The sequence below is a fragment of the Bacillus aerolatus genome (assembly GCF_009183655.1).
In the GTDB taxonomy this organism is placed as follows: domain Bacteria; phylum Bacillota; class Bacilli; order Bacillales; family Domibacillaceae; genus Pseudobacillus; species Pseudobacillus aerolatus.
Genome location: NZ_WEIO01000001.1, coordinates 173015 through 288357, shown reverse-complemented (window position 1 = coordinate 288357; position 115343 = coordinate 173015). Strand labels below are relative to the sequence as shown.

Below are 115343 nucleotides of genomic sequence, written 5' to 3'. Positions count from 1 at the left end.
TCTTCTGCACTCAGATGATCTTCTTCATGTTCAAGCAGCACCCGAACAGTTGCTTCACGCTGGGGCGTCAATTTATAACTTGCAGAATGCAGTTGTTTCTTAATACGTTCAATCCGGCTTTCCATAGTTAGGTCCCTCCCTCGCCGATGTAGCTTTATTATACCAAACTGGGAGGAAGTTGCAAAATAAAATTATTACAATGTACTCTATGAAATAATTGTTATATGATAACAATTATTTTATTACGAATTTCATAAAAGCAGGGGAAATATACGCTTCGATTCCTGCCGCCAAAGCAGCCATCGCTCCTGCCAGGAGAAAAAAGAGCACATATCTCGAAAAAAGCGCCGATATATAAAAGTGGCCGGCCTGCTTCATAAATATTTTTTTGATCAACTGCAGCGAAAAAGCCGTAGATATCGCAGCGACGAAAATAAAGGCCGGGATGATGATTAAATTTTGCGGAAGTACAGTGGCGACCGCGAGAAAAAAGCCTTGCCAGTCCATTTGCTGCACGAGAAAGCCGACTGAAAAACCGATGACGATTCCTTTCATAAATAAAAAGATAAAAATAAGGGGTAAACCAATAATAGAAATGCCAAATAGCCACATGCAGCCTAAATATTTTAAATTGTGCATTAAGCTCTGCCGGAACAAATCCTCCGAATCAGCCATCTGTCCCGTCGATACTTGTCCAAAGAACTGCTGCAAATAATATGCTAAGTCCTCTTTTTGAGCGAGCGATAAACTATTCACCACAATCGCTCCAAACACAACACCCATAAAAAACAGCACGCCTACAAATAAATAAATAGAAGCATTCGCTTGGACATGCCGCCCAATCACAATCGACGATATTTTTTTCTGCATATAAGCTCCCCCTTTTGCCATTAGTCCACTTTATGACAAAAAGGAAGAGATTATGATAGAAAAGCGGAAGGCGCTTTTATTCTGTCAGCGCCTTTTGCAGCTGCAAATATTGAATCGCATACGCTGTTTTCGCATCCCAGATCCGCTGGTCTTCCAAAAGTTTTTCCGCTTCTTCCAGCGTCACTTCCATTAACTCTACAAATTCATCTTCATCCGGCATCAGGCGCTCTTCTTTTTGCGTCAGCCCTTCCGCGATATATAAATAAACGATTTCATCCGCAAATCCCGGTGAAGTATAAAAGGATTGCAAAAGCTTCATGTTTTGGCAAACATAACCGGTTTCTTCTTCCAACTCCCGGCGGGCCGTTGCTTCTGGCCCCTCTCCTTTTTCGAGCTTGCCGGCCGGAATTTCCACGATGGACCGCTCAAGCGCTTTCCGATACTGCTCAACAAGCACGATCTTCCCTTCATTCGTCAAAGCAAGTATCGCCACAGCACCGGGGTGTTTGATGATTTCCCGCTTTGCCTGCTTGCCATCCGGCAGCTCAACGCCATCCACTTGCAGCTGAATCACTTTGCCTTCGAATATAATGTCAGTGCCTATTGTTTTCTCCTCAAATTTCTTCACGCTCATCGCTCCTTTTCTCTGTTCTCTCCCATTCAGTGTAACACAGCTGGCGGCACAGGAAAAAACAGACAGATCATTTGTCGAAAAGGTTGTTTATTCGCTATGATGAAAAAGAAAGGAGTGGGTAAATTGAAGAAAAAAACGCTTGGGAAATCTAATATACAAGTAAGTGAACTGGCCCTCGGCGGGATGTCGCTCGGAACAGAAGAAAAAACAGCACGAGCTATTATAGAAACGGCTCTTGAAGAAGGAATCAACTATTTTGATACAGCCGATTTATACGATTTCGGTCTTAACGAAACACTCGTCGGCACTTTTTTAAAGCCAGTGCGGGAAAAAGTGATTATTGCTACAAAAGCCGGGAATCGATGGGAAAAAGGAAAAGAGGGCTGGACGTGGGATCCATCAAAAGCGTACATAAAAGAAGCGGTGAAAGCCAGCCTGCAGCGCCTGCAGACGGATTATATTGACCTTTACCAACTTCACGGCGGTACGTTGGACGACCCGATTGAGGAAACAATTGAAGCGTTTGAAGAGTTAAAAAAAGAAGGACTAATCCGCGCGTACGGCATATCCTCCATCCGTCCGAACGTCATTCGGGAATTTATTGCCCATTCATCCATTGACAGCGTCATGATGCAATACAGTCCGCTTGATCGCCGACCGGAAGAAGAAGCTCTCCCACTTCTTCAGGAACACGGCATCAGCATGGTTGCCCGCGGTCCGCTCGCAAAAGGGCTGCTGAGCACGAATTGGCGTGAGAAAATAAATAAGTTTCATGAAAAAGGGTTTCTTGATTATTCTGCTGCTGAGTTGAGCGAGTTGCTGAACGGGCTGGAAAACAAGCTCTCAGACAGCCGCACGCTAAATGGTCTCGCTCTCCGCTACATTCTCCAGCATGAAGCAGTGTCCTCTGTCGTTGCCGGTGCCAGTTCAGTCAGCCAGCTGAAAGAAAATGCCCGTGCTGTCAAAGAAGCAGCGCTGTCAGCAGAAGAGTTTGAACTCGTTCAAACTTTAACAAAAGCGAATCAATATGAACAGCATAGATGAAAAAAAGGCGGCCATTTACGGCCGCTTTCTCATTTGAACTTTTTCCAGTCCATGCTGCTTTCATTTAACAGCTCTTCAAAGCTTTTATTTCTTTCACGCTGGCGCCGTTCTTCCCGCTTTTTCTGTTCGGCTGCGGCTTGTTTCTCTTCTTCTTCCGCTTTTAGTTTCTTTTGCTTTTCTTTCAGCTGTTCAAGAACGCCCGCGTTCAGCGTGTCTTTCAATGTCAGCTGATCTTGTTTTTCCTGCGGTTTTTCATTTACTTTAGACTGCTTTCTCTTTTTCATAACCCCTGCCCTTTCCTTCTCTGTATTTCTTTCATTTTACATGGGAGAAGGCTGTTTATTCAAATGATCTTTCTTTTCAGAAGTGGTACACTGAAAAAAACAAAAAATTGAGGTGTCAATGGATGAAAAAATGGATAGCCGCAATCGGTTCCGCTGTGGCCTTGACAGCTGCAGCCAGTTTTTATTTATCGAGCCGCGTCTTACATATGAGAAAAAAAGAAGAAGAACTGATTCATCGGCGCGAAGTGAAGGCAAAGCGGCTCGACATAAATAAGTATGAACAGCTGCCAAAAGAAGAGGTGTGGGTGGACTCCCCTTTCGGCTATCAGCTGAAAGCTATTTTTGTCACTCCTCATCCAGGCGGCCCGTACATGATTTTCTGCCACGGCGTCACTGAAACGAAAACAAATTCGATTAAATACATGAATTTGTTTTTAGCACGCGGATTTAACGGTATTATTTATGACCACCGCCGTCATGGGGAGTCGGGAGGCAATACGACGAGCTACGGCTATTATGAAAAAGATGATTTGCAGGCCATTGTCAGCGAATTGATCCGCCGGGAAGGAGATAATGTCTCTTTTGGCATTCACGGCGAATCGATGGGTGCGGCGACGACGCTGTTGTATGCCGGAACGATTGAGGACCGGGCCGATTTTTATATCGCAGACTGTCCGTTCTCCGACTTCCGCGCTCAATTGGCCCACCAAATGAAACGAGAAATTAAAGCAGCTCCCCGCCTGCTTGTACAGTTAGCTGACTGGGCTGTTTTTATGCGCGGCCGCTTTCGCCTTTCACACATTTCGCCGCTGGAAGCAGTCAAGCACATTCAACACCCCGTCCTCTTTATCCATAGTGAAGAAGATGATTTTATCCTTCCCGACATGACGAAGGAATTGTATAACCATAAAAAAGGACCGAAAGATATTTACCTAGCACGAAAAGGCACCCACGCCCAGTCTTATAACGAAGATCCAGCAGCATATGAAAAAGCCATCGACCTCTTTTTAGAAAAATATTATTTCCATAAAGAAAATTGAACCCCCGCTCTTGAAAGATCCGGAAGCGGGGTCTTTTTGCCCTTATTGCTTTTTGATCACATTCATCCGCCCGTTTAAAATTTCTTCCGGACTGCTTAACCGGTACTGATTCGAACCCGATACATCAATCGTCAGCCTATCTGCATAAAATAACATTTGTGCCTTTTCCACAAGCACCGGCATTGCGTTTGTCTGTATTTCCACATCACCTGCTGACGGCTCATCCACAATCCATAACACAGGAATGCCGTTTACCCCGCAGCCGCATCCTTCCGTGTCATAGTAAAGCTTTAACAGCTTGCCGCCTTCCAGCTTTGTTGCCAGCCTTTTTGCCGCTTGTTCTTTTATATGAATATCCACATTAACCTTCTCCTTTTCGAGGGGGATATTGCTTTTTATCCCTTTTCTTTATACTATCAAACTGTGTCAATGATAAGAGAGGGGATAGAATAATGTCAAAAGCACAAATTAAAGTAATGGATAATGGTTCATTTAAGGTGTCAGGAGACGTGGAGCTTATCGATATGGATGGGAACGTATTTGAAACGAAACCTGTATTTTCCCTGTGCCGCTGCGGACTGTCACAAAAAATGCCATTTTGCGATGCTTCCCATAGAGGTCAGTTCGATTCTTGTGTCCGCGCAGAAAAAATGGTAAACGAAAAATAAGAAACACGGGCAGCCGGCATTGGCTGCCCGTGTTTCTTATTCATCGTGGAGATACAATCGTGTATAAAAAAATGATTAAACATTGTCTAATGCAATACGACTTTGAGGCAGAAGGGCAAGAAGCAGAAAATATATACAAAGAAATCATACACCGGGTCCAAAAACGCCAAGCAGCGGACGACGGAGAGTTGTACGAACTCATTGAAGATGAGGTGTATGAATTTATTACGAGTGCTTAGTGTCTATTTTTTAAAAAACGCTTTGCGGCCGAGGCGCTCCACGGTGCGCGGAAACAGCGTATAAATGAGACTGCCGGCGTTCATCCATTTCGGCAAGTTGATTTCCCTTTTGTTTGTACCCATCGCTTTAACAACTTCCTGTGCTACCTTTTCCGGCTTCAGCATCCATTTAGCTACATTTTTAGCGTATGAGCCGGATAGATCGGCCGTCGTAAAAAACTCTGTTGCAATCGGCCCCGGATTAACCGCGGTGACATAGACGCCGTCGCGCGCCATTTCCATCCGCAGACTGTTCGTGTAGCCGAGAACAGCATGTTTCGTTGCAGCATACACACTTGATTTAGGTGTAGCCATTTTGCCGGCTTGGGAAGCAACGTTAATAATGTGTCCGGATTTTCGAGCTTTCATATGTGGGATAGTCATTTGCGTGCAGGAAATCAGCCCGAGCACATTCACCCGAAACATCGCTTCCGTCTCTTCCCATTTGGCTTCGTGCGCTTCATTAAATACGCCGAAGCCTGCATTGTTGACGAGAACATCAATTTGGGGAACATCTTCTAACAAGTGAGAAAATACCTTTTCCACTTCTGCTTTTTGACTAATATCCACGGAATAAATGTGCACGTCAGCAGAAAATGCAAGACTGAGACTCGCCTTTACTGATTCCAGCCGTTCCAGGCGGCGGGCAAGTAAAACGAGCCGGGCCCCTTCTGCCGCCGCCTGTCTGGCAATTTCCACTCCGAGACCGCTCGAAGCCCCGGTAATCACGATCGTTTTTCCTTGCAAACGGCTCATCTTACCTCCTCCTTTCTACAGCGGAAAATAAAAAAGACTTCCTCTGTCGTCCTGCTGCACACCCGCTTCTCCGATATCAAGCAAATAGTCCAGCTGGCCGACAGTTTCTGACATCGTTAAGCCCGTTTCTCTTTTATACACAGCAGGGAAAAGACGGACACATACTTCAAAAGCAGTGAGCGGCTTTTCTCTCAGCATTTCTTTTACAGACATAGCCCGCTCGTGCTGGCGCTCGAGCCGGCGGGTAATGAGCGGCACGATGTTTCTCACTTCTGTTCCATGGCCTGTGTATACAATATCAACAGGGAGTTCCATCGCTTTTTTCAATGAGTGATTGTATTGCAACTGCGGCTTCGGCCGGTCTTCCCCCGGGATGAGCGGCGGCTCGAGAAGCGGGTTGGACGAAATCGTCGCGAGTATATGGTCGCCGGCGATCAACGTACCGTCTTTTTCCCGAAGGAACGCAAGATGGCTTTGGGCATGGCCTGGCATTTCAAATACGCGCCAGTCTCCAAGCCCCGGCAGCCAGTCTCCTTCTTGTACAACTGTTGTCAATTTGCTATTTTCACTGCTGAACTTTAAAGGCGACTGAATTTTTCTCAGCATCGGCTCAGCTTCCGGCGGCAAGCCGCACTTGAAAAAGAGATCGCGGAAAAAAGAATCGTTTTCTTTTAAAAATTCTTCGTCTCTCGTCAGCCAGTTTTTACAATAACGGTGCCCAATAATATCGATATCTTCAGGAAAAAAATCGAGCAGACCAATGTGATCAGGATGATGGTGAGTAAGCACGACTTGCTCAATATCATCCAGCGTATAGCCAGCCTCCCCTAAACCTGAAACGAACGCTTCAAATGACGCGGCCGTTTTCACGCCTGCATCAATAAGTGTCAAACGATCTCCTTTTATTAAAAAAACATTTACATCCCCGACCGGAAAAGGTGTGGGCAATGTAATTTTTACGATATCGCCAAACTGTTCTGTATTCATAAACTAAACACCTGCCTATGTATTAATGAACATATCTTTATTTTAAAAAAATAATGTCTCCATTAATTTTAGCGGTTGAACAGAAACTTGTCATTATTTTCACACAATAAACCTAGAAAATTGAGCTTCCTTTTTTATTTTTCTCTTGACAGACAGGCTGACTATTCTTCATAATCACATATAAATAAAACATCTTTAAGTAAAAATTCTAAAAATATATCAAAGAAGCGATGAAGAAGGATTAGTAAATAAAAAATGGTGCAAGAGAATGGAGTTCGCTGGCTGAAAAGCTCCATCACCCGCTTTTTTATTGAACCTGCCTTATGAGCCTTTAGGAAAACCTAAACGCGGCCCCGGCGTTAATGGGATCAAAGTGTGCGGAAAATCGATCCGCAAACAAAGGTGGTACCACGGAAGCAGACACCCTTTCGTCCTTTAACAGAGGACGAAAGGGTGTTTTTTTATGTACCATCATACATTCACATCCAAGGAGGACTATCAGATGAAAACAACATTTATCGGCGCAGGCTCCATGGCAGAAGCGATTATTTCTGGAGCGATATCAAGCGGCGCCTTAGCCGCCAGCGACATTTATACGACAAATAAAGCAAATAAAAACAGGCTGGAAGAACTCAAAACACGTTATGACATCCACACAGGTTATAATACAGCGGAAATGCTTACAAACAGCGACATCATCGTTCTGGCAATGAAGCCAAAAGATGCGGCAGAAGCAATCCGAAAGATAAAAGCTCATGTCTCGCCAGCTTCTTTAATCATTTCACTGATGGCTGGAGTCACGATTGATTTTATCGAGCAAGAAACGGGCCAGCCTTGCGCAGTCGTCCGCGCGATGCCAAATACGTCCGCGGCTGTCGGAAAATCGGCGACAGCGATTGCCCTCAATGAATACGTCTCGGAACAGCAAAAAATGGCGGCGCTCGCCCTCTTCTCTTCAATCGGGTTAACAAAAGTCGTCAAAGAAGAGCAGCTTGATGCCGTCACCGGGCTTTCTGGAAGCGGTCCAGCTTACATTTATTATGTAGTGGAAGCGATGGAACAAGCGGCCGAAGAGGTTGGCCTTGAAAAGGAAACAGCGAAACCGCTCATTATCCAGACGCTTCTCGGCGCAGCAGATATGCTTTCTATTACAAACGGAAAAGCGGAACAGCTTCGCAAAGCCATCATGAGTCCCGGCGGCACGACAGAAGCAGGCATCCGCGTTTTAGAAAATGCGAAGGTAAAGGAAACATTCGTCGAGTGCATCATTGAAGCCACCGCTCAGTCAAAGCGGCTCGGCCTGCCTTATCAAAGCCCGGTCAAGCGATAAGCCGATCATTTTGGCTTCAGAAAAAGTCTTGTTATAATAGAGCTCGACAGTAACTGAAGGGGGATTCTTTTATGGCAAGAAAGTTGTTTCAAAATTATACGATCAAAGACCTCACCTTAAAAAATCGGATTGTTATGTCGCCGATGTGTATGTATTCCGCAGAACAAGACGGAAAAGTAACGGACTGGCACCTCGTCCATTATCCAGCCCGCGCTGTCGGTCAAGTTGGATTAATTATAGTGGAAGCCACCGCCGTCACTCCTGAAGGCCGCATTTCTGAAAATGACCTCGGCATTTGGAGCGACGATCATACAGAAGGATTCAAAAAGCTCGTGCCTTTAGTCAAAGCACACGGGGCAAAAATAGGCATCCAGCTGGCGCATGCCGGGCGCAAATCTGAAGTCAGCGGGGAGATCGTTGCGCCCACTGCACTGGCATTCGATGAAACAATGAAAAAGCCGAAGGAAATGACGAAAGAAGATATTGATCGAACCGTAAAGGCATTCGCTGACGGAGCCAGACGAGCGAAAGAAGCGGGATTTGACCTTATTGAACTCCACGGGGCACACGGTTATTTAATCAATGAATTTCTCTCCCCGCTCACGAATCACCGGGAAGATGAGTACGGCGGCAGCGAAGAAAACCGGCTGCGCTTTTTAACAGAAGTCATTGAAGCAGTAAAAAACGTTTGGGACGGCCCGCTGTTTGTGCGTGTCTCAGCAAACGATTACCATGAGAACGGATTAACTGCCGATGATTACAGCGAAATCGCCAAACATCTGAAAGAAATGGGCGTTGATTTAATAGATGTTAGTTCTGGAGCCGTCGTGCCGGCGAAAATTAATGTCTTCCCTGGTTACCAAGTAAAACTGGCGGAAACGATCAAACACGGAGCAAATATCCCGGTTGGAACTGTCGGCATGATCACTTCCGCTATGCAAGCAGAAGAAATTTTGCAAAACGATCGGGCCGATTTAATCTTTATCGGGCGTGAACTGCTGCGGGACCCGTACTGGCCGCGCCAAGCAGCAAAAGAATTAAGAACAGAGCTCGGAGCACCTAAACAGTACGAACGAGGCTGGAGATAAGACAAAAAGGATGACCTAATGGAAAAGCGCCTGGCACTTTTCTGTTGGGTCATCTTTTTTTGTTGTTTAAGAAATTCTATTTAAACGGAAAACTCCATTAAGTCAGAAGCAAGAGTAACCGGTGTAAAAATCGCTTCTGCTTCCTTTTTCAAGTTGTCCGCTTCTTCTTTCGTATACCTTGAGCTGATATGGTTGAGAATAAGCACTTTAACGCCTGCCTGCCGGGCGATTTCCGCAGCCTGGGCAGTAGTTGAATGAAAGTAATCATGAGCCATTTGCGGATTGTCTGCTGAAAAAGTGGCTTCATGAATGAGCAAGTCCGCTTCTTCGGCAAGAGCAACAGCGGCGGCGCAAGGCCTCGTATCCCCAAGTACAGTAATCGTTTTTCCTTTTTGCGGAGGTCCCATGTATTTATCAGGGATAATCAGACGGCCATCTTCAAGCGTAACAGACCGGCCTGATTTAATTTCTTTATATAAAGGCCCGGGAGGCACGCCATCTTTTTTCAATTGATCGACGAGTAACATTCCCGGCTTGTCTTTTTCTTGAATGCGGTATCCGTACGAATCGATGCCATGCTCAAGCCGGCGGGTCTCCACTGTCATTTGACCATCTTCAAAGACTAGCCCCTCCTCTATTTCTACAACATCAAGTTCGTACTGCAGCCTCGTCCCGCTCACATTCAGGCATACGTGGACAAATTCTTTTATCCCTTCTGGCCCATACACGGTAAGCGGCAGCTCTCCTCCTTGAAAAGAACGGCTGCCAAGCAGGCCGGGCAAACCAAAAATATGGTCGCCATGCAAATGAGTAATAAAGATTTTCTCGATTCGCCGCGGTTTAAGGGAGGTATGCAATATTTGATGCTGAGTCGCTTCCCCGCAATCAAACAGCCAGACGGCTCCCCGTTCATTCAACATTTTCAGCGCTAACGAGCTCACATTTCTTATCTTTCCTGGCATGCCGGCCCCGGTTCCTAAAAATAAAATATCCATCTTATCCACTTCCTTAAACTTAAAAATTTTGGCCGGAGTCCGCTTCTTTGTCAGCCAGCCCTTTTTCATCCGCCTTCATTCCTTGCTGAATAATGTCTTCCCCATACTTTTTGCGTATTTCTTTTATCGCTTCAAGCAGCGGTTCTTTTTTGACAGCCTGCTCGTATGAAAATAAATCAAGCTGCACATTCGCCCGGTCCCTTTCTATCAAATCGTGCATCGTGACACCAAGCAGCCGGACACCGTTTCCATTCCAGTGCTTTAAAAATAAACTTTTTGCTTCTGCCATCGTATCTTCCGCTTTTTCTATAGGGCCCGCAAGCTTCTTGCTGCGCGTAATCGTTTGCCAGTCTTTATAACGAATCATGAGAGTAACAACTGTTCCAAGCACGTCTTTTCTTTTCATACGAGCAGCCACTCTTTCAGAAAGCTTTTGCAGCACATCCAGAAGCACCTGCTGCTTCGTTTCATCTCTCGGCAGCGTAATCGACTGCCCTATACTTTTAAATTCATTAGCGGCTTCTGGATCAACTTTACGGCTGTCTGTGCCATTGGCGCGCTCTCTCAGGCGTATGCCTCTAATGCCTAATCGATTTTTAAGCAAATGAATGTCCGCATTCGCTAAATCGCCGATGGTCGAAATGCCGGCAGCGGACAGCTTGTCTGCTGTTTTCTGTCCGATCCCGTGCATTTCGACCACGGACAGCGGCCATAAAATGTTTTGCACATCCCTCTTTCTTAATACGGTAATACCGAGCGGCTTTTTCATATTTGACGCCATTTTAGCGAGGAATTTATTAGGAGCGATACCGATACTGCAAGGCAGCATCAGTTCACTGAGAAGCTGCTGCTGAATCGCTTCTGCAATATTTACCGGCTTCCCGAGTGAATGGCTATTTGTTATATCCATATATCCTTCGTCAATGGATACCGGTTCCACGAGCAGAGTATATTGCTGCAAAATACGAAACATTTCTCTAGAGGCCTGGCGGTACCGGTCAAAGTTAGGCGGCAAAATAATTAAATCTGGACACAATCTTTTCGCTTCCCAAACAGTCATCGTTGTTTTCACGCCAAACTCCCTCGCTTCATAACTGCACGTGACGACTATTCCCTTTCGCTCTTTCGGATTGCCGGCGATGGCAAGGGGCTTGCCTTGTAAAGAAGAGTCATGAGCGATTTCTACTGAAGCATAAAAGCTGTTCATGTCCACATGCAGCACAACACGCCCGTTTTTCGGATAGAAACTTTTCATCTCATCCACTTCCTATTGTTATTCTAATAAGATTGATTTTCTTTATTATACTATACATCGCAAAAGAAAAAAGAACACCCATTCCCCCTCAGAAAGTCAGTTTCTGCTTCTTTTTTTATTTATTTATTATAATAATTTCGATAATTTGTTTACAAATTATTCGTAATATTATAAACTGACATTAACCAAAACCGCACCTATCGATGAATTTGACAACTCAGCAGGTTTTCATTCAATTTATAAAAACTGTTCAGTCTGCTCACTTTTCCTTCCAGAATTGTTCCAGCAGTCAAGAAGCCAGTCTGTTCCATCCGTTGTAATACACGGATCGAATCTTGCTGGCTTTTATTATGTCAAAAAAACAAATTATTCAAAAAAGAAAGTAAATAGGCGCGGATTGGAAAGGTTCATGCATTTATAGGAGGTCATACACAATGGAAAAACAGCAAGACTTCAACAAAGTATTATCCAGGCTTGACGTACTCGTCCTTGCTTTCGGCGCTATGATCGGCTGGGGCTGGGTCGTCTTATCAGGCGACTGGATCTTAAAAGCCGGTTCCATTGGCTCGATTATCGCCTTTCTTCTCGGCGGTGTTCTCGTCATCTGTGTAGGTTTAACGTATGCAGAAATGACGACCGTTTTTCCAAAAACCGGCGGAGCCTATCATTTCCTCAAAGAAACGATAGGAGTAAAAGCGGCATTTATCGTTGCCTGGGCACTCTTGCTCGGCTACATTTCTGTCGTAGCATTTGAAGCAGTTGCCTTGCCTACAGTAGTGGAATATATCTTTCCAAACTACCAGAAAGGCTATTTATGGACGCTTGCCGGCTGGGATGTCTATTTTTCTTGGGCAGCTATCGGAATGGCCGGTTCTATTATCGTTACGATCATTAACTGGATTGGCGTAAAACAAGCAGCCTTTTTACAAATTGTCTTAACTTTGCTATTAACAGCGATTGGATTAATGCTTGTGTTTGGCGCCACATTTGGCGGCGGGGAAATCCAAAACATGGATCCTTTATTTGTCGGTGGAGCAGCAGGTGTGATGGGTGTGATGATCATGACTCCTTTCCTGTTTGTCGGTTTTGACGTCATTCCGCAAGTCGCGGAAGAAATGAACATTCCGATGAAAGCGATCGGCAGAATTATTATTTTGTCTGTCAGTTTTGCCGTATTGTGGTATGTTTTAATTATCTATGGTGTGTCATTAAGCTTGGGGCCGGATGAGTTAACGAATTCAAGCTTGGCCACTGCAGATGCCATGGGCGCCGCTTTCGGATCGCCGCTGTTCGCAAAAATATTAATTCTTGGCGGGATTGCCGGTATTTTAACGAGCTGGAATGCTTTTATTATCGGCGGAAGCAGAATTATGTATGCGATGGCACAGGATGGCGCGCTGCCGGCTTGGTTCGGCAAGATTCATCCGAAGTATAAAACACCTGCCAATGCTATTTTAGTGATCGGGCTGCTCTCGACTCTCAGTCCTTTGCTTGGCCGGCCGGCACTCGTCTGGTTTGTAGACGCCGGTGGACTTGCGATCGTGCTTGCTTACTTTATGGTATCCATTGCTTTCCTTTGGCTTCGCAAGAATAAGCCAGAATTAGCACGTCCGTTCAAAGCCGGCAAAAGCAGTTTTATCGGCTGGGCATCTTTAATTTTAACCGTAGGCTTTATTATTTTGTACATGCCTGGCATGCCTTCTGCGCTGATTTGGCCTTATGAATGGATCATTACCCTTGCCTGGTGGGCTGTTGGTTTTTATTTCTTATTTAAAAAATCTTCTCCGGCAACACCGGAACTATCAAACGATGAGGTGACGAAAAATGACAGTACAAGAAACATTAACTAATCAATTAGCGGAGCTTGATAAAAAATACTTTATTCATCCGACATCTTCTATTAAAGAACAGCAGGAAAACGGTCCGGCGATTATTTTCAAAGAAGGAAAAGGCATCTATTTAACTGACATTAACGGTAAAAAATATATTGAAGGCATGGCGTCACTTTGGAATGTCAATGTCGGCTATGGGCGAAAAGAACTGGCGGAAGCAGCAAAAGAACAATTGGAAACCCTTCCATTCGCTTCAAGCTTCGCTACGTTCAGTAATGAACCAGCTATTCGTCTCGCTGCGAAAGTCGCTGACATGGCGCCCGGCGATTTAAATGCGGTCTTCTTTACATCAGGCGGTTCGGAATCAAACGATACATCTTATAAACTCGTCCGCCATTATTGGAAAATAAAAGGACAGCCGAATAAAACGAAAATTATTGCCCGTGAAAGAGCTTACCACGGCGTGGCTGTCGGTTCTACGAGCGCAACAGGCATTAAAGATTTTCATCATATGACTACATCTTTGGCAACAGGCTTTGTGCATACAGAATCTTTTTCTCCAGATGCTTTGCGAAAAACGATTGAAGCAGAAGGTGCTGACACAATTGCAGCATTCATCGCAGAACCAGTTCAAGGAGCTGGAGGAGTAAACATCCCTCAAGATGGTTATTTCCAGGAAATTCGCCAAATCTGTGACGAGTATAACATTTTACTTATTGCTGACGAAGTCATTACAGGCTTTGGCCGCACAGGAAAAATGTTTGCCTGTGAGCATTGGGGAATCGTGCCTGATGTGATGCTTCTTGCAAAAGGCATTTCCAGCGGTTACATTCCGCTCGGTGCCGTTGTTGTCCGCGATCATATTCACCAAGATTTTATTAAACTATCAGAAGGCACACTTTTACACGGCTTTACGTACAGCGGCCACCCAACTGCTTGTGCAGTCGGTTTGAAAAACATTGAAATTCTTGAAAGAGAAAACCTCGTTCAAAATTCGAAAGAGATGGGCGCACTTCTTCACGAAAAACTAAAAGCGCTCCAATCCGAAACAAACATTGTAGGAGAAGTTCGTTTCCTCGGCTTAGTCGGTGCGCTGGAAATTGTGAAAGATCAAGAAACGAATGAACGCTTCTCACAAAAGCTTGCTCCGCAAATCATCACAGAAGCAAGGAAGCGCGGACTTATTTTGCGCACAGTCGTTTTTGGCGACTCGGATACAATTGTATTCTCGCCGCCGCTCGTCATCAATGAAGAAGAAGTAAATGAACTTGTCAGCATTTTAAAAGAAGCTATTTTAGAAGTTCAGAAAACTGTTTAAGAAAAAAACGCGAAGCTAATAGCTTCGCGCTTTTTTTCTGTTATGTGATTAACTATTTACTTGCTGGTATTGCTTATATAAGTCTTTCAATGCTGATTCCAGGGCATTGCCTGCTTTTCCTAAATAGCGGGTGCGAATTTCTTCCAGCGGCTCTTCCAAGCCATCCTGGAGGCTGTATCCTTTCAGCAGCGAAGAAAAATAGGTGCGGGCGTGTTCAGTAGCCAATGTACAGGAAGCTTCGATAATCACGCCGTATTTACGGTCCACTTCCGCAGTAATTGTGATGGTTTCATACAGGCTTTTGGCAGCCATCCCACCAGGCAGCCTTGCATGCCCGGCAACTATGAGCGTCTTCATGTCGATTCTCTCCGTTCTTGCGTCAAACAGCAAAATTTAAGTTGACGATACTTTGTTCTTACTCATGTAATCTTGTATATCTTTCATCCCTTCAAGCGAAGACACTAAAATATCCGGATTAATGACCGTTACGAGCCTTTCTGAAAAAGCGGCTACTCCTGTGAAATATTTTGTCTTTTCGTAAGCAGCGAGCCCCATCTGCTTTAATGACTCTTGCGGAATGTCAATAATTTCTTTTGCATCCTTCACTAAAAACCCTGCCGGCAACGAATGAGTCTGTACGACGAGCAGCCGCGCTTCTTCAACCTCAACCAGGGGCTGGTTATAAAGAACTGCTTCAACATCAATAACTGGTACGAGCTCTTCCCTGATTTTTGTAATTCCCTTCATGTAAAGAGGCATGTGAGGGATCGGGTTAATAAAGTCTACTTTCTCGATTGAAATCACTGATTCGATCGGAACAGCGTACTCTTCCCGGCCGCTTTCAAAAATAACGGCTTTATTTACTGTTTGCACAAAAACTCCCCCTTTTGGCTATTTTTTCTTCTACTGTACCACAAGGAGAAGGTAATAGACAAAAAGACCGGTTTCTTCTTTAAAGAACGACCGGTCTTTTTGTCTACTCTGTTTCAGCCGTAATAGCTACAATGGCTACAGCCATTTCCGCGAGCTTAACTAATTCTTCAATCGGCATTCTTTCATTTTTTGTGTGTATTTCTTCATATCCGACAGCTAAATTCACTGTTGGGATGCCGAAGCCGGCAATGACATTCGCATCGCTGCCGCCCCCGCTCGTTAAGAGCTCACTCGGGCGCCCGATTCGCGCGGCTGCTTTTTTCGCGATTTCTACAACGTAGTCCCCATCGCCAAATTTAAACCCGGGATACATGACTTCGACTTCCACTTCTGCCCGTCCATTCATATGAGCCGCTGTTTGTTCAAATGCTTCTTTCATCTTTGCTGTTTGTGCTTCCATTTTGTCCGCAACGAGCGAGCGGGCTTCTGCTAAAATATTGACATAATCGCACACGATGTTTGTCGCCTGTCCGCCTTCAAAACGGCCGATATTAGCTGTTGTTTCTTCATCGATCCGGCCAAGCGGCATTTTGGCAATCGCTTTCGCTGCGATTGTAATAGCGGATACTCCTTTTTCAGGCGCGACACCGGCATGGGCTGTTTTCCCAAAGATTTCAGCTTTAATTTTCGCCTGCGTTGGGGCTGCGACGATAATATTGCCTACGGTGCCATCACTGTCGAGTGCATAGCCGAACTTGGCTTTAACAAGAGAAGGATCGAGCGCCTTCGCTCCGACAAGTCCTGATTCTTCTCCCGCCGTAATAATAAACTGGATCATGCCATGGCTATAATTTTGTTCCTTTAACACTTTGACCAGCTCTAACATCGCTGCCAGGCCCGCTTTGTCATCCGCTCCAAGGATCGTCGTTCCATCTGTGACGACATAGCCGTTTTCAATGCTTGGTTTGACGCCGGCACCCGGTACGACTGTATCCATATGAGACGTAAAGTAAATCGGGTCCACTCCATCCTTCGTTGCCTCAAGTGTGCAAATTAAATTACCAGCTCCGTGACCCGTTTTGGCAGCGGAATCATCTTCATAAACATGGACACCAAGCTCTTCAAATTTACTTGTCAGTACTTTCGCAATCGCTGCTTCCTGTTTCGTTTCCGAATCGATTTGAACAAGCTCAAGAAATTCATTTAGTAACCGTTCCTTGTTGATCATTTTATGTACCTCCCTGCAATTTTCCCATTTTCAGTATACTCTTTCCGATGTCCTGTGCCAAATATTTCATGTATTGAAATACCCATCCGGCAAGCAAACAAAGCCAGATGGGTAAGGGATTAAAGAGGAATGTTGCCGTGCTTTTTCTTCGGACGTTCCTCTTTTTTCGTTCTCATCATTTCAAGTCCCTGAATCAACTTAATTCTTGTCTCGCGCGGGTCGATCACATCATCCACCATGCCGCGTGCCGCGGCTACGTACGGATTGGCAAACTTCTCACGATATTCTTCGATCTTTCTCGCTCTTGTCTCTTCCGGGTTGTCACTGTTCGCTATTTCTTTCGCAAAAATAATATTGGCTGCGCCTTGTGGACCCATGACCGCAATTTCGGCATTTGGCCAGGAGAAAACTAAATCTGCGCCGATCGATTTACTGTTGAGAGCCACATACGCTCCTCCGTAAGCTTTTCGTAAAATAACCGTAATCTTTGGAACTGTCGCTTCCGAATAAGCGTATAAAATCTTTGCCCCGTGACGAATAATGCCGCCGTGCTCCTGCTTGACACCTGGAAAGAAACCGGAAACGTCTTCAAAAGTAATAAGCGGAATATTAAACGAATCACAAAAGCGAATAAAACGGGACGCCTTATCAGAAGAGTCGATGTCAAGCCCGCCTGCCATAAACTTCGGCTGGTTGCAGACGAGACCAACGACTTCTCCCTTGATGCGGGCGAAACCGACAACAATATTTTTGGCAAACTCTTTTTGCACTTCCATAAACGAATCGGCATCAACTACTTGCTCGATAACCTTTCTTACATCATAAGGGCGCAGTCCGTCGAAAGGTACGACATCTGTAATGTCTTTACAATAATCATCTTCTAAGGAATACTCAGTAATTGGCGCTTTTTCTTCATTGTTTTGCGGTAAATAGCTTAACAATGCACGGACCATTTCGAGCACTTCTTCTTCAGAGCTTCCCCGGAAATGAGCATTGCCGCTAATTGCATTATGTACTTTTGATCCTCCGAGATCCTCGGAAGAAATCTTTTCTCCTGTGACCGTTTCAATCACTTTTGGGCCGGTGATAAACATCTGGCTCGTTTTATCCACCATAAACACAAAATCCGTGATCGCCGGCGAATAAACGGCCCCGCCCGCGCATGGACCCATAATCACTGAAATTTGCGGAATCACACCCGAATAAATGGCGTTCCGGTAGAAAATATGGCCATAACCATCCAGCGAAACGACACCTTCTTGAATACGCGCACCGCCTGAATCGTTCAAGCCGATAAAGGGAGCACCATTTTTCGCCGCCAAGTCCATCACATTCGCTATTTTTTTGGCGTGCATTTCTCCGAGGGCGCCGCCAAAAACAGTAAAATCCTGAGAAAACAAGTAAACAGGGCGTCCATGTACTTTCCCATATCCTGTTACGACACCGTCGCCCGGTCCTTTCACATCTTCTAAACCAAAATATGTACTGCGGTGTTCAATAAACGGATTGATCTCGACGAAGGTATCCGGATCAACGAGCAGATCAATTCTCTCCCTAGCAGTCAATTTTCCTTTTTCGTGCTGTTTTTCAATTCGTTCATCTCCGCCGCCAAGCTCTACTTCCCGGCGTCTGTCGTACAGCTCATTAATGCTTGTGAAAATATCTGGGGTTGTCATTATTTCCTTCATTCTCCTTCCGTCTTGCTCTTATCGCACAGCTCAAATAAAACACCGTGTGTTGACTTTGGATGCATGAAAGCGACTTCCGCTCCGCCTGCACCAAGCTTCGGCGTTTCATTAATCATTCGAATACCATTTTTTTTAATTTCTTGAATGCGCTCTTCAATATTCTGCACTTTAAATGCGATATGATGAATTCCCTGGCCCCGTTTTTCAATAAATTTGGCGATAGCGCTTTCATTATTCAACGGTTCCAGCAGTTCAAGCTTTACATTGCCGGCATCAATAAAAGCCACTTTTACTCTTTCAGAAGCCACTTCTTCCGTTTTCATGTGCACAAGCCCGAGCTGTTCCGTATAAAAACGCATCGTTTCTTCAAGTGAACTGACAGCGATGCCAATATGGTCGACAGCATTCAATGTGATGACCTCCCTTTTAAAAAAGTCCCAAACACTTTAGTTTTCGATAAAAATAGTGAAATCCCTTCTTTTTTGCTGCTTTTCCTTCAGCAATTCAGCTTGAGATTTTAAGCAAAAGCCGCTATGATAAAAGAAATAAAGAATCTTCTCGAGATGAAAAAGGAGCGTTAGAGGCTTTAATGAGAAATAAAATTGTTCAGAAAACGGTTATTTATATTATGCTCGTAACGATGCTCGTCTCTACTTTGTTTTTTGGGTTATCCATGTTTTTATAAAACTTGCCAAAAAGAAGCCTGCGCCTGTTCACACTTTCAGGCGCGGGCTTCTTTTTTTTGCCCGGCTGGTTTCTCTTTTTTCAGCCCTTTAAAGGAGCTTTTTATGAGTAAATATTGCTCCATCTCTTTAATGAATTGAAACAGTGCCGCTCGTGCTTCAAATTCTTCTCGAGTGGCCGGCAAGCCCATCCGGTCAATCTCTGCTTTCAAATCGTATAATTTCTGCAAATGAACCAATGCCGTATTGCCCGGATGGATACGGGCGCTTAGAATATCCATAAAATCTGCAAGCACAACCGCTGCCTTTACTTGGTGCGAGATGGAAGTGACAATCCCTAAAATCCGCTCGATAATATCAAATTGTTTTTCTCTCATGAGGAAGTAACTATAAAACAGCGTGTTATCTTTCAGTAAATGATTCTCCACATTTCGAAAAGCAAGCGTCTTTCCTTCTTTCAGCAGTTTCTCTGTTTTAATAATTTCCTTTCCGTCCCACATATGATCTTTATTCCGCAAATAAAGAGCGATTTCATGAAAGATCGTTGTAAAGTTCTTTTCAATTTCTTCCTGCAGGCTGTACAGCTTTTTTTCCGCGCTCGGCATGTATAAATTCATAAAAAGAGCGACACCAATTCCGATCGTAATAATGCCGAATTCATTCAACACGAGCTCTTTTGTTACCTGACCGGCCGAAAAAATATGCAGGATAATAACGCTGCTTGTGATAATCCCTTCTTTTAGCTTAATGGCTACAAGCGTCGGAATGAAAAACAACAGCAGCAAGCCAATGACGGGCGCATAATACCCGATGCCTTCAAAAAATAAAAACGAAAAGACCATCGCCACTGCGCAGGCAAGAAAACGGCTCCAGGCGGCTTGCAGCGACTTTTTCTTCGTATTTTGAATACATAAGATCGTAATAATACCGGCCGACACAAAGTTCTCGAGCCCTGCCCATTGAGACAGCATAATAGCGGCGGCGGTTCCAATTGCTGTTTTCGCCGTTCGATACCCAATTTTAAACATAATCGTCTCCTGAACTTAAAAATTAGCTGCAGCGTAAAAAAAGAGACTGGCCCCACAAGCGAGAAAAGCAAGGCACTTCCACTCCTAGATATAGTATAGAATAAATGATAAAATACTATATTTTGGTGAGTGAAGGAGCCAGGCACTTATGGGGCAGCCTCTTCAATTAGTTGTTAAACTTCTTCGCAATATTCTTCAAAAGCGTCTTGAAGCTTTTGCACAACGGACATCGGATCATGCCCTTCGATTTCATGACGCTCCACCATCGTGCAAATCTTGCCGTCTTTCAAAAGAGCAAACGATGGGGAGGACGGCGGATAACCAACAAAATAGCTGCGTGCTTTCGCTGTAGCTTCTTTATCCTGGCCGGCAAAGACCGTCACGAGGCGATCCGGACGCTTGTCGCTATGAACAGAGTGGGCAGCAGCCGGACGGGCAATGCCACCCGCACAGCCGCAGACAGAGTTGATCATCACAAGTGTTGTTCCTTCTTTAGCAAGCGTTTCTTCCACCTCTTCCGGTGTTTGAAGCTGTGTATATCCAGCGGCTGTGATTTCCTCACGGGCCTGGCGAACGACATCGTTCATTAAAAAGTTAAAATCCATATTCATCATAACCACTCCTTTTCCCACTTTCGTGTATTCTTATGATAAGACAATCACCAAATGTTTTCAATTAAACACTTTTAATTTTTTGTTTATTTATGTTTTAAAATCTCTCAGTGGGGAACATGAATAAGGCAACTAGATCTATACCCCTAAACTCCCTAGCTTGAGGCTGGTGCTCCATGAGCGCCAGCCGCTTTTTTATTTCATTTATTCACCGGAGTGATAAACATGAGTAAATAAATCTTCGGCCGCCTGTGCCGGCGTTATTTCCCCTGACATTGCCATTTGTTCCATATGAGACAAATGGCTTCTTACATACGTATGCTCATAAAAGTTCGCTTTCAGCTGTTCCATAATGAGTGTATGCAGCCACTCTTTCGTTTGCAGACGGCGGCGTTCTTCAAACATGCCGCTGTCTTTCATTTTCTTCTCAAACTCTTGAATCATATCCCACAGCTCACGGATCCCTTCCCTATTAATAGCAGAACACGTAAAAGCCTTTGATTCCCAGCCTTCCGTCGCCGGCTGCAGCATATGAAGCATTTGATTAAACTCCTGCTTTGTTTTTTCGGCAAGCCGTTTATTGTCGCCATCCGCTTTATTGACGACAATCGCATCCGCCAGCTCCATAATTCCTTTTTTCATCCCTTGCAGTTCGTCGCCTGCGCCTGTCAGCATAATAAGCAGGAAGAAATCAACCATACTGCGGACAATAAATTCACTTTGGCCGACGCCGACTGTTTCAACAAGAATCACATCAAAGCCGGCCGCTTCGCATAAAAGCATCGTTTCCCTCGTTTTCCTATGTACGCCTCCGAGTGTGCCACTTGAAGGAGACGGCCGGATAAAGGCGTTCGGGTGTTTCGCTAACAATTCCATACGCGTTTTGTCGCCGAGAATGCTGCCGCCGGAAATTGATGAGCTTGGATCAATCGCTAACACGGCTGTTTTCAAACCGCTTTCACACAACATATGGCCAAACGCTTCAATAAATGTGCTTTTTCCGGCTCCGGGCACGCCTGTGATGCCGATGCGAATCGACTTGCCGGTACGGGGCAGGAGCTGCTGCAGCAGCTCCTGCCCGTATTTATAATGGCTTCGTGAATTGCTTTCAATAAAGGTGATTGCTTTAGCCAAGTCTTTCCGTTCTCCTGCGGCCACTTTTTCGGCCAGCGCATTTACATCAGGCAAGTTCTCTGCTTTTTTTTGAAACCGTTTCTTTTTCGAGGAAGCGAACCCATCATGAGAAGAAGCTACACCTTTCATAACGTGAAGAGCAGACTCGCTGCTTTCCTCGTTGTTTGGATGCTCGTTTTTATTCATTATTCATCCACTTCCTCGTAACCGAGCTTGCGGTATATTTCTTCGAGAATTTTTTGGGCAGAAACAGGGATGACTGTCCCCGGCCCGAAAATAGCCGCCGCTCCATTGGCACGGAGAAACTCGTAGTCTTGAGCTGGAATGACACCGCCGATAAAAACGATGATATCTTCACGGCCAAGCTTTTTCAATTCGGCAATCAAGGCCGGCAAAAGCGTTTTGTGGCCGGCAGCAAGCGAACTGACGCCAATGGCATGAACATCATTTTCAACCGCCTGCAAAGCGGTTTCTTCCGGCGTTTGGAACAAAGGGCCGATATCGACATCAAAGCCTAAATCCGCATAAGCAGTTGCAACGACTTTGGCTCCGCGGTCATGGCCGTCCTGCCCCATTTTTGCGACAAGCAAACGCGGCCGGCGCCCTTCTTGTTCGTTAAATTCATCTGTCATCTGCTTCACTTCAGCTATTTGGCCTTCATCAGAGAAATGAGAACTGTACACACCGCTCACAGACCGGATCACCGCTTTATGCCTTCCGCTTACATCTTCAATCGCATCGGAAATTTCCCCCAGCGTCGCCCGTACTCTTGCTGCATTGACCGCGAGTTCTAATAAATTCCCTTCTCCTGTTTCAGCTGCTTTAGTGATCTCTTTCAGCGCTTCCCTCACCTTCGCCTGATCCCGCGAATCTTTCACCCGCTGCAGGCGCTCAATTTGCTTCAGCCGTACCGCTGTATTATCAATATCAAGAATATCAATCGGGTCTTCTTCCGCAAGGCGATAGCGGTTGACACCAATGATCGTTTCTTTTCCGGAATCAATTTGCGCCTGACGTCTCGCTGCCGCTTCTTCAATCCGCATCTTCGGAAGTCCGGTTTCAATTGCTTTCGTCATGCCACCGAGTTCTTCTACTTCTTCGATATGCTGCCATGCTCTTTCCATCAGTTCATTTGTTAGTGCTTCCACGTAATAAGAGCCAGCCCAAGGGTCGATGACGTTCGTGATCCCTGTTTCTTCCTGCAAATACAGCTGCGTATTACGGGCAATGCGGGCAGAGAAATCAGTCGGCAGTGCAATCGCTTCATCCAGCGCATTCGTATGCAGCGATTGCGTATGGCCCATTGCCGCCGCATGTGCTTCTATGAGCGTGCGTGTCACATTGTTGAATGGATCCTGCTCTGTCAAGCTCCAGCCAGACGTCTGCGAATGTGTTCGCAGCGCCATTGATTTTGTGTTTTTCGGTTCGAACGGCTTTATCAACTGCGCCCACATCCGGCGGGCCGCCCGCATTTTCGCGACTTCCATAAAATAATTCATGCCGATCGCCCAGAAAAATGAGAGCCGCGGTGCAAACGAATCAATATCGATGTCTGCTTTTAACCCTGTCCGCACGTACTCCAGCCCATCCGCCAGCGTATACGCAAGCTCTATATCCGCAGGCGCTCCCGCTTCCTGCATATGGTAACCGGAAATACTGATGCTGTTAAATTTCGGCATATGTTTGGACGTGTATTTAAAAATATCGGCGATGATCCGCATTGAGACGTCCGGCGGATAAATATACGTGTTGCGGACCATATATTCTTTTAAAATATCATTTTGGATCGTTCCCGAAAGCTTTTCCTGCGGCACACCCTGTTCTTCTGCAGTCGCGATATAAAACGCCAGCACGGGCAGCACTGCGCCATTCATCGTCATGGATACGGACATTTGGTCCAGTGGAATGCCACCGAACAAAATTTTCGTATCTTCCACTGAATCGATCGCCACGCCTGCTTTTCCTACATCGCCTACAACACGTGGATGATCAGAATCATAGCCGCGGTGAGTCGGCAAGTCAAACGCGACAGATAATCCTTTTTGCCCCATTGCCAAGTTACGGCGGTAAAAGGCATTGCTTTCCTCCGCTGTTGAAAAGCCGGCATACTGGCGGACTGTCCACGGACGGTTCACATACATCGTCGGGTAAGGGCCTCTCGTAAAAGGTGCCACACCAGGCAAATCGTTTAAATGGTAAAAACCCTCGATATCTTGTTTCGTGTAAAGAAGCTGCAGCGATATTTGTTCATTCGTTTCAAAAGACAGCTCTTCGTATGATTGTTTCACTTCTCTTTCCAATGCCGCTTTCCACTCTGTCAGAGACGAGTTATTTAACTTGTCGGCTGGGGCGAACTGTTTAAAATCCGGTTTACTCATGTGTCGTCTCTCCTTCCCAAAGTTCAAGCAAAGCTGATAATTTCTCTAATATGTTCTGCCCCGCATGGACGTATCCGTCCAGACCTGATTTTTTCCATTCCACTTCCGCTTCAGCAGGTAGTCTGCCTGCAAGGTCCACTTGCACCGCTGCTCCCGTTTGCTTAATTGTCTCTATGAGCTGCGGATCGAATGTTTCATACGCTTCATCTTTTCCGCAAATACAGTAATAAGCGAGGCCGCTTTCCTTTACAAATTGAACGGCTTCTTCGGCCGATTGGCACTCTCCGCTCGACTTAACAGAAATCCCGCCTGTTGAGAGTACCCCGGTCACGAAATCAGCCCGCGGTTTAAACTCTTTTAGCTTGCCTAGGCAAATAAGGCCCGCTTCTAAAGTGTTTCCAGAAGATTGAATTCTTTCCGCTCTCTCTCTCAGCCTTTCAAATGGCTCAGCCAGCCTTTGCGCTTTCACAGGAATGATTGCACTACCGCTGTCTTTTACATGAAGCTCAGCGAGTGTCGTTTGATCATTGACTTTCTTTGCTATCTCTTTAAATGAAGAAACTGTATTTTCTGCCAGCAGCACTTCCGGTTTCGGTTTTCCGCTGGGCACTTGTTCGCTAAGGTCAGCATAGATGTTCGTGCCTATCATTGATTTTGTGCGTACAGCAAGATCTTTATTTCTCTTTTCTAAAACAGCAGCCAGCTCTTCTTGAAGAGTGCCGGCTTGAAGTATGGAAAGAATTCCGCCCGCTTCCTCAATCGTTAAAAAATGCTCCCATGCCGTTTTGCTCAGCTCCGCAGTTAATGTTTCGATATAATAAGAGCCTCCCGCCGGATCGACGACTTTTCCAAGGTGGGATTCATTTTTCAGGATAAGCGGAATGTTTTTGGCAATCCGCTCGCCTAGAGGAGTTGACTGTCCGTTCACTTTGTCAAACGGAGTTACTTGTAAAAATCCCACTCCGCCAACGAGTGCAGAAAACGCTTCACTGCCTGTGCGCAAAATGTTGACGTGGCGATCAAGCTTCGACAAAGTGAAAGCAGATGTTTCTGCTCCTACCATTACTTTTACCGCGTCCCCGGTTATACTATATGCATCACATAAGGCTGTCCAGGCTTTGCGGAACGCACGCAGCTTAGCTGTTTCCATAAAAAACTGCGAACCGATGGCAAAGTGAAAGTGAATGTTTTCAGCCGTTTCCTCAGGGGACCAACCTTTTTCCTTCAGCCGCTCGAACCAAAATACCGCTTCAGCTAAAGCGATAGAAATTTCTTGAAACGCATTCGCTCCTGCCTCATGATAAGGAACGGTATCGATGCGAATTGTCTTCAGTTCAGGAAACGCCTCTTTTAACTCTTCTATCGCTTCTATTTGTAGAGCGAGCGCTTGCTCACCCGGGATAAGTCCTTTTTTTGCATACAGGGACAAGAGATCCGTTCCCGCTGCTCCGCTCGTCTTGCCTGCTTCTCCTTTCAGTAAAAAGGAAGCAATCGCAAGAAAATGTTCTTTCGTGTTTATGTATAGTGGCTGCTCATTGACAGGCAGTCCGGAAAACTCAGCAAGTGTCATGTTAGGCACTTCTTCCACAGCAAACGACACCGCGTTCTGGCCCTCTTGTAAAGCCACAGATAATTTTTCTTTTAAGCGGGTGGGGGTATCTGCTAACAAGGAATGAGCGTTTTTCCAAGGTCTTTGTATATAACCGCCTTTAAAAAAACCTCTCGTGTAAGCGGGTTCCCCCGGATATTGCTCGGCTCTCGCCGCCTCCGCTTCTTCTGGACTGTATAAAGGTTTTATTGATATATTTTCATAAGTGGTCGTATAAAGCGCTTCCAACGGCTTTCCTTTTAAAGAAGCTTCCGCTGTCTTTTGCCACTCCTCCATCGTTACCTCAGGAAACTGCTGGCTTTTCATTTCTTGAATTCCCATGTAATCTCCTCCTTCGTCTACAATTGATTTATTTCTTAAAACAATTCTAAATTTTTTACCTACTATTATTTTATCTGAACCTTTTGCTGCAATCAATGAAGACGTGACAAAAAGAGGAAATGCCACTCGCTTTTTCACGCTTCCATAAAGCCCATTCGTGAAAAAAACTTTGTAACATGCTATGCTAACCTTACCTTCTCATTTGAAGGAAACTGAATTAGGGGAGAACACAATGAAAAAAATCTTCGCATGGCTGGGAGTATTATTTTTAAGCTTTGCCACGATTGCGCAGGCAGACAGCGCAGTCGGCGATGTAATCGTTACTCTCGGCGAAAACTTATCACCCGCTCAAAAAGAGCAAATTCTGAATGAGATGGACGTTCCAAAAGATGTGACCACCGTCACCGTATCTAATGCAGAAGAACATAAATATTTAGGTGAATATATCCCGAAAGCCCAAATTGGTTCAAAAGCGATTTCATCAAGTAAAATTACAATGAAAGAAAAAGGCTACGGCATTAATGTCCAGACAAACAATATTTCCTGGGTCTCTAAAGAAATGTATACGAATGCTTTGTCGACTGCTGGTGTAAAAGATGCGGATATTTACATTACCGCTCCATTTGAAGTATCAGGCACAGCTGCACTTACCGGATTAATTAAAGCGTATGAAACATCCACCGGGGAAAAAATTCCCGAAGAACAAAAACAAGTAGCTAACGAAGAAATGGTCACAACTGCTAAGCTTGGCGATGAAATCGGCGAAAAGCAGGCGACTGAATTAATTCAGCGCGTGAAAGAAGAAGTAGCGAAAGAAAACCCGCAAACACTTCAAGACATCAAAGTGATTATTAACAATGTGTCCAATGAATTAAATATTCAACTGACACAGGACCAAATCGACCAGCTTTCAGCTTTGTTCGATAAAATGAAAAACTTGAACATTAACTGGGATCAAGTGAACAGTCAAATTGACAAAGCAAAAGAAAAGTGGAACGACTTTAAAAACTCTGAAGAAGGAAAAAGCATTTTGCAGTCGATTCTCGACTTTTTGCAAGCAATCGTTGATTGGATCGCCGGCCTATTCAAGTAAAGCTCAGCAAGCAAGCTGCCGGGATAACCCGGCGGCTCAGACTGTAGACAAACTCGATGAAAATCGAGTTTGTCTACAGTCTTTTTATTTCGCTTGTGGATGGGGTCTGTTGATTTCTATTCCAGGCGCTTCGCTTTCCGCGGGGCGGGCGGTGAGCCTCCTCGTCGCAAAAGCTCCTGCGGGGTCTCACCTGTCCCGCTGATCCCGCAGGAGTCTTCGCGCCTTCCACTCCAATCAACAGGGTTTACAAATTGTCAAAAAACACGACATCATAGGCATAGAGGATTTGCAAGTGTCGAATATGCTGAAAAACCGCTGCCTGTCCAAAGCGATTAGTGAAGCAAGCTGGTCAGAATTCCGTAACATGCTTGAGGTGATCGTGGTATCCAAAGCGTTCGCAAGCAGCCAGCTTTGTTCCGCTTGCAGTCATCAGCACAAAGAAGTAAAAAGCCTCGCACTGCGCCAATGGAACTGCCCTTCTTGCGGTACACACCATGACAGGGATATAAACGCAGCCATCAATCTTAAAAAGGAAGCACTAAGAATGTTAAAGTTAGATGCATTGTCGGAGGCGTCAGCCGCTTGTACGACCTAACCGCAGGAACTGCGGGGATCGCCTGCTTAATAACTGGTGGATACACTGGTGTTCGCAGGAAAAAGAATCCCCCACTTCAAACAACTCGAAAGAGTGTTAATTGGCGGGAGGGTTCAATAATCTATGCTGTTAATAAATGGAGTTTGGCAGAAGTAAAGCGTTACTTTTCCTGACTCATGTATGACAATTAATGACTCACATACGTTTTTTCTGAATGGCAAGTCTCTTTTACTGAATTGCACTCTTTTTCCCGAGTGAACCGGCTTTTCCCTAAACTAGACATAAGAATTTCTGAACCAAGGATTGTTTTTCCTGACTCGTCAATCTTTTTTCCTGAAAACAGACTATAAAAAGCAGCTTATCCACATCAGAATGGATAAGCCGCTTTTTTCAGTTTAATAAACAGACGTGTCGTCCGAAATATTCTCTAAAATTTCCTTGACGCGCTGCAAGAAACGGCCGCAAACGAGCCCGTCCAGCACACGGTGATCCAGTGACAAACAAAGGTTCACGATATCGCGGACGGCAATCATGCCGTTATTCATGACAACCGGACGCTTCACAATCGATTCAACTTGTAAAATCGCTGCCTGCGGATAATTAATAATGCCCATCGACTGAACCGATCCGAATGAACCGGTGTTATTCACTGTGAATGTGCCGCCTTGCATATCTTCCGCTTTCAGTGTTCCTGACCGCACTTTGCCGGCCAGCTCATGAATGTCTCTCGCAATTCCTTTAATTGTTTTTTCATCTGCTCGTTTAATGACAGGCACGAATAGCGCATCTTCTGTCGCTACAGCAATCGAAAGATTAATATCTTTCTTTTGGATAATCGCGTCTCCCGCCCACATAGAGTTCATTTGCGGGAACTCTTTCAGCGCCTGCGCGACAGCTTTCACGAAAAAGGCAAAGTACGTTAAGTTAAAGCCTTCACGCTGCTTAAATTCTTGTTTCAGTGCATCGCGGCGAGTCACGAGATTCGTCACGTCCACTTCCGTCATCGTCCAGGCGTGCGGCACTTCATGTTTCGAGCGGACCATGTTCGCGGCAATCGCTTTTCTGACGCCGCTGACCGGAATGCTGATATCTCCCGGCATTGGAGCGGCAGCCGGTTTAGATGGCGCTTGCGGTGCCGTTTTTTCCGGGGCCGCAGATGCTGGCTGCGATTCTGCTTGTAAAGCAGGCTTCTGTGTTGGTTGAGACGTCGGAATCTCACCAGATTCAACGATTTTCATAATATCTTTACGTGTGATTCGTCCGCCTTTTCCGGAGCCGCTAACTTGTGTTAAATCAATGTTATGCTCTTGCGAGAGTTTTAACACAGCCGGTGAATATCGGGCTTTGTTTTCTGTCCCTGCTTCCGCCGTTTCTGTTCGTGCAGGTGCCGCTGAGCTTTCGCTTTGACTAGGTGCTTCTACCGTTGCTTCTGTATCAGCTGCGCCTTCCACATCCATTAAACACATGACAGCCCCGACTTCCAATGTATCTCCTTCAGCGGCTGTCAGCTCTTTAATGGTGCCGGTAAAAGAAGAAGGCACTTCTGCATTCACTTTATCAGTCATCACTTCAGCGATCGGATCATATTTGTTGACGTGATCTCCTGCTTTGACAAGCCACTTGCTAATCGTTCCTTCGGTGACGCTTTCCCCGAGCTGGGGCATCGTTACTTTTTCTACTGCCACAAAAAATCCTCCTCTCTAGCCGGCTATCTTAAAACTCAGCCAGTTCACGCATCGCTTTTTCGACTTTATCCGGGTTGACCATAAAGAATTTTTCCATCGTTGGCGAATAAGGCATCGCCGGCACGTCTGGCCCGGCCAGCCGCTTAATGGGCGCATCCAACTCAAACAGGCAGTTTTCAGCAATGACTGCTGACACTTCGCTCATAATGCTGCCTTCTTTATTGTCTTCAGTTAACAAAAGTACTTTCCCTGTTTTCTTTGCCGCTTCACAAATTGCTTCTTTATCAAGCGGATAGACGGTGCGCAAATCAAGAATTTCTGTTTCAATGCCATCTTTCGCCAGCTTTTCTGCTGCCTGCATCGCAAAGTGAACACATAGTCCGTATGTAATAACGGTAATATCGTCTCCTTTACGTTTTACTTCTGCCTGGCCGATTGGCAGCACGTAATCATCCGCCGGCACTTCTCCTTTAATTAACCGGTACGCCCGCTTATGTTCAAAAAACAAGACCGGGTCTTCATCACGGATCGCTGCTTTCAACAGTCCTTTCGCATCATATGGCGTGGAAGGCATGACAATTTTCAAGCCCGGCTGATTCGCAAAAATCGCTTCCACTGACTGCGAGTGATATAACGCTCCGTGCACTCCTCCGCCATAAGGCGCCCGAATCACCATCGGACAGCTCCAATCGTTATTTGAACGGTAGCGAATACGGGCGGCTTCGGAAATAATCTGGTTGACAGCTGGCATAATAAAATCAGCAAACTGCATTTCAGCAATCGGCCTCATTCCGTACATGGCAGCTCCAATGCCCACCCCGGCAATGGCTGACTCCGCAAGCGGCGTATCCATGACGCGGTCTTCGCCAAACTGTTCATACAAGCCTTGCGTCGCTTTAAAGACGCCGCCTTTTTTCCCAACGTCTTCTCCGAGAACAAACACTTTCGGATCCCGTTCCATTTCTTCGCGCATCGCCATTGTGATGGCATCTATATAAGAAATAACTGGCATCGCTTTCTCCCCCCTTATTGCTTCTCTGCGTATACGTATGTCAAGGCATCTTCCGGTTTTGAGTAAGGTGCATGTTCAGCGTATTCTGTCGCTTCATTTACTTTTTTCATGATGCGGTCATTAATTTCTTTTTCGAGCGCCTCATCCATCACGCCTGTTTCTTTTAAGTAAGCGCAGAACGTAATGATCGGATCGTTCGTTTTCGCTTGTTGTACTTCATCAGGCGAGCGGTAGCTGCGGTCATCATCATCAGACGAGTGAGCGGTTAAACGGTACGTAATAGTTTCAATTAAGGATGGTCCTTCTCCCCGTCTGGCACGGTCCGCTGCTTCTTTTACATATTTGTATACTTCAATTGGGTCGTTGCCGTCGATTGTGAAACCTGGCATGCCGTACCCTTGCGCCCGGTCTGCCACATTTTCGCAGGCCAGCTGCTTTTCCACTGGAACTGAAATCGCATATTTATTGTTTTCACACATGAAAATAACAGGCAGTTTATGAACCCCGGCAAAGTTTGCTCCTTCATGGAAGTCTCCCTGGTTGGACGATCCTTCTCCGAACGTGACAAATGTGACCAAATCTTCTTGTGCCATTCTTCCCGCAAGCGCAATCCCGACAGCATGTGGCACTTGCGTGGTCACTGGAGAAGATCCTGTGACAATCCGGTTTTTCTTTTGTCCGAAATGGCCGGGCATTTGCCGGCCGCCGGAGTTCGGATCTTCCGCTTTCGCAAAGCCGGAAAGCATAATGTCTGTTGCAGTCATACCGAATGTAAGCACGACGCCCATATCTCTGTAATAAGGCAATACATAATCTTTCTTTTTATCGAGGGCAAAAGCCGCTCCCACTTGTGCCGCTTCCTGTCCCTGGCAGGAAATAACGAATGGAATTTTCCCCGAACGGTTCAACAGCCACATCCGCTCATCCAACCGGCGGGCAAGCAGCATCATTTCATACATTTCCAGTACCGTTTCATCACTTAAACCTATGCTTGTGTGGCGATTTTCAACCATATGAATTCCCCCTCTTCTTTCTATCATTACAAATGAATCGCTTTCCCGTCCACTGCAAGAGCCGCTTCCCCGATGGCTTCACTGAGTGTCGGATGCGGATGAATTGTATGGCTCACTTCCCACGCCGCTGCATCAAGTACACGGGCAAGACCCGCTTCTGAAATCATGTCAGTAACGTGCGGACCAATCATATGAACGCCAAGCAAATCATCTGTCTTTTTATCCGCTATCATTTTGACGAAGCCGTCACTTTCTCCGTAAACAAGCGCTTTGCCAATGGCACGGAAGGAAAATTTGCCTGTTTTCACATCGTATCCTTGTTCTCTTGCCTCTTTTTCTGTTAACCCGACACTTGCTGCTTCCGGACTGGAATAAATGCATTTGGAGACCGTCGTATAATCAATTGGATCCGCTTCTTCCCCGGCCAAATGATTGACAGCGGTAATTCCTTCATGAGAAGCCACATGAGCGAGCTGCAAGCCGCCAATCACATCCCCAATCGCATATATATGAGATTCTTTCGTCTGGTAAAACTCGTTGACTTTAACGAAGCCTTCTTCAATTTCAATGTCGGTGTTTTCAATTCCAATCCCTTCCACATTCGCCTGTCGGCCAACAGAAACGAGCAATTTTTCTGCTGAAAACGTTTTTTGGTCTTCATTAACTTTTGCTTGGACCGCAACGGAGCCATTGTTTCTTTCCATTGTTTCCGCGAGTACTTTCGCATTGGTGACAATGTCCACTCCGCGTTTTTTCAACAGGCGTTCCATTTCTTTGGAAATTTCTTCGTCTTCCGTCGGAACAATCCGGCCAGCGTATTCAAGAACGGTCACTTTTGCGCCAAAATCGGCCAACATGGATGCCCACTCGATTCCAATGACACCACCGCCGATAATAATGACTGATTCAGGAACATTTTCAAGTTCTAATGCATCATCAGAAGATAAAACAACTTCCCCGTCAAAATCAAGTCCCGGCAAAGAGCGCGGCCGAGAACCAGTCGCAACAATAACGTTTTTAGGAATTAGCATCGGATTGTCTGTGCCATCGTTCATTTCGACAGACACCGTCCCTGGCATCGGAGAAAAAATCGATGGACCTAAAATGCGTCCCAGTCCTTCATATACATCAATTTTTCCTTTTTTCATTAACCCTTTAACACCTGTATAAAGCGTGTCTACAATGGTTTGCTTTCGTTGTTGTACTTTGCCGAAATTCAAAGCCACCTCTCCTGTTGTTACGCCAAACTCTTCACTGTTTTTAGCGATTTTAAACACTTCCGCACTTCTTAATAACGCCTTAGAAGGAATGCATCCTTTATGAAGACACGTACCGCCGAGCTTGTTTTTTTCTACAATTGCTATTTTTAAACCGAGCTGTGATGCGCGGATAGCGGCGACATATCCGCCCGTACCTCCGCCGAGAATAACTAAATCATATTCCTCAGCCACTTTTTCTCCTCCTCTTTTCCTTGCTGCATATTCATTGTATTATTGATCATTCATTAACATGAAAAGTGCTTGTTCCGCTAAATAAAGCAAGTAGGGATCTCCCGGGTAAATGGGTTGCTCACTGCCCGTAATTGACAGACTCCCCGGTACCGCGAAACAAGCCTGGATGTTTAGACGCCTGGAAATATACCTCGCCATGTCCATGCCGCATACAATTGCCTCTTCTCCTGTTTCCTTTTCTACCCGTCCGGCTGTCTCTTTTTCCGAAAATCCCGGCACGCAAACAGCCTGCAATTTCGAAATGTTTATTCCTTCTTCATCAAGTGAAGCCAGCAGATTTGTACACATATGTGGCAGCGGCTGTTCTCCGACTAGGAGGTTTTGGTCAAATACCTCTATTTTGTTATCGAACACACCCGCTCTTACCTCTTCTCCGGATACATACATAACGAGCATGCGGAATGCTTTCGCTCGCAAGGCCGCACCTCCGCTTCATGAAAAGATTAATTTACCTCGCTTTGTTTTCTGTTATTATTTGCGTCTTGATAAAATATGATGGCCATTTAACAAAAACTGGCTTCTCGCTTTGCTCATTTTCTGAATTCTTTCTTCCACCATGCGGTCTGCTGCTTTATAAGTAGGAATGCTGTCGCGTTTGGAAATGTCGATCGTCTTTTCAATACTGTTGTAAATCAATTCCACCTTCTTCATCGCACGCTCACGATTATAGCCGTTCAGCTCATCTGCCACATTGATGACTCCACCGGCGTTGATAACATAATCGGGTGCATAAACAATGCCGCGTTCATGCAGTTCATCGCCATGCCTGTCTTCTTTCAGCTGATTGTTCGCTGAGCCGGCGATCACTTTTACTTTTAGTTGCGGGATGGTCGTCGAGTTGATCACTGCTCCTAGTGCACACGGGGCAAAAATATCCGCCTCTACTCCGTAAATTTCATCTGTATTGACGGCCGTTGCCCCAAAGTCATCTACCGCCCGCTTGACTGCTTCCTTATTAATATCTGTGACGATCAATTTCGCGCCAGCTTCATGTAAATGGCGGCATAAATGGTAAGCTACGTTCCCTACACCTTGAACAGAAACGGTCAATCCTTCCAAAGAATCCGTATCAAATGCTTCTTTAGCTGCTGCTTTCATGCCTACAAAACAGCCGTAAGCCGTAACCGGAGACGGATTGCCTGAAGAACCGAATGCCGGAGAAATGCCTGTAACATAATCGGTTTCATCATGAATGATATCCATATCTTCCACAGTCGTGCCAACATCTTCCGCTGTAATATAGCGGCCGTTTAACCCCTGGATAAATCGGCCAAAAGCCCGGAACATTTCTTCATTTTTATCTTTGCGGGGATCTCCAATAATGACCGCTTTTCCGCCGCCGAGATTTAATCCTGCAGCGGCATTTTTGTAAGTCATTCCTCTCGCCAGGCGAAGGGCATCTTCTATTGCCGCATCTTCGGAATCATACGTCCACATTCTCGTGCCGCCAAGCGCTGGACCGAGTGTTGTATCATGAATCGCGATAATAGCTTTTAAACCGGACGCTTCATCTTGGCAAAACACTAATTGTTCATAATCATATGTTTTCATATATTTAAAAATTTCCATTGTGAATCCCCCTCGTTGTCAATAGTCAATAGTATGTGTTCTCTTTTATCATTGCAATTACTATGCCAAAGAAAATAAATTGAAAACGCTTTATTTTCCAATTTCCTATCTGCAGAATTTTGCGCACTATGCATTTTTTTGCACGCATTTTAGTGCAAATTGTATTTTTCCAACTTATAATATAAATTTCGAATGGAAATTTGCAAAGCTTTAGCCGCCATCGTTTTATTGCCATTCGCTTTAGCCAATGCAAATTGAATCACTTCTTTTTCATAAAGGTCCATCATCTCTTGAAGTGGCTTTTCTGCTGCTTCTTTAGAATTCGACTGTCCATCCGCTGGATTCTCATTATCTTGTCGTCGTTTTCCCAAAAACGGCAAAGCAGCGGCATCGATTAGCTTGTCAGTATAGTTGAGAAAAATCATTGCTCTTCCCAACACATTTTCTAGTTCCCGCACGTTTCCCGGCCAAGAGTAATTCATCAGCTTCTGCATCGCTTCAGGAGTAAGGCCTTCCACATTTCTTCCGTAGTCTTGGTTAATTTTGGCGATCAACCGGTCACATAAAAGCGAAATATCCGCTTTTCTTCTACGAAGTGGGGGAATATGTATAGGCATGCGGTTTAAGCGGTAATATAAATCTTCACGAAACTCACCTTCTGCCATCGCTTTTTCCAAGTTAACGTTTGTAGCCGCAACAATGCGAACATTAACCGTTATCGATTTTGTTCCACCGACTCGAACAATTTCTTGCTCCTGCAGCACCCGCAACAGCTTCGCCTGCACATTAGCACTTAATTCGCCAATTTCATCGAGGAAAATACTGCCATTGTGTGCTTCTTCGAACAGCCCTCTTTTGCCGCCGCGCCGGGCGCCGGAAAAAGCCCCATCTTCATAGCCAAAAAGCTCGCTTTCTAATAAGGATTCTGTCAGAGCTGCACAATTAACACGGATAAATTTATTATAGCGGCGGCCGCTGGCATTGTGGATAGCATGGGCAAACAATTCTTTTCCTGTCCCCGATTCACCTCTTAACAGCACGGTGGCGGGTGTATTCGCTCCTACTTTCGCTTGTTCAACAGCTATTTTCATTTCTTCAGAGCGGCCAATGATTTCTTCAAATGTATACTTTGCCTCAAGCGTGCGGATGATCTGCCTTGCCCGGTCAAGCTGTTTCGTTAACGTCTGAATTTCTGTCAGGTCGTGAATGACCCCGACACTGCCTTTTAGGTCGTCATCAACAATAATAGGCGCCACATTGACGACTACTTCTTTTTTCTTCGGACCGACATACATTTTTACTCCGCGCACCGGTTTTTTCTTATCCAGCACTTGCAAATGCACACTTTCACCTTCAGAAATATCGATCGAGGCTGGTTGGCCAATCACTTCTTTTTCACTTAAGCCGGTCAGTCTCGTGTAAGCCGGGTTAATGAGCAGCCCCCTTCCTTTTTCATCCACTACGGAAATCGCATCATCGCTCGAGAAAATGATGGCTTCCAGCATCGTTTGAATTTCTTTTAAATTTGTTATTTCTTCCGCTAGATTAACGACTTCGGTAATATCTTTAAAAACGGAAAAAGCACCAATTACCTCACCTTCTTCTGTAATCATCGGAAAACGGGATGTGATGATTTTTGCATCGGCGGATAGACTATGCTCCCGGTTAAATTCGGCCTGCTTCTTTTGCAGCACCTCCGGCAGGCGGCTGCTTGGGATAATTTCTTTAATAGATTGTCCGATCGCTTCTTTTTTATTGATACCTGATATGCGTTCAGCGCTTTGATTGAATAAAATAACTTTCTCTGTTTCGTCAATGACAATCATGCCTTCATCGATCGATTCGAAAATGACATCGTATTGATAAGATTGATTTCGAAGCTTTAGAATCAGTTCTTCTTTTTGCTTTAGAAGGTGTGCCAGCAAGCGGGCCACGCTTCCGGGGATAACGACAGCCTTCGGAGCATGCTTCCGAATTTCTCCAAACAACCATGTATTATCTGTGACTTCGATAATAACATCCGGCCGTTCTTCCATAAAGCTGCGCCAATTATTCCCCGTGCGGATGCCGAGCTGCCGGGCTAGGCGGAGGGCCGGAGCGCCTTCATTTACATCGACTACAGCCATCACTTTCATCATTTGGCTGTTCTCCAATATTTTCAATACCGAAAGACCGCCTTGCCCGCCGCCAATGATTAATGCTGTTTGCATAGGTCCCCCCCCTATTTCTATTAGTATGCAAGTTTTTGCATACTAATATTGTATACCCATACATCTTACTTGACAAATTTTACAGGTAGGATATGCTTTTTTTGAGAGTAAGAATTGAAGGAGTAATAGAATGATCCGAATGTTAGCGTTACTAGTATTAGTCATTCCCGGCTTTTTGGCAGGGCTGGGCATAAAGTTAATGAGAGATATGCTATTTGGTATATTGCAGCCTCCTTTTCCATTCCTTTGGCTGCAATTTCTTGTTGGTTTGTTTTTATTTATCGGGGGACTTGGATTTGTTGCCGGCTTTATTTTTCGGCGTGATCGTAAAAACAATAAAGTGCAAGATAAATTCAAAAACAGATAAAAAGCTCCTTGTGCGCTTCTGCCGTTTGGCAGACCTGCACAAGGAGCTTTTTCTTTAAAAATCAAGTATACTGTCCCGAATAGATAAAGCTGTTCTCGGATCATCTGTAACGATGGCTGAGCACCCTTCTTCAATGAGCCACTTCATTTGCTTTTCCTTATTCACCGTATAAGGCCGGATTTGAATGCCATGCTCGACAGCCGAGCGGATAATTTCACTTTTGACTGTGCGAATGTGCGGGTGAATCGCTCCCGCCCGGATCGCTTCCGCATATTTCCACGGCATATAAAGATGGGATGAATAGAGGGCAGCCGTCTCTAAATCAGGTGCGAGCTGATATGCATAAGTTAAGGAATAATGATTAAAAGAAGAAATAATGACACGGCTTTCATAGTTAAATTGACGAATGAGCCGAATAACCTTTTCTTCCATACCAACGTAAGGAAATTCATTATTCTTCAACTCAATGTTACAAATGATTTCATTTTCTCTCATCCATTCGAATACATCTTCAAGCAGTGGAATGCCTGTGTCCCGAGTGAGTGTCGAAAACTTATACTTTGCTTCGAGCTGAGCTAACTCTTTCCACTCCCAGTCTTTCACAAAGCCGCGGCCGTTTGTTGTCCGATCCAGCTTTTCGTCATGGATGACAGCGAGGCGCCCATCTTTTGTTAGCTGAACATCCAGTTCAATGCCGTCTGCTCCTGCCTCTTCTGCTGCTCGAAAGGCAGCCATCGTGTTTTCGGGGGCTATTGCAGAAAAGCCGCGATGAGCAAAGATAGCGGTCATAGAAACACATCCTTTTTTCATACCCGCGGCTGTGGGCAAAAGTTTAGCAAGCAGGCAACTGTATTTGATAGCGCTTCCTTTTTCGTTTATTGCTGTTGAGCTATTAAGAATCCGGATTTTTTCCCTTTCAAGAAGCTTTATGCTCAAGGCGCAGTTTATCAGCCACCATCGCGATGAATTCACTGTTCGTCGGCTTTGCTTTCGTCATGGAAACTGTATAGCCAAATAAGCTGGATATCGAGTCGATATTGCCACGGCTCCACGCTACTTCAATCGCGTGACGAATGGCCCGTTCAACGCGGCTCGCAGTCGTATTGTATTTTTTGGCAATATCCGGATACAAAACTTTTGTAATGGACCCGAGCAATTCAATGTCGTTGTACACCATAGAAATGGCTTCACGCAAATACATGTATCCTTTAATATGAGCAGGAACGCCAATTTCATGGATGATGCTTGTAATATTGGCATCAAGGTTGATTGTTTTTTTAGCCGGCTGTTTCATTAGACCTTGCGAAGAGCATTGCATGAGGGAGCTTTCATTGCCGCTCACTTGGCGAATATGGCTGAAGAGACTTTCAATATCAAACGGTTTCAACATAAAATAAGATGCACCAAGCTCCACTGCTTTTTTCGTCACATCTTCTTGACCAAAAGCTGTAAGCATAATGACATTTGGCACCGGATTAAGATCAAGCTCTCTCATTTTCTCGAGCACAGCCAATCCATCTACGTGCGGCATAATAATATCCAAAATCAACACATCCGGCTTAGCATCAGGCAACATTTGTAAACAGTCCTGTCCATTGCTCGCTTTTCCTGTAACTTCCATGTCTTCTTGTGAAGAAATATATTCCTCCAGCATTTTAACAAGGTCGCGATTATCATCTACAATGGCTACTTTTATTTTAGTCATTTTTAATTTCCTCCTCGTCCTTCCACTCTCGTGTAACTGTATGTTTATTCTAATAGTTTTTTCGACAAAGGGAAATGATTTCCTTTAAATTTTAATAATATATATTTTTTTCGTTGATTTTCTCTTATTTTCGACGAATTTCTTCCATTTATAAATGGAAAAAACAAGCGGATTTCTCCGCTTGCTGCTTGTTCAACCCGCTTGACTCTCTTTAGATTCAGTTAACGGAATGCCCGCTTCGTTGAGCATCCATTCGATATGAACTCCATATCCTGAAGTCGGATCATTAACGAACACATGTGTGACAGCTCCAATTACTTTTCCGTTTTGAATAATTGGGCTGCCGCTCATTCCCTGGACAATCCCTCCTGTTTTGTCGAGCAGCTTTTTATCCGTTACTTTTAAAACCATTCCCTTTGTCGCCGGATATTTTTGAGGAATCGTGCTGACAATTTCAATATCGTACCATTCCACTTTTTCTTGATTGACGACTGTCAATATTTTAGCGGGCCCTTCTTTCACTTCATGCGATAAAGCGACCGGATAAGCTTTATTTATCACTCCATTGGACAGCGGTTTGTTTAAACGGCCGAATATACCATAAGGGCTGTTTCTCGAGATATCGCCGAGCTGTTTTTGTCCGGTTGAGAATCGGGCCAGCTTTTCTCCCGGATTTCCGTGACGGCCTTTTTCGATTGATGTAACCGTAGACTTTACAATTTCCCCATCTTGAACAATAATCGGTTTTTTCGTGTCTGCATCAGAAATGACGTGGCCAAGTGCTCCATATTTTTTTGATTCAGGTTCAAAAAAAGTAAGCGTCCCGATTCCGGATGCAGAATCACGTATATATAAACCAAGTTTATATGACTGTTCATTCTCATCCTTTAGCGGCTGCAGCTTCGTATGAATCACTTTTTTATTTCTGCGGACCGTCACATTCAGTGGTTCAGCTTCTTGTCCGGCTTGTTGAACAAATGCACCGATTTCCTGCATTTGTTCAATCTTCTTACCGTTAATTTCGGTGATCATATCCCCAACTCGAATGCCTGCCTTCTCACCCGGCGACTGCTTGCCGTCAGCTGTTTCGACGAGATGATGGCCAACAACGAGTACACCGAGCGTGTTCAGCTTAATGCCGATCGACTGGCCGCCTGGAATGATCCGGACGTCACGGACATCTGTCGCTTTTTCAGGTTTAGCTGAAAAACCTGCCAGCTGCAGAAGCTTGTCTTTTTCATCAAGTGTGCTGCCTGTTGCAGCTGTTATTTTTTCCTTTTCAATATCGCTCATGCTTGCGGCATGAACATGGTTTGTAAAAGAGCCGATCATTAAACATAATATAAAAGAAACAAGGAGAATTCCACCAGTGGTTATGTTGAATAGTTGTTTGTTCAAACCGTTCACTCTCCTCGCTTCTAATCGAGCCTGAACTGCTGGCTGTACTATTTACTTTTTCCTTGAAGCCCGTCATTTATTACGTAAAAAGCTGCCCTTAGTTGGATGTGAATGACAAAAAAACAGCCTGTATTATTCAGGCTGTTCAAAGTGCTTCCATTTCAACGCTGACGACATGCTGTATTTGCTTTAATTGATAATAAACGTCGGTTGAGTATAATTTCTCATTAACTAAAACCATTAAATCCATTTGTTGGAAAGTCCCCTCTTTTACATCTTTAATTCGGACCTTATGGGCTTTCATGCCTTTATGTTTCATTTGTTTCAAAATATCTGTCATTTTTTCTTCATTATCCACAATAATCCTTACCTTCAATTGTTTTTCGGTTAAAGATTTCGGACCGATCCATTTAAATATAATTGGAAAAATTTCTACACTTATGATCATCAGGCATGTAGCAATGATTGCTTCCATCCAGAACCCCGCTCCGCAGGCAATTCCGATAGCTCCTGCTCCCCATACAATGGCGGCTGTTGTCAGGCCTGAGATAATATCATTGTTTCTCCTTAAAATGACGCCAGCTCCTAAAAAACCGATTCCTGAAACAATTTGTGCAGCAAGTCTCAGCGGATCCATTGGTTTTTCATAAGGAATAGCAAAATGGTCAGCCGCATCGATGGACACATCGGTCAACAAACAACTCGTAATTCCAATGACGACACATGTTTTTAAACCGATTGGCTTTTTCTTAATTTCTCTTTCCAAGCCGATGACGATTGATAAAATGGTGGCAATGCCAAGATTAAAAATAAAATCACTTATTTGTACGAACATAGCTCCCCTTCTCCTTTGCGTCCGCTGCGAAAATCAGTTGAATTTTTCTTATAACCTGTTTTACTTCTTTTACCCTTCCTGACAAAAGCCAAAATATAGATGTAGAAAAAAGCTGCAAAAAGCAGCTTTTTTCTCTTTACCCTGTTTTTAATGATGCGGCCAGATCAAGCAGCTCTTTCGCATGCTGCTTTGTTAAATCTGTCATTTCCACTCCGGAAATCATACGGCCGATTTCTTTTACTTTATCTTCAATTTCAAGCGGTTCCACAAACGTTCTTGTCCGCCCATCCGTCATCTTTTTTGAAATATACAAATGTGTATCAGCCATGGCGGCCACTTGCGGCAAGTGGGAGATACAAAGCACTTGTGAATGAACAGCCACCCTGTAAATCTTTTCACCAATGGCTTGAGCTACCCGGCCGCTGACTCCGGTATCCACTTCATCAAATATGATAGAAGTAATTCCTTGATGCTTCGAAAAAATAGTTTTCATCGCCAGCATGATCCGCGACAGTTCTCCACCTGAAGCAACTTTAGACAACGGTTTTATTGGTTCGCCTGGATTCGTAGAAATATAAAACTCCACTTCATCGAGTCCATCTTTTTTAAAAGCTTTCGTATGGTGGGGTGTTTTTCCAGCCGATGTTTCAAAGTGAATGTCAAAGACTGTTTTATCCATATACAGTTGCTTTAGCTCACGGTGGATGGCTTCAGTCAGTTTCTTAGCGGCTCGCTGCCTCAAGTGGCTAAGCTGCTTCCCTTCAAGCAACAAATCCTTTTCATGAGCGGCAAGTTCCTGATTTAATTTTTCGATATGCGTTTCACGATTCGTTAATGTATCAATTTCTTCCTCGATTTTTGTTCCGTACTCAATGATCGCTTCGATCGATTCACCATATTTACGTTTCAGCTGATTGATTTCATTCAGCCGTGTTTCAATCACATTCAGCCTATTCGGATCAAACTCCAGGCTGTCCAATTCCGAGTTCGTATGCCGGACTGCATCTTCAAGCGCATAAAAACTCTCCGATACTGCTTCATAAGCTGCTTTGTACGTCTCATCAATTTCAGCAGCTGTCTCGAGTTGAGTCATCGCAAGACCAATCCAATCGAGTCCTCTTCCTTCTCCTTGCAACGCGCTCGATGCATTTTGAACAGACTCATACAGTTTTTCAAAGTTGCCAAGCTTTCTTTTTTCTTCCGCCAATTCATAGTCTTCATGTAATTGCAATTCCGCTTTTTGAATTTCAGTGAGCTGAAACTGAATTAAATCGAGCCGATGAGCCATTTGCTGTTCATTTTCACTTAGCTGACTGATTACTCTAACTGTTTGTTCATACCGTTTGTAAATCTCCGTGTAGTTCTCTTTCGCAGCTAATATTTCCGCCCCGCCAAATTGGTCAAGCAGGCGCAAATGCTGGCTGGCATCCATCAACTCCTGGTGTTCATGCTGGCCATGTATGTCAACGAGCGCTGAACCGATTTCCCGCAATATAGCAATTGTGACGAGTTTGCCATTGATACGGCAGATACTTTTGCCGTTTGAGGAAATTTCCCGACGGATGATGATTGTTTCTTCTTCCATATCAATTCCAAACTCTTGGGCTTTTTGTACACATGGATGTGCCAGGTTTTCAACTTGAAACATGCCTTCTATTTCAGCTTTTTTTTCACCATGGCGGACAAATTCGGAAGATCCGCGGCCGCCAACGAGTAAATGGACGGCATCAATAATAATTGATTTTCCTGCTCCTGTTTCACCGGTCAACACGGTTAGACCTTTTTCTAGTGATACGTGAAGTTCTTCTATGATAGCAAAATTGCGTATGGATAGTTCCTGTAGCAATGTGAATTCACCTCAAATCAAAGCATTTCTAGAAAACGTTCTGAAATAATGGACGTATGCTCCGGAGCTCGGCAAATGATCAAACACGTGTCATCCCCGCAAATCGTACCCATGATCTCTTCCCAATCTAGGTTATCAATTAATGCGCCGACTGCCTGGGCATTGCCCGGGAGCGTTTTCATCACAACGAAGTGTCCGGCAGAATCAATGCTGACAAAAGCATCTACGAGGGATCGTTTCAATTTTTGAAGAGGATTAAAACGCTGATCAGCCGGCAGACTGTATTTATAGCGGCCGTCCATCAGCGGTACTTTTACTAAGTGAAGCTCTTTAATGTCCCTTGAGACAGTGGCTTGTGTCACGTTATAGCCAAGACTCTCCAAGCGGTCCACTAATTCATCTTGCGTTTCTATTTCATTATTCACGATTATTTCCCTAATTTTAATATGGCGCTGGCCCTTATTCATCATTCTTCACCTCATAAGACGTATAAATATACTTTAATATACAATAGTTTATCTTATTTGCATTCCGATGTATAGCGGAAGGAAAAATTCACAATGCTTTCCTTTATTTTTAGAAAAAAGACTGGCCGGAAGCTTCCGGCCAGTCTTAATATGTCGCTAATTTTGTTTTTTGATTTGCTTTAATACAGCATGGGCCGCCTGCACGATCGAATCAACAGACACAGATAATTCGTTTTCACCGGTTTCAGACGGAGAAAACGGCCATGTGATGTGAATTAAAAACTCTATATTGCCGTCGCCGCCAGTAATTGGTGAAAAAGACAAGTTTTTGACGTCATAGCTAAGACCAGTGGCTAAGTTGACGATTTTCTCAATGACTTCTTTATGGATGGCCGGGTCTCTAACAATGCCTTTTTTCCCAACTTGATCTTTTCCGGCTTCAAACTGCGGTTTGATTAGGGCGACTACATCACTGCCTGGAACGAGCAGCGTTTTCAATACAGGAAGGATTAAAGAGAGAGAAATAAACGATACATCAATGGTTGCAAATTCCGGTGCGCCTTTTGCTAAATCCTCCGGCTTAACGTAGCGGAAATTGGTCCGCTCCATCACAACGACCCGTTCGTCCTGGCGGAGCTTCCACGCCAGTTGATTGTATCCGACATCAAGAGCATAAGACAACCGTGCGCCGTTTTGCAGAGCACAATCGGTAAACCCGCCAGTGGATGACCCGATATCGAGCATAATTTTGTTTTTGACATCGACATTAAATTCTTTTAATGCCTTTTCCAATTTTAAACCGCCGCGGCTCACATAAGGGAGTACATTTCCTTTTACTTGCAAAGGAGCATCCGCCGAGATTTTCTCTCCCGGCTTATCCAGGCGCTCTTCATTCGAATAAACGAGACCGGCCATTACTGCCCGCTTTGCTTTTTCCCTCGTCTCAACGAGTCCTCTTTCCACAAGCAGCACATCAATACGTTCTTTCTTTGCTTTCATACTTACGCTCTTTTCTGTTTTTTTGGTGTCATCGCCGACAGCTTGCGGACGGCTGCTGCTTCTGTTAAATCAATTTCTTCCAGTAAGGAGCCGACACTGCCATGCTCGATAAAACAATCCGGAATGCCCATGCGGTCAATAACGTGGCCAAAGAAACCGCGGTTATTGGCAAATTCAAGAACAGCGCTGCCGAAACCGCCTTCTAGGATCGCTTCTTCAATCGTTAAAATCGGCATGTCTGCTTTAAATATGTGCATAAGCATCGTTTCATCAAGCGGCTTGATAAAACGGGCATTTACGACCTTCACTGACAGCCCTTGTTTCTCCGCCGTTTCAGCCGCTTTCATCGCCAGCGGGATCGTTGTACCGAACGTAAGGATGGCGGCATCTGTTCCTTCCCGCAGCACTTCCCACGTGCCGATCGGAATTGGCTTTAATTCTTCATCCATTGCAACCCCGAGACCGTTCCCCCGCGGAAAGCGCATCGCAATTGGACCATCATCGTAATGAACAGCTGTATGGACCATATGCTGGCCTTCATTTTCATCTTTCGGCATCATAAGCACCATATTCGGCACGTGGCGCAAAAAAGCAATATCAAATACACCTTGATGCGTTTCTCCATCTGCGCCAACAAGCCCTGCCCGGTCAATGCCAATGAACACATTTAAATTAGGGCGGCAAATATCATGGACTACTTGGTCATATGCCCGCTGCAAAAATGTGGAGTAGATCGCAAGGAATGGCTTCATCCCCTGAGTAGCGAGACCAGCAGCAACAGTAGTCGCATGCTGTTCCGCTATGCCGACATCAAACATTCGGTCGGGAAACTCTTCCGCAAAGCCAAGAAGTTTCGAACCGACTGGCATGGCCGGCGTAATAGCTACAATTCGGTCATCTGTACGGGCAAGCTTTCTTACTGTCTCACTGACGAGTGCGCTCCATGCAGGCGGCTGCCCGACAGGCTTAATTAAATCGCCTGTTTCTATTTTATAAGGACCCGTCCCGTGCCAAGTACCTTTCGTATCTAGTTCAGCCGGTCCATACCCTTTTCCTTTTTTCGTCAGGACATGCAGCAAAACTGGTCCTTCTGTTTTCTTGGCATACTGCAGGTTTTCAAATAAATCCTCATAATCATGACCATCGATCGGCCCCAGATAAGTAAATCCAAGGTCTTCGAAAAACATTCCCGAAACGAATAAGTATTTTAAGCTGTCTTTTAAACGCTCAGCCGTCTGAGCCATTTTGCCGCCTACTGCCGGAATTTTCTTTAAAAAACCTTCCAGTTCATCTTTCACCCAGTTATACTTACCTGCTGTCCGCAGCCGGCCAAGCACACTATGAAGAGCGCCGACATTCGGAGCAATAGACATTTCATTATCATTCAAAATGACGATCATGTTCTTTTGTTCATGACCGATGTGGTTTAGTGCCTCAAGCGCCATTCCGCCGGTCAGCGCCCCGTCGCCGATAACGGGAATGATATGCGTCTTTTCTCTTTTCAAGTCTCTGGCAATCGCCATGCCCATAGCTGCTGACAAGGAAGTAGAACTATGGCCCGTCTCCCACACATCATGTTCACTTTCTGCCGTTTTAGGAAAACCGCACAACCCTTTGTATTGACGAAGCGTACCGAATTGCCCCGCCCGTCCGGTTAGTATTTTATGCACATACGACTGGTGGCCGACATCCCATAAAATTTTATCTTGCGGGCTGTTAAAACAACGGTGCAACGCAATAGTCAACTCGACCACACCAAGATTCGGCCCAATATGCCCTCCTGTTTTTGATAAATTTTCAATCAAGAACTGTCGAATATCCATGCTCAATTCGTTCAGTTCATCGATTGTCATATTCTTCAAAAAAGCAGGGTTTTCAATGGATAACAGATCCAATAGGATCACTCGCTTTCATAACTGTGTCATTTATCGTTTTTTCTTTATTATAACGTGATCGTTATTTTCCACAACTTTTTGCATGTAGAAGCGGCATCTTTTCCGTCTTTCCACGTGAATGAAATGCCTTGAAAAAACAGCCGCTAACACAAAGTGTGATAACGGCAGCTTGCTAAAAAATAATATCGTCATTATATCATATGTAACAAACGACAACAATTTTAGTCAATTTTCTTACTGATCGCGCGTAACGATTAAGTCAACAAGCTCGAACAAAAGCGTGGATTCCGTGTTCGTTTGACGGAGAGCCTCACGGGCAAAATCGGCGTGTTCATTTAATCGGGCTTTAGCGCCTTTCATTGTCAGCAAAGACGGATACGTGCTTTTATGATTAACGGTATCACTGCCGACTCGTTTGCCGATTTTTTCTTCCGAGCCTTCAATATCTAAAATATCATCACGAATTTGAAACGCAAGGCCAATGTGGAATGCATATTCTTGAAAATGTTTCAACTGGTTTTCACCCGCTCCAGCGAGCAGTGCTCCCGCCATGACGCTGTAGGCAAGCAAGCGGCCTGTTTTGTTTTTGTGAATATATTCCAGCTCGGCAAGCATCAGCTCTTTCGTTTCCCCTTCAATATCAGCCATTTGGCCGGCAACCATTCCTTCCGGTCCCGCTGCGGCAGCCAGCCACTCGATCAACGTTACTTTTTGTTCATTGGAGTAGCATACTGATTGAGCTACTACTTGGAACGCGTATGTCAACAAAGCGTCTCCGGCCAGAATAGCTGCCGCTTCACCGAACACTTTATGGTTCGTCGGCTGTCCTCTTCTTAAATCATCATCATCCATGCTTGGCAGGTCGTCATGAATGAGAGAATACGTATGAATCATTTCGAGCGCTGCTGCTGCTTCGAGGCCGATTTTCGGATCTTTTCGAAAAGAAGCAAGCGTAGCAAAAATCAGCATTGGCCGGATTCTTTTTCCGCCTGCCTGTAAAGAGTAATCCATGGCTTGCTTTAATACTTCCGGCGCCTGAAGACCGATGATCAATTTCTTTAACTCTTTTTCCAGCACTTCTTTGTATTCATTCATAAAAACAGGTAGTGTGGCCGCCATATTTATTCCTCCTCATCAATAACAAACTCTTTTTCGCCGTCATCCGTCATTAGTTTAGCAAGCTGCCCTTCCGCTTGGCTGAGTTTTTCGTGGCAAAAAGCAGACAATTCCATTCCTTTTTGATAAAAGCTTAACGCTTCTTCCAGAGGAACATCACCTTCTTCAAGCTTTGTAATAATGGATTCCAATTTGTCCATCGCTTCTTCAAACGTTAATTCTTTATTCCCCATTATTTTTCACCTCAATTGATTGGATTTGACAAGTGAGACTGCCGTCAGCAAGTTGTACTTTCAGCTGTTCCCCTGTTTGGACATCACTGCTTGATTTAACAAGTTTGTTTTTCTCGTTGTAGACGAGGCTGTAGCCGCGGTCCATGATTTTTAGAGGACTCAGTGCATGAAGCATAGATACTTGGCGGCGGAAAACTTCTTCCTTGTTTTTTAGCAGAAGAGTCATTTCACGTGCAAGAGAAGCATCGAGACGATTCATTTGCCGATTCGCTTCCTGAATTTTTTTTTCAGGATGGCTTCTCTGCAGCCGGCTCGTCAAGTCGCTGATTTTAGCTGCTGTATTCTTTATATACACCGTTTGTTCTTTTGACAGCATTTCTGTTAAACGATCGAGCCGTTCCGCCTGCTGCCGATACAAAGCTTGCGGGTTGCGAATGATATAAGAGTTTCTTGCAGTTTCATAGCGCTTTCTTTCGCGCCTGATTTTTTCTGACATCGCCCGAATGATTCGTGTTTTCCGGACAAACACTTTCTCGAGCACTTCCTCAAGGTGTGGGACGGCCATTTCAGCTCCGGCAGTCGGCGTCGGCGCCCGCCTGTCAGCCGCAAAGTCAGCGATGGTGATATCCGTTTCATGGCCGACTGCTGAAATGACAGGTATGATAGAAGAGCGAATCGCCTTAGCGACTTCTTCTTCGTTAAAAGCCCACAACTCTTCAATGGAGCCGCCTCCGCGCCCGACAATCAGTACATCAGCACGTTCATCTCTGTTCGCTTGCTGAATGGCAGAAACGATAGACGGCGCAGCATTTCCCCCTTGGACGAGAGCCGGGTAAATGAGCATTTCCGCCACCGGGTAGCGGCGCTGGATGGTTGTGATGATATCCCTCACTGCAGCTCCTGTCGGTGATGTAACGATGCCGATTATCTTCGGATAAGCAGGCAATGCCCGCTTTTTATTCTCATCAAAAAGTCCTTCTTTTTCCAACTTCTTTTTCAGCTGCTCAAAAGCCAAATACAAGCTGCCCATTCCATCGGGCTGCATTGATTTCACATAAATTTGATATTGCCCGCCTGCTTCATATACAGTGATATCTCCTGTAATCAACACTTGCATGCCGTTTTCCGGCTGGAATTTCAGCGATCGGTTCGCAGAGGAAAACATCACGGCCAATATACGGGCTTTGTCGTCTTTTAACGTAAAATACATATGCCCGCTCGAGTGGCTTTTGAAATTGGAAATTTCTCCTTTGACGAGCACGTTTGTTAAATGAGGATCAGCATCAAATTTTCTTTTTATGTATTTTGTTAAAGCTTTTACAGTTAAATAGCGATTGATTTCCATCTGTTTATTCCACCTTTTCCGGTCAAGCTAAAAAGCTGCCTCCCTATTATAACATTTCGGAAGACAGCTTTTCATTTAGAATATGATCAAAAGAATTTGTCAGGCTTTTTGCTTGGCGGACTGCACTGTGTTATAAAGCAGCATTGTGATCGTCATCGGACCGACACCGCCCGGCACCGGTGTAATCGCGCCGGCTGTTTCCTTCGCACTTTCAAAGTCAACGTCGCCGCATAACTTGCCGTTTTCATCGCGGTTCATGCCGACATCAATGATGATGGCTCCCGGTTTGAAATCTTCTTTTTTCAAGAACTTTGCTTTTCCGACAGCAGCAATAACCACATCTGCTTGCTTCGTCATCGCAGAAAGGTCTTTCGTTCTTGAATGGCAGACAGTGACCGTAGCACTTTCTTTTAAAGACAAGAGAGCAGCCGGCTTGCCGACAATATTACTTCGGCCAATCACAACGACATGCTTTCCTTCTAACGAAATATTTTCTCTTTCCAGCATCTTAATAATGCCGTATGGGGTGCACGAATAAAACGCTTCTTTGCCGATGGCCATTTTACCGACATTGACCGGATGGAAACCATCCACATCTTTTTCTGGGGAAATGGCGTCAATAACTCTGTCTTCAGATAAATGGGCTGGCAAAGGCAGCTGAACGAGAATACCATGAATTTGGTCATCATTGTTCAGCTCGGCGATTTTCTGCAAAAGTTCTTCTTCGGATAAATCCGCAGGATAGCGATAAATCTCTGAGTGAATGCCTACTTCAGCACATGCTTTGTCTTTGTTGCGGACATACGTCTGGGACGCCTGATCCTCCCCTACTAAAATCACTGCCAGTCCGGGGGTGACCCCTTTGTCTGCCAGTTCTGTAATTTCTCCCTTTAATTCTGTACGAATGTCTCCGGCAATCGCTTTGCCGTCGATAATAGCTGCTGTCATCATGATTCTCCCTTCATTCTCTAGTGAGTTACAAAGATTCTTTGATTCTCGATAGCACTCCGTTAATGAATTTGCTCGACCGCTCATCGCTGAAATGCTTCGCAAGCTCAACCGCTTCGTTAATAGCCACTTTTTCTGGTACATCTTCCGCATACTTCATTTCAAATACGGCAAGGCGCAATATATTACGGTCCACTTTGGCCAGACGGTTAAAAGACCAGTTTTCCAAGTTAGCTTTTATAATCCCATCAATTTCTTCCAAACGCTGAGCTGTTCCTGTCACACTCGTTCTTAAATACTCATCAGCCGGTGCACCTTCTAGAACATTTTCAATTGCTTCTTCCGGGGCTGCACCGCTTATATCGATTTGATAAAGTGCCTGCAGGCTTTTTTCACGTGCTGTACGTCTTTTCATTTATTTCAAGCTCCTTTAGCCTTTTTCTGCATCATAAAAAGATAATAGCACATATTCAAAAGAAGTCGCACGTTCTTCACAAAAAAACTGTTTCCATAGAAAAAACCAAAGGAAAAATCCTTTGGTTTTCATTACACTTCTGGAACGAAATCGCTTTCAGTGTTTTTTGTATCGAACTGAATGCCGACAACGTGGATATTGACTTCTTCTGCTTCTAAAGCGGTCATGTTCAACAGAGCTTGGCGGATGCTGTCTTGAATCTTTTGAGCGACACTTGGAATCGAAACGCCAAAAGCGATCACACAATACACATCAACTTTAATACCTTCTTCTGTTAAATCGACACGGACGCCTTTGCCGTGATTTTTCTTACCGAGACGTTCCACTACGCCAGATGCAAAGCTCCCGCGCATTTTTTCGACGCCATCCACTTCTGAAGCGGCAATGCCTGCAATGACTTCAATGACCTCCGGCGCAATTTCAATTCTGCCGAGTCCGTTATCTCCATTACTCATTTCCAGTACTTGGTTTGCTGCCTGGCTATTTTCTGCCATTTATTACACCTCCGTTTTCATTACTTCGTGTAGTTCAAGAAACTTCGTATTGAATTCCCCACCAACAAATTGATCGTGTTCGAGCAGTCTTAAGTGAAATGGAATCGTTGTATGAATCCCTTCGATGACAAATTCACTGAGCGCTCTTTTCATGCGGGCAATTGCTTCTTCGCGTGTTGCACCGTATGTGATCAGTTTAGCAATCATGGAATCGTAAAACGGCGGGATCATATATCCCGGATAAACAGCTGAATCAACGCGGACACCGAAGCCGCCCGGCGGCAAATAAGCTGTAATCCGGCCTGGAGAAGGCATAAAATTCTTCTCAGGATTTTCTGCATTAATGCGGCATTCAATCGACCAGCCCGTAAACTCTATTTCTTCTTGAGTTAAAGACAACTCTTCGCCTGATGCGACACGAATCTGTTCTTTAATCAAGTCAACTCCTGTGACCATTTCCGTTACGGGGTGTTCAACTTGAATTCGTGTATTCATTTCCATGAAATAAAACTGCTTTTCATTATGGTCGTAAATAAACTCTACTGTTCCCGCTCCCGTATAATTGACAGCCTGGGCGGCTTTCACAGCGGCATTGCCCATTTTTTCACGAGTCTTTGCATCGAGTGCCGGTGAAGGGGTTTCTTCAAGCAGTTTTTGCATGCGGCGCTGAATCGTACAATCACGCTCTCCTAGGTGAATCACATGGCCATGCGTGTCTGCAAGCACCTGAATTTCTACATGGCGGAAATCTTCAATAAACTTTTCTAAGTACACTCCCGGATTTCCGAAAGCTGTTGCGGCCTCCTGCTGGGTCATGTTGATGCCTTTTTCTAATTCTTGTTCTGTTCTTGCTACGCGGATGCCTTTTCCACCGCCTCCTGCTGTCGCTTTAATGATGACAGGGTAACCGATGCCGGCTGCAACCGAAAGACCTTCTTCAATCGATTGAATGATGCCGGCAGAACCAGGGACAATTGGCACACCAGCCTTTTCCATCGTATCACGCGCGACATCTTTTGTGCCCATTTGCGTAATCGCTTCCGGTGACGGCCCAACAAAGATAATGTTGCATTCCCGGCACAGTTCAGCAAAGTCAGCATTTTCCGCCAAAAATCCGTAGCCCGGATGAATGGCATCACAGTTTGTTAACTTGGCGACGCTGACAATATTCGTAAAATTTAGGTAGCTGTCTTTAGAAGCCGTTGGCCCGATACAGTAAGCTTCATCTGCAAGCTGCACGTGGAGAGCCTCTTTGTCGGCTTCAGAATACACGGCCACCGTTTCCACATCGAGTTCTTTGCAGGCACGAATGATTCGTACAGCAATTTCACCGCGGTTGGCAATCAATAACTTGTTAATCATTCCGATCTCTCCCTTATTGAGGCTTCACTGAAAATAACGGCTGGCCATATTCGACTAACTGGCCGTCTTTAACAAGAATCTCTACAATTTCACCGTTTACTTCTGCCTCGATTTCATTAAACAGTTTCATCGCCTCAACAATGCACACGACTGTATCTGCGGAAACTCTGGCGCCCGGCTTGACGTACGGATCAGCGTCAGGAGAAGGGGATTGATAAAACGTTCCTACCATAGGGGAAGTGATTTTATGTAAGTTTTCATCTGCAGCTGCCGACTTTGGCGCTTCTGGTACTGGTGCTTCCTGAACGATCGGATTTTCTTCTGTTGTTGCAGGCACCGCTTGAACTGGTACTGCTTGCACTGGCTCTTGTACAGCTGCTGTTTGTGGTGCTAATGAATATGTAACCCCTGAACTTTTTTTCATTTCCACTTTGCTGCCTTCAGACTCAAATACAAACTCTTCAATTGATGACTGGTCTACAAGCTTAATAAGTTCTCTGATTTCCTGTACTTTCATTAATGGACACCCCTTGAAAAATTATGACTAGCTGTTAATATCTTACGATAATATCTAGTGGAACTTCAACTGATATAAATCATTGAAGCCCGTTTAATTAATTTTAGCCCTTTTTCATTAAAGATGAAATAATAAAACAACATTTTAATGAAATTATTTAAATCGATTTTCTTCTCTTTTTCTTTTTTAATGAAAAACTCCAAATTGGACTGGATGAAAACCAGCTCAGTTTGGAGTTTTTGTTTTAGTAAAATACGGTTAGCCTTGCATCTATTTAGCTTGCTGGAATTCGACGGCGATCGGCTGCTGTTTGCCAAGCTCGTCCTTTGCCAGCCGGATAATTTCATTAGCGGCGGCAGCTGAATGTTCTTCCGATTTCACAGTGATACGAATATTTTCCCCATCAGCCCGGACAAGCGCGTCGGAGTATCCTTTTGATTTAATTAATGTTTCCAGCACATTTTCCTTTGTCGCAAGCTCCGTCAGCTTTTCCATTTCTTCGTACGCCAAATTTTTATCTTCTGCTGATAAGTCAGCTGAAGCCACTTTTGCTGTTAATTCTTCTTTCATTTTATTACGGTCATCCTGCATTTCTAAACGAAGCATGTCAAATGCTTCATCACCCGCAGATTCTGTAATAATTGCTAATTGCTTATCAGCTGCAGTACTCTTGGCTTCTTCCGTTACAGCCTGATCGCCTGTTGCTTTTTCTCCAGTCAAATCAGTTGTCAATTCCCCTTCTTCCGCTGGGGAGGCAGTTTCCGGCGAAAGCTGTTCCGGTGAAGTAATGTAGTAAACAGATAGAACTACCACTAAGCTCAGCATTGTCAGCAGCCAGACAGTTTGTTTTTTTAATAGCATTTAAGCATCCTCCTTCGGTTTTTTCGGCATGACTGCCACACGATGGCTCGGCACGTTCAGTGCTCTTGTCACCGATTCAATGACCCATTTTTTCACTTGAATATTTTCCACTCCTTCAGCAACAATCAACACCCCGCGAATGTCCGGTTTTTTCACTTCAAGAATAACTGGCTCCTCTCCACTGTCTTTTTTTATCATGACCAAATCTACATTTCGTGTCTGGTCTGTAATTGTCCGCTGCCCGCCTTTCTTGTCCTGCTCTTTCGTTTGCTGCGATTTTTCGGCCGTATTCTTTTCAAGCACCTTTCTTTCAGACGCTTCAATGGTGACAACGACCGTGACGTTGCTTACTCCGGCAATTTGTTCCAACGCGGCAGTAAGCTCTTTTTCATAAGCCGTTTCAAAATCCTCCGGCGAAGTTTCTTTTTGCTCGTTCGCCGTTTCAGATGAATCATGCGGGAGGACAGCGTCTATTTCTCCCTTGTCTTTCAACTCACTCAAAAGCATGAATCCAATGCCTAGAATGGCGGCGATCGCCATCCACTTTGCTTTGTTAGATGTTTTCTCCTCTCCGCTTTTTTTAGACGGGATCAAGGATTGCAGCCACTCTGGGCGGCTTTTGCGGTCACTCAAGGCTGTCCCCCTCCTCTACCATATGAATATTCAACTGCTCCTCGGGAATATTCCACTTTTTTGAGAGAAAAGAAGCTAACTCCCCTTCTGCTTTCCCCTTGTTTTCTGTTTGGATCGACGAATCGATATGAATATCTTTTACGGAACTGTCTGTCTGTTCTGCGGCAAGAGGGACTATATATACGTCTACATGCTCAATGTTTTCAGGAAGTGAGTTCTCCCACTTACTCACTTGAATATTAATCTCTAGTATTTGTTTTTGAAACGTCTGTTTGAGCTCGCTTTCTACGAGCGCCTGGAGCTGCTGCTCGCTGTTTTTTAAAATAAACAATTCTTTCGAGGTTTCCAGGTTGCTTTTCTTGTTCACGGCGGCCGTTTCTGCCTGCTGAGCGTCCATTTGGCTCGCCGTCCAGCCAGACAGCTCTTCTTCGATGTCAACCGAGAGAATTTTCCATAAAGGCTGGAGCATGACAAACAGCAAAAGCAGACCGATCACGACTTTTGCATATTGCTGAAAGCGAGTGGACGGCAGCAGTAAATCCATGACAGCAGCCAGCAAAAGAAAAGCGATGATATTAGCCAGCCAATCAGTTAAAAAAGTCATAAATTTCGTTCCTTTCTTCAGCGGATCATCATCGTTACATTACTGGCTGCGACGAGGATGACGATGGATAAAAGAAACATGAAGGAGACAATGACCAACGCGGCAAATACATATGTCATATTTTTCCCGATAATCTCGAGACAATCTGTAATTGTTTCGTCTCCGAGAGGCTGTAAAATAGCGCTGGCTACTTTGTAAACAAGAACGAGAGCCAGAATTTTAAAAGCCGGAAATGCGACAATTAACAGCAAGATGCCAGCGCCGGCAATCCCAATCGTATTTTTTAACAGCAGCGAAGCGCTCATAACCGTATCTGCTGCTTCTGTGAACATCTTTCCGACTACCGGGATAAAATTACCGGCAAAAAATTTCGCTGTCCGAATCGCCAGCCCGTCTGCCACGGCAGCAGCTGTTCCTTGAATAGAAACGATCGCTAAGTAAACCGCCATAAAAACACTTAACAAACCGACGCTCCAGCGGCGAAGAAGATCCGCAAGCTTTGTGGCTTTGTAATGAGCAGAAAACAAGCTGACGACACTTAGCAAAGTGGAAAAAAACAACAGCGGCAACACAACTTTTTGAATGACCAGCCCGCTGATGTTCATTAAAAAAATCAAAAACGGATGAAAGACAGTGGCTGAAACAGCTCCGCCTGTCGAAGCTAAAAGGGCGAGCAAAATCGGCATAAGCGCCAGCAAAAACTGCACCATTTGATCGACCGCTTCCATGGCATAATTCATCGCAAGACGAAAGCTATTTAACGCGAGGATAAGCAATACCATTAACACGACACCGTAAGCTGTTTTGCTGACTGTTCCTTGTTCAAACGCATTTTGAAGAATTTGCAGAAACACAGAGAAAACAGTCAGCAAAATAAGCGTACCGAGCAGTTTTCCGTTCGCAAATAATTCATGAAAAAGAAAGCTTAACAGCCCTTTTGCCCACGACTCTATGGAAAACACTTGTCCCTCTTTAAAAAGATCTGTCAGAGGCTTACGCTCCATTTCAGGCAAATATTGTCCATATGTTTTTAAAAGGTGATCCCAATACACAGAAAGGTCATTCATTCCAAGCTGCTCAAGCTGATCTTCAGCAATTGTTTCGACACTTGCATCGCTTTCCTCCACTGATTCCGCCTGCACGGAATCAGTAGTAAAGAACATAAGAATGATGAACAGCCAGGCGATTTTTTGACAGAGCCGCATCTTTTTCACCGCCTTCCTCCGGCTGCTTGTCGGGGCTGACCAGGCGCTTTCGCTTTTCTTATTTTCCTGGAAGCATCGTTAAAATGGTTTCTATTAAAAGAGTCAGGATCGGCACTGCCATTGATAAAATAATGACCTTGCCGGCAAGTTCCATTTTCGCTGCCAACGCTTCCTGTCCGGCATCTTTCGTTATTTGGGCAGCAAATTCTGCGATATAGGAAACGCCAATAATTTTCAGAATTGTTTCAACGTAAACAATCTCTACTTCGGCCCGCGCAGCTAGTTTTTTGATCATAAGAATGATGTCTGCAATTCTGTCTGCCAAAAATAAAAACAAGCCGCTCCCGACAAACATCACAAGTAAAAAAGCAAAGATAGGCTGCTGTTCCTGCAAAAGAAGAGCCAAAAAAACCGTCACAAGAACAACAGCGGTTACTTGAATAATTTCAATGGTTTTCCTCTCCCGTCATTGAAATAAAAACACTTCTTTTATTTTGTCAAACAGCTCTTCCATGATGGAAACAACCATAAATAAAATGTATATAAAGCCGAACAGTGTCACCCATTGGGCATATTCTTTCTTCCCTACCTGCTCTAAAATCGTATGGAGGAATGCCACGACTAAACCGACACCGGCAATTTTAAAAATCACTTCCACCTCAATGCCCATTTCCTTCCCCCTTTTCTGCTAAAATAGCAGAAGCACGATTAACAGCCCGCCCATCAAACTTAAACTTCTTATCATTTTCCCATACCTCTTTTGCTTTTCATGCGCTTCCTCCTCCTGCCGCTTTAGATGGTTCAGTGTGACAAGAATTTGCTTCTGCTCTATTGTTCGATCGTGCTTGCCGACCGTCTCGCCAAACTCCAGCAGGATGCTCCGCTCGCTTTCGGCCAACGCCGTTTTCGGCCACATTCTTGCGAGACTTTCTTTCCATGCTTCCTTTGCATCCAATTCCGTCGATGTCAGCAGTTCACTAAATGAGGCAAACAGCTCACATATCGGAGGAGGAAGCCGCTCGGACAGCTTCCTGGCTGATTCATGAAGCGGTGTAGATCCGTACATAATTTCTGCTTCCAGCGACTGCAGAGCAGATCGAATGAAACGAATTTGTTTCGGCCGGTCATTCAGTCTTTTCGATTGTTCCGCTCCGATCCAAAACGACGCAAAGAGGATGAGCATGGCTCCAGCCCATTTCATTTGCTTGTCCTTTCCGGAAGCGAGAATTTATGGCCATTCTGATCCAATACAGTAAATGACCTCACGCCATTTTTTGAAGAAAGCTCGATGAACCGCTCAAACGCCCCACTTTCAATAATGGCCTGTATAATCGGACGGCGGACTGCTTCGTTAAAGCTTGATCCATGTGCAGTTGCCATTAATGTGATACCTGAGTTAATTGCTTCAGCCACTGCCTGTCCGTCTTCCGCTCTCCCAATTTCATCCGCCACTAATACATCCGGACTCATGGAGCGAATCATCATCATCATGCCTTCTGCTTTCGGGCAGGCATCCAGAATATCCGTTCGCATCCCGACATCAAGCTGCGGAATGCCTTTGACGCAGCCTGCAATTTCCGAACGTTCGTCGACAATGCCGACTTTTGCCGACGGGATAGCTCTCTGCTCGACCCCTGTGGCTGCTGTTCTTGCCAAGTCCCTGAGCAGCGTTGTTTTCCCGGTCTGCGGTGCTCCTATTATTAACGTGCTTTTCCACTTGCCGTCAAAAAGCCAGGGGATGAGCGGCTGACAGGCACCGATCTTTTCCCTGGCAATCCGCAAGTTAAATGAAGAAAGATGGCGCAAGGCTTTTACTTTGCCGCCTTCCAGAATGACTTTTCCTGACAGCCCGACACGGTGCCCTCCTTCGATCGTAAGATAGCCGCACCTTAACTCTTCATCGAGTGCGTAAAAAGAATGTTTGCTCAATTTATTGACGAGCGCTTGTCCCTCTTCAACAGTAACGATATGAGGCAGATGACAAAGGCGGCCGGCAATCACTTCCAGCGGCTTGCCGATGCGCACCCTGATTTCTTCAATTTCACTCTTTAATTGGGATGGCATCGTATCAATCGTCTCTTTTAATGTTTGCGGCAAATAAGAGTAGATAGTTTCCATGAACGTTTCCTCCTTTTCTCCTCCCTTTTTATTCAATGTATGTAGCTGATTTCAAGATATGCCAGCTCTGTTTTGACAAAAGAAAAAATGACCGGAAATATCCGGCCATTCACATTTAGTCTATTTATTTTCTTTTATTTCTGCCAGCATTTTAGATGCACAAAAAGCTGTTCCCCATAAAAGGGAACAGCTCTATTCTTTAAGCACGGGAGACGTAGCTGCCGTCATCTGTATTAACAATAAGTACATCGCCTTCATTAACGAAGAATGGCACTTGGACTGTTAGGCCTGTTTCAACCTTAGCAGGCTTTGAGCCGCCTGAAGCTGTGTCACCTTTAATTCCAGGCTCTGTTTCGATTACTTTCAATTCTACCGTGTTCGGAAGGTCTATTCCGAGCGTCTCAGTGTGATACATCATAATGGACACTTCCATGTTTTCCTTCAAGAATTTTAATTCGTACTCAATTTGAGAAGCCGGCAATTCAATTTGCTCATAAGAGTCATTGTCCATGAATACGTGCTGATCGCCGTTTGCATATAAATACTGCATTCTGCGGTGGTCAATTTGAGCTTTCCCAACTTTTTCCCCTGCACGGAACGTTTTTTCTTGTATGTTGCCGTTGCGCAGGTTACGCAGCTTGGAACGAACGAAAGCCGCTCCTTTTCCCGGTTTGACGTGCTGGAAATCAACAACGCGCCAAAGCCCGCCATCTACTTCAATCGTTAAACCTGTGCGAAAATCATTTACTGAAATCATCTTATTTTTCCTCCTGTTTCCTTAAAGAATAAGTAAATCTTTAGTGGAATGCGTGAGCGTTTCGTTGCCTGTTTCTGTAATCAGTGTATCATCTTCAATACGCACACCGCCGAGGCCTGGCACATAAATGCCCGGTTCAACCGTAACAATCATTCCCGGCTCGAGGACTGTATCAGAACGGAAGGAAAGCGCCGGTCCTTCATGAACTTCGAGTCCGATGCCATGGCCTGTCGAGTGGCCGAAATACTCCCCATATCCTTTTTCGGTAATGTAGTCACGGGTAATCGCATCAGCCTCTTTGCCCGTTAGGCCGCTTTTAATCTGTTCCATGCCTTTCACTTGAGCATCGAGCACAATTTGGTAAATTTCCTTCAATTGTTCAGATGGTTCCCCGACTGCCACAGTCCGGGTAATATCGGAAACGTACCCTTTATAATAAGCTCCGTAATCCAATGTAACCATATCGCCTTTTTCAATCACTTTATCACTTGCCACGCCATGGGGCAAAGCTGACCGCTTGCCTGATGCTACGATCGTATCAAATGAAGAAGATGCTGCACCCCATTTTCTCATGAAAAACTCAAGTTCATTGGAAACATCCAATTCAGTCTTTCCCGGCTGGATAAATTCAATGATATGCTTAAAAGCTGCATCGGCGATATCGGCTGCTTCCTTTAATATCTTAATCTCTGAATCATCCTTAATCAAGCGCAATTTTTCAATCATTTCACTTACTGGCACTAACTCTCCCTTGATCAGTCCTTTAAGCGTTTCGTAGGATTGAAAAGTAGTGTACGCTTTCTCAAAGCCGAGCCGCTGAATACCTAGCTGTTCAGCTTGTACCGCTGCTTCTTCATGTAACGTTCCTTTATGCTGGACTACTTGAAATCCTTGCGCCTGCTTTTCCGCCTGCTCAACGTAGCGGAAATCAGTAATGAAAAGAGCTTTTTCTTCCGAAATAAGCACAGCCCCGGCAGAGCCAGTGAAGTTTGAAACGTACCGGCGGTTGTATGGGCTCATAACAAGCAGGCCGTCAAGTCCTTTCTTTTTCATCTGCGCACGCAGCTTTTCTATCTTAGTCATTTGATTCTTCCTTCCCTTGTTTATGTATAAGTGCCTGCAAGGCAAAGTCATAGCCCAAAAAGCCAAGCCCCGCAATTTGTCCGGCTGCCACAGGCGCAATGACTGAATGTTCCCGAAACGGTTCACGATTATGAACATTGCTTATATGCACTTCAATCACCGGCACAGGAATGGAAGCGACAGCATCCCTAATGGCATAGCTGTAATGAGTAAAGGCTCCCGGATTAAAGATGATGCCATCGATTTCTTCATCGGCAGCCAGATGAAGTCTGTCAATCAATTCCCCTTCATGATTGGATTGAAACGTACTGACAGACGCCCCCAACTCTCTTCCTTTGGCAATAATGCGGCTTTCAAGGTCTTCTAATGTTTCGCTTCCGTAAATATCTGGTTCTCGTTTCCCCAGCCGATTTAAATTTGGTCCGTTTAATAAAAGAATATGTTGCATGCTATCCCCTGCCCCCGAATTTTAGTTGCATGAATATTTTAACATATCTAAAATCCCAAAAACTACTTACTCGTTTACCTTTTTCCAGGCGTTTAAGCGTTTCTCTTTCAGAAGATGCTGCTCATATCCGTAAGAAATGGAATACCCAATAAATAAACCATACAGTATGAACAGACAAAGAGTGGTGGAAATCGTATCGGTGTTAAGTGTTCTCCACGACGGAATACTTGCTAAGAGCGGATGGATAACTATAAACAAAATCCCCCATAGCGCTGCGCCGAAAAGCACCCCTGCCCAGATTGTTTTGCTTTTTTTCAGAAGAAAAAAATACACGATAGCAAGAATGACGGATATTCCTATTTGAAAAGCCAGACCAGCCATTGCTTTAGGAAATCCATTTTGAATTTTTGGCACATTTACGTATTTGACTACGGCGTTTATGTCAAATGTTATAAAATGAAAATAGGCTGCCAATTGAGCTGCTCCCCCCCAAATCAGACCTCCAAATAACCCTATTACCAATGCATAACTTAAAGGAAATTCAGCTTTTTTTTCTCGTATTTGCTTCTGTTCCATTGCGCACCTCCACAAGAATAAGTAAAAAACACATAAAAGCAAGATTACTGAGTGATTCAGCTTTTATTTTTGCTTAAAAAGGGATAGAATATGTATATAGAAGCTTTTTACATCTGTTAGTAATGAAAGAGGGTATAAGATGAGTGATCAAAAGCCGGTTTATGGCGGGCAGGCTCTTATCGAAGGCGTCATGTTTGGCGGGAAATATCATACGGTCACAGCGATTCGTCGAAAAGACCGTTCAATCGAATTTTTCCATTTGCCAAGAAAATCGCAGCCTGTTTTGCAAAAACTGAAGAAAGTTCCTTTTTTACGAGGGATTTTTGCTATTTTAGATTCGGCAGCAACCGGTTCGAAGCATTTGAATTTTGCGCAGGAGCAGTATGACTTGGATCCTGAGGAAGACGGGCAGCCGGCAGAAAGTGCGGAGCCTTCAAAATGGACGATGGTGCTCGGTGTAGCTGCAGTCGGCATTCTTTCTTTTTTATTCGGAAAATTTATTTTTACGCTCGTGCCTGTGTTTCTTGCGGAGCTCACTCGTCCTGTTTTTTCGAGCGACTTTGCGCAAATCTTAATTGAAGGCGTTTTTAAGCTGCTTCTCCTGCTTATATATATTTATTTAATCGCTTTAACCCCGCTCATTAAACGTGTGTTTCAATATCACGGAGCTGAACATAAAGTAATTAACGCGTTTGAAAGCGGCCGCCCATTGACAGTGGAAAATGTGCAGGCAGCTTCCCGTCTCCATTATCGCTGCGGGTCTAGTTTTATTTTATTCACCGTCATTGTCGGTATCTTTGTTTATATGCTCGTTCCAACAGATCCGCTTTATGTTCGAGTATTAAACAGAATCGCCCTTATTCCAGTCGTTTTAGGCATTTCATTTGAAGTGCTGCAGCTGACAAACAAATTGCGTGACGTGCCTGTGCTTCGCTTTCTTGGCTATCCGGGCTTATGGCTTCAGTTGCTGACAACAAAAGAACCAGAAGATGACCAGGTGGAAGTGGCGATCGCTTCATTTGAAAAACTGGTAACAATGGAAGAAAACACGAAAAAGGGGTTAAGTACAGAGAAAATTGTCTAAGATGTAAATAACAGCTGATTTAACAGCTCTTTAGGAGGTGGCTTTTTTGACAATCCGGACAGTCATTGCCTATACACTCATTGGACTCGCTGCTATTGGTTTAGTTTCCATGCTGCTTTATTCGCCTGGGGCTTTAGTAAAACAGCTGATCGTACTTGTTATCACCGCTGTGGTTATTTATTTCATTTACCGTTTAGTCATTCGAAAACGGCTCGGCGGCGGCACGGAAGATAAGGCGTTTGCAAAGGCAGCCAAGCAATCAAAGAAAAGGCTGCAAAAAAAACAAAAACCTTCCTCTTCTTCACCTGTTTCTTCGAAAAAGAAACCTTTCCGCAGAAAAAGCGCCAGCCATTTAACCGTTATTGAAGGAAAAAAAGGAAAAAGAAACAACCGGGCGTCTTCTTAAGGCCCGGTTGTTAATAGCACCAGCGTTTTAAAAACGCTTCTGCATACTCGCGCCCCGTTTGAATTAGGGCGTCTTTTTTTTCGTCTGTTAAGTTAAATTCTGTCACAGCAGTGCCTTTTACCGGAATAAAAATAATGTTTTTCTCATGCCTTCTCGAAATATACCTTGCATCGTGCGCATCCTTCATTGTATGGAGCAGCGCGCTGAACAAGTCCGCTCCTGTTTTTACTTGCCGCGGAAGTGCCATTGTTTGTGTACTCAGCTTTATCCCAAGTACCGGCCGCGGACGCTTTTTTTCTTCGTCAAACAACCAGAGAGGAAAATTGCTCAGCACTCCGCCATCCACCATCAAAGCGTTTCCATGCGGCTCAAGGATTTTCACCGGCTGAAAAAAGTAAGGCAAGGTGCAGCTCATCCTGACCGCTCGAGCAACTGAAAACGTGCGCGGGTTGATTTTATACGCGGGAAAGTCATCTGGCAGCGTGAGCATCCGCCCATTCGTAATATCTGATGTAACTACCCGCAGTGCACCGGGAGCAAGATCGCCAAATGAGCGGATCCCTTTTTGTGCCAATAGGCCTTCAAGCCATTGCTCAAGCTTTTTCCCTTTATACAAACCTAGCTTAAAATAAATACTCAGCCAGCGGGCAAACGGGAAATCGAACCGTGTTTCGTCAAGCAGCTGCTTTTCATTTACTTCGGTCATCACTTTCTTTAACTCTTCACTCGTATACCCGGCCGCAATTAACGCCGCCATAATCGCTCCCGCACTCGTCCCGGCCAGTCTGACAAACGTCAGCCCCCTCTGTTCAATCGCTTCATATGCGCCAATGAGCGCGAACCCTTTTATTCCCCCTCCTGAAAAGACACCATCGATTTTCATACACTCTTCTCTCCCTTTCTGCTTGCTTTTTATATGTGTAATCGGGGAGAAGTTGTCCTAGAAGATAATATTAAAAAGATCGTTGCTGACGGGGTAGTTGTTCATCATTTCGAGGTGGTTGTTCACGAGTTTGGGAGCGGTGTTCGTCATTTGGGGACAGTTGTTCACGAATTCGGGGGCGTTGTTTATCATTTGGGGATGGTTGTTCACGAATTCGGAGCGTTATTCATCATTCTCAACAAGTTGTTCATTTTAATGGTAACAAATAAAAAAACCGGCTTCCAAATCGTAAACGGAAGCCGGTTTTAATTATTTTATTTATTAATTACAAACCACATTTCAGCTGGGCGCCACAGTTTGTACATGTGTTGCACCCGCCCATTTCTTCGACTGTTCCTTTGCGGCAGACCGGGCAAGTATTGCCGACTTCGCTGCCGATTGTGACGTTTGTGGAGCGGATTTCTTGAATCGTATCAACAAGAACGATGTGATGTTCATGTTCTTTCGGTTTTGTTTCCTCTTGTTCATCGAAATCATTTTCTTCCGCTTTCAATGTCAGCACTTGTGAATCACGGCTGCCGTCCACATAAACGGTGCCGCCTTTCGCACCGCCTTTATAAAGACGCTCGTACACTTGCTCTACTTGTTCAACAGTGTAACCACGCGGAGCATTCACCGTTTTAGAAATCGAGCTGTCAATCCAGCGCTGAATGACACATTGAACATCCGCGTGCGCTTCAGGAGCGAGACTCATCGCTGTCACAAACCATTCCGGCAGCTGATCAGGATTGGCATCTGGATGACGCTCTAAATAATCTTTCACAATATCCGCTTTCACTTCAATAAACTTACCTAAGCGTCCGCTGCGGTAGTATGTGAAGGAGAAGTAAGGCTCTAGGCCTGTAGATACTCCAACCATTGTTCCAGTGGACCCCGTTGGAGCAACAGTTAAGAGATGCGAATTACGAATTCCACTTTCCAGAATTGCTTCTCGTACGTCTTCTGGCATCTTTTGCATAAATCCTGTTTCACTGAATGCTTGGCGCAGACGATTTGTTTCTTCTGCAGTTTCACCTTCAAGGAACGGGAAACTGCCTTTTTCTTTCGCCAGTTCAACAGATGCTTTATAAGCTGTTGTGGCAATCGTTTCAAACACTTTGTCCACTAATTCATTGCCTTCCGGTGAACCGTACTCTTTTTCACAATAAATTAATAAGTCAGCAAGGCCCATCACACCAAGGCCGACACGGCGTTCGCCGAGCGCTTGCTTTTTGTTTTCTTCTAAGAAATAAGGTGTCGCATCAATCACGTTATCCTGCATACGGACACCTGTGCGAACCGTCTCTCTCAACTTTTCAAAATTAACCGTTTTTGTTTCCTTGTCTGCCATTTCTGCTAGGTTCACGGCAGCTAAGTTACAGACGGAAAATGGTGCGAGTGGTTGTTCCAGTTTTTTGTTATCCTAAAGGCTTTTTATCCTCTAGTTCTTACAGTTGAATTTCTGTAAGCTCAGCATACATCTTCATTACACACTTGCTTCATAAATATAAGCAGTTCTTTTCTTCCACGATCTTCTCCAAATACGGCTTTGGATATTACTCTAAAATCTTTCACCCCAAACCTTTGATAAATTTCTTCTACCATCGGATTGATTGTGGGCTTAATTCTATTGAATTGCGCCTGTAAAATCAATTCTTTGTTTTGTTCGGCCCATTGAATAATATAGGTGCGAATTTCTGCATGAATACCTTCCCTCTTATGAATATAAGCTTGAGTTGCTATTTCTATAGCATATTTTCCAGAGCATTGTTGGCTACAGTATACCTGTGAAGATGTAATTAAAACTTCAAATTTCTCTATACATAATTTACATCTTCTTATTTCTCTGGGAGTTTTTATTTTCCCCTTTTGAGAAAGTCCAGATTTTCTAAGCCCTTCAATCATCCGCTCTTTAGATGCTGAATTTGATGCCCATAATTGTTTTGTATGTTCACCTATTTTTTTCTTAACTTCCTCACTATGTTTCATTTGGTAATGTGCATTTAATTCCCCTTTAGATGACTTGTTTATTGTCGTATCAAGAGAGCTATTCCATTTTGTAATTACGGAATTTAAGGAGAATGGAAGTTCGTTATACAGCTCAAGCAACTCTTCATAAGATATTAATACGCACTTAATATTATATATTTCTTCAATGGTATTTAAGATCTTTAGCGCATTTTCTTTTACTTTAGGTTCTCGCGATTTAATTTCCACTATTTTTTCAAGGTTGCCGTATTTATCGTAAAAAAAGAAGTCTGGCTTATATTTTTTATACCCGATATCAAATACTTTGTCCTCATAACTCCATGGTAAGGAAAAATAATCAAGATATACCGCATATGCATACTCATAAGAACTCCTTAAATAAAAGTTCTTATAGAATCCCGCGTAGCCTCTATTCATGACAGACACCCTTTCCAAATTCATAAGGACGTTTCGAGTATTGTTATTTACTTGTGTAATGTTGCGGTCTCGTGCGCACATTATAGTCTCTTTCGAGGATCAGTGCGTATGCGTTGCCCCTGACTAAAGCTTTACCTTTAGCCTTCGGTTCGGATTAGCATCTCAGCCTTCCCGCTTTATCCCGCAATGTTTAACGTGAGGCGAAATCCACCACACGGATTCGTTGCTACTACTTGCTGTCCATACGCTTTCGCATTCGTCATTTCGTTCGCATTATCAATAAAGAAAATGCCCGGTTCTGCTGAGTACGTTGCGCAAATGTTGATCAAGTTCCATAGTTCACGCGCCTTGATTTTGCGGTATGTGCGTACAGCATAGCCTTGTTTTTCCCATTCGCGGACGTCACCGACTTCGTGCCATTTCTCATTGTAATGAGCCATTTCTTCTTTTGTATATTTTTCAACAGCCGGGAAGCGCAGTTCGTATTCAGTGTCTTTTTCTACCGCTTCCATGAAATCTTTTGTCAAGCAGATAGAAATGTTAGCGCCTGTTAAGAAATCAGGATTATGAACGGTATACGTCCCGCCTGTTTTCAACTTTTCTTCTGCTTCTTTAATAATTTCAGCACTGAATCCGCCGTAGCCCGGGATGTGTTTGTAATTCACGACTCCTTGATACATCGCTTCTTCACGTTCAGTGAGCGGTTTGAAGTTCAGCTTGTCCTTCGCCGCTTTTTTAATTTGTTCATCTTCGGTATTTTCAAGCAAATAGCGTAAAATACGCGGATTTTGCATTTTGGAAATAATGAATTCTACGATATCCGGATGCCAGTCTGCCAGCATAATCATTTGTGCTCCACGTCTTGATCCACCCTGTTCCACAAGATGCGTTAATTTCGCAATGTCATCAAGCCAGGAAACTGACCCGGAAGATTTTCCGTTGACGCCTTTGGCGAGTGTGTTGCGCGGACGAAGGGTTGAGCCGTTTGTGCCGACTCCGCCGCCGCGGCTCATGATTTCCATTACTTGCTTGCGGTGTTCGGAAATGCCTTCGCGCGAATCGGGAACGAACGGCATAACGTAGCAGTTGAAGTACGTAACATCCGTCTGTGCACCCGCTCCGTAAAGGACACGTCCTGCTGGAATGAAGTTTAAGTTCACAAGTTCGTTATAAAACTTTTCGAACCATTCTTTCCGCTTCTCTTCTGTTTTTTCGACAGAAGCAAGGCCTGTTGCGTTTCTTTTGGCGATTTGCTCGTAGTAGATTTCGAGCGGCTTTTCAATCACATCGAGCGGACGGCGGATAATACCCGTTTCCTGTTCTTTCGGATCATCAAGCGCACTGCGGAATTCTTCATCCACAAGCACTTCCGCCTTTTTCTCCTGCCAGTCGATGCTGACGATAAAGCCAACTCCTCGTGCGGGAAATTTCGGATCTTCCTTAATCGTTAACACAACAAAATCGCCTTCTGTTAATGTGACTTTCTCCGTGTCTTTAAACGAATAGCGGTCGATCATTACGAGACGTGAAACCCCTTTGTGAGTGATTTTCATATCGGGGGTGACAGGATGGACTTGAGGAAAGACGCTGATGTCTTTGTTCAGCCTGTCGATGTTGAGGGACATATTCTTTTGTGACGCAACAGACATAATCACAACTCCTTTTCTTCTACAAGGTTCATAGTCATTTCAAACATTGTATTCATATACTTTGATCAAAAACTAGAACAAACACAATATATTGTGTTTGTTCTTCTTGATTCATTACTATATATTGAGTTAAAAACATTTTTTTGTCAAGTTGAAAAACAGCCGGATTTGCCGGTAAAAATGAATTTACGCTAGAAAAACCGCCATTATTCCCGAGAAAAGAAAAATTTTCACCGTTGCAGTTAATAGAAACCCCTGTTCGTTTTTCCGCAAAAAAAGAGAACAAGCCCGAAGGCCGGTTTCTCTTTTTCCTGCCCATTCACCTTTTAAAATTCCAATCATCAGAAGAATACTTTTCTATTGCGAGCCGCTCAATATAAGCCGTTTGCTCCTTTGAAAACTCAAGCGGTTCCAGCTCAATTTCCAGACCTTCTTCAAACCCTTTCTTAAATGCTTCGCCTGCCATTTGCAGCGTTATTTTATTCGAGCTGATGTCATTGACAGCCACGGCTTTATTTTTAAAGGCCTGCTGCATCCGCTCTTTCAAACGTTCATTCGGATATGTAAACAAACTGAACAGCTTATCTTCATCGAGATCGAGTAAAATCGACCCGTGCTGCAAAATGACGCCTTTTTGTCTCGTTTGCGCGCTTCCGGCTACCTTCCGCCCTTCGACAACAAGCTCATACCAGCTCGGCGCATCAAAGCAAACAGATGACCGTGGATTTTTCAAACTGCTTTTCTCTTCTTCTGTCCTCGGTATGGCGAAATAGGCATCTAAGCCAAGATGGCGGAACCCTTTTAAAATCCCTTCAGATATCACTCTATACGCTTCTGTCACGCCCGCAGGCATATTTGGATGCTCTTCTGTCACAATCACGCTGTACGTCAGCTCATGCTCGTGGAGCACGCCTCTTCCACCGGTCGGACGACGGACGAAACCAAGCCCGTGCCGTTTCACTGCGTCAAAATCAATTTCCTTTTCCGCTTTTTGAAAATAGCCGATCGACAACGCTGCCGGTTCCCAGCCGTAAAAACGGATGACCGGTGGGATTTTCCCTTCGCTGTGCCACTCTAAAAGTGCTTCATCCATAGCCATATTAAAGCTCGCCGATTGACGGCCGGAATCAACAAATTTCCAAATCTCTTTTTTCATCGTGACTGCCGCCTTCTTTATTATAAATTCAACCCATTTAGTGTATCAAAAGCCGAAGAAAAAACAAAGAAAAAGACACATGATAAACAGCTGTTTATTTCTTTTGATTCTTCACGTACCCGCGTTTATAATAGAGGTTAGCGCATGTTTACCAGGAAGGGGTGTATCCATTGCTCTATACAATAGCTGCAATATTAGGCGCCATTATTTTGTATACTTTATATATGTATTTTTCCCAAAAAAAAGCGGTCAAGCCGCTCTCGCAGGAAGAGTTCATTAAAGGCTACCGCAAAGCACAGCTCATTGATGTCCGTGAACCGAATGAATTTGAAGCTGGCCATATATTAGGCGCGCGCAACGTTCCGCTTACACAAATGAAAACGCGCATGAAGGAAATTCGTCCGGACAAGCCGGTTTACCTGTATTGCCAAAGCGGCCTTCGCAGCGGTCGAGCGGCCCAGACATTGTACAAAAAAGGCTACCGGGACCTTCATCATCTTGAAGGCGGCTTTAAAAAATGGACTGGAAAAGTAAAAAGCAAATAAAAAACTGCCTCCTTCGAGGCAGTTTTTTATTTATACGTTTTGTAATTCTTTTTCATAGCGAAGAACAGGTTTACGGGCAGCTGTCGTTTCATCAAGTCTGCCAATTACTGTTGTATGCGGCGCTTCCTGAACGATTTCAGGATTCGTTTCTGCTTCTTTCGCAATTCGGATCATTGCATCGATAAATGCATCAAGCGTTTCTTTCGATTCTGTTTCTGTCGGCTCAATCATGATGCACTCTTCTACATTCAGCGGGAAGTAGATCGTTGGCGGATGATAGCCAAAATCAAGCAGGCGCTTCGCCATATCGAGCGTACGCACGCCAAGCTTTTTCTGGCGTTTGCCGCTTAGAACAAACTCATGCTTGCAATGGCGGTTAAATGGTAAATCAAAATAAGGAGCAAGGCGGCGCATCATATAGTTCGCATTTAATACCGCGTACTCTGTCACTGCTTTTAAGCCATCAGGACCCATGGAACGAATATACGTATACGCACGGACGTTAATGCCAAAGTTTCCGTAGAAAGGCTTTACGCGCCCGATCGCCTGCGGGCGGTTGTAGTCAAAGTGGTAAACGCCCTCTTTTTTCACAAGCACCGGTTTCGGCAAGTACGGAATTAAATCTGCCTTGACGCCGACAGGGCCAGACCCTGGACCGCCGCCGCCATGAGGGCCAGTGAACGTTTTATGAAGATTTAAATGGACGACGTCAAAGCCCATATCGCCCGGGCGCGCTTTCGACATAACCGCATTTAAATTCGCACCATCATAATACAGCTTGCCGCCGACCCCGTGAATAATTTCAGCCATTTCCAAAATATTTTCTTCAAACAAGCCGAGCGTATTGGGATTTGTCAGCATGAGCGCAGCGGTTGTTTCGTCAACAACACGCTTTAAATCTTCCAAATCCACTAATCCGTCTTCACCTGATTTCACAGTGATTGTTTCAAAGCCGGCGACTGTCGCAGAAGCAGGGTTCGTTCCGTGAGCAGAATCCGGCACGATGACTTTTGTACGGTTGAAATCGCCGTTTGCTTCGTGGAAAGCACGGATCATCATCAGACCCGTCCACTCGCCGTGGGCACCTGCGGCCGGCTGCAGCGTGACTTCATCCATGCCGGTAATTTCTTTCAGGTGTTCCTGGAGGTCATACATTAATTCCATGGCCCCCTGCACCGTTTCTTCCTGCTGGAGCGGGTGAATATGAGCAAAGCCGTCAAAACGGGCCACATCTTCATTGATTTTCGGATTATATTTCATCGTACAGGAACCGAGTGGATAAAACCCTGAATCGATTCCGTGGTTTCTTTTCGACAGCGCTGTATAATGACGCATAATATCAAGTTCAGATACTTCAGGAAGCTCAGGTGCTTCTTCGCGCAAATATCCATCAGGCAAAAGTGCGGCTACGTCTGTTTCCGGCACATCCAGTTCAGGCAGACTGTAACCAATCCGTCCTGGCTGAGACACTTCAAAAATAAGCTCCTGGTCCTTCTTATTCATGGCTATCCCCCAATTCTTTAGCAAAGAGTTCAATTTCTTCTTTCGTCCGTAGTTCTGTGACAGCGACTAGCATGCATTTTTCCAATCCTTCATACGTAAGCCCGAGGTCATAGCCGCCGATGATGCCTTTTTCAAGCAGCTTTTGATTCACTTCTTTCACCGGCTTGTTCAGACGAACAACAAATTCGTTGAATACAGGAGTATCGAATACAATTTCGACACCGTTTTTCTTAAGAGACTCTCTCGCATAAAATGCTTTTTGCAAGTTTTGTACAGCAATTTCACGGACGCCGGCTTTGCCTAGTGCCGTCATCGCTACGCTTGCTGCCAAGGCATTAAGCGCCTGATTGGAACAAATATTAGACGTCGCTTTATCACGACGGATATGCTGCTCGCGTGCCTGCAGCGTCAAAACAAACCCGCGGCGGCCTTCTTCATCATGCGTTTGACCGACAAGACGGCCTGGTACTTTTCTCATTAACTTTTTCGTTACCGCAAAATATCCGCAGTGCGGCCCGCCAAATTGGGCCGGAATGCCGAATGGCTGTGCATCGCCAATCACGATATCAGCGCCAAATTTCCCCGGAGGCGTGAGCGCTCCTAATGAAAGTGGATTAGAAGAAACGACAAACATCGCTTTTTCGCCGTGTGCAGCTTTTTCAACTTCTGGCAATGACTCAATTGCACCGAAAAAGTTTGGATATTGAACGATGACTGCCGCTGTGTCACTGTCAACAAGCTCATTTAAGCGGTCGATATCGGTTACCCCGTCTTTATGAGGGACTTCCACTACTTCAATGTTTTGTCCTTTAGCATACATTCTCAACACGTCGCGAGATTCCGGATGAACCGTTTCCGACACGAGCACTTTCGTTCTTTTCGTCTGACCCGCACTAAGCATCGCTGCTTCTGCAAGAGCTGTGCCGCCATCATACATAGAAGAGTTGGCAACGTCCATTCCTGTCAATTCACAAATCATCGTTTGGAATTCAAAAATAGCCTGCAGCTCACCTTGAGAAATTTCCGGCTGATACGGTGTATACGCCGTGTAAAATTCAGAGCGGGAAATGACATGATCCACAATCGACGGTGCATAGTGGTCGTAGACGCCGGCTCCAAGAAAAGAAGCATACTCTTTTGCATTGGCGTTTTTTGCGGCCAAAGCACTTAATTCTTTTTTCAACGCTGGTTCTGCTTTCGCTTCTTTAATGTTGTACAACCCTTTAAAGCGTACTTTTTCAGGGATATCTTCAAATAACTCATCTATAGTTTGGACACCGACAGCTGAAAGCATTTCTTTTTTGTCGGATTCTGTCATTGGCAAGTAACGATGCTTCATAATTTTCCCCTTCCCTCTACTCTTATTTTGAACGTTTGTAAAACGGTGGCTTTACTGTTTTGGCCGCTAATTTTTTTCCGCGAATCTCTACAAACATTTCTTGCTCAGGTACGGCTAACTCGGCTTTTACTAAAGCGAGACCGATATTTTTCTTTAATGTCGGCGATTGGGTGCCAGTTGTGACATAACCCACTTCCTCATCGTTGGAAAACACAGGATAGCCATGGCGCGGAATGCCCCGGTCGATCATTTCAAGACCGATCAATTTTCTGGCAGGTCCATTTTCTTTTTGGGCTTTCAAAACAGCAAGACCGATAAAATCCGCTTTATTCGTTTTGACTGCAAAACCGAGTCCGGCTTCAAGCGGTGAAATCTCTTCTGACAATTCCTGGCCGTAAAGCACAAGATTCGCTTCAAAACGAAGCGTGTCGCGAGCGCCAAGACCGCACGGAACGAGCCCTTCTTCTTTGCCCGCTTCTAACAAATCTTTCCACAGCTTAGGTGCATCTTCACTCCGGCTGTAAATTTCAAAACCGTCTTCACCGGTATAGCCTGTCCGGGACACAAGCGCATGCACGCCGTTAATATTGACATTCTGACGGAATTTAAAGAACTTTATTTCACTTAAATCCACTTCTTTAACAAGCTGTTGCAGTATGCTTTCTGCAAGCGGACCTTGGATTGCGAGCTGAGCCCAGTCTGTTGATACATTATCAATTTGTACTTCGCCCGCCTGGTGCTGTTTTAGCCACTTAAAATCCTTATCCGTATTGGCTGCATTCACGACGAGAAGGTAATCTTCTTCAGCCAGCATGTAGACGAGCAAATCATCAATCGTACCGCCTGTTTCATTACACATCACTGTGTAAATAGCTTGATCAGGCTGAAGATTGGCCAAATCGTTCGTCATCATTTTTTGCAGGAACGCTAATGCGTCTTTTCCCTTTACCGCGATTTCTCCCATATGAGATACATCAAAAAGCCCTGCCTTAGTCCGTACAGCTTCATGCTCTTCTTTAATGCTTGAAAACTGGACAGGCAGTTCCCATCCTCCAAAATCGATTGTTTTTGCTCCGTATTCTTTATACGATTCAAACAGCGGTGTGCGCTTTAATTCTCCCATTTCCCTTCCCCCTTCATCATCTATTAGTTCATCGTCATTTTGCTGTCCATTCAATTATTTTTCCGCGAAAAAAAGACAGAGAACAGCTTATAAAAGTTGTTCTCTGTCCTTGAACCTGAAAGTTTCCCCTGATAAATCAAGGTGTCTTCTTTGGTGGTTTCGATATCGAAACACTCTCCAGAGGTGCGTCCAGCAAGAGTTCTTTTGCCTGAGAGATTCACAAAAAGCTTGTTTGCTCCTTCGGCGCTGTATACACAGTCTCTCCCCTCGCCTTCATTCGCTATATTTAATTAAAAAATGGGCATACTATGAACGTCCGTTTAGAAAAAAATAAAAACGTTCGGATTTTGCAAAATGACTTAATATTTAGTTCCCTTACATCCTACCATTAAAGATAAGGTTTCGGCAATATATTTTATAAAGGAGTTTTTGAAATGAACGTAGATATGTGTTTTAATCACGCATGGGAAGAAGAGTTAGAGAAAAGAATTGAGCAGGACGGACCATGGGGAAGCTGGCCGCTTTTTCAATCAACCGTAAAAATGGAAACACGAATGATGGTATCAAATTTCGAAGGATTGTTAGCTCCTGCTTTCTTGCCCGGGCTCACCGCTCTTCCCCATCAGCTTGAAGCAGCGAGAAGAGTGATTGAAGAAATGAATGGAAAAGCAATTTTAGCCGATGAAGTCGGCCTTGGAAAAACGATTGAAGCAGGACTTGTGTTAAAAGAATATTTAGTCCGCGGCCTTGTAAAGAAAGTATTGATATTGACCCCTGCTTCTCTCGTTTCACAATGGGCAAGCGAATTAAACAATAAATTCTACATTCCAGCTGTCGCTCAAAAAAAGCTGTACGCCTGGGATCAATATGACATTGTTATTTCATCAATAGATATGGCGAAGCGAAGTCCACATAAAGAAAAAATTTATGAGCAGAACTATGATTTAGTCATCATTGATGAAGCTCACAAATTAAAAAACCATAAAACAAAAAACTATCAATTCATTCGTCATTTAAAAAAGAAGTTTTGTCTGCTTCTGACGGCCACACCAATTCAAAATAGGTTAGATGAAATGTTTCATCTTGTTTCATTATTAAAGCCCGGTCATTTAGGGAATGAAAGTCAATTTAGCGAGCAATTTAAAAAAGGAGACCGTCAAGTACAAAATCACCATCACTTAATGAAGCTGATGAATAAAGTGATGATTCGCAACCGTCGGCAAGACACTGGTGTTGAGTGGGCAGCCCGTAAAGTAGATTCAATTAAAGTCGCTTTCACGGATAAAGAGCGCACATTTTATGATGCTCTCCAGCTTTTTGTCCGCAGCCAGCCGGAAGATGTCCGTTCTTCGTTCTCTTTGCTTACCTTACAGAGGGAAGCTTGCAGCAGTAAAGAAGCTGTTTTTTTCACTTTGAAAAACATGGCGAAAAAATGGCTTGATGACGGCATGGAACTGCCTGAACACTTTCAGCAAATTTTATCTCACATGGAACAAATCACACACAACTCAAAAGCGCAAAAAGCACTGGAGCTCATTCAATCTATTAATGACAAAGTAATTATTTTTACGGAATACCGGGCCACACAAATGTACTTGCAATGGTTTTTTAAACAAAACGGCATTTCCTCTGTTCCCTTTCGCGGCGGCTTTAAACGCGGAAAAAAAGACTGGATGAAACAGCTTTTTCAACATCAGGCGCAAGTCCTAATCGCTACAGAAGCTGGCGGCGAAGGACTAAACCTGCAATTTTGCCATCACCTAATTAACTTTGACCTTCCGTGGAATCCAATGCGGCTCGAACAAAGGATTGGAAGGATTCACCGTTTTGGACAATCAGAAGACGTACATATCTATAATTTCAGCATCGAAGAGACAATTGAAGATCGGATTTTGCAGCTGCTCTACGAAAAAATTCATTTATTTGAAAAAGCTGTCGGACAACTGGATGATATTTTGGAAAAGATGGAGATTCCAAATATGGAGGAACACTTGACCGATATATTCCAACATTCAAAAACAGAAGGAGAACTACAAGTAAAAATGAGAAACTTGGAAGCAGCGCTTGAACTCGCTAAAGAGTGGAAAGAAGGAGAGGAATCATTTGCTGAAAAACGAAATTCATCTATTTCTTGAAGATTATTTTAAAGCGGCGGAATGTACGTTCTTAGAAGAAACAGAAGGTTCACTTACTGTAAAACTGACGCCCGAACTTGATAAAGAGCTGATGAACCGACCTTTTTATTGGCATTATGCTGAGAAAACAGGCATGAAGGGAGAACCGCTGTCGTTAACGCTTATTACCGATCAAGATAAAGCGCCTGAAGGGCTGAAAGGTGAAAATGTCCATTTTGGCGCTCCCCGTCTGCAGCAAATTTTTCAATCAGCCAAGCGGCATGCGAGTTTTATCCGCCTATACGAACAGAAAGGATTTGGCCGTCAGCAGCCTCTCCATCCGTGGCTGTTAGTGAATATGAAAGTATCTTATGAAGCGGATCGCAAAAAAGACATTTTTTATTCGTACGGACTGAATTTAATCAACGGCTCGATTCAGGAAGATTTTATGAGTGCACTGAGCCGCAAATCATTATTATCAAAAATTCCTGATTTTTCTTTTACAATTACTCCTTTAATTAAACCTCAGAGCGGTGTCAAGCGGCTGCAGCGGTTTTTAACGGCACAAATTGAAAAAGAAAATCATGATTGGGCAGTGAAAGCGAATAAAAGGTGGGCAGAGGATTTAAATCTGCTCGATTGCTTTTATGAAGAAGAAGAGGAAAAGCCTGAAGCTTATTTTATCGAAAAAGCGGCTCTCGAAAAACAATACTCACCTAAAATTTACGCGGACATTATTAACGGCGGACTCATTTATTTGCAGCCGCAAAGCGGATGATTTAAGCCCGCTTTATCCATAGACAAAAGGCGCCGGCCTTACTTTTTATTAAAAAGCTGGCGCAGCGCCCAGGGAAGTAAACCGAACCACCTCGAAGAAAATGCAGAACGTTCAGCTTGTTTGCGCTGCCGTTTTTCTTTTCTTACTTGTTTCGGTTCATTTAAATAGCTAAGAAAAGTTTCCATAAAATATTTCACGTATTCGTTCATAAGCACCGCCTCCTTTGAACGGTGTCAGTTTTTCCAGTTTTCCTCCTTTTTAAACAATATACTTTCTCTGCTGTAACTTTTATTCAATCCACTGAACGATTTGACGTTCGGCCATATTATAAATGATTCTCGAAGAAAAGTACGTATCTGTTTTTAATGTTTTTAAATGAATGACGACTAATTCCTCTCCTTCATTCGGGGCGGCTGCGTATACAACTTCCCCGCGATCAGTACGAAAACTACCTGAAAGCGCTTCTCCTTTGTCCAGTGACGGAAGAACCTGCTGCAACGTCATCAATTCCATTACTTTTGTTTCGTAATAATCCGTTAAAAACAAAGCGGTTTTTTGCTTGCTTACAAAAATGCCTGTTCCAAACACAGCCGCTGTGCAAATGATAACAAAAAGCAGCAACACATAAGGCAGCAGCCCCCCTTTTTCATTGACAATCAAACTTTTCACGTTGCCCCTCCATCGAAAATACAAAATTGCGCTTTTTCCTTTTCTCCGTTTTTAAAAACGGCCGTCACGCACAACGCTGAACCGCACCAGTAAAATTGGACTGAGGAGATCTCTTGTAAAATCATTTCATGGCCTCTTCCGCCCACTCTTCTTCTGACACCTTCATTGTATTTCTCAATGGAAATAGTATCAGTATCGTGGACGAAAGTCAGTTTATCAGCTGCCGGCTGTATGGAATGAGACATATTCATCTCCTTTCTAAGTTGCAGTGCGAATAGCTCCCACTCTAATCTTCTTTCCGGATCAAGCCGCTCTTCCACCCGAAATACCGCTCCATATACGAGGGGGAAAAGGGCTGCGACGCTAATAAAAATCAGCAAAACGAGCAAAGATTCCACCATCGTAAAGCCGTTATTGTTTTTTAATACAAGCCGCTTGTCCTGAAAATTCATAACAAACCGTTGCTTCCGATGTTTCCCAGGAAATATCATACCTCTCCCCTTCTCCATGATAAGTAAAGTGAAAATTCTTTCCTTCAAGCAGCCGCTTTTCTCCTTCTTCATAAAGAATTCTCATACCTTTTTGTTTTTCCCAAAGCGCTTTTGATTGACCTGTCATTTGCATCATTAATGGCAATAGAAAGACTGCCAGCGTAACAAGCACCATCAGTGAAAGCAAGCTTTCTGCAAGCGTAAAGCCTTTTTCATTGTTCTTTAACATAAAACCTCCCCTTACCAATTTGAAAAATCAAAGAAATATATTGATCTTGATACTTGAAGTGAACAGTGCCAAAACTGCTCGTATTCCCATTAGGCAAAAAAGACAGCTTAGCTAAAGAACCGTTAACGTGCCTGATCGAGTCGGGCATGTTCCTTTGAATCAGCATGACAGAAGAAGCGGTGACCGGATGGATAGAATAGCGGTCACCTGCAGGCAGAAACTTCACTTCCACTACATCCTGCTTAGCAATAGCATACGACTGTGCCAAAAAAAGATCGGCCTGCAGCTGGTTGAAAAATTGTTTCTTTTCAAAATTGGCCGCAAGCTTTGGCAATGGAAGAACAGTTACAGACAATAAAACGAGCATTATTGAAAGAATCAGCAGCATTTCGAGTATCGAAAATCCTTTTTCACTTTTTAAAAGTAAAATCATTTTATTTAACAATCGACACTTCTCCATCCGCACCAATCTCTAATGTATCCCCATTCGGACAAGCTGTTTCACCACTTCGCAAATAGCCGCTCGTGACCATATCTGCGATCGAATTCGGAAATTCTTTCAAATCAATTCGGTAAGCTTGCACCTGCCCTTCTACCATATGTTTAAAAGCGGTACACCCTTTGCTATTGATGTTATTGCTTTGTTTCGCTACGTTCGGAATGGCTACAAATAATAGGACAGAAATTACTAACAAAACGATCATCATTTCTATCAGTGTAAAACCAGACTCGTTTTCTCTTAACTTTTTTTTCTTCACGACTTCTCCCTCCAATATTAAATTGATCCGACCATTTGAAACATTGGCAGCATGACCGATAAGTAAATAGCAATCACCACTAAACCGACGAATAAAAAGATAGTGGGCTGCAAAACTGCCAGCCATTTTTTTATATTTTTTTCAATTAACGTTTCGCAAAATTGACTAAAAATGAGTAATTCCTGGGCCAGCCGGCCGTTTGTTTCACCATGACGCAGAATCCGGGAAAGCTGCGGGACAAAGCAAGATACCTTCTCCGCAGCTTCCGCAAATGACTGGCCTGTTACCAATTGGCTTTTCATTTCTAATGCAATATGTTTCAACATTGGATGCCTCGTTTGTTCTTGTAAAATATGCAATACTTCATTAACAGCAAAGCCACTTTGCAGCAAATAAGACACTTCTTTCGCAAACATTCGGGTGAACAACAAGGAAAAATAAGCAGAGACGACTGGAATTTTCATTAACAGCACAATCTTATTTTTTGGGGTCTGCCTCTGGTAATGGAAAAATGAAAAAAGAGAGCCAGCCAACAAGCTGGCTGCAGCTAAAATGATGAGAGAAGGAGCCTTCTGTAAAAAGGCAATAAGGAGAAACGTTCCTCCGCTCGGAGTAAAGCCAAGAGCGGAGTATAGTTCTTCAAATCGCGGCATCAAAAAACTGTTAAGAAGAAACAGCAGCATAAACAAAAGAAAAAGTAAAAAAAGCGGATATTGCAACAGCTTCGTTAACTTTTCTTTCGCTTGTTCCGCCTTTTTCCAATGCTCGCCAGCGTACGTCAATGTCTCTGGCAGACGGCCGTGTTTTTCCGCGAAGTACACTTGAAGGCAAATCATTGATGGAAAGTCTAGCATGTGGAGAATTTCATTTAAAGGAGTGCCGGCATTTAATTCAGAATGAATTAAGCGAATGGATTCTCGATGATTGCGATCAAAATTCATCAACAGAAATTCGAGTGCGTGGCTGATTGTAAATCCTTGATGCAGCATTTCCCCCAGCCTGAAAACAAATTCACCTTGATATTTGCCCGCTTTTTTCTTCTTCAAATACCCAGCGATCATATTCATTTTGAGAGAGATATCCAAGGGCGATCCCCTTTCTTAACAAATGTTTTAACAATGGATAATGGTAGGCGCTTTCTTCACCTTTCGCTTCATTCAACACCGCGTGTAAGTCAGTGCCGTGTAAAATTTCATAAACAGTCGCTTGTTTTCGCTTTTTCCCCGAACGGCAATGAGGAGAGCAGACGGCACCGCATTGCGGACATAAGAGATTGACGAGACGCTGAGCGGTTACGCCGACAAGCGTCTGTTGGATTTCATGCCATTTTAAGCCGAATTCAAGCAGGCGGAATACAGCGCCTTTTGCGTCCCGTGTATGGAGAGTTGTTAATACAAGATGTCCTGTTAATGCAGCCCGCACCGCAATTCTCGCCGTTTCCTCATCGCGAATTTCTCCCACCATAATGACATCAGGATCATGTCGCAAGATTGCTTTTAATCCGACAGAATACGTTACCCCTGCTTTTTCATTGACTTGCACTTGCAGCCACTGATCATTTTGTTTTTCAACGGGGTCTTCGAGAGTGATCACATTTCGGCCGTGTTTGCTGGCACTATGCTGTATTAGAGAATAAAGAGTTGTTGTTTTACCGCTGCCTGTAGGACCCGTGAAGATAATAAGTCCATGGGCATGCGACAAGAGAGCAAGGAGTTTCTTAGCAGAGTTTGGGAACAAGGAAAGCTGAAGCAAATCAAGGACACCTTGCTGAGGAAGCAGACGAATGACGAGGCTTTCTTTCGAGAGAGCTGTGGGCAAAGTAGAAATCCGCAAAGAAATTAAAAAACCGGAGACTTCAAGCTGAAACGAACCACTTTGTGGCTTTCTTTTTTCACCGATATCCAATGAAGACATAAATTTAAAGTGAGAAATCAACCTTTCTCCTTCACGCAATGAAAATTCACAATGGGGGATTAACTGACCTTGAGAGCGGATTTGAACAGCATAACCGTGCTTGCGGGGGATAAAGTGGATATCTGTGGAGTCGAGCGTGAGCGCTTCCTGAAGCAATTCCTCAACCGTTTCTTCAATAACCATTCTTCTATATTTCACCACCTTTCAACTAAGCTACCTAACACTATTCGCCGCCATTCCTGTAATTCCTCCCCCATATGCAAATTTTTTATATAAAAATGGACAAAATCGTTTATACTACGACAGAAACACATTGGACGAACAAAAACGCAAGTGCCTTGATCAGCCCCGACAAGAACAAGACGATTTGTTCCTTACCTTTTTGATAGGCTTGTGACCCCGAGGGGCTAGGGGCAAAAAAGCGGAAGGCGCTCGTCTTTGACTTTGACGTGCTTAAATAGGAGCTAAATGATAGAATAGAGATATCACGCAATCGTCACAAAGTGAGCAAAAGTTATATTTACAATTCCATGATCGTTCCATTATAATAATATATTGATGGAGTGATGAATAAAGGAGGGATACATAATGGATCGCATGTTCCGCGTATTAGCATTCTGGACTGGAATCTTTGCTGTCATGTTTTATCTTGGCGATATGAATAAAACTGCACTGCTCTTCCTCGGCCAGACAGGATTCTTCTTAATTTTAGGTTATTTAAATTTAACTGAACGTATGTATATGTATATTTTCGCAGCGTACTTAACTGTATTCTTTGCAGGATACACGTACTGGACTACCTTTATGGTAACTCCTGGAGCAGGCCATTAATTGATGGCTCTGCCAGCCGGCCCATTAATGGCCGGCTTTTTTTAGTTAAATAAGCAAAAAGGCTGTCTCTTTACATAAGACAGCCTTTTTGCCTTTAAAAACCGTTTAAAAATGGATTGCGCTCCATTTCTTCCCCAATAGTCGTCGCTGGTCCGTGGCCAGGCAGAACAATGACTTCTTCCGGCAATGTTAATAAATGTTCATGAATGCTGTTAAGCAGCTGTTCGTGATTGCCGCCCTGCAAGTCAGTGCGTCCGATACTTCCCATAAATAATGTATCGCCGGCAAAAACAGCATTTCCTTCTTCAAAAAAATATGAGACACTGCCAGGCGAATGCCCCGGTGTGTGAAATAATTGAAAAGAGAAATCCCCTATTGTTAATGATGTTTCATCCGTTAAGAGGTGATCAGCCGGCCGGCCGCTTATTTTTCCTAATTGAAAACGTTCGGAACCATTTAAAGTTGGGTCTACGAGCCAGTCCTGCTCTTCTTTATGTAAATAAACAGGAGCATCAAATGAGTTCCTCACTTGTTCAACTGCACCGATATGATCAAAATGGGCATGTGTCAGTAAAATAGCGAGCGGCTTCAAACCGTTTTCTTTCAGCCATTCAACGAGCCTCTCTCCATCTGCTCCAGGATCAAACACGATACACTCTTTTGTTTTATTGGATAATATGTAACAATTCGTTTGCAGCGGGCCTAATGGCAATTGCGTCCAATTCATTTTGTCTTCCCACACCTTTCCTGTTAACTACCTTTATCGTACCAGTGAATCTTGTCTTTTTAAAGAACAATGACTTTTCAACTCGACAAATGCAAAAAAAAACTATAAAATAGTGATGGATATGTACTGATTTTACATAATTATCTCCGATTCAATTGATATCGAGTGATTTAAGAAAGGGGTTTGACTATGAACGGCTTAGTAATTATCTTCGCTCTTGTGACTATTCTTGCCGTGTTCAGCACGTTGAGCGCTTTAAAAAACAAGAATGCTTTAGGTATTGTTTTCGGAATTGGGACACTAGGAGTCATTGGCTGGTTCACAATTATGACCGTTATTAACTCAGGGTACCCTGGCGTCTGATTCACTTCCCAGACATAAACCTCCGCTGCTATGCAGCAGAGGTTTTTTTATTTTCTCAGACGTTCGTGCAGCCCGTAAAAACTATCAAGTTTTTAACTAACTAAACAAAGCGCAAGCACCTTGATCAGCCTCGACAAGCACAAGGCGAGGGGCTGGAAGCCGATCCAAAACCCTCAAAGTTCCCCCTGCAAATCTATAATTTCCTAGACAACAAAAAAAGCCTGCTGTTCGGCAGGCTTTTTTTGTTCGTTTTACTTTTTCGCTGCATCCGGATCGTAGAAGCGAAGCAAATCGCCGTAAATAATCCGATCCGAGTAATTCAATTCAGTTGCCGCTTTTTCCATATACGGCACACAATAATTTTTATCTGTTGGCTGTTCTGTGGCTTTATCCCAGCACTTATTATCTGCATATACATAATCTTTTGTGACGAAGCGGCCGTCACGGAATACAGCTAAGTTTTTATGATCTTCAGACAACAAATCTTGTCCGAGCTGTAAATCATCTTTCGTATTAATGCCGAGCAAGTGAAGAAGCGTCGGACGAACATCTACTTGGCCGCCTACACTGTCAATGACTTTGCCTTTCACACCGGGAATGTGAATCATAAATGGCACTTTTTGCAATTGAGTTGAAACAAATGGCGTCACTTCTTTGCCTAAATACTGGCTCATCGCCTCATTATGGTTTTCAGAAATTCCGTAATGGTCCCCGTAAAGAACAATAACTGAATCTTCATAGAGCCCGGAAGCCTTTAAATCTTCAACGAATTTCTTCAACGCTTCGTCCGTATAGCGCACCGTCACGAAATAACGATTGAGCGTGCCGCTCTTAGAAGTAAATTCATCAATAAACTTATCTTCCTCATCATAATAGAAAGGATGATGATTCGTTAATGTAATCATTTTTGAGTAGAACGGTTTCGGCATGTCTTTCATGTGCTGTACTGACTGTTCGAAAAACGGGACGTCTTTCATTCCCCAGTTCACACTGTTGTCTTCATTCACATCGTAATCGCCTACTTCATAGAAGCGCTCATATCCTAAAGATTTATACATAATATCGCGGTTCCAGAAGCTTTTATTATTCGCATGCATAGCATTTGAGAAATAGCCGTTTTCATTTAATCTCTCGGCCATGGAGTTGAATTCGTTGCCTGAGTGAGTGAAGAAAACCGATCCGCGGCTCAACGGGTAAAGGGAATTTTCTACAAGAAACTCGGCATCAGATGTTTTACCTTGCCCCGTTTGATGGTAAAAGTTATTAAAATATAAACTTTCTTTTGCAAACTGATTCATAAACGGCGTAATTTCTTGGCCATTTACTTTGTTGTTTATCACAAACTCTTGCGTGGATTCCACAGATACAACAATTAAATTTTTGCCTTTAGCCACTCCAAATAAAGAATCGTTTGGTTTGGCATAATTCGCATCTGAATAGTTTTCAATATCGGCCAGTTCGCTTCCGTCAGCAAGTGCACGCTGGGCGGATGATTTCGATTGTAAAATCACATCGTAAATATGATAGTTGAAAGTACCAATATTTTTCACGAGCATCTCACGGTCAAATGTTCTCGTTAAAAGCTGTGGACGCTCAATTTCAGCCAGTCCGAGATTCAAAAAGAACATCGCAGCCGCTGCGAGAAAATAAGCGCGGCGGTTCATTTTCGCCATCGAACGGAAAGCAATAAATTTCGGCTTTACTTTTAAAACAACAGCTAATAAAATGAGATCCGCAAAATAGAAAATATCATACCATTTGAACTCTTCGGTGACACTGTTGCCCAAATCTGCAAAGTTGCTTGTCTGGAACAATAGCGGCATCGTGATGAAATCATTGAAAAAACGATAGAAAACTACGTTCGCATAAAGCAAGAATGTAAGTAAGAAACCTGTGATCATCAGATAACGGTTTCTGCCTTTATCGCTTTTAAAGAACGTGCTGACTCCCATCACGAGCATGATGAAGCTCAATGGGTTTATAAACAGAATAAACGCCTGTAATGTATTTTCAATTTCAATATTAAAGCTCGTTTGATAGACAATATACGTTTTAATCCATAAGAACAAAACGACAACAGCGATTAAAGAAACATTGTTGCGTAAGGTTCCTTTCATTAAATTACCTCCTTCATACAAACCGTACAGCTCAAGCCTTTCAGTTAAGCCACTGTAAAAACATCATAGCTAATCTTAATACTTTTTTTACAAAAAAGCAAACGAGAGAAAACAAAGATTTTGTAGAATGGTAGATTGACGGTTGAATTTTCCCTATTTAAAATTATACGAATAACAAAGAAAAAAGTTTCACTTTAGTGATTAAAAAAAGCGAATGGATAAGTATTCTTCACTTATCCATTCGCTCGTTTTTTGTCGATTTTTTATTAGCGGGCTTTCTTCTCTTCTTCATGTCGCCGCTCCTGCCGTAAGATCAGCAGTGCCTGCTGGAATTCCTTCGCTTCCAATAATTGTGACTGATACACATCTTTCAGTTCTGCTTCCATTAATTCTAAATCCGCAAGACGGTCGCCCACATAAACGAAAACGCCATACCGCTTCAACAGCTGCTGTACATCCCACATAGTTTTCATTTTACTCAACCGGCTCCCTTACAACGATTTTCCGTTAAGTATAAGTGAATTCTCTACAATCGACAAGTGGCCAGCCAACACAAGCCTGCTCGAGCAGCTTATCCTAAAAAACCGACGTATAAACCGCCAGCTGACAGCAAAACAGCTGCGAAAAAGAAAGCAAGCTGCATAAATGATTTTTTTTTGGCCGGAAAATGGACAGCTCCCGTGGCTAAAAATCCGCCAATTAAGCCGCCAATGTGGCCAGCGTTATCAATTCCCGGCACTGAGAAGCCGAACACGAGATTAATTAAAATGACAATAATTACATTCATGCCCATTGTACGAAAAAACAAGCGCGGATAAATGAAGCCGAAGTAGAGCAAAGCGCCAAAGCAGCCAAAAATCGCCCCACTTGCTCCGGCAGACAAGCTTGAATTCAACGCAAAGCTGGCTAATGTCCCGGCGAAGCCTGAAAATAAATAAATGAACAGAAAACGGGAACGGCCAAAAATCCGTTCTACCGCTGTACCGAGAAAATACAAGGCAAATGTGTTCATAAGCAGATGCAAAAAGCCTATATGTAAAAAGACAGGCGTGAGAAAACGCCACCACTCCCCTTCAAGGATGAGCGGATTGAACTTTGCCCCAAAGCGAATTAAATTCGCTGCATCCGTGCTGCCGCCGCTCAGTTCCAATAATAAGAACACAACGACCTGGGCAGCTATGAACATATATGAAAAAAAAGGAGTAGAAAAATGGAACACCTTTTTGTCTTCTTCACTTCTTTTTATCGAATGGGCAAAAGCAGCCCGCCGGTAAGCCGCCGTTTCTTCTTCCGATCCTTCTTCAAGAAAAGCAAGATCCATCCCTCCAGCAAACAAACGTCCGAAAAAATCTGCCGCTTGATCCAATTGCCCGTGGGCAAACAAAACGGAAGTCACTTTTGTCCGCTTTCCTTTTGAAAAATAAAAAGGTTCCTTTATATAAGACTCGTATTCATCGATCGGCGGATAAGGAGACAAGTACAAATTAATAACTGTCAGCTCCCGCTTGCCTAACTGTTTGCGTATGTTTTCTCCTGCTGTTGCCACTTGTTCGATATCACGGCGCATCCGGCTGCCCCAATCGAGTTCGCTGTGAATCATTCGGATAATCTGCGCCGATTTATTCGACAAGTTTTCAAATAAAATTTCCTGGCGGTTCTCATATGCTTGGACAATTTGATAATCCTGTTCCACTACTAAAAAATACGCCAGCTTCCAGAACAAATGATTTTCGTAAGAGGCCATTTCATCACTGCCTTTATTCGTTTTCATTCTTTGTTAACTATAGCGAAAAGAAAAAGCGGCTGTAAAGTAAGTCGTATTAGTATGACTCAAAACGGCGGTCTGCAAACGATCCGTTCATTTTCTGTAATTACCTGTGCTACCGGCAAATCATGAGGGTCCTTTGGTATCGTCTCCAATAACTGCTGCGAAAAAGCGAGTGCAGCTGTTCCTCCTTTATACCCCATCAAAAAGCGGTCGTAATAGCCGCCGCCAAACCCTAATCGACTGCCCGAGCGGCTAAACGCAAGCCCGGGAACGAGGATCAAGTCCATTTGCCCACGTTCCACGAGGCGGGTGCACGATGGATCAGGTTCATACAAGCCGGAGTAAACCGTCTCCAGTTCGGTAAATGCCGTTAGTTCATAAAAGTTCATACCTCTTGATGCCGGCACACACTTCGGTACAACCATTGTTTTGCCTTCTGCCCATCCTTGGCGGATAATTTGCCATGTGTCCACTTCAGGAGCATTGGAAACAGTCACCGCTACTGTCTGCGCTTTTTTCCATTCTTCAAGCGAAAATAGGCGCCGGGCAATTCGAAAAGAAAACTGTTCATATTGGAGTTTACTCATATTTGCCAATTGTTCTTTCACTTGGCGCCTCACGAAATGTTTATCCACAGGAAGACATCCTCCATTCATTAACTATTCAAACTTTTCTTTATATAAAAAAACAGCAGGAAATAAATCCCTGCTGCTTACTTTGTTTCACGGTGTGCAGTAACACGTTTTTCTCTAGAACAGAATTTTTTCAGTTCAAGACGATCAGGATTGTTACGCTTGTTTTTAGTAGAGATATAATTACGATCACCGCACTCAGTGCATGCTAAAGTGATGTTTACGCGCATCTTTTTTTCCCTCCAAACTTTTCAATACATTTGTATCTTGTTTACGACTTTTTTATAATAGCACTTTTTTTCCACAAATGCTAGTCTGATTTTACTGTTCCATGGCTTAATAAAGAACTTCTTGTCTTTTTCTATCCGCGCTCTGCCCCTCACTATGAATGTTCGGCTTGAATGTGCTATAACTAACACTATAATGAACATTGAGGTGAATAAATAAGATGAATGGACTAATCATTGGACTGGCTGCCGCAGGAGCCGTATTTTTTCTGCTTTCTTTCTTCTTAAAAGATCGCTCTCGCCAGCTGGAAAAAGATGTGGAAGAGCTATCTATGCAATTCTTGCAGGAGACGTACCAATTAAAGAAAAAAGTAAAAGTGTTAGAAGAAGAATTGCTGATCGGGCCTTCTATCAGTACCGCCCAAAAAGCTGCCCCCTCCACGGAAGCGGTCGCGGGTATAAATGAAATTCTTAAAAATCAAGTCATTTCCCTTTACTATCAGGGAACAAAACTAGAAGATATCGCGAAACAATCCTCTCTTTCTCTGCCACAAGTCCGCCAGGTTTTAGCACCTTATTTAATTGAGAGGAAAGGGTGATTAGATGAATAAACAAACGATGAGGGCCTTTGCGTTCGGTCTTTTCGCCGCATCACTCGCCCTGTTCATTTATAAGGAGTCTCCCGATTCTTCACAGCTAACAGAAAAAGATATGATAGAAAAATTGGAAGAACAGCAGTATACAGTATGGACAGCTGTTGAGGCGGCTAAACAACAGCAGGAAAAAGAGCAGCTGCAGCAAGAGTTGAACCGTTTAACAAACCAAGAAAAAAAGGCAGCCGCAAAAGATGCAGCAAAAAAAACAACAGACACCAAAAAGTCCTACAACATCAAAATTGAGCCTGGCATGTCTTCTTCCGAAATAGGTCGGCTCCTTGAAGAAGCACGCATGATTGAAAACAGCGAAATACTCAATTTATATTTAACGGAAAACGGCTATGCCGAAAAACTCCAAGTCGGTGAACATACGATTCACCCGTCGATGACAATGAAAGAAATGGCCGTTGTGTTAACGACGAAATAGAGGCAGCCCAGTGGGATGCCTCTATTTTTTGTTCGCCCGGCCGCTCGAGGCCAAAAGTCTGCCAGCTGTGGCGGCTGGAATACTGTCCCCTTGCTGTCAACCGTTTGCTTGTCGTCCCGGGACAGTCGATTCCGCTTTTCTTTAGCCAAATCGTCCTGTAATGTAATCCTCCGTACGATTGTCTGCCGGATTGTTAAAAATCGTATACGTATCATCATATTCTACTACTTCCCCGTTCAGGAAGAAAGCTGTTTTGTCTGAAATACGGGAAGCTTGTTGCATGTTATGCGTCACAATAATAATAGAATATTTTTCTTTTAAATCTCGAATCAATTCTTCCACTTTTAATGTCGATACTGGATCGAGCGCTGATGTTGGTTCATCCATCAACAGGACATCCGGTTCAAGAGCCAGACAGCGGGCAATACAGAGCCGCTGCTGCTGGCCGCCAGATAACCCGTAAGCTGGTTCGTGAATTCTATCCTTTACTTCGTCCCAAATGGCAGCCTGGCGCAGACTTTTCTCTACTGTTTCATGAATGATTTTTTTATTTTTAATCCCGTGAATTCTTAGTCCAAACGCAATATTTTCAAAGATTGATTTTGGGAATGGATTAGGCTTTTGGAACACCATACCGACTCTTGTACGCAGTTCCTCTACATGAAATTCTTTGTTAAAAATGTTTCTTCCCCGGTACTCAATTACCCCTGACGTTTTGACGTTAGGGACAAGGTCTACCATGCGGTTTAACGTTTTAATATAAGTTGATTTTCCGCATCCTGAAGGTCCGATAATTGCTGTCACTTCTCTTTCCTTCATATCAAGATTAATATTTTTAAGCGCATGGTGATTACCATACCACAAATTGCAGTCTTTTGTAGTGTAAACCGAGCGGCGTTCAACAGACGGTTGTTTACTAGTTTTATCTGGTTGTTTCTTAAAGGCCACTAATGCCATTTCATTTCCTCCTCATTTATCTTCTTCCGTTGATTAATACTTCTTCTCATAGCGGTTGCGGATCCACACGGCGACTGAGTTCATCAAGATTAAAATAACAAGCAAGACGATGATTCCAGCTGCTGCGAGGAAATGGAACTCCTCTTGTGGTCTGCTCGTCCAGTTGTAAATCTGCATTGGCAATGCAGTAAACGGATCGAACACACTTTTTGGCAAGAAAGCAACGAATGCTGGAATGCCAATAACAACTAACGGAGCCGTCTCTCCAATTGCCCGTGAAAAAGCAAGGATGCTTCCCGTTAATATCCCGGCCAATGCAGATGGCAACACAACCCGTAAGATCGTTTGCCATTTCGTGGCTCCAAGACCATAGGACGCTTCCCGTAACTCTTTCGGCACTGCCCGGACCGCTTCCTGAGAAGCAACAATAATTACAGGAAGAATGAGCAGGCTCATAGTCAAACCGGCAGCCAAGACGCTATTTCCAAGAAAAAGCACCCTTACAAAAATGGTTAATCCCAATAAACCGAAAACAACGGATGGAACGCCTGCAAGATTGGAAATATTCATTTGAATCAAGCGGGTGATCCGGTTTTGTTTCGCGTATTCTTCCAAATAAATGGCTGTACCTACACCAAGCAATAAGGAAACAGGAACAACAACGGCCATCATCCAGAGCGTCCCGATCACAGCAGCTTTAATGCCCGCCTGTTCAGGACGTCTCGAAGCAAAATTTTGAAGAAAATCCCATGAAAGATGGGCAGCACCTTGTGAGAAAATTCGGGCAAGAAGCACAACTAACAGAACGAAAGTGAAAACAGCAGCAAAGAAAAACAGCCCTTTGTACAATTTGTTCTTTAAAAGACGGACCGGAATCTTCTTAATCATTTCGTCTGTACGGATACTTTTCTGTGCATTTTCCATTAGTACTCCTCCCTGAACCTTCTAGAAATTCGCTGCGCCAGCATGTTCATGGCGAGTGTGAAAAGAAACAGCGTAAAGCCTACTGCATAAATACTATAGTAAATCGTTGTGCCAAACCCGGCATCACCCGTGCTGACTTGGACAATGTATGATGTCATCGTCTGCAGTGATGCGGTCAAATCCAATGAAGCGGTTGGTGTTGATCCTCCAGCAATGGAAACGATCATCGTTTCACCGATTGCACGGGAAATCGCCAGTACAATAGAAGCTGTGATTCCTGATAACGCAGCAGGGAAAGCTACCCTCCAAGTCATTTCCCACTTAGTCGCCCCGAGCGCTAATGCGCCGTGACGCATAGAATCAGGCACAGAAGACAGCGCATCTTCCGAAAGAGACACGATCATTGGAATGATCATCATGCCAACAACAATTCCAGGACTGATCGCATTGAACATTTCTAATGAAGGAAACATTGTTCGAAGCATAGGCGTAACAAATGTTAAGGCAAAGAAGCCATATACAATGGTCGGTACACCTGCCAACACCTCTAAAACGGGCTTCATTAATTTCCTCACTGTTTCGGGTGCGTATTCACTTAAATAAATGGCAACGGCAAGACCGATTGGAACAGCAGTTAATGAAGCAATTAAAGTGATTTTTAATGTTCCAACAAACAAAGGTAAGATGCCATATGAGGCGGCACTCTCAGAGAATGGATACCATTCTTTTGCCGTCAAAAATTCAGTTAATGATATTTCTTTAAAGAAGGTAAACGTTTCAACAATTAATGTAATGACGATTCCAGCCGTTGTCATGACAGAAACAGCTGCCATTAAAAAGAGGAGGATCGGAATCACTTTTTCTCCTCTGCCCAGAAAGCCGCTTTTATATTTTTTTTCAAGCAAGCTCTTGAGCGGACTATTTTGTTTATCATTCGTTTTCAAAATGAAAACTCCTTTCAACCCCCGCACAAGCGGGTATATATTCTCTATCCCGCTTGTACTATCATCTGCTTTTCAGATTATTTCTTTAAACCTTCTAATGTTTCAAGCTGCTTTTTGTATTCTTCATCTGGAAGTTTCACATAACCAACTTCTTCTGACAATGCACCAGCGTTATCAAGAGTAAATTTCAAATAATCATAAACAGCTTCGTCTTCTGCTACTGCTTTATTAGAAGCATACATGAATAGTGGTCTTGACAATGGGGCGTATTCGCCGCTTTCGATTGTTTCATTCGTCGGTTCAACCGCACCTTTTCCACCATCAATTGGAACAACTTTTAATTTATCTTTATTTTCTAGGTAGTAAGCATATCCAAAGTATCCAATTCCCTGCTTCTCTCCTGTTACTCCTTGCACAAGTACGTTATCGTCTTCAGACAGTACAGCTGCTTTATCGATCTGTGCATCTTCAAGAATTACTTCATTAAAGTAATCATACGTCCCTGAGTCTGTTCCCGGAGAATAGAGCTTGATTTCTTCTTCCGGCCATCCTTCACGAATATCGGACCATTTTTTCGCTTTGCCATTATCAACCCAGATTTTTTTAAGCTCTTCAATTGTCAGGCTGTCCACCCAATCATTATCTTTATTTACAACAACGGAAAGACCGTCATAAGCAAGTTGGAATTCTGTGAAATCGACACCTTTTTCTTCTAGAGCCGCTTTTTCTTCATCTTTAATCGGGCGGGATGCGTTGCTCATTTGTGTTTCACCGGCAATAAATTTCTCAAATCCGCCGCCTGTTCCTGAGTAGCCGACAGTTACCTTAACATCCGGCTGTTCCATCATATACTCTTCTGAAACAGCTTCCATGATCGGAAAAACAGTAGAAGAGCCGTCGATCTGAATGTTTCCTTGCATTTGTTTGTTTTCTTCCGCCGATTGTTCAGCTTTCCCTTCGCCCCCGGTATCGCTGCATGCCCCAAGCAACAGAGCCGTGCTCATCATTGCCACACCTGTTAACACTTTTACTCTTTTCATTCTGTTCTCCCCCTGCCAACTCGTAAGTTTTGTTTTTCTTTACAGTTAACAGATTAACGGACAACTGTTAAAAGGGTTTTAATAAATTGTTAACGTTTTGTAAATCGTCATTTTTCCACATAAAAAGCAGCCGGCATCATTTGCCGGCTGCTTTTTATTCTTCTTCTTCGTCTTTCGCACTTTCTTTTAATCGAATATCTTTTTCAATGATCACTTCAGACGTTTCTTCTTTTGCTTTTTGCTCTTTTAATTCAAAATATTTATCTAGTATTTTTCGGCCGATGTTATTATTAATCGGCGCTGAATTAGCACTATGCTGATACGCCCACGGAACGACAACGGAAAAAGCTACTTCCGGGTTGTCATAAGGCGCATAGCCGACGAGTGTGACGTTCCATGTCATGGGCAGCTCTTGCCCTTTTTCTAAATACTGTTCCCTCTTCGGTCCGTCATACACGCCTTCTGCCGTACCGGTTTTAACGGCCGGTTGATAAGCAGCACTCTGAAAATACTTTTTAGCTGTGCCTTGGGAGCCGTTCGCGACCATCCGAAACCCTTCTTGTACCCGCTGAATTTCACTCGGGCTTGCATCCAGACGATTTAACACTTCCGGCTGAATTTCTTCAACGATCGGCCCAATTTTACCCGTTTTCGCTATCGGCTGGCGAATTTCTTTGACGATATGCGGCTTCATTCGGTAGCCGCCGTTAGCAATAGTAGATACATATTGTGCCAGCTGCAACGGTGTATACGTATCAAACTGGCCAATCGCAAAGTCAAGCAGTAATCCAGACGTACTCGCTTCTCCCTGAAAACCAATTTGTTCATTCGGCAGATCAATACCTGTACGGACTCCGAGACCAAACTGGCTGAAATAGCGGCGCATCGTCGAAAATGCTTCCATATCAAGACTCAAACTTCTATTCGGCCGGTATTTCCCTTTTCCGATTTTAATAGCCGTTTTAAACATATATACGTTGGAAGAACGCATTAAGGCATACTGATCGTTAATGCCCATAGCACCGCCACGGTTAAACCAGGAACTCTTTGTGGGGGTCCCAGCAATTCTTAACGGTTCATCCACAATATATTCGCCTAGCTTATTAACCCCGGTCATATAACCCGTCAGAACGGTCGCCCCTTTGACGACTGATCCCATCGTATATGACGTCGTAATATTTCCAAGCGCAAAATCAAGCATTTCCGCTTTGCCGTTATTCACTTCGTATTTTTTGCCGGCAAGCGCCAGCACTTCACCTGTATTTGGATCTAGCATGGTGACAAATGCCCGGTCTAATAACGGGTGGCCCCCCCGCCGCTTCGCTTGTCCGAGTTCCTCTTCAATAATTTTTTCGACAGCAAGCTGCAAATCCATATCGATCGTCAAAACAAGATCATTTCCACGCTGCCCTTCCCGAATCACTTCAGAGTCCAGAATATTTCCGGCTTTATCAGTAATATTTTTCACTTTCGTTTTCTGACCGCGCAGCACTTCTTCATATTGATATTCAATATAACTTTTCCCGACCCGATCATTGCGGCTGTAATCCCTTGAAAGATAAAATTCCACCATTTCTTTCGGCAAGCCTTCACGAGAAGATGAAATATTCCCAAGCACCGTTTTCAGTGTGCCATCATAGGCATAAGCACGGTCCCAGTCAGTCGTTGTATTTACGCCTGGAAGAGAAGCCAGGTTTTCACTAACTACCGCATACTCGTCCTCTGTCACACCTTTATTCTTGACGACTTGCGGAGTCATCGCATAGCCGGCAGTAAACTCACGGTAAATCGCGAGCACTTCGAGTTCATCTTCTGTCAGCGTGCTTAAATCTTTTTCGGTGATCCGGTCGAGCTGCAGTTGATACAGCTCTTTCTCGGAAAGTTCATTTTCTTCGAACTTTGCCCATTCTTTATCGGTAATTTTCGCTTTTGCTTTTTCTTCATTATTCATTAGCCAAAAGTCTTTTTTATCGCGTTCTGTCACTTGGTCGGTTTCTTTTTTAATCAGCTTCGCAAGCTTTATTGCTGTTTTCATCATTTCTTCTTGTGAAGCACCTTTTTTACGCGTATATGTGATCGCGTTTTTCGGTACATTATCCACGACAACATGGCCGTCACGATCAAATATTTTCCCCCGTGGCACACTAGTATTTACTGTTACGTCTTCTGTTCGCTCGATTTTTCGCTGATAATCTTCTCCCTGGACAATTTGTACAATACCCAGCCTGAAAATTAAGATGGAAAAAAGCAAAAAGACAACGAAAAACATCATGTTCATCCGAAAAGGGACATGTGTCTTCTTTTTTCTCTTTGTTTTTTTCACCGTTCACTATCCTCTCTGTTAAAAACTATTTTTTGTCTACCCACTATTTTAAACAAGTTCCAACTTTTTTTCTACATAGAACTCCAAGAAAAAAGAGACTTCTCATTCATTGACCAAGTCTCTTGTATGCTTCATATTTACTTTTCTGATACAGAAGTAGATTAAACTGTGCCCTGCTCCCAGTATGAACAGAAGAACAGGAATACTTTCTTTTTCATCAAATAAAGTAATCGCACAAATGAATGCCAAAATAGAAACAATTCTGCCGGCGTTCAGAAAGATTTCTCTGACAACCATATATTCCACACGCTTCTCAGCCGCCTGTTTGCTCTGACCAATCACATCATACGTCATCGATGAATAAGGGACAAGCAAAAACGGATAGGCAGCAGCAATGACAGCTGCATAAATTAACAGCTTTGTAAATGTGAGGTCTGCCATAATGATAAACAAAGAAAGGAAAAGGACGAGACCGCCGGCGAAAATCACTTTCTTTCGGTATGGCTTTTTAACTAATTTAACAGCGAGTGAATAGCTGAAGAAAGAAACACCCGAGTAAACCAATCCATATGTACCAAGCGCCAATTCACTGCCGGTCGTTACAAACACAAAGACGGAAATAACGAAAACAAATACCCCTTCTCTCAATCCTTGAAAAAAATGAGCATTCAATATTCGTTTCCAATCATGATAAGTATGGCGCTCCTTCCATACAGCCAGCGGTTGAAAACGGCCGTGAGCCGGGCGCCGCTTAATAAACAAACTTATGAGGACAGCGATAAGGAAGCATCCAAGTGAAAGCCCGAACACAATGAAATAGCCGGTAGTGGAAGCAAAGCGGCTAATAATGAAACCGGCAAGCATTGGGCCAATCATGCCGCCAGCAGAAAACAACGATCCGAAAAATCCGTTAAAGAAGTCTCTCGTTTCCGGTTCAGTAATTTCAAAGGTCAATACGTTATAAGCAAGCCAGAAAAACCCATAGCCGATGCCAAGTAAAGCCCCAAGCAAAACAATCCAATTAGATGCCTGGCCTCCGATAAACAAAACAGTTAAGTAAAAAATGCTGAGAAACGCCACACCCATTCTCAAGACAATCACGCGGTCGACTTTTTTTGCACATCTGCCGGCCGCCCAAAATGCCAGCGGCTGAAAAATGACAGCCGTTAAATTATAAATGGCCAAATCAATGAATTGGCCTGACTGCTTCCACAAAAATATATTCACAAACGTATTAGACAACGCCACGCTCAGGGAATACAAACCGCCAATTAACAGCAGCAGCCCAAGATCTTTCGTCAATTCTAACTGTTGAAACCTCTTTCGAATGATCAACAAGATGCATCCCCCCTTCACCTTATATCGTTTGGAGAAAAGGGCAAAGTTATTCAAAAAAAAGGCGAGCCGTCAGCCAGGCCCGCCTTTCCTCATTTCATTATTTTGCTGCGTTATAGCGCTTAGCGACTTCATCCCAGTTTACCACATTCCAGAATGCATTGATGTAATCCGGACGGCGGTTTTGGTAGTTCAAGTAGTACGCATGCTCCCATACGTCCAATCCAAGAACTGGTGTTTTCCCTTCCATGATCGGGGAATCCTGGTTCGGTGTGCTTGTGATCTCAAGCTCTCCATTGTTCACGACAAGCCATGCCCAGCCGGAACCGAAACGTCCTGCACCAGATGCAGCAAATTCTTCTTTGAATTTATCCAGGCTGCCGAACTTGCTGTTGATCGCATCAGCTAGTTCACCTGTCGGTTCTCCGCCGCCATTTGGAGATAACAGCTGCCAGAATAAAGAATGGTTGGCATGTCCGCCGCCATTGTTGCGCACAGCTGTACGAACAGCTTCTGGAACTTCCTCAAGGTTAGCAATCACTTCTTCAACAGATTTGCTTGCCAGCTCGTCATGCCCTTGAAGTGCTTCATTTAATTTTGTTACGTATGTGTTGTGGTGCTTTGTGTGGTGGATATTCATTGTTTCTTTGTCGATATGAGGCTCCAGTGCGTCATATGCGTAAGGTAGTTCAGGTAATTGAAATGCCATAATAAATTCCTCCCTATGTATAATTTTTCGAAACTTCCAATTATAAGAGTAACAAAATTGAAAGTGCTAAGCAATAATAATGCCTACCACTCATAAAAAAAGAAAAACAACCGCTTCTCCTGAACTTTACAGAGGAAACGGTTGTTTTTACACGGCGCAAAAGATCGCCTAGCCTTTTGCTTTCTTCTTCATTTTTATTCTGCGTCTCTTATACCGAGAACAGCTTCAGCAATGTTAACCGCATGGTCGCCCATCCGCTCAAGGTTGCTGACGATGTCAACGAACACGATGCCCGCTTGACCGGTGCACAGACCCTCGTTCATTCGTAGAATGTGTTGTTTACGCAGTTTTCTTTCCATTTTATCGATTAATTCCTCTTTTTGTGTTACTTCTCTTGCTAAGTCCAAATCATTTTCATCCATTGCTTTTACCGCTTTATTGACTGCAGAAATTGTTAAATTAAACATTTCCTCTAAATCAGCCATCGCATTGTCCGTAATTTTCACTTTATTAGCTTGTTGATAATCGACGAGTTCAATGATATTTTCACAATGATCACCGATTCGCTCAATATCGCGGACTGCATCCATTAATGTGTTGTGCTTGTCCAGCTCTGCTGCTGAAAGCGATGTTCCTGATAAGCTGATTAAATAATCGGTAATTTTTCTATCAAGATTGTTCAAGGCATCTTCTATTTGAGTGGCCATATCAGCATGCTTTTGATGCTTTGTTTTTAAATACGTATGAGTTTCATCCATTCCTTTGACGGCGAACTGCCCCATGCGGATGACTTCTTCTTTTGCCTGACCAAGCGCAATCGAAGGAGACTGTTCAATAAAAATCGGATCGAGATGCTTCGCTTTATATTCAATAACTGTATCTTCACCCGGAATAAGTTTTGTCACGATCAGCGCAAGCACACCGACGAAAGGAAGCTGAATAATCGTATTCGTTACGTTAAACGTTCCGTGAGCAAAAGCGATGATCATTTTCGGTTCCAAACTTAATATGTCTGTTAAATAAAGAATAAACTGTGTGTACAACGGAAGAATGATTAAAAAAATCGTTGTTCCAATAACGTTAAACAATACGTGTGTGGCTGCTGCTCTTCTTGCTGCTACGGAAGCGCCGATCGAAGCAAGCACAGCCGTAATCGTTGTTCCGATGTTGTCACCGAAGAGAACTGGCAAAGCGGCATCCAAATCCAGCAGATTCTCTGCAAACAATCCTTGCAAAATCCCAATCGTTGCACTGGAACTTTGAACAATTACTGTAAATACAGTTCCAACTACTACCCCTAAAATAGGGCTTGCACTCATGCTTACCGTTAAGTCATGGAAAGCTTCCAAAGAACGCAAAGGCTTCATTCCATCACTCATTAACTCTAAACCATAAAACAAAGCACCAAACCCGAAGAAAATCATTCCGAGATTATGTACCTTTTTGCTTTTAAAGAAAAAGATGAAAACAGAACCGAGCGCTAAAATCGGCAGCGAATATGCGCCAATGTCAATTCCGATAATGAAAGCAGTTATGGTCGTACCGATATTTGCTCCCATGATCACACCAATCGCTTGTCTAAGCGTCATAAATCCCGCACTAACCAACCCAACCGTTATAACAGTTGTTGCGGAGCTGCTTTGAATTAAAACGGTGACGAGAACGCCTGCTAAAACCCCCATGAGAGGATTGGTCGTAAACCGGTCTAAAATATCACGCAAACGATCTCCTGCCGATTGCTGCAGACCATCCCCCATTAACTTTATTCCATATAAGAATATGCCAAGCCCGCCCAAAAACTGAAACAGCATTTCCTGGACATTAATCTCCATTATTCCATCTCCTAACCGTATGAATTCGACAAAACTTGCAAACCCTCTACAATTATTAATAAAACTTAAGGAATAAGTAAATGATCTAGACGAAAAATTTACAATCCATTAACATTAGCTCGCTTATATTACAATTGTGTTACAAATAAGATTGACCGCTTTTCCCTAAACTTGAAAATAAAAGAAACATCTGAATAAAATAAAGAGAAGGAGGATTTATTATATGTCTATTTTTCAGCAAGTATGGAAAAGCCTTTATTCCCCTAAAACGGTGGCTTTTTTTCGTTTTCAAGGAATAGGAAAAACCATTGCGTACATTTTTTTATTGATGCTTATCGCTTCTCTGCCCTTTATGATTCACTTCAGCCTTCTCGCAACGAGCGGGCTCGCTTCTTTTAAAGAAGCAGTGAAACATGATATCCCGCCTTTTACAATTGAAAACGGAGAACTGGTCTCTCCAGAAAACGAGACAAAGTGGATCAAAAAAGGGAAAACTGACATTGTTTTTGACCCGACTGGTACAGTGACGGCAGACGATTTAGCTGAAAAAGACCGGGCAATCGGCTTGTTAAAAGAAGAGCTTGCTTTGTCAGCCAACGGGCAGCTTCAATCCGTTTCTTATGCGCTTCCGGGAATGGCAGCTATTACAAAAGAAAAATTCATCACATATGCGGACTCGCTGCAATCTTATTTAATTATTATCTTGCCTGTTCTTTTCTTGATTTATTATTTATTTACAGCTTGTGCCGGTTTTATTAAAGTGTCTATTTTTGCTGCGGCCGGCATGTTGTTTAAACTAGCAACAGGCAGAAAATTATTATACCGGCAGAGCTGGCGGCTGGCAGCCTATGCGATGACGCCCGCGATCATCTTATTTTCCATTCTTTATTTGGCAGGTGTTGTTCTTCCGGCGAGCTTTCTTCTTGACTGGCTGATTACTGCTCTCATGCTTTTTCTCGCTGTCCGGGCCATCCCTCTGCCAAAATCCAAAAGACCACCGGCTGCTAAATAAATGGTCTCCACCTTTCTTTGCTGTCCTACTTTTCATGGACGAGCATATAGTGGTAAAAAGAGGTGGAGACATGAAAAATTTCTTGCTATTTATCGTTTTTATTCTTATTGCAGCCGGCCTCTGGAATGACCTATCAAATGGCTCCCTGCCTCATGCAGGAAATAGCCGCCAGCAGGAAGCGAAAGCAAAAAGCACGGAATTATCTGCCCCCGCCCTTCCCTATAAAGAAATGGAAGTAGGGAAAGGTGACACAGTTCTTTCCATTCTGGCCGCACTTCATGGCGGCAGACTCCCAGCTGATATTGAAACAGCTATAGCAGATTTTCAAGAATTAAACGGCGGCACGGCTCCTGACAGCATTCAGATTGGCGAAAATTATAAATTTCCGCTATATGAAGAAAGATAAATCTTTCTTTTCACTGCCATTTTCTTGTCAGATCCGCTCGATTACTGTTACAATTGATCATTGAAGAGCTTACTAATTAGAATAAAAAAGGAGCGAATCACTATTGAGTGAAATTATCCATCGTTCAAATACACGCCCGGTTAAAGTTGGAAATTTAACTATCGGCGGAAGCAATGAACTGTTTATTCAAAGTATGACAATGTCGAAGACACACGATGTCGAGGCGACTGTCAAAGAAATACACCGTCTCGAAGAAGCAGGCTGTCAAATTGTCCGTGTTGCGTGTCCCGATGAGCGTGCGGCAGATGCCATCGCCGATATAAAAAAACAAATTAATATTCCCTTAGTAGTGGATATACACTTTGACTATAAGCTCGCCTTAAAAGCCATTGAAGGCGGAGCAGATAAAATACGGATCAATCCGGGCAACATCGGCCGCCGTGAAAAAGTGGAAGCTGTCGTTAACGCGGCTAAAGCGAAAGGCATTCCGATTCGTATCGGCGTGAATGCCGGAAGCCTCGAACGCCGGATTTTAGAGAAATACGGCTACCCTACGGCAGATGGAATGGTGGAAAGCGCTCTGCATCACATCAAGATTTTAGAAGACCTTGATTTCCATGACATCATCGTCTCCATGAAAGCATCTGATGTGAACTTGGCGATCGAAGCATATGAAAAGGCAGCGAAAGCATTTGACTATCCTCTCCATCTCGGCATTACAGAGTCTGGTACCTTATTTGCCGGTACAGTCAAAAGCGCAGCGGGTCTTGGAGCAATTTTGAGCAGAGGCATCGGCAACACACTGCGCATTTCATTGAGCGCCGACCCCGTTGAGGAAGTCAAAGTGGCAAGAGAGTTGTTAAAATCTTTCGGCCTCTCTTCCAATGCAGCCACATTAATTTCCTGTCCGACATGCGGACGAATAGAAATAGACTTAATCAGTATTGCCAACGAAGTGGAAGAATACATTTCAACAATTAAAGCCCCGATTAAAGTGGCGGTGCTCGGCTGTGCAGTGAATGGTCCTGGTGAAGCCCGCGAAGCAGACATTGGTATTGCCGGCGCCCGTGGGGAAGGCTTGCTGTTCCGCAAAGGAAAAACCGTTCGTAAAGTACCAGAAGAAACAATGGTAGAAGAACTAAAAAAAGAAATTGACAAGATCGCAGAAGAATATTACAAGCAACAAGCAATTGAAGCCCAAAACGTCTAAAAGCCCGGCATATGCCGGGCTTTTTTTCTTTTAAAAAAATGGCAATACGAACAGCCCCATAATAATGGCCGCGGCCCCTACACCAATCGCCCAGGAACCGAGACCTCTTGATCCCCTGCTTCTGGCGAGAAACCCAAGAACGATTCCTACAGCACCGAGCAATACCGGCATCACAAACAACGCAACAATGGAGACAATTAAGCCTGTATAACCGAATCCACGTCCACCTTCTTCGCTGTCTATCCGGCTGTCAGTCCGTTCTTCGCTTAAAGAAAGAGGCGTTGCCAGTTCAGCAGCTGTTTCTTCCTCGTACAGCTTATTTGGTCTGTTCGCTAACCTTAAATCTTTATCGAACTTGTCATCATTCACTGTACATCCCCCGCTTTCATAAATTGAAAAGCTTTCATAGTGTTTGTTTGTCCAGTAAATTTATTCAGATAGACATCGTCTTTCGTAACAATATCCGTCAAAATGTGATACACTTTGAAAGAGATTTCACAACGTAAGGAGTAAGCGATTATGAAAGAAATGCGTTTTGGCATTGATATTGATGGAACAGTGACTTGTCCAACCAGCCTGATCCCCTTTATTAATGAAGATTTTTCCTTAAACATTACACTCGATGATATAAAAACATACGATTTATCAGAAGCGTTAGACATTCCAATGGAGCGCTTTCGAGATTGGTTTGACGAGCGAGAGCCAGTAATTTACTCCAGTTCTCCGCTCGCAGAAGGCGCGAAAGACGTGCTTTTGAAATGGAAAGAGAAATTCCAGCTATTCTTTATTAGCGCACGCAGAAGCCACTTGCTGGAAGTAACGGAAAAGTGGTTCGATGAACAAGACATTTTATACGACCGGATCGAACTTATCGGATCCCATGATAAAGTTGGAGCAGCAAAAGAATACGCTGTGGATTTATTTTTCGAAGACAAGCATGACAATGCAGTCAGCATCCATGAAGAACTGAATATTCCTGTCTTGCTGTTTAACACTCCCTATAACCAGGATCCTGTACCAGACGGAGTGATCCGTGTCGATAACTGGGCACAAGCGGAAAAATGGGTGGAGGCATGGCTTCATTCGAAAAAGCGGATTCATCAACTAGACTAAGCAAATGAAAAGAGGCCTAGCTGAGCAGGCCTCTTTTTGCTTTTATTCAGCTTTCCACCGGGATACACGCCGGACATGTGCCATAAATTTCGAATTTATGTCCGGAGATTTCATAGCCTGGCAACCGATGAATGTGATCCATCGGGCATAAATGGATTTCTCGTGTTTTTCCGCAAGCAAGGCAAATAAAGTGATGATGATGCTCTTCGTGTGAACAAGTAAAACGGTAATGGCGCTCACCCGATAATTCTGTCTCTTCTAGAATACCCATCTCCACGAATAAAGCTAAATTTCGATAGATCGTATCGAAGCTAAGACCCGGATGGCTGCTTTTCATATCTTCTAGTACATCTTTTGCTGTTAAATACTTATCTTTCCGGGCAAACAATTCAAGCATATCTTCCCGCTTGCCTGTCTGTTTATATCCCCGTTCTTTTAAAAGATCGATCGCTTCAGTTAAATTCATGTTTTCACCCCACTTTAATAAACTTTTTTGCTGAAATGACCAGCAGTAAAATCAAAATGGAAGATACGACGATAGTTCCACCCGGAGCCAAGTCCAAGTAAAAAGCACTGACTAGTCCAATTATGACAGCTACTTCTCCAAACAGGACGGAATAAACGATCGTTTGTTTAAATCCTTTCGCCATCCGCATCGCAGCCGCCACGGGCAATGTCATGAGTGCGGATACGAGCAGTATTCCAACAATTCGCATAGATGCGGCAATTACAAGCGCGACGAGAATAATAAAAATAAAATGAATCGATTTTGCCGGTATGCCGGAAGCTTTCGCATGTTCTTCATCAAATGACAGCAAAAATAATTCTTTATACAATAAAAAAATGACAACTAATACAATGATGCTAATCAGGCAAATGGCCCATAAATCATTGCGGCTGACGGCGCTGACGCTTCCAAATAAATAGCTGAATAAGTCGGTGTTAAATCCATCAGCCAATGAAATAAAAATAGCGCCGATTCCTATGCCCCCTGATAAAATAATCGGAATCGCCAGTTCTTGATAATGTTTGTATACCGTTCGCAGCCGTTCGAGAAATAAAGAGCCGACAACAGAAAACACCATGCCGGAATAAAGCGGATTAAGCCATGACAGAAAAGCGAACGTCTGGTTGAAATACAAGCCGGCGGCAATGCCCGCAAGCGTCACGTGGCTTAGCGCATCAGCGATCAGCGACAGTCTTCTTACGACGATAAAAGCGCCGAGCAGCGGCGCAATAATACCGATAATCATGCCCGTTAAAAAGGCGTTTTGCAAAAATTCATATTGCCTTATTACTTCAATCATACATCTGCCCCCTGATGGTCATGGTGATGTTCAAGCAGATGAATGCCATGGCCATATAAATCGGACAAGTCTGTTTCGTCAAGAGTTTCAAACTGTTTCATGCTGCCGTGAAAATGCAAATATTTATTTAAACAAGCGACGTGAGTGACTTTATCGCTGATAATGCCGATATCATGCGTGACTAATAGGAGCGTAATATCCATTTTTTTGTTTAAATAAGACAGCATTTCATAAAACGATTGGACATTTTTACTGTCCACGCCAACTGTCGGCTCGTCAAGAATGAGAATATCCGGCTTTGAAACAATTGCTCTCGCAATGAATACACGCTGCTGCTGGCCTCCGGAAAGCTCTCCGATATTACGGGTGAGAAACTGCTCCATCCCGACCGCCTCAACAGCTGCTTTAATTTCTTGTTTTTCTTTGCTGCCGGGCAATCGAAAAAGGCCCACCTTTTTCGTTAAGCCGCTCGCTACCACTTCATAAACGGTAGCAGGAAAACCTGTATTAAATGAATTGGCTTTTTGTGAAACAAAACCGATGCGATCCCAACTTTTAAAACTTTTTTGAGGCGTGTCAAAAAGAAATATTTCTCCTTCTTTCACTTTTAACAAACCTAAAATAAGCTTTAACAAAGTGGATTTACCGGAGCCATTCGGACCTACTAAACCTAAAAATGCCCCTTTAGGGACTGATAATTGAATGTTTTCTAACACATTATCCCGGTCATAACGGTAGGACACGTTGTTAATTTCAATGATGGGTGGTTGATTCATTGAAGTGTCTCCTTTATAAGAATGATTACGATTTGTGAACCAAATGAAGTATACATCATACTATTTAAAAAGTAAACCGGAACTACTGAAAGAGCAATTCCGATACGTTTAATGAATCGCCGATTTAAAACGGGCGCCTCTTGTTTCTTGCGTATTCATAATCGTTAAAAAAGCTTCGGAATCAATGTCGCTGATAATGCTCTTCAGCTTCGTTACCTCAAGCCTTGTCACAACAACATAGATTACCTCTTTTTCCTCATCTGTAAATCCGCCTTTTCCTTTCAATTTTGTTGTTCCCCGTCCAAGGCGGTGTAGGATGGCATCAGACATTTCTTCATAAAAATCTGAAATAATAATGCAGGCCTTCGTTTCTTCAAGCCCTTGCAGCACCGTATCAATCGCTTTAAATGCAATGTAATACGTCATGGCAGAATACATGGCATTTTCTGTTCCCAGCACAAAAGCAGCCCAGCCAAAAATAAAAATATTTATAAACATAACAAATTCGCCGACGGAAAAAGGCAGCTTTTTCGTCATTAAAATACCAAGGATTTCTGTGCCGTCAAGCGTTCCTCCATGGCGTATAACGAGCCCGACTCCTACGCCGAGAAGAAGTCCGCCAAATACAGCTGCCAATACAGGCTGATCCGTAAACGGCTGAAGTTTATGAAGCATATTTTCTACTACCGCGAGACAAATAACGCCAAATAAAGAGGAAAACATGAACGTTTTGCCTATTTGCTTATAGCCATAGTATAAAAATGGGATATTCAATAACACCACAAACGTGGAGAAATTAAGCAAAGGATGTTCAAATAAGTAACTTAAAATTAATGAAATGCCGATAATGCCGCCATCAATAATATTGTTTGGCACAAGAAACAGCTCAATGGATGCCGCTGCAAATGCTGCTCCGATAAAAATCATAATCAGGCGATAAAAGACATGGGTGGGTTTTTCTTTTTTATGCTGTTTGGGCATATCCTCATTCCTTTTTAAATAAAATATTCATTTTTCACTTGTTTGACCCAAATCACCTTATTTTCTTTTTCTCATACATTAAGTAGAGAGGAAAAGGAGTGACTGCCAGTGAAATTCATACAGCACTTAATTAATCAAAAAGCCCAGATGATGACAGGAGATGAATTGTTGAAGTACGCGGAAGGGGTGAATATTCCGCTAAAAAGAGAAGAAGCTGAAAAAATTGCCGGCCGCCTGCGCAGAAAGAAAGTTGATTTATTCAATGAATACGAGAGAGCCGATTTATTGAGGGAAATTGCCAGTATCACAAATGAGCAAACCGCCAAGAAACTCAACAAACTACTGACGATGTTTCAACAATAAAAAGAACGTTCCGGCCGGTGTCCTTCCTGCTCCGGCCGGCTCTTTCTTCCTTTTGATTAGTGAGCAGCCACCTTCGTGCGCACCGCTTCGTCAAATGCTTTTGAGCGGAACATGTCAATCTCAAATTTATAAGGCGGCTTCTTCGATTTCTTATCATCGCCCACGTACGGCGTTTCCAATATTTTAGGAACCTCCGTCAGCTGGGGATGGTGAACAATGTAATTAAGCGCTTCAAAGCCAATATAGCCAAAACCGATGTTTTCATGACGGTCTTTTCTTGCACCTTGTTCATTTTTGCTGTCGTTAATATGAAGAACTTTTATTCGGTTCGCTCCGACAATTCGGTCAAACTGGTCAAGAACGCCGTCAAAATCTTCTTTGACAGCATAGCCGGCATCATGTGTATGGCACGTATCAAAGCAAACAGACAATTTGTCGTTCAAATGAACGCCATCGATAATCATCGCAAGTTCCTCAAAAGACGCACCGCACTCTGATCCTTTTCCAGCCATCGTTTCAAGGGCAATTTGCACATCAAGATCTTTCGTGAGCACTTCATTCAGCCCCTCAATGATTTTCTTTATACCTGCTTCCGTGCCCGCGCCAACATGAGCTCCCGGATGCAACACAATCTGCTTGGAGCCGAGAGCTGCTGTCCGCTCTATTTCGGAACGTAAAAAATTAACGCCAAGCTCAAACGTCTCAGGCTTTACCGTGTTGCCGATATTTATAATATACGGAGCATGAACGACAATGTTTCCCATTCCATTTTCCTCCATATGGAGCCATCCCTGTTCAATATTTAACTCTTCAATCTTTTTTCTTCTCGTATTTTGCGGAGCTCCCGTATAAATCATAAATGTATTTGCTCCGTAAGAAGCCGCTTCTTCACTTGCTGCGAGCAGCATTTTCTTCCCGCTCATTGACACGTGGGAACCAATTTTCAACATGTATATCTCTCCCTTATCTCTTTATTATTTTACTAAAAACCAACGCTTTTTTCAGCAAAAAAGACCTGCTCAGGCAGGCCTCTTCCTCCAAACATTACCCTTTTTTATTATTGCGCTTCGACTCCAAACGGCGCTCACGCTTTTTAAACTGGGTCATTTCTCTTTGCATCTTCTTTTTATAACCAGGCTTAACTTTTTTCGGCTTGCGAACAATGGATTTAGCTTTTACATCAATTTCATCTGCCGCTTTTTCCCGCTTTTTCCGCTGATTGCGGTCGACAAGCTCAATCCATTCGCCGCGGCGCAAATCAGCATGGCTAAATGTGACACCGAGCTTTTCCAGGCGGGCGAGCGCATCTTCGTCGGACGGAGTATAAATTGTCGCGCAAATCCCTGAAGAACCAGCACGGGCGGTCCGGCCTGCCCGGTGAATATAGAAGTCCAGATCTCTTGGGAGCTCATAGTTAATGACGTGGCTGACACCTTCTATATCAATTCCTCTTGCTGCAAGATCTGTCGCGACAATAAATTGATACTCAAGATCGCGAATTCGCTTCATCATTTTCTTTCTGTCACGCGGGGACAAGTCCCCATGGATACGGCCTGTTTTCAAACCTTTTTCCAAGAGAGCATCGGCTACTTCATCCGCTTTTTGCTTTGTGTTCGTAAACACAACCGCTAAATAAGGATTATAGGCCTGCAGCATGTCAGACAGCAGATCAATTTTTTCCCGGCTTTTTTTCGGTACGAGAACATGCTCGATATTTTCTGCAGAAATGTGTTTAGGCTGGATATGGATAAATTCCGGGTTCTCCATATATTTTTTCAGAAACGGCTTCAGCTTTTCCGGAATCGTCGCTGAAAAAACAAATATGCTAAGCTGTTCAGGCATTCTGACAGCAATTTGATCGACATCGACAATAAAGCCCATATCGAGCATTAAATCCGCTTCGTCAATGACAAGCATCGTTGTTTTATGGACAAACAACGCCTGCGCCTGCACTAAGTCGTTAATTCTGCCTGGCGTTCCGACAACGATATGCGGCTGATTTTTCAGCTTTTCAATGTCGCGCTGTTTGTCCGTTCCTCCAATATAGCAGCGCGCCGTAATTTCTTCTTCAGAAAACCGGGCGATTTTAAGAACTTCCTGATAAATTTGATTCGCAAGTTCTCTTGTCGGCGCAGTGATCACTGCCTGTACTTCTTTTTTGGCCGGGTTAATTTTTTCAAGAATCGGCAAGACATACGAGTGGGTTTTGCCGGTGCCGGTCTGCGACTGGCCAATCGCACTTTCTCCTTTTAAAATAAGCGGAATCATTCTTGTTTGAATGTCAGTCGGCTCGTGAAACCCTAATTCTTCTATTCCTTTATTAATAAATGGCTGAAAACCATACTTTTCAAATTGGTGCTTTGCCAAATGTGACACTCCTTTTGGCTTAAATAAGCCTTTTTCTCCATCTTAATATTATACTAAAATCATTCACAAATCAAAGGCCGGGGAATGATATTATTATTTTCTTCACGAGCTGTTTTCATTATTAAACGTTTCCCTGTCTTATTGCATACAATAATTGAGAAGAAAAAATGTATGAAAGGATGCGTCGCTTATGATTCCATTTCAACACGGAAACCGCCCGCTGCCCCCCCACTACTACCCGCCTGCAGCAAGGCCATTCCCCGGGCCCCGTCCCAATGCGGCACCACAAAGGCCGGGACGTGGGCTATTTGGACGGATGCGGCAAAGATCCAGTCCACAGCTGACTGGCTTTGAACGCCGGGGAACGGCTGCCGCCGCCCAAAAATTGACTAACCCAATGAATCTACAGCAAATGCTCGCCAACACGCAGCAAATCTTAAACACTGTTCAGCAAATGGGGCCGATTGTTGAACAGTACGGTCCGCTCGTAAAAAACCTGCCTTCGATGTGGAAACTGTACCGGGGATTGAAGGCTCTTCCTGATGAAAAAGAAAAAGCTCCCGAACCAGCAGGTAAAGTCGAACGAACCGAAAAAGAAAAAGACAAGGAAAAACAAGCCCCTCCTCCTTTAAAACGGGAGCCAAAATCATCTGGACCGAAACTTTATATTTAAGAAACAGCTGTTTGCTTCCAAAGTTTGCTCTCCTCCTATATAATAAATTCGTACACATACCACTCCGACTATAAATATAGGAGGTTTTTTTATGGAACTGATTAAAATTGCTCCAAGAGGATATTGTTACGGTGTTGTCGATGCCATGGTCATCGCCAAAAATGCCGCTCTAGATAAAAGCCTGCCGCGCCCGATTTACATCCTCGGGATGATTGTTCATAACAAACACGTCACGGATGCATTCGAAGAAGAAGGCATCATTACACTGGACGGCAGTAACCGGAAAGAAATTTTGGAACAAGTGAACGAAGGCACAGTCATTTTCACTGCCCACGGCGTTTCTCCTGAAGTGAGGGAACTCGCACGCAAGAAAAATCTCGTCACCATTGACGCTACTTGCCCGGACGTCACAAAAACGCATGACTTGATCCGCGAGAAAAAAGCGGACGGGTATGAAGTGATCTACATCGGCAAAAAAGCTCATCCTGAACCGGAAGGAGCAATCGGCGTCGCTCCTGATATCGTTCATTTAGTCGAAAAGCCAGAAGATGTAGATAAGATTACGCCAAAAAGCTCGAAAATCATCGTTACAAACCAAACGACGATGAGTCAATGGGATGTAGCCGATATTATGGACAAAATTAAAGAAAAATACCCTCATGCAGAGATGCATAAAGAAATTTGCTTAGCCACTCAAGTCCGGCAGGAAGCGGTTGCTGAACAAGCAGGTGAAGCGGATGTATTAATTGTTGTCGGCGATCCGAAAAGCAATAACTCCAACCGCCTTGCCCAAGTGTCCGTTGAAATTGCCGGCACGAAAGCTTATAGGGTGTCCGATGTGACAGAAATTGAAATTGACTGGCTAAGAGAAGCAAAAACAGTGGCCGTTACGGCCGGAGCTTCTACCCCGACTCCGATCGTGAAAGAAGTGATCCAGTTTTTAGAGGGATTTGATCCGCACGTAGAAAGCACGTGGGTTCGGGAAAGAAAAGTTCCTTTAAACAAAATTCTTCCGAAAGTGAAAAGATCGACACTCACGACCCGATAATCATAAGGATTAAAAGAAGGCTGATCCAGCAAAGGAGGATCAGCCTTCTTTTTTATATAAACGTAAACGGATCTGTGTCAACAGCAGACGGAATAAACTGTGCGGCTATTCCCTTTTCTTCTGCCAAGTGTGACAACTTCTTAGCCGCGCCTGCTTTCATTACTTTTTCCACATTGTGGCCAGGATCGACTACATTCAAGCCGACAGCGAGAGCGTCATGTGCTGTATGATAATAAAAATCCCCCGTTACATACACATCTGCCCCTTTAAATTTAGCTGACTGAAAGTATTTATTCCCGTCGCCGCCGAGCACAGCGACCTTTCTCACTTTCTCTGTTAATTGCCCGACGACACGCACTCCTTTTACATCCAGCTTTTCTTTCACGAACTCTGCAAATTCCCGAAGACTCATTGGGTTTTCCAGCTTGCCAATTCGGCCGAGTCCGAGCGGTTCGTCTTCGTTATCAAGCGAATACACATCATAAGCCACTTCTTCGTAAGGATGGACTTTCAGCATGGCTGACAACACCTTTTTCTCGAGGCTCTTCGGGTAGACCGTTTCCACTTTTACTTCTTCTACCTGTTCCAGTTGGCCTGCCTGCCCAATATATGGACTCGCTTGATCGCCCGGCTTAAAACGGCCGGTGCCTTTTGTTGAAAAAGAGCAATGGCTGTATCCACCGATAAAGCCTCCTCCTGATTCGCCTAACGCTTCCCTCACTCTTTCTGCATGACTGACTGGTACAAACACCGCAAGCTTCTTTAAATCATCTTGAAACGTCGGTACGAGGACATCCGTCTCTTTTAATTCAAGCGCCTCTGCCAATAGGTCATTTACGCCGCCTTTAGCCACATCCAAATTCGTGTGGGCTGCATAAACAGCAATATCATGTTTGATCAGCTTTTCAATCATTCTGCCTGCCGGATCGCTCGTAACGATGGAAGTTAATGGACGGAAAATGATAGGATGGTGGGCAATGATGAGCTGCACGCCTTTTTCAATCGCTTCATCGACCACTTCTTCAAGCACATCGAGCGCAATGAGCACTCGCTCGACAGGCTTGTTTAATCGGCCAATTTGCAAACCGACTTTATCGCCTTCCATCGCGTACTTTTTAGGGGAAAACTGTTCAAATAACTGAATAATTTCATGTCCATTCGCTTTCTTCACTGTCGATTGCCTCCTTTATCAGCTGAAGTTCATGAAGAATTTCCCGCTTCTTACTTGCCGCTGCTGCCTGATTTTCTGCTTTCTTTACATTCTCCAGCACGACTTCTAGCTGGGCGGCTTCTCTTTGCCACTTTTTAAGAAACACGGCATTTTTCTGAGCAAGCAGCATCGGCCCTGTAAGCATCTCCAGCTCTTTTTTTGCACTATATGGCCGTTCAGGATCACCTTTTTCAGCTGTTAAAATCTCATAAATTTTTCCGTCTTCTTCTATAATTTCTTCATCGATCAATTCCCAGCCATGTTCGATGAGCCACTTACGGATTTGATCTGCCCGAAGATTTGGCTGCAGAATAAGCCGCTTGACGCCGCCAAGCTTATCTTTTCCTTCCTCTAAAATAGAAGCGATCAACGTACCTCCCATGCCAGCGATTGTTACGCAGTCCGCTTCACCGGAAGCGATCACTTCAAGTCCGTTTCCTTTTCGAACAGCGATTCTTTCTTCAAGCCCGGCTTCTTTCACTTGCTGCTGCGCCGCTAAAAAAGGACCGTCTGCCACTTCACCCGCAATAGCTTTATCGGCCAGCCCATTTTTAATCGCATAACAAGGCAAATATGCGTGATCCGAGCCAATATCCGCAACGACGGAATGCAGCGGAATACGGGAAACAACAGCCATTAATCGATTGGATAATTGGTTAATATTCATTTTGTCACCACTTTTGGTTTTATGTGTCGTTCTTATTCTAAACGGAAAGGCCCGATAAAAAAAGTTCTTTGCCCGTGGCAAAGAACTTTTTTATATTATTTAATTTTGCTTACCCACTCAGCCATTGCATCAGCATTTTCAGCTGGAACAAGACCTGGAGGCATAGAGCCTTTACCGTTTACAAGGACCTCTTTAATTTCGTCTTTAGACAATTTCTCGCCGATACCTTTTAATGCAGGACCTGCTCCACCTTCAAAGTTACCGCCGTGGCAGCCTATGCAAGACTGTTTGTAATGGCCTTCCGGATCAAATGCTCCTGCCTGCTCTTCTGTAGTTTCTCCGCCTTTTTCTTCTTTAGCCATTTCTTTAGAATTACTAAGTCCTTCTAAAGAAAGGAAGAAAATCAGACCGATACCAAATACGGCAATCAGCAAAAACGGAATGATTGGATTACGATTCATTTCTTAACCTCCCTTATGTATGCAAATAACAAATAGAAAGTACAAACACTTATTATTCTACTTTAAAATGAGAGAGACGAAAAGCCCTTACATAGAAGTTTTTACCCGTTTGTCGTAAATTAGACACATTCCCTTCTCTTTTTTTCTTATTTATTAAAAAAATGGATCTCTTTTTTCTTTTTGGAAACTTTTTAAATTATATAACAATAAAAATAATGAGCAATATGACGCCGAGCCACGCTGAAATAGCAAAGTAAACCTGCCGAAGTTTTCTGCCTGCTGCCCACCAAAGTAAACAGTGGAAAAACAATAGCATGTAAAGCGTATTTTGATCATTCCCCAGCAATTTTTCATGCATTTCCACCGTGAAAATTAAAAACAAAATCGCTGCAACGGCATACAGAAGCGGCAGAACAAACCCTTTTTTAGAAAAGTAAATGGCTGACGTCATTAAAAAAACGACAAAAACTGCCAAAATCGTCATTTGCAAAGGGAAAGACAATTCAGTAAAATATAGAACAAATAAGGATATCAGCAAAAAGAAAAGGGAAACGAGTAGGCTGCTGGCAAACAGGCGCTTAGAGGCAGTTTTTCCGACAGCGGTTTCCGGCAATTCTTCTCCTTGTGTATAAAGTGTCAGCAAATAATCGCAATAATGATCTGGCAGCATGTGATTTTCTTTCCAGAAGTGAATTTCTTTAATTATTATGAGCTTTTTTTCGTCTTTCATCCGTTGTCACATCCTGTCATAACTTATTCGGGAAAAAAGACGGAATACCTGCTTTTTATGTAAAAAAATAGTTTACTTCTTGTAAGAAGTAAACTATTAGAACAAGGCCAACATTCTGTTAACCGGCATAAGACTCTGCAGTTCGTCCGTATGGATTACTCAAGAAAGTCTTTTAATCGTTTGCTGCGGCTTGGATGGCGGAGTTTGCGTAAAGCTTTCGCTTCAATTTGACGGATCCGTTCGCGGGTAACGCCAAATACTTTACCGACTTCTTCGAGCGTGCGCGTGCGCCCGTCATCTAATCCAAAGCGGAGGCGCAGTACGTTTTCTTCCCGGTCTGTTAACGTATCAAGCACATCTTCCAGCTGCTCTTTCAATAGTTCATAAGCAGCGTGTTCGGATGGAGATGTCGCTTCCTGATCTTCAATAAAGTCACCTAAATGGGAATCATCTTCTTCCCCGATTGGTGTTTCAAGGGAAACGGGTTCTTGGGCAATCTTTAAAATTTCGCGGACTTTTTCAGGCGTTAAATCCATTTCTTCCGCAATTTCTTCAGGAGAAGGTTCACGGCCAAGATCCTGAAGAAGCTGTCTTTGGACACGAATCAGCTTATTAATTGTTTCTACCATATGAACAGGAATCCGGATCGTTCTCGCCTGGTCGGCAATCGCGCGCGTAATCGCCTGACGGATCCACCATGTGGCATACGTACTGAATTTAAAGCCTTTTCGGTAGTCAAACTTTTCAACAGCTTTAATTAAACCCATGTTTCCTTCTTGAATTAAGTCAAGGAACAGCATGCCGCGGCCGACATAACGCTTTGCAATACTGACAACAAGGCGCAAGTTCGCCTCAGCGAGGCGGCGCTTTGCTTCTTCATCGCCTTCTTCAATCCGGGTAGCCAGCTGAATTTCTTCTTCTGCAGATAGAAGATCAACCCGGCCAATTTCTTTCAAATACATACGTACAGGGTCATTAATTTTCACGCCCGGCGGAACACTTAAATCATTGAGGTCAAACTCTTCGCTTTCCTTTTCAAGCTCATGGATGTTTGGATCCTCTTCTTCATCTTCTTCATTCGTTATATCAATACCTTGTTCGCCAAGGTATTCATAAAATTCATCAATCTGGTCAGATTCCACTTCAAATGGCGATAATTTATCGGCCACAAAGTCGTAGGATAGCTTGCCTCTTTTTTTACCTATTTCAAGAATTTGCTCTTTTGCTCTTTCTAAAGTTACTTCGGTTTCTTTGGAACGTGTAGACTTTTCAGTCATTTGTCGTCCCCCTCCTTCCAACATCCTTGCCTCATACTGCGTTTTCATATTAACGTAATTCTTTTTTCAACTTCACAATTTCCATGGCAATTTGAGCGGCTGTTTGATAATCTTTTGCTTTTTCCGCTGTCACTTGCCTTTGTTTTTTTGCTTTTATTTCAAGAATTTTGCGATATTTAAATATTTCTTTTATATAATCATGCACTTCTTCGTCATTTACCACTTCACTTACCATCATCATTTCTATATCTGAAACGAGGCGGCACAAGTTGGCATTCGGGAGAAAACTAATAAATGCACTTGAATCCGGCATGTTGCCTCCTTCATAAAAGCCAAGTAAATACGTAAAAATGGCTTGGTGTTCATCAAGGTTAAATGTTTCGCCACTCAGCAATTCCTTCACTTTATAAGCCGTATCGGCATCTTTCAGCATATGGGCAATTAACCTGCGCTCAGCTGTCTGAAAAGCCGGGTAAAGCCTTTTTTGCATTTGAGGAGCTGAAGCTGGCTGAAACGTCCGCTCGTTAGGCGGCTGCTTTTTCCTTTCCTTGAAAAACAGTTGTTTTTCCTGCTGTTTTAACGCGTCAAGCGATAGAGAAAATTGGTCGGCAATTTGCCTTAAATAATAATCTCGTTCGACCGCTTTTTTTAACTTAGCCACTTCAGCTACTACTTCTTCAATGTAGTGCAGCTTTTGTGCCTCGTCCTGCAGGTTTTTTCCTTGCTTGTAATATTCCATTTTAAAAGCCATCAGCGTCATCGCCGTTCCGATAATGTTATTTCGAAACTTCTCGGCGCCGTGCTTTTTTATATAGTCGTCCGGGTCCATTTTATCTGGAATGAGGGCGACCTTTACGTCACAGCCGCTGCCTTCCAAAAGACCCGATGCGCGGAAGGCAGCCTGTATACCTGCTGAATCGCCATCGTAGCAAATAATTACCTGGTCGGCTGTCCGCTTGATTTGCTGGATGTGAGCATCAGTTAAAGACGTTCCCATCGTGGCGATCCCTGCTTCTACACCAGCTCCTGCCGCCGCAATAACATCGGCAAACCCTTCAAAAAGAACGGCGCCATGCTGCTTGCGAATCGCTGGTCTTGCCCGGTGAAAATTATATAAGAGACGGCTTTTATTAAAAACAGGCGTCTCCGGGCTGTTTAAATATTTAGGCTTTTCCTCGTGAAGCGCACGTCCGGAAAAAGCAACTACCTTGCCTTTTTCATCATGAAGAGGAAACATAATCCTTCCACGGAACCGGTCGAAATAATTTCCGTCCTCTTCTTTTCGAATAATTAAGCCCGCTTTTTCCATCCATTCAAGTGTAAACCCACGCTTTTGTAGAAACTTGGCGGTAAAGTCCCAATTTGGAAGCGACCAGCCAATTTGAAACGTTTCAAGGTCGTTTTTAGAGAACCCGCGTTTTTCCAAATAGTCGAGAGCTTCCTGGCCTTCTGCCGTATTCAAAAGCAAATGATGATAAAATTTCGCCAGCAGCTCATGAGCTTTCATCATTTGGTCATGCTCTTTTGAAACGGGCTGGCTGCGGCTTTCAGCAGGGATAGACACATCCGCGGCTATACCTGCACGCTCAGCCAATTTTCCGACCGCTTCCTGGAAAGAGATGTTTTCAATTTCTGTTAAAAAAGAAAAAACATTTCCTCCAGCCCCACACCCAAAACAATGGTAGATCTGCTTATCAGGTGACACGGAGAAGGATGGAGAGTTTTCTCCATGAAACGGGCACAAGCCGAAAAAGTTCCGTCCTTGCTTTTTCAACTGAACGTAATCACCGATTACTTCAGTAATATCCAGCGACTGCTTAATTTGTTGAATCGTTTCTTCAGGAATTTTTCCTGCCACGTATACATCACCAGCTATACTAATGTTCGATAAAAAAACTGAATTTCCTGCAGCTTTTTCAACCGGCTGATTGTCAATC

Annotated in this window: 123 protein-coding genes, 3 pseudogenes, 2 riboswitches and 1 other annotated feature (1 of these 129 cut by a window edge); of the genes and pseudogenes, 29 read left to right on the top strand and 97 right to left on the bottom strand. The window is 43.8% G+C overall.

Annotated elements, in window-relative coordinates:
- The 3 genes from fur to F9802_RS01515 form a co-directional block, all read right to left on the bottom strand.
- A protein-coding gene (gene fur, locus F9802_RS01525) for a ferric iron uptake transcriptional regulator (RefSeq protein WP_152149380.1) crosses the window boundary here: on the bottom strand, positions 1-125 show its 5' portion. 352 nt of this gene lie to the left of the window's left edge; only the first 125 of its 477 coding nucleotides appear in the window; its start codon is at positions 123-125; its stop codon lies off the left edge, out of view.
- A 109-nt stretch (positions 126-234) separates the two neighbouring features.
- Positions 235-870: a stage II sporulation protein M gene (gene spoIIM / locus F9802_RS01520; RefSeq protein ID WP_152149379.1), complete on the bottom strand. Its 636-nt coding sequence runs from the start codon at positions 868-870 to the stop codon at positions 235-237.
- Between the two features lie 76 nt (positions 871-946).
- Positions 947-1504 (bottom strand): NUDIX hydrolase, encoded by a 558-nt coding sequence (locus tag F9802_RS01515; RefSeq protein WP_152149378.1) that lies wholly within the window; start codon positions 1502-1504, stop codon positions 947-949.
- 123 nt (positions 1505-1627) lie between these two features.
- On the opposite strand from F9802_RS01515, the gene F9802_RS01510 reads away from it, so the two are divergent.
- Positions 1628-2548, top strand: a complete 921-nt coding sequence (locus F9802_RS01510) for an aldo/keto reductase (RefSeq protein ID WP_152149377.1) — start codon at positions 1628-1630, stop codon at positions 2546-2548.
- Between the two features lie 29 nt (positions 2549-2577).
- Here F9802_RS01510 and F9802_RS01505 read toward each other — a convergent pair whose 3' ends face one another.
- Positions 2578-2832 (bottom strand): DUF3886 domain-containing protein, encoded by a 255-nt coding sequence (locus F9802_RS01505; protein ID WP_152149376.1) that lies wholly within the window; start codon positions 2830-2832, stop codon positions 2578-2580.
- Positions 2833-2954: 122 nt separating this feature from the next.
- Here F9802_RS01505 and F9802_RS01500 point away from each other — a divergent pair, with 122 nt between their 5' ends.
- Positions 2955-3872, top strand: a complete 918-nt coding sequence (locus F9802_RS01500; RefSeq protein WP_152149375.1) for an alpha/beta hydrolase — start codon at positions 2955-2957, stop codon at positions 3870-3872.
- A 42-nt stretch (positions 3873-3914) separates the two neighbouring features.
- Here the strand turns inward: F9802_RS01500 and F9802_RS01495 are convergent, their stop codons facing one another.
- Positions 3915-4232: an iron-sulfur cluster biosynthesis family protein gene (locus F9802_RS01495; protein ID WP_191991726.1), complete on the bottom strand. Its 318-nt coding sequence runs from the start codon at positions 4230-4232 to the stop codon at positions 3915-3917.
- 92 nt (positions 4233-4324) lie between these two features.
- Here F9802_RS01495 and F9802_RS01490 point away from each other — a divergent pair, with 92 nt between their 5' ends.
- Positions 4325-4540, top strand: a complete 216-nt coding sequence (locus F9802_RS01490) for a CDGSH iron-sulfur domain-containing protein (RefSeq protein ID WP_152149373.1) — start codon at positions 4325-4327, stop codon at positions 4538-4540.
- A 59-nt stretch (positions 4541-4599) separates the two neighbouring features.
- Positions 4600-4779, top strand: a complete 180-nt coding sequence (locus tag F9802_RS01485) for a YqzH family protein (protein WP_152149372.1) — start codon at positions 4600-4602, stop codon at positions 4777-4779.
- Between the two features lie 3 nt (positions 4780-4782).
- Here F9802_RS01485 and F9802_RS01480 read toward each other — a convergent pair whose 3' ends face one another.
- The gene (locus F9802_RS01480) at positions 4783-5574 is read right to left on the bottom strand and encodes an SDR family NAD(P)-dependent oxidoreductase (protein WP_152149371.1); all 792 of its coding nucleotides are present in this window, start codon (positions 5572-5574) and stop codon (positions 4783-4785) included.
- Between the two features lie 15 nt (positions 5575-5589).
- Positions 5590-6561 (bottom strand): MBL fold metallo-hydrolase, encoded by a 972-nt coding sequence (locus tag F9802_RS01475; protein ID WP_152149370.1) that lies wholly within the window; start codon positions 6559-6561, stop codon positions 5590-5592.
- A 221-nt stretch (positions 6562-6782) separates the two neighbouring features.
- Positions 6783-7000 (top strand) — a binding site (T-box leader).
- Between the two features lie 63 nt (positions 7001-7063).
- On the opposite strand from F9802_RS01475, the gene proC reads away from it, so the two are divergent.
- Entirely contained in the window at positions 7064-7891 is an 828-nt protein-coding gene (gene proC, locus F9802_RS01470) for a pyrroline-5-carboxylate reductase (RefSeq protein WP_152149369.1), read from the top strand.
- Between the two features lie 71 nt (positions 7892-7962).
- Complete coding sequence (namA, locus tag F9802_RS01465; protein ID WP_152149368.1) at positions 7963-8979, top strand: NADPH dehydrogenase NamA; 1017 nt, start codon at positions 7963-7965, stop codon at positions 8977-8979.
- An 80-nt stretch (positions 8980-9059) separates the two neighbouring features.
- Here the strand turns inward: namA and rnz are convergent, their stop codons facing one another.
- Together rnz and F9802_RS01455 are read right to left on the bottom strand one after the other, a co-directional pair.
- On the bottom strand, positions 9060-9974 hold the full coding sequence (gene rnz / locus F9802_RS01460) for a ribonuclease Z (protein WP_152149367.1): 915 nt from the start codon (positions 9972-9974) through the stop codon (positions 9060-9062).
- 19 nt (positions 9975-9993) lie between these two features.
- Positions 9994-11229: a DNA polymerase IV gene (locus tag F9802_RS01455; RefSeq protein WP_152149366.1), complete on the bottom strand. Its 1236-nt coding sequence runs from the start codon at positions 11227-11229 to the stop codon at positions 9994-9996.
- 434 nt (positions 11230-11663) lie between these two features.
- On the opposite strand from F9802_RS01455, the gene F9802_RS01450 reads away from it, so the two are divergent.
- Together F9802_RS01450 and F9802_RS01445 are read left to right on the top strand one after the other, a co-directional pair.
- Positions 11664-13079, top strand: a complete 1416-nt coding sequence (locus tag F9802_RS01450) for an APC family permease (protein ID WP_152149365.1) — start codon at positions 11664-11666, stop codon at positions 13077-13079.
- Positions 13054-14379, top strand: coding sequence for an aminotransferase family protein (locus F9802_RS01445; RefSeq protein ID WP_152149364.1), 1326 nt, complete (start codon positions 13054-13056; stop codon positions 14377-14379). Before F9802_RS01450 ends, F9802_RS01445 begins: the two co-directional genes overlap by 26 nt.
- Before the next feature lie 48 nt (positions 14380-14427).
- Here F9802_RS01445 and F9802_RS01440 read toward each other — a convergent pair whose 3' ends face one another.
- The 5 genes from F9802_RS01440 to mce all read right to left on the bottom strand — a co-directional run bounded on the left by F9802_RS01440 (position 14428) and on the right by mce (position 18578).
- Complete coding sequence (locus F9802_RS01440; RefSeq protein WP_152149363.1) at positions 14428-14736, bottom strand: DUF3870 domain-containing protein; 309 nt, start codon at positions 14734-14736, stop codon at positions 14428-14430.
- A 36-nt stretch (positions 14737-14772) separates the two neighbouring features.
- Entirely contained in the window at positions 14773-15252 is a 480-nt protein-coding gene (locus F9802_RS01435) for a chemotaxis protein CheW (protein ID WP_152149362.1), read from the bottom strand.
- A 103-nt stretch (positions 15253-15355) separates the two neighbouring features.
- Entirely contained in the window at positions 15356-16480 is a 1125-nt protein-coding gene (locus tag F9802_RS01430; protein ID WP_152149361.1) for a M20/M25/M40 family metallo-hydrolase, read from the bottom strand.
- A gap of 119 nt (positions 16481-16599) precedes the next feature.
- Entirely contained in the window at positions 16600-18168 is a 1569-nt protein-coding gene (locus F9802_RS01425) for an acyl-CoA carboxylase subunit beta (RefSeq protein ID WP_225435103.1), read from the bottom strand.
- Entirely contained in the window at positions 18165-18578 is a 414-nt protein-coding gene (gene mce, locus F9802_RS01420) for a methylmalonyl-CoA epimerase (protein ID WP_152149360.1), read from the bottom strand. Before mce ends, F9802_RS01425 begins: the two co-directional genes overlap by 4 nt.
- 179 nt (positions 18579-18757) lie before the next feature.
- Here mce and prli42 point away from each other — a divergent pair, with 179 nt between their 5' ends.
- On the top strand, positions 18758-18853 hold the full coding sequence (prli42, locus tag F9802_RS01415) for a stressosome-associated protein Prli42 (protein ID WP_152149359.1): 96 nt from the start codon (positions 18758-18760) through the stop codon (positions 18851-18853).
- Positions 18854-18889: 36 nt separating this feature from the next.
- Here prli42 and F9802_RS01410 read toward each other — a convergent pair whose 3' ends face one another.
- The 5 genes from F9802_RS01410 to F9802_RS01390 all read right to left on the bottom strand — a co-directional run bounded on the left by F9802_RS01410 (position 18890) and on the right by F9802_RS01390 (position 25932).
- On the bottom strand, positions 18890-19879 hold the full coding sequence (locus F9802_RS01410) for an aromatic acid exporter family protein (protein ID WP_152149358.1): 990 nt from the start codon (positions 19877-19879) through the stop codon (positions 18890-18892).
- A gap of 173 nt (positions 19880-20052) precedes the next feature.
- Positions 20053-20490, bottom strand: a complete 438-nt coding sequence (locus F9802_RS01405) for a BrxA/BrxB family bacilliredoxin (RefSeq protein WP_152149750.1) — start codon at positions 20488-20490, stop codon at positions 20053-20055.
- Positions 20491-20694: 204 nt separating this feature from the next.
- Complete coding sequence (gene meaB, locus F9802_RS01400; RefSeq protein ID WP_152149357.1) at positions 20695-21810, bottom strand: methylmalonyl Co-A mutase-associated GTPase MeaB; 1116 nt, start codon at positions 21808-21810, stop codon at positions 20695-20697.
- Positions 21810-24002 carry a methylmalonyl-CoA mutase gene (scpA, locus tag F9802_RS01395; RefSeq protein WP_152149356.1) on the bottom strand — a complete coding sequence of 731 codons (2193 nt, stop codon included), beginning with the start codon at positions 24000-24002 and terminating at the stop codon, positions 21810-21812. Before scpA ends, meaB begins: the two co-directional genes overlap by 1 nt.
- Positions 23995-25932, bottom strand: a complete 1938-nt coding sequence (locus tag F9802_RS01390) for a methylmalonyl-CoA mutase family protein (protein WP_152149355.1) — start codon at positions 25930-25932, stop codon at positions 23995-23997. Before F9802_RS01390 ends, scpA begins: the two co-directional genes overlap by 8 nt.
- A gap of 232 nt (positions 25933-26164) precedes the next feature.
- On the opposite strand from F9802_RS01390, the gene F9802_RS01385 reads away from it, so the two are divergent.
- Positions 26165-27025 (top strand): DUF1002 domain-containing protein, encoded by an 861-nt coding sequence (locus F9802_RS01385; RefSeq protein ID WP_152149354.1) that lies wholly within the window; start codon positions 26165-26167, stop codon positions 27023-27025.
- A 247-nt stretch (positions 27026-27272) separates the two neighbouring features.
- Positions 27273-27620: pseudogene (locus F9802_RS01380) on the top strand (zinc ribbon domain-containing protein); the annotation flags it as partial.
- Between the two features lie 395 nt (positions 27621-28015).
- Here F9802_RS01380 and F9802_RS01375 read toward each other — a convergent pair.
- The 7 genes from F9802_RS01375 to F9802_RS01345 all read right to left on the bottom strand — a co-directional run bounded on the left by F9802_RS01375 (position 28016) and on the right by F9802_RS01345 (position 36620).
- Complete coding sequence (locus F9802_RS01375; protein WP_152149353.1) at positions 28016-29305, bottom strand: dihydrolipoamide acetyltransferase family protein; 1290 nt, start codon at positions 29303-29305, stop codon at positions 28016-28018.
- A 28-nt stretch (positions 29306-29333) separates the two neighbouring features.
- Positions 29334-30317 carry an alpha-ketoacid dehydrogenase subunit beta gene (locus F9802_RS01370; RefSeq protein WP_152149352.1) on the bottom strand — a complete coding sequence of 328 codons (984 nt, stop codon included), beginning with the start codon at positions 30315-30317 and terminating at the stop codon, positions 29334-29336.
- 14 nt (positions 30318-30331) lie between these two features.
- A complete protein-coding gene (locus F9802_RS01365; protein WP_152149351.1) occupies positions 30332-31330 on the bottom strand; it encodes a thiamine pyrophosphate-dependent dehydrogenase E1 component subunit alpha in 999 nt (332 codons plus the stop codon).
- A gap of 26 nt (positions 31331-31356) precedes the next feature.
- Positions 31357-32781 (bottom strand): dihydrolipoyl dehydrogenase, encoded by a 1425-nt coding sequence (gene lpdA / locus F9802_RS01360; protein ID WP_152149350.1) that lies wholly within the window; start codon positions 32779-32781, stop codon positions 31357-31359.
- A gap of 39 nt (positions 32782-32820) precedes the next feature.
- The gene (locus F9802_RS01355) at positions 32821-33258 is read right to left on the bottom strand and encodes a hypothetical protein (protein WP_152149349.1); all 438 of its coding nucleotides are present in this window, start codon (positions 33256-33258) and stop codon (positions 32821-32823) included.
- A gap of 54 nt (positions 33259-33312) precedes the next feature.
- Positions 33313-34410: a branched-chain amino acid dehydrogenase gene (gene bcd / locus F9802_RS01350; protein WP_152149348.1), complete on the bottom strand. Its 1098-nt coding sequence runs from the start codon at positions 34408-34410 to the stop codon at positions 33313-33315.
- A 149-nt stretch (positions 34411-34559) separates the two neighbouring features.
- On the bottom strand, positions 34560-36620 hold the full coding sequence (locus F9802_RS01345; protein WP_152149347.1) for a sigma-54 interaction domain-containing protein: 2061 nt from the start codon (positions 36618-36620) through the stop codon (positions 34560-34562).
- A 130-nt stretch (positions 36621-36750) separates the two neighbouring features.
- Between F9802_RS01345 and F9802_RS01340 the strand changes: the two genes are divergently transcribed.
- Entirely contained in the window at positions 36751-36987 is a 237-nt protein-coding gene (locus F9802_RS01340) for a DUF2627 domain-containing protein (protein ID WP_152149346.1), read from the top strand.
- Positions 36988-37041: 54 nt separating this feature from the next.
- Here F9802_RS01340 and F9802_RS01335 read toward each other — a convergent pair whose 3' ends face one another.
- The 28 genes from F9802_RS01335 to F9802_RS01200 form a co-directional block, all read right to left on the bottom strand.
- The gene (locus F9802_RS01335) at positions 37042-37776 is read right to left on the bottom strand and encodes a glycerophosphodiester phosphodiesterase (protein ID WP_152149345.1); all 735 of its coding nucleotides are present in this window, start codon (positions 37774-37776) and stop codon (positions 37042-37044) included.
- Between the two features lie 127 nt (positions 37777-37903).
- Complete coding sequence (gene spo0A, locus F9802_RS01330) at positions 37904-38692, bottom strand: sporulation transcription factor Spo0A (RefSeq protein WP_152149344.1); 789 nt, start codon at positions 38690-38692, stop codon at positions 37904-37906.
- A gap of 192 nt (positions 38693-38884) precedes the next feature.
- Entirely contained in the window at positions 38885-40069 is a 1185-nt protein-coding gene (spoIVB, locus tag F9802_RS01325) for a SpoIVB peptidase (RefSeq protein WP_404799135.1), read from the bottom strand.
- A 166-nt stretch (positions 40070-40235) separates the two neighbouring features.
- Complete coding sequence (locus F9802_RS01320) at positions 40236-40925, bottom strand: MgtC/SapB family protein (RefSeq protein WP_152149343.1); 690 nt, start codon at positions 40923-40925, stop codon at positions 40236-40238.
- Between the two features lie 136 nt (positions 40926-41061).
- Positions 41062-42771, bottom strand: a complete 1710-nt coding sequence (gene recN, locus F9802_RS01315; protein ID WP_152149342.1) for a DNA repair protein RecN — start codon at positions 42769-42771, stop codon at positions 41062-41064.
- A gap of 17 nt (positions 42772-42788) precedes the next feature.
- Positions 42789-43238: a transcriptional regulator AhrC/ArgR gene (ahrC, locus tag F9802_RS01310; RefSeq protein ID WP_152149748.1), complete on the bottom strand. Its 450-nt coding sequence runs from the start codon at positions 43236-43238 to the stop codon at positions 42789-42791.
- A gap of 156 nt (positions 43239-43394) precedes the next feature.
- On the bottom strand, positions 43395-44237 hold the full coding sequence (locus F9802_RS01305) for a TlyA family RNA methyltransferase (protein ID WP_152149341.1): 843 nt from the start codon (positions 44235-44237) through the stop codon (positions 43395-43397).
- Between the two features lie 2 nt (positions 44238-44239).
- Positions 44240-46132, bottom strand: coding sequence for a 1-deoxy-D-xylulose-5-phosphate synthase (dxs, locus tag F9802_RS01300; RefSeq protein ID WP_152149340.1), 1893 nt, complete (start codon positions 46130-46132; stop codon positions 44240-44242).
- Between the two features lie 234 nt (positions 46133-46366).
- The gene (locus F9802_RS01295; RefSeq protein ID WP_152149339.1) at positions 46367-47251 is read right to left on the bottom strand and encodes a polyprenyl synthetase family protein; all 885 of its coding nucleotides are present in this window, start codon (positions 47249-47251) and stop codon (positions 46367-46369) included.
- Between the two features lie 2 nt (positions 47252-47253).
- Positions 47254-47481, bottom strand: a complete 228-nt coding sequence (gene xseB / locus F9802_RS01290; protein WP_152149338.1) for an exodeoxyribonuclease VII small subunit — start codon at positions 47479-47481, stop codon at positions 47254-47256.
- Positions 47471-48826 carry an exodeoxyribonuclease VII large subunit gene (gene xseA, locus F9802_RS01285; protein ID WP_152149337.1) on the bottom strand — a complete coding sequence of 452 codons (1356 nt, stop codon included), beginning with the start codon at positions 48824-48826 and terminating at the stop codon, positions 47471-47473. The genes xseB and xseA overlap by 11 nt, the downstream gene beginning before the upstream one ends.
- Before the next feature lie 99 nt (positions 48827-48925).
- The gene (folD, locus tag F9802_RS01280; protein WP_152149747.1) at positions 48926-49774 is read right to left on the bottom strand and encodes a bifunctional methylenetetrahydrofolate dehydrogenase/methenyltetrahydrofolate cyclohydrolase FolD; all 849 of its coding nucleotides are present in this window, start codon (positions 49772-49774) and stop codon (positions 48926-48928) included.
- Between the two features lie 28 nt (positions 49775-49802).
- Positions 49803-50189: a transcription antitermination factor NusB gene (nusB, locus tag F9802_RS01275; RefSeq protein ID WP_152149336.1), complete on the bottom strand. Its 387-nt coding sequence runs from the start codon at positions 50187-50189 to the stop codon at positions 49803-49805.
- A 131-nt stretch (positions 50190-50320) separates the two neighbouring features.
- A complete protein-coding gene (locus F9802_RS01270) occupies positions 50321-50743 on the bottom strand; it encodes an Asp23/Gls24 family envelope stress response protein (protein ID WP_152149335.1) in 423 nt (140 codons plus the stop codon).
- A 3-nt stretch (positions 50744-50746) separates the two neighbouring features.
- Positions 50747-52105 (bottom strand): acetyl-CoA carboxylase biotin carboxylase subunit, encoded by a 1359-nt coding sequence (accC, locus tag F9802_RS01265; RefSeq protein WP_152149334.1) that lies wholly within the window; start codon positions 52103-52105, stop codon positions 50747-50749.
- Positions 52106-52118: 13 nt separating this feature from the next.
- Positions 52119-52622, bottom strand: coding sequence for an acetyl-CoA carboxylase biotin carboxyl carrier protein (gene accB / locus F9802_RS01260; protein ID WP_152149333.1), 504 nt, complete (start codon positions 52620-52622; stop codon positions 52119-52121).
- Positions 52623-52892: 270 nt separating this feature from the next.
- A complete protein-coding gene (locus F9802_RS01255; protein ID WP_152149332.1) occupies positions 52893-53483 on the bottom strand; it encodes a SpoIIIAH-like family protein in 591 nt (196 codons plus the stop codon).
- On the bottom strand, positions 53484-54116 hold the full coding sequence (gene spoIIIAG, locus F9802_RS01250; protein WP_225435101.1) for a stage III sporulation protein AG: 633 nt from the start codon (positions 54114-54116) through the stop codon (positions 53484-53486). It lies immediately after the preceding gene.
- Complete coding sequence (spoIIIAF, locus tag F9802_RS01245) at positions 54109-54720, bottom strand: stage III sporulation protein AF (RefSeq protein ID WP_152149331.1); 612 nt, start codon at positions 54718-54720, stop codon at positions 54109-54111. Before spoIIIAF ends, spoIIIAG begins: the two co-directional genes overlap by 8 nt.
- A 17-nt stretch (positions 54721-54737) precedes the next feature.
- Positions 54738-55925, bottom strand: coding sequence for a stage III sporulation protein AE (spoIIIAE, locus tag F9802_RS01240; RefSeq protein WP_152149745.1), 1188 nt, complete (start codon positions 55923-55925; stop codon positions 54738-54740).
- A 58-nt stretch (positions 55926-55983) separates the two neighbouring features.
- Positions 55984-56376 (bottom strand): stage III sporulation protein AD, encoded by a 393-nt coding sequence (gene spoIIIAD, locus F9802_RS01235; protein WP_263862286.1) that lies wholly within the window; start codon positions 56374-56376, stop codon positions 55984-55986.
- A gap of 15 nt (positions 56377-56391) precedes the next feature.
- On the bottom strand, positions 56392-56595 hold the full coding sequence (gene spoIIIAC / locus F9802_RS01230) for a stage III sporulation protein AC (RefSeq protein WP_152149329.1): 204 nt from the start codon (positions 56593-56595) through the stop codon (positions 56392-56394).
- A gap of 18 nt (positions 56596-56613) precedes the next feature.
- Positions 56614-57126 (bottom strand): stage III sporulation protein SpoIIIAB, encoded by a 513-nt coding sequence (gene spoIIIAB / locus F9802_RS01225; RefSeq protein ID WP_152149328.1) that lies wholly within the window; start codon positions 57124-57126, stop codon positions 56614-56616.
- Entirely contained in the window at positions 57123-58043 is a 921-nt protein-coding gene (gene spoIIIAA, locus F9802_RS01220; RefSeq protein WP_152149327.1) for a stage III sporulation protein AA, read from the bottom strand. Before spoIIIAA ends, spoIIIAB begins: the two co-directional genes overlap by 4 nt.
- A gap of 199 nt (positions 58044-58242) precedes the next feature.
- Positions 58243-58800, bottom strand: coding sequence for an elongation factor P (gene efp / locus F9802_RS01215; RefSeq protein WP_152149326.1), 558 nt, complete (start codon positions 58798-58800; stop codon positions 58243-58245).
- A gap of 21 nt (positions 58801-58821) precedes the next feature.
- On the bottom strand, positions 58822-59883 hold the full coding sequence (locus tag F9802_RS01210) for a M24 family metallopeptidase (protein WP_152149325.1): 1062 nt from the start codon (positions 59881-59883) through the stop codon (positions 58822-58824).
- Positions 59876-60331 carry a type II 3-dehydroquinate dehydratase gene (gene aroQ / locus F9802_RS01205; RefSeq protein WP_152149324.1) on the bottom strand — a complete coding sequence of 152 codons (456 nt, stop codon included), beginning with the start codon at positions 60329-60331 and terminating at the stop codon, positions 59876-59878. Before aroQ ends, F9802_RS01210 begins: the two co-directional genes overlap by 8 nt.
- A 66-nt stretch (positions 60332-60397) precedes the next feature.
- Complete coding sequence (locus F9802_RS01200; RefSeq protein WP_152149323.1) at positions 60398-60907, bottom strand: YqhR family membrane protein; 510 nt, start codon at positions 60905-60907, stop codon at positions 60398-60400.
- 139 nt (positions 60908-61046) lie between these two features.
- Here F9802_RS01200 and F9802_RS01195 point away from each other — a divergent pair, with 139 nt between their 5' ends.
- Both F9802_RS01195 and F9802_RS01190 read left to right on the top strand, forming a co-directional pair.
- Positions 61047-61991 carry a DUF1385 domain-containing protein gene (locus F9802_RS01195; protein WP_152149322.1) on the top strand — a complete coding sequence of 315 codons (945 nt, stop codon included), beginning with the start codon at positions 61047-61049 and terminating at the stop codon, positions 61989-61991.
- A 46-nt stretch (positions 61992-62037) separates the two neighbouring features.
- On the top strand, positions 62038-62397 hold the full coding sequence (locus tag F9802_RS01190) for an SA1362 family protein (RefSeq protein WP_152149321.1): 360 nt from the start codon (positions 62038-62040) through the stop codon (positions 62395-62397).
- Positions 62398-62407: 10 nt separating this feature from the next.
- Here the strand turns inward: F9802_RS01190 and F9802_RS01185 are convergent, their stop codons facing one another.
- Complete coding sequence (locus F9802_RS01185) at positions 62408-63280, bottom strand: patatin-like phospholipase family protein (protein ID WP_152149320.1); 873 nt, start codon at positions 63278-63280, stop codon at positions 62408-62410.
- A 33-nt stretch (positions 63281-63313) separates the two neighbouring features.
- Between F9802_RS01185 and F9802_RS01180 the strand changes: the two genes are divergently transcribed.
- Positions 63314-63589 carry a hypothetical protein gene (locus F9802_RS01180; RefSeq protein ID WP_152149319.1) on the top strand — a complete coding sequence of 92 codons (276 nt, stop codon included), beginning with the start codon at positions 63314-63316 and terminating at the stop codon, positions 63587-63589.
- 16 nt (positions 63590-63605) lie between these two features.
- Here the strand turns inward: F9802_RS01180 and F9802_RS01175 are convergent.
- The 4 genes and pseudogenes from F9802_RS01175 to F9802_RS01160 form a co-directional block, all read right to left on the bottom strand.
- A pseudogene (locus tag F9802_RS01175) lies at positions 63606-64727 on the bottom strand (ribonucleoside-diphosphate reductase); the annotation flags it as partial.
- 62 nt (positions 64728-64789) lie between these two features.
- A complete protein-coding gene (locus F9802_RS01170; protein WP_152149317.1) occupies positions 64790-65725 on the bottom strand; it encodes a restriction endonuclease in 936 nt (311 codons plus the stop codon).
- A gap of 209 nt (positions 65726-65934) precedes the next feature.
- Positions 65935-67374, bottom strand: a pseudogene (locus tag F9802_RS01165) (vitamin B12-dependent ribonucleotide reductase); the annotation flags it as partial.
- A gap of 319 nt (positions 67375-67693) precedes the next feature.
- Positions 67694-68530, bottom strand: coding sequence for a lipoate--protein ligase family protein (locus F9802_RS01160; protein WP_152149315.1), 837 nt, complete (start codon positions 68528-68530; stop codon positions 67694-67696).
- 224 nt (positions 68531-68754) lie between these two features.
- Here F9802_RS01160 and F9802_RS01155 point away from each other — a divergent pair, with 224 nt between their 5' ends.
- The gene (locus F9802_RS01155) at positions 68755-69075 is read left to right on the top strand and encodes a rhodanese-like domain-containing protein (RefSeq protein ID WP_152149744.1); all 321 of its coding nucleotides are present in this window, start codon (positions 68755-68757) and stop codon (positions 69073-69075) included.
- A gap of 30 nt (positions 69076-69105) precedes the next feature.
- Here the strand turns inward: F9802_RS01155 and gcvPB are convergent, their stop codons facing one another.
- From gcvPB to gcvT, 3 genes are read right to left on the bottom strand one after another with little or no spacing between them, the layout of a single operon-like run.
- Positions 69106-70578 carry an aminomethyl-transferring glycine dehydrogenase subunit GcvPB gene (gene gcvPB, locus F9802_RS01150; RefSeq protein WP_152149314.1) on the bottom strand — a complete coding sequence of 491 codons (1473 nt, stop codon included), beginning with the start codon at positions 70576-70578 and terminating at the stop codon, positions 69106-69108.
- Entirely contained in the window at positions 70571-71917 is a 1347-nt protein-coding gene (gene gcvPA, locus F9802_RS01145) for an aminomethyl-transferring glycine dehydrogenase subunit GcvPA (RefSeq protein WP_152149313.1), read from the bottom strand. Before gcvPA ends, gcvPB begins: the two co-directional genes overlap by 8 nt.
- A gap of 22 nt (positions 71918-71939) precedes the next feature.
- Complete coding sequence (gcvT, locus tag F9802_RS01140; protein WP_152149312.1) at positions 71940-73040, bottom strand: glycine cleavage system aminomethyltransferase GcvT; 1101 nt, start codon at positions 73038-73040, stop codon at positions 71940-71942.
- Positions 73041-73141: 101 nt separating this feature from the next.
- Positions 73142-73223, bottom strand: a riboswitch (glycine riboswitch).
- A 3-nt stretch (positions 73224-73226) separates the two neighbouring features.
- Positions 73227-73317, bottom strand: a riboswitch (glycine riboswitch).
- A 157-nt stretch (positions 73318-73474) separates the two neighbouring features.
- Between gcvT and F9802_RS01135 the strand changes: the two genes are divergently transcribed.
- Together F9802_RS01135 and F9802_RS01130 are read left to right on the top strand one after the other, a co-directional pair.
- Positions 73475-75175: a DEAD/DEAH box helicase gene (locus tag F9802_RS01135; RefSeq protein ID WP_152149311.1), complete on the top strand. Its 1701-nt coding sequence runs from the start codon at positions 73475-73477 to the stop codon at positions 75173-75175.
- On the top strand, positions 75144-75932 hold the full coding sequence (locus tag F9802_RS01130) for a YqhG family protein (RefSeq protein ID WP_152149310.1): 789 nt from the start codon (positions 75144-75146) through the stop codon (positions 75930-75932). Before F9802_RS01135 ends, F9802_RS01130 begins: the two co-directional genes overlap by 32 nt.
- A 38-nt stretch (positions 75933-75970) precedes the next feature.
- Here F9802_RS01130 and F9802_RS01125 read toward each other — a convergent pair whose 3' ends face one another.
- The 8 genes from F9802_RS01125 to comGA form a co-directional block, all read right to left on the bottom strand.
- A complete protein-coding gene (locus tag F9802_RS01125; RefSeq protein ID WP_152149309.1) occupies positions 75971-76141 on the bottom strand; it encodes a YqzE family protein in 171 nt (56 codons plus the stop codon).
- Positions 76142-76220: 79 nt separating this feature from the next.
- Entirely contained in the window at positions 76221-76601 is a 381-nt protein-coding gene (gene comGG / locus F9802_RS01120) for a competence type IV pilus minor pilin ComGG (protein WP_152149308.1), read from the bottom strand.
- Positions 76598-77053 (bottom strand): competence type IV pilus minor pilin ComGF, encoded by a 456-nt coding sequence (gene comGF, locus F9802_RS01115; protein WP_191991725.1) that lies wholly within the window; start codon positions 77051-77053, stop codon positions 76598-76600. The genes comGG and comGF overlap by 4 nt, the downstream gene beginning before the upstream one ends.
- Positions 77013-77321, bottom strand: a complete 309-nt coding sequence (gene comGE, locus F9802_RS19475) for a competence type IV pilus minor pilin ComGE (RefSeq protein ID WP_191991724.1) — start codon at positions 77319-77321, stop codon at positions 77013-77015. The genes comGF and comGE overlap by 41 nt, the downstream gene beginning before the upstream one ends.
- Complete coding sequence (comGD, locus tag F9802_RS01110; protein WP_152149306.1) at positions 77305-77766, bottom strand: competence type IV pilus minor pilin ComGD; 462 nt, start codon at positions 77764-77766, stop codon at positions 77305-77307. Before comGD ends, comGE begins: the two co-directional genes overlap by 17 nt.
- The gene (comGC, locus tag F9802_RS01105; protein WP_225435089.1) at positions 77756-78079 is read right to left on the bottom strand and encodes a competence type IV pilus major pilin ComGC; all 324 of its coding nucleotides are present in this window, start codon (positions 78077-78079) and stop codon (positions 77756-77758) included. The genes comGD and comGC overlap by 11 nt, the downstream gene beginning before the upstream one ends.
- Before the next feature lie 17 nt (positions 78080-78096).
- Positions 78097-79068 carry a competence type IV pilus assembly protein ComGB gene (comGB, locus tag F9802_RS01100; protein ID WP_191991723.1) on the bottom strand — a complete coding sequence of 324 codons (972 nt, stop codon included), beginning with the start codon at positions 79066-79068 and terminating at the stop codon, positions 78097-78099.
- Positions 79069-79090: 22 nt separating this feature from the next.
- Entirely contained in the window at positions 79091-80176 is a 1086-nt protein-coding gene (gene comGA, locus F9802_RS01095; RefSeq protein WP_152149303.1) for a competence type IV pilus ATPase ComGA, read from the bottom strand.
- A gap of 405 nt (positions 80177-80581) precedes the next feature.
- Here comGA and F9802_RS01090 point away from each other — a divergent pair, with 405 nt between their 5' ends.
- The gene (locus tag F9802_RS01090; protein ID WP_152149302.1) at positions 80582-80824 is read left to right on the top strand and encodes a DUF2626 domain-containing protein; all 243 of its coding nucleotides are present in this window, start codon (positions 80582-80584) and stop codon (positions 80822-80824) included.
- A 94-nt stretch (positions 80825-80918) separates the two neighbouring features.
- Here F9802_RS01090 and F9802_RS01085 read toward each other — a convergent pair whose 3' ends face one another.
- Positions 80919-81551, bottom strand: a complete 633-nt coding sequence (locus tag F9802_RS01085) for an MBL fold metallo-hydrolase (RefSeq protein WP_152149301.1) — start codon at positions 81549-81551, stop codon at positions 80919-80921.
- 189 nt (positions 81552-81740) lie between these two features.
- On the opposite strand from F9802_RS01085, the gene F9802_RS01080 reads away from it, so the two are divergent.
- Positions 81741-81914: a DUF2759 domain-containing protein gene (locus F9802_RS01080; protein ID WP_152149300.1), complete on the top strand. Its 174-nt coding sequence runs from the start codon at positions 81741-81743 to the stop codon at positions 81912-81914.
- Between the two features lie 251 nt (positions 81915-82165).
- Here F9802_RS01080 and F9802_RS01075 read toward each other — a convergent pair whose 3' ends face one another.
- The 5 genes from F9802_RS01075 to rpmG form a co-directional block, all read right to left on the bottom strand.
- Positions 82166-84031 (bottom strand): LTA synthase family protein, encoded by a 1866-nt coding sequence (locus tag F9802_RS01075; RefSeq protein ID WP_152149299.1) that lies wholly within the window; start codon positions 84029-84031, stop codon positions 82166-82168.
- A gap of 266 nt (positions 84032-84297) precedes the next feature.
- Complete coding sequence (locus F9802_RS01070; RefSeq protein ID WP_152149298.1) at positions 84298-84504, bottom strand: YqgQ family protein; 207 nt, start codon at positions 84502-84504, stop codon at positions 84298-84300.
- Positions 84505-84602: 98 nt separating this feature from the next.
- Entirely contained in the window at positions 84603-85802 is a 1200-nt protein-coding gene (locus F9802_RS01065; protein WP_225435088.1) for a rhomboid family intramembrane serine protease, read from the bottom strand.
- Positions 85803-85861: 59 nt separating this feature from the next.
- Positions 85862-86434, bottom strand: a complete 573-nt coding sequence (locus F9802_RS01060) for a 5-formyltetrahydrofolate cyclo-ligase (RefSeq protein WP_225435087.1) — start codon at positions 86432-86434, stop codon at positions 85862-85864.
- 77 nt (positions 86435-86511) lie between these two features.
- The gene (rpmG, locus tag F9802_RS01055) at positions 86512-86661 is read right to left on the bottom strand and encodes a 50S ribosomal protein L33 (RefSeq protein ID WP_152149296.1); all 150 of its coding nucleotides are present in this window, start codon (positions 86659-86661) and stop codon (positions 86512-86514) included.
- Positions 86662-86879: 218 nt separating this feature from the next.
- On the opposite strand from rpmG, the gene F9802_RS01050 reads away from it, so the two are divergent.
- Together F9802_RS01050 and F9802_RS01045 are read left to right on the top strand one after the other, a co-directional pair.
- The gene (locus F9802_RS01050; RefSeq protein ID WP_152149295.1) at positions 86880-87257 is read left to right on the top strand and encodes a hypothetical protein; all 378 of its coding nucleotides are present in this window, start codon (positions 86880-86882) and stop codon (positions 87255-87257) included.
- 4 nt (positions 87258-87261) lie between these two features.
- The gene (locus F9802_RS01045) at positions 87262-87741 is read left to right on the top strand and encodes an endolytic transglycosylase MltG (RefSeq protein WP_152149294.1); all 480 of its coding nucleotides are present in this window, start codon (positions 87262-87264) and stop codon (positions 87739-87741) included.
- A gap of 141 nt (positions 87742-87882) precedes the next feature.
- Here F9802_RS01045 and pstB read toward each other — a convergent pair whose 3' ends face one another.
- From pstB to F9802_RS01005, 8 genes are all read right to left on the bottom strand, one after another.
- Positions 87883-88698 carry a phosphate ABC transporter ATP-binding protein PstB gene (gene pstB / locus F9802_RS01040; protein ID WP_152149293.1) on the bottom strand — a complete coding sequence of 272 codons (816 nt, stop codon included), beginning with the start codon at positions 88696-88698 and terminating at the stop codon, positions 87883-87885.
- Between the two features lie 33 nt (positions 88699-88731).
- The gene (gene pstA / locus F9802_RS01035; RefSeq protein WP_152149292.1) at positions 88732-89622 is read right to left on the bottom strand and encodes a phosphate ABC transporter permease PstA; all 891 of its coding nucleotides are present in this window, start codon (positions 89620-89622) and stop codon (positions 88732-88734) included.
- Positions 89622-90569 carry a phosphate ABC transporter permease subunit PstC gene (pstC, locus tag F9802_RS01030; RefSeq protein WP_404799134.1) on the bottom strand — a complete coding sequence of 316 codons (948 nt, stop codon included), beginning with the start codon at positions 90567-90569 and terminating at the stop codon, positions 89622-89624. The genes pstA and pstC overlap by 1 nt, the downstream gene beginning before the upstream one ends.
- A gap of 74 nt (positions 90570-90643) precedes the next feature.
- Entirely contained in the window at positions 90644-91606 is a 963-nt protein-coding gene (locus F9802_RS01025; protein WP_152149290.1) for a PstS family phosphate ABC transporter substrate-binding protein, read from the bottom strand.
- A gap of 154 nt (positions 91607-91760) precedes the next feature.
- Positions 91761-93884 carry a peptidoglycan D,D-transpeptidase FtsI family protein gene (locus tag F9802_RS01020; RefSeq protein ID WP_225435182.1) on the bottom strand — a complete coding sequence of 708 codons (2124 nt, stop codon included), beginning with the start codon at positions 93882-93884 and terminating at the stop codon, positions 91761-91763.
- 147 nt (positions 93885-94031) lie between these two features.
- A complete protein-coding gene (locus F9802_RS01015; protein ID WP_225435181.1) occupies positions 94032-95261 on the bottom strand; it encodes an MFS transporter in 1230 nt (409 codons plus the stop codon).
- A gap of 103 nt (positions 95262-95364) precedes the next feature.
- Positions 95365-95973: a superoxide dismutase SodA gene (sodA, locus tag F9802_RS01010; RefSeq protein WP_152149289.1), complete on the bottom strand. Its 609-nt coding sequence runs from the start codon at positions 95971-95973 to the stop codon at positions 95365-95367.
- A gap of 194 nt (positions 95974-96167) precedes the next feature.
- Entirely contained in the window at positions 96168-97805 is a 1638-nt protein-coding gene (locus tag F9802_RS01005; protein ID WP_191991722.1) for a Na/Pi cotransporter family protein, read from the bottom strand.
- A 223-nt stretch (positions 97806-98028) separates the two neighbouring features.
- Here F9802_RS01005 and F9802_RS01000 point away from each other — a divergent pair, with 223 nt between their 5' ends.
- The 3 genes from F9802_RS01000 (at position 98029) to ispG (ending at position 100433) form a co-directional block, all read left to right on the top strand.
- Positions 98029-98817 (top strand): DUF1189 domain-containing protein, encoded by a 789-nt coding sequence (locus tag F9802_RS01000; RefSeq protein WP_152149287.1) that lies wholly within the window; start codon positions 98029-98031, stop codon positions 98815-98817.
- A gap of 70 nt (positions 98818-98887) precedes the next feature.
- On the top strand, positions 98888-99223 hold the full coding sequence (locus F9802_RS00995) for a LysM peptidoglycan-binding domain-containing protein (RefSeq protein ID WP_152149286.1): 336 nt from the start codon (positions 98888-98890) through the stop codon (positions 99221-99223).
- A 112-nt stretch (positions 99224-99335) separates the two neighbouring features.
- Positions 99336-100433, top strand: coding sequence for a flavodoxin-dependent (E)-4-hydroxy-3-methylbut-2-enyl-diphosphate synthase (ispG, locus tag F9802_RS00990; protein WP_191991747.1), 1098 nt, complete (start codon positions 99336-99338; stop codon positions 100431-100433).
- A 30-nt stretch (positions 100434-100463) separates the two neighbouring features.
- Here ispG and F9802_RS00985 read toward each other — a convergent pair whose 3' ends face one another.
- Positions 100464-100802 carry a hypothetical protein gene (locus F9802_RS00985; RefSeq protein WP_152149284.1) on the bottom strand — a complete coding sequence of 113 codons (339 nt, stop codon included), beginning with the start codon at positions 100800-100802 and terminating at the stop codon, positions 100464-100466.
- Positions 100803-100952: 150 nt separating this feature from the next.
- On the opposite strand from F9802_RS00985, the gene F9802_RS00980 reads away from it, so the two are divergent.
- On the top strand, positions 100953-101546 hold the full coding sequence (locus tag F9802_RS00980) for a 5' nucleotidase, NT5C type (protein ID WP_152149283.1): 594 nt from the start codon (positions 100953-100955) through the stop codon (positions 101544-101546).
- A gap of 46 nt (positions 101547-101592) precedes the next feature.
- Here F9802_RS00980 and F9802_RS00975 read toward each other — a convergent pair whose 3' ends face one another.
- From F9802_RS00975 to F9802_RS00960, 4 genes are all read right to left on the bottom strand, one after another.
- Positions 101593-102012, bottom strand: a complete 420-nt coding sequence (locus F9802_RS00975) for a Fur family transcriptional regulator (protein ID WP_152149282.1) — start codon at positions 102010-102012, stop codon at positions 101593-101595.
- Between the two features lie 4 nt (positions 102013-102016).
- Positions 102017-102853 (bottom strand): metal ABC transporter permease, encoded by an 837-nt coding sequence (locus F9802_RS00970; protein WP_152149281.1) that lies wholly within the window; start codon positions 102851-102853, stop codon positions 102017-102019.
- Positions 102850-103629 (bottom strand): metal ABC transporter ATP-binding protein, encoded by a 780-nt coding sequence (locus F9802_RS00965; protein WP_152149280.1) that lies wholly within the window; start codon positions 103627-103629, stop codon positions 102850-102852. The genes F9802_RS00970 and F9802_RS00965 overlap by 4 nt, the downstream gene beginning before the upstream one ends.
- 108 nt (positions 103630-103737) lie before the next feature.
- Positions 103738-104610, bottom strand: coding sequence for a YitT family protein (locus F9802_RS00960; RefSeq protein WP_152149279.1), 873 nt, complete (start codon positions 104608-104610; stop codon positions 103738-103740).
- A 108-nt stretch (positions 104611-104718) separates the two neighbouring features.
- Between F9802_RS00960 and F9802_RS00955 the strand changes: the two genes are divergently transcribed.
- Entirely contained in the window at positions 104719-104973 is a 255-nt protein-coding gene (locus tag F9802_RS00955; protein ID WP_152149278.1) for a DUF2624 family protein, read from the top strand.
- Positions 104974-105029: 56 nt separating this feature from the next.
- Here the strand turns inward: F9802_RS00955 and F9802_RS00950 are convergent, their stop codons facing one another.
- Both F9802_RS00950 and F9802_RS00945 read right to left on the bottom strand, forming a co-directional pair.
- The gene (locus F9802_RS00950; protein ID WP_152149277.1) at positions 105030-105923 is read right to left on the bottom strand and encodes a deoxyribonuclease IV; all 894 of its coding nucleotides are present in this window, start codon (positions 105921-105923) and stop codon (positions 105030-105032) included.
- Between the two features lie 94 nt (positions 105924-106017).
- On the bottom strand, positions 106018-107340 hold the full coding sequence (locus tag F9802_RS00945; RefSeq protein WP_152149276.1) for a DEAD/DEAH box helicase: 1323 nt from the start codon (positions 107338-107340) through the stop codon (positions 106018-106020).
- 190 nt (positions 107341-107530) lie between these two features.
- Here F9802_RS00945 and vrrA point away from each other — a divergent pair, with 190 nt between their 5' ends.
- On the top strand, positions 107531-108013 hold the full coding sequence (gene vrrA / locus F9802_RS00940; RefSeq protein WP_152149275.1) for a VrrA/YqfQ family protein: 483 nt from the start codon (positions 107531-107533) through the stop codon (positions 108011-108013).
- A 91-nt stretch (positions 108014-108104) separates the two neighbouring features.
- Positions 108105-109061 (top strand): 4-hydroxy-3-methylbut-2-enyl diphosphate reductase, encoded by a 957-nt coding sequence (locus F9802_RS00935; protein ID WP_152149274.1) that lies wholly within the window; start codon positions 108105-108107, stop codon positions 109059-109061.
- 52 nt (positions 109062-109113) lie between these two features.
- Here the strand turns inward: F9802_RS00935 and F9802_RS00930 are convergent, their stop codons facing one another.
- From F9802_RS00930 to dnaG, 6 genes are all read right to left on the bottom strand, one after another.
- Complete coding sequence (locus tag F9802_RS00930) at positions 109114-110232, bottom strand: Nif3-like dinuclear metal center hexameric protein (protein WP_152149273.1); 1119 nt, start codon at positions 110230-110232, stop codon at positions 109114-109116.
- Positions 110210-110938, bottom strand: a complete 729-nt coding sequence (locus F9802_RS00925; RefSeq protein WP_152149272.1) for a tRNA (adenine(22)-N(1))-methyltransferase — start codon at positions 110936-110938, stop codon at positions 110210-110212. The genes F9802_RS00930 and F9802_RS00925 overlap by 23 nt, the downstream gene beginning before the upstream one ends.
- Positions 110939-111033: 95 nt before the next feature.
- Complete coding sequence (gene cccA / locus F9802_RS00920; RefSeq protein ID WP_152149271.1) at positions 111034-111399, bottom strand: cytochrome c550; 366 nt, start codon at positions 111397-111399, stop codon at positions 111034-111036.
- A 196-nt stretch (positions 111400-111595) separates the two neighbouring features.
- Positions 111596-112129: a hypothetical protein gene (locus F9802_RS00915; protein WP_152149270.1), complete on the bottom strand. Its 534-nt coding sequence runs from the start codon at positions 112127-112129 to the stop codon at positions 111596-111598.
- 155 nt (positions 112130-112284) lie between these two features.
- Entirely contained in the window at positions 112285-113406 is a 1122-nt protein-coding gene (gene rpoD, locus F9802_RS00910) for an RNA polymerase sigma factor RpoD (protein WP_152149269.1), read from the bottom strand.
- Between the two features lie 49 nt (positions 113407-113455).
- Positions 113456-115264 (bottom strand): DNA primase, encoded by a 1809-nt coding sequence (gene dnaG / locus F9802_RS00905; RefSeq protein ID WP_152149740.1) that lies wholly within the window; start codon positions 115262-115264, stop codon positions 113456-113458.
- Positions 115265-115343: the final 79 nt, after the last annotated feature.

Bases quoted from the DNA above. Each gene is read 5' to 3' on its own strand.
- folD (WP_152149747.1), bottom strand. From the start codon at position 49,774: ATGACAGCAGCTATTATCGACGGCAAAGCGATTGCCGGAGACATTCGT.
- spo0A (WP_152149344.1), bottom strand. From the start codon at position 38,692: ATGACTAAAATAAAAGTAGCCATTGTAGATGATAATCGCGACCTTGTT.
- F9802_RS01410 (WP_152149358.1), bottom strand. From the start codon at position 19,879: ATGTTTAAAATTGGGTATCGAACGGCGAAAACAGCAATTGGAACCGCC.
- spoIIIAC (WP_152149329.1), bottom strand. From the start codon at position 56,595: ATGGGCATTGAGGTGGAAGTGATTTTTAAAATTGCCGGTGTCGGTTTA.
- F9802_RS00980 (WP_152149283.1), top strand. From the start codon at position 100,953: ATGAAAGAAATGCGTTTTGGCATTGATATTGATGGAACAGTGACTTGT.
- F9802_RS00970 (WP_152149281.1), bottom strand. From the start codon at position 102,853: ATGATTGAAGTAATAAGGCAATATGAATTTTTGCAAAACGCCTTTTTA.
- efp (WP_152149326.1), bottom strand. From the start codon at position 58,800: ATGATTTCAGTAAATGATTTTCGCACAGGTTTAACGATTGAAGTAGAT.
- F9802_RS00995 (WP_152149286.1), top strand. From the start codon at position 98,888: ATGAAAAATTTCTTGCTATTTATCGTTTTTATTCTTATTGCAGCCGGC.
- F9802_RS00915 (WP_152149270.1), bottom strand. From the start codon at position 112,129: ATGAAAGACGAAAAAAAGCTCATAATAATTAAAGAAATTCACTTCTGG.
- F9802_RS01200 (WP_152149323.1), bottom strand. From the start codon at position 60,907: ATGGAACAGAAGCAAATACGAGAAAAAAAAGCTGAATTTCCTTTAAGT.
- meaB (WP_152149357.1), bottom strand. From the start codon at position 21,810: ATGAATAAAAACGAGCATCCAAACAACGAGGAAAGCAGCGAGTCTGCT.
- spoIIM (WP_152149379.1), bottom strand. From the start codon at position 870: ATGCAGAAAAAAATATCGTCGATTGTGATTGGGCGGCATGTCCAAGCG.
- rpoD (WP_152149269.1), bottom strand. From the start codon at position 113,406: ATGACTGAAAAGTCTACACGTTCCAAAGAAACCGAAGTAACTTTAGAA.
- prli42 (WP_152149359.1), top strand. From the start codon at position 18,758: ATGAGAAATAAAATTGTTCAGAAAACGGTTATTTATATTATGCTCGTA.
- F9802_RS01480 (WP_152149371.1), bottom strand. From the start codon at position 5,574: ATGAGCCGTTTGCAAGGAAAAACGATCGTGATTACCGGGGCTTCGAGC.
- vrrA (WP_152149275.1), top strand. From the start codon at position 107,531: ATGATTCCATTTCAACACGGAAACCGCCCGCTGCCCCCCCACTACTAC.
- F9802_RS01005 (WP_191991722.1), bottom strand. From the start codon at position 97,805: ATGGAGATTAATGTCCAGGAAATGCTGTTTCAGTTTTTGGGCGGGCTT.
- F9802_RS01210 (WP_152149325.1), bottom strand. From the start codon at position 59,883: ATGACTAAGATAGAAAAGCTGCGTGCGCAGATGAAAAAGAAAGGACTT.
- sodA (WP_152149289.1), bottom strand. From the start codon at position 95,973: ATGGCATTTCAATTACCTGAACTACCTTACGCATATGACGCACTGGAG.
- F9802_RS01085 (WP_152149301.1), bottom strand. From the start codon at position 81,551: ATGAATTGGACGCAATTGCCATTAGGCCCGCTGCAAACGAATTGTTAC.
- F9802_RS01185 (WP_152149320.1), bottom strand. From the start codon at position 63,280: ATGAAAATCGATGGTGTCTTTTCAGGAGGGGGAATAAAAGGGTTCGCG.
- comGA (WP_152149303.1), bottom strand. From the start codon at position 80,176: ATGGTTATTGAAGAAACGGTTGAGGAATTGCTTCAGGAAGCGCTCACG.
- pstA (WP_152149292.1), bottom strand. From the start codon at position 89,622: ATGGAAAATGCACAGAAAAGTATCCGTACAGACGAAATGATTAAGAAG.
- accB (WP_152149333.1), bottom strand. From the start codon at position 52,622: ATGAAAGTACAGGAAATCAGAGAACTTATTAAGCTTGTAGACCAGTCA.
- xseB (WP_152149338.1), bottom strand. From the start codon at position 47,481: ATGGGGAATAAAGAATTAACGTTTGAAGAAGCGATGGACAAATTGGAA.
- F9802_RS01305 (WP_152149341.1), bottom strand. From the start codon at position 44,237: ATGAAAGCAAAGAAAGAACGTATTGATGTGCTGCTTGTGGAAAGAGGA.
- F9802_RS01155 (WP_152149744.1), top strand. From the start codon at position 68,755: ATGTATTTTTCCCAAAAAAAAGCGGTCAAGCCGCTCTCGCAGGAAGAG.
- F9802_RS01170 (WP_152149317.1), bottom strand. From the start codon at position 65,725: ATGAATAGAGGCTACGCGGGATTCTATAAGAACTTTTATTTAAGGAGT.
- F9802_RS01125 (WP_152149309.1), bottom strand. From the start codon at position 76,141: ATGAACGAATACGTGAAATATTTTATGGAAACTTTTCTTAGCTATTTA.
- F9802_RS01475 (WP_152149370.1), bottom strand. From the start codon at position 6,561: ATGAATACAGAACAGTTTGGCGATATCGTAAAAATTACATTGCCCACA.
- F9802_RS01295 (WP_152149339.1), bottom strand. From the start codon at position 47,251: ATGGCGGCCACACTACCTGTTTTTATGAATGAATACAAAGAAGTGCTG.
- F9802_RS01065 (WP_225435088.1), bottom strand. From the start codon at position 85,802: ATGAAAACGAATAAAGGCAGTGATGAAATGGCCTCTTACGAAAATCAT.
- xseA (WP_152149337.1), bottom strand. From the start codon at position 48,826: ATGGAAATCAATCGCTATTTAACTGTAAAAGCTTTAACAAAATACATA.
- F9802_RS00965 (WP_152149280.1), bottom strand. From the start codon at position 103,629: ATGAATCAACCACCCATCATTGAAATTAACAACGTGTCCTACCGTTAT.
- comGB (WP_191991723.1), bottom strand. From the start codon at position 79,068: ATGCTGCATCAAGGATTTACAATCAGCCACGCACTCGAATTTCTGTTG.
- F9802_RS01270 (WP_152149335.1), bottom strand. From the start codon at position 50,743: ATGGCAGAAAATAGCCAGGCAGCAAACCAAGTACTGGAAATGAGTAAT.
- comGF (WP_191991725.1), bottom strand. From the start codon at position 77,053: ATGAATTTTCAGGACAAGCGGCTTGTATTAAAAAACAATAACGGCTTT.
- ahrC (WP_152149748.1), bottom strand. From the start codon at position 43,238: ATGAATAAGGGCCAGCGCCATATTAAAATTAGGGAAATAATCGTGAAT.
- F9802_RS01195 (WP_152149322.1), top strand. From the start codon at position 61,047: ATGAGTGATCAAAAGCCGGTTTATGGCGGGCAGGCTCTTATCGAAGGC.
- F9802_RS01025 (WP_152149290.1), bottom strand. From the start codon at position 91,606: ATGAAAAGAGTAAAAGTGTTAACAGGTGTGGCAATGATGAGCACGGCT.
- F9802_RS01255 (WP_152149332.1), bottom strand. From the start codon at position 53,483: ATGCTATTAAAAAAACAAACTGTCTGGCTGCTGACAATGCTGAGCTTA.
- F9802_RS00950 (WP_152149277.1), bottom strand. From the start codon at position 105,923: ATGTTGAAAATTGGTTCCCACGTGTCAATGAGCGGGAAGAAAATGCTG.
- F9802_RS01450 (WP_152149365.1), top strand. From the start codon at position 11,664: ATGGAAAAACAGCAAGACTTCAACAAAGTATTATCCAGGCTTGACGTA.
- gcvT (WP_152149312.1), bottom strand. From the start codon at position 73,040: ATGGGAGAATTAAAGCGCACACCGCTGTTTGAATCGTATAAAGAATAC.
- rpmG (WP_152149296.1), bottom strand. From the start codon at position 86,661: ATGCGCGTAAACATCACTTTAGCATGCACTGAGTGCGGTGATCGTAAT.
- F9802_RS01345 (WP_152149347.1), bottom strand. From the start codon at position 36,620: ATGCAAACAGCATTAATCATTGGCGGCGGGCAAGGCGGTCTTTCGGTA.
- aroQ (WP_152149324.1), bottom strand. From the start codon at position 60,331: ATGCAACATATTCTTTTATTAAACGGACCAAATTTAAATCGGCTGGGG.
- F9802_RS01445 (WP_152149364.1), top strand. From the start codon at position 13,054: ATGACAGTACAAGAAACATTAACTAATCAATTAGCGGAGCTTGATAAA.
- rnz (WP_152149367.1), bottom strand. From the start codon at position 9,974: ATGGATATTTTATTTTTAGGAACCGGGGCCGGCATGCCAGGAAAGATA.
- F9802_RS01335 (WP_152149345.1), bottom strand. From the start codon at position 37,776: ATGACCGCTATCTTTGCTCATCGCGGCTTTTCTGCAATAGCCCCCGAA.
- F9802_RS01045 (WP_152149294.1), top strand. From the start codon at position 87,262: ATGAATAAACAAACGATGAGGGCCTTTGCGTTCGGTCTTTTCGCCGCA.
- F9802_RS00925 (WP_152149272.1), bottom strand. From the start codon at position 110,938: ATGAATATTAACCAATTATCCAATCGATTAATGGCTGTTGTTTCCCGT.
- F9802_RS01160 (WP_152149315.1), bottom strand. From the start codon at position 68,530: ATGAAAAAAGAGATTTGGAAATTTGTTGATTCCGGCCGTCAATCGGCG.
- scpA (WP_152149356.1), bottom strand. From the start codon at position 24,002: ATGAGTAAACCGGATTTTAAACAGTTCGCCCCAGCCGACAAGTTAAAT.
- F9802_RS00975 (WP_152149282.1), bottom strand. From the start codon at position 102,012: ATGAATTTAACTGAAGCGATCGATCTTTTAAAAGAACGGGGATATAAA.
- namA (WP_152149368.1), top strand. From the start codon at position 7,963: ATGGCAAGAAAGTTGTTTCAAAATTATACGATCAAAGACCTCACCTTA.
- F9802_RS01070 (WP_152149298.1), bottom strand. From the start codon at position 84,504: ATGAAAACTATGTGGGATGTACAGCAGCTGTTGAAGCGGTATGGCGTT.
- F9802_RS01385 (WP_152149354.1), top strand. From the start codon at position 26,165: ATGAAAAAAATCTTCGCATGGCTGGGAGTATTATTTTTAAGCTTTGCC.
- F9802_RS01455 (WP_152149366.1), bottom strand. From the start codon at position 11,229: ATGAAAAGTTTCTATCCGAAAAACGGGCGTGTTGTGCTGCATGTGGAC.
- F9802_RS01000 (WP_152149287.1), top strand. From the start codon at position 98,029: ATGTCTATTTTTCAGCAAGTATGGAAAAGCCTTTATTCCCCTAAAACG.
- F9802_RS01340 (WP_152149346.1), top strand. From the start codon at position 36,751: ATGATCCGAATGTTAGCGTTACTAGTATTAGTCATTCCCGGCTTTTTG.
- F9802_RS01440 (WP_152149363.1), bottom strand. From the start codon at position 14,736: ATGAAGACGCTCATAGTTGCCGGGCATGCAAGGCTGCCTGGTGGGATG.
- cccA (WP_152149271.1), bottom strand. From the start codon at position 111,399: ATGAATCGTAATCCAATCATTCCGTTTTTGCTGATTGCCGTATTTGGT.
- F9802_RS01490 (WP_152149373.1), top strand. From the start codon at position 4,325: ATGTCAAAAGCACAAATTAAAGTAATGGATAATGGTTCATTTAAGGTG.
- F9802_RS01405 (WP_152149750.1), bottom strand. From the start codon at position 20,490: ATGAATATGGATTTTAACTTTTTAATGAACGATGTCGTTCGCCAGGCC.
- gcvPB (WP_152149314.1), bottom strand. From the start codon at position 70,578: ATGAATAAGAAGGACCAGGAGCTTATTTTTGAAGTGTCTCAGCCAGGA.
- F9802_RS01050 (WP_152149295.1), top strand. From the start codon at position 86,880: ATGAATGGACTAATCATTGGACTGGCTGCCGCAGGAGCCGTATTTTTT.
- F9802_RS01390 (WP_152149355.1), bottom strand. From the start codon at position 25,932: ATGGGAATTCAAGAAATGAAAAGCCAGCAGTTTCCTGAGGTAACGATG.
- bcd (WP_152149348.1), bottom strand. From the start codon at position 34,410: ATGGAAATTTTTAAATATATGAAAACATATGATTATGAACAATTAGTG.
- accC (WP_152149334.1), bottom strand. From the start codon at position 52,105: ATGATTAACAAGTTATTGATTGCCAACCGCGGTGAAATTGCTGTACGA.
- F9802_RS01505 (WP_152149376.1), bottom strand. From the start codon at position 2,832: ATGAAAAAGAGAAAGCAGTCTAAAGTAAATGAAAAACCGCAGGAAAAA.
- F9802_RS01515 (WP_152149378.1), bottom strand. From the start codon at position 1,504: ATGAGCGTGAAGAAATTTGAGGAGAAAACAATAGGCACTGACATTATA.
- nusB (WP_152149336.1), bottom strand. From the start codon at position 50,189: ATGAAAAGACGTACAGCACGTGAAAAAAGCCTGCAGGCACTTTATCAA.
- F9802_RS01370 (WP_152149352.1), bottom strand. From the start codon at position 30,317: ATGCCAGTTATTTCTTATATAGATGCCATCACAATGGCGATGCGCGAA.
- F9802_RS01090 (WP_152149302.1), top strand. From the start codon at position 80,582: ATGGATCGCATGTTCCGCGTATTAGCATTCTGGACTGGAATCTTTGCT.
- F9802_RS01365 (WP_152149351.1), bottom strand. From the start codon at position 31,330: ATGGTTGAAAATCGCCACACAAGCATAGGTTTAAGTGATGAAACGGTA.
- F9802_RS01135 (WP_152149311.1), top strand. From the start codon at position 73,475: ATGAACGTAGATATGTGTTTTAATCACGCATGGGAAGAAGAGTTAGAG.
- proC (WP_152149369.1), top strand. From the start codon at position 7,064: ATGAAAACAACATTTATCGGCGCAGGCTCCATGGCAGAAGCGATTATT.
- F9802_RS00960 (WP_152149279.1), bottom strand. From the start codon at position 104,610: ATGCCCAAACAGCATAAAAAAGAAAAACCCACCCATGTCTTTTATCGC.
- F9802_RS01320 (WP_152149343.1), bottom strand. From the start codon at position 40,925: ATGTTCGTACAAATAAGTGATTTTATTTTTAATCTTGGCATTGCCACC.
- F9802_RS01425 (WP_225435103.1), bottom strand. From the start codon at position 18,168: ATGAAGGAAATAATGACAACCCCAGATATTTTCACAAGCATTAATGAG.
- F9802_RS01500 (WP_152149375.1), top strand. From the start codon at position 2,955: ATGAAAAAATGGATAGCCGCAATCGGTTCCGCTGTGGCCTTGACAGCT.
- F9802_RS01430 (WP_152149361.1), bottom strand. From the start codon at position 16,480: ATGATCAACAAGGAACGGTTACTAAATGAATTTCTTGAGCTTGTTCAA.
- F9802_RS01075 (WP_152149299.1), bottom strand. From the start codon at position 84,031: ATGAAAGGAACCTTACGCAACAATGTTTCTTTAATCGCTGTTGTCGTT.
- pstB (WP_152149293.1), bottom strand. From the start codon at position 88,698: ATGGCATTAGTGGCCTTTAAGAAACAACCAGATAAAACTAGTAAACAA.
- F9802_RS01080 (WP_152149300.1), top strand. From the start codon at position 81,741: ATGAACGGCTTAGTAATTATCTTCGCTCTTGTGACTATTCTTGCCGTG.
- F9802_RS00935 (WP_152149274.1), top strand. From the start codon at position 108,105: ATGGAACTGATTAAAATTGCTCCAAGAGGATATTGTTACGGTGTTGTC.
- gcvPA (WP_152149313.1), bottom strand. From the start codon at position 71,917: ATGAAGCATCGTTACTTGCCAATGACAGAATCCGACAAAAAAGAAATG.
- spoIIIAB (WP_152149328.1), bottom strand. From the start codon at position 57,126: ATGAAATGGGCTGGAGCCATGCTCATCCTCTTTGCGTCGTTTTGGATC.
- spoIIIAE (WP_152149745.1), bottom strand. From the start codon at position 55,925: ATGCGGCTCTGTCAAAAAATCGCCTGGCTGTTCATCATTCTTATGTTC.
- F9802_RS01020 (WP_225435182.1), bottom strand. From the start codon at position 93,884: ATGAACATGATGTTTTTCGTTGTCTTTTTGCTTTTTTCCATCTTAATT.
- F9802_RS01180 (WP_152149319.1), top strand. From the start codon at position 63,314: ATGTGTAATCGGGGAGAAGTTGTCCTAGAAGATAATATTAAAAAGATC.
- spoIIIAF (WP_152149331.1), bottom strand. From the start codon at position 54,720: ATGACTTTTTTAACTGATTGGCTGGCTAATATCATCGCTTTTCTTTTG.
- spoIIIAA (WP_152149327.1), bottom strand. From the start codon at position 58,043: ATGGAAACTATCTACTCTTATTTGCCGCAAACATTAAAAGAGACGATT.
- comGE (WP_191991724.1), bottom strand. From the start codon at position 77,321: ATGTTAAAGAACAATGAAAAAGGCTTTACGCTTGCAGAAAGCTTGCTT.